The organism is Pseudoalteromonas 'SMAR' (genome assembly GCF_048515945.1).
Taxonomy (GTDB): Bacteria; Pseudomonadota; Gammaproteobacteria; order Enterobacterales; family Alteromonadaceae; genus Pseudoalteromonas.
In genome coordinates this window covers 1-115343 of the sequence record NZ_JBLWMW010000002.1, presented here as the reverse complement: position 1 = coordinate 115343, position 115343 = coordinate 1, and the positions used below count along the sequence as shown (strand labels likewise).

Below are 115343 nucleotides of genomic sequence, written 5' to 3'. Positions count from 1 at the left end.
CTGACATGGGCAAATTGTCTGGCTTAATTAAGCAAAGACTAACTGCCTAACCCACATACTGAAGTATGATAGATTTAGCAAACCGAGCCCAGTGCTCGGTTTCTTCGTTTTTGGGCCAGCTTCGCTGTTATCCAACTCACCTTTGCTATCTGCGACATTTTATCTGGCAAATAATGAGAAGTTGATTTTTTATTTCTGTTACTTGGTATAATGTCGAACAATTAGCGTCGACAACGGAACATACATGAAAGGTAAAATCCCTAGACAATTTATTGATGACTTACTGGCAAGAGCAGACATTGTCGAGTTAATCGATAGCCGTGTAGGATTAAAAAAAGCAGGAAAAGACTACCAAGCCTGCTGTCCTTTTCACAATGAAAAAACGCCTTCCTTTACTGTTTCACGAGAAAAGCAGTTTTATCACTGCTTTGGCTGTGGCGCCAACGGTAACGCCATTACTTTTATGATGGAGTACGAAAAACTCGAATTTGTCGATGCCATTGAAGAGCTTGCCGCCCTAATGAACCTTGAAGTTCCCAGAGAAAATGCACCTCAAGGGCCACAGCGTTCATTCGAAGAAAAAAAATCTGACTACGATTTGATGTTACAGGCGGCCAAGTTCTATCAGCACCAACTAAAACACCATAGCAATGCAGCCGCCGTCATCGACTACGTTAAAGGTCGTGGGCTAAGTGGTGAAACAGTACAAAAATTTATGATTGGCTACGCACCGCCAGAATGGGAGTCGTTATGCCAACAAGTGGCTCGCAAGCCAGAGCACAAACAACAACTGCTGGATTTAAAGTTAGCATCAGAGAAAACCCCTGGTCGTCAATTTGACTTTTTTCGCGATCGTTTAATGTTCCCAATTCGAGATAAGCGCGGTCGCGTGGTGGCGTTTGGCGGACGTATTATGGGTGATGAACAAGGGCCAAAGTACCTCAACTCACCGGAAACCCGTATTTTTCATAAAAGCTTTGAGCTTTATGGTTTTTATGAAGCAAAACAAGCCCATAAAAACCTCGAAAAAGTATTAATCGTCGAGGGCTATATGGATGTTGTGGCATTGGCTGAACAAGGCATTGATTATGCCGTTGCTGCGCTAGGCACAGCCACCACGGCTGAACATATGCAAACCTTGTTTCGCAATACCGATCGTGTGATCTGCTGTTATGATGGCGACCGCGCAGGTCGAGATGCCGCGTGGCGAGCATTAGAGCACGCGTTACCCAACTTAAAAGACGGTAAGTCACTGCAGTTTGTCTTTCTCCCCGACGGCGAAGATCCCGACTCCTTAGTGCAACAAGAAGGCAAAGCGGCATTTGAAGCCCGCTACGAGGATGCCACCGATTACACTCAAGTCATTTTTAATAAGCTCCGTGAACAGTGCGACTTAACCAACGATGCCGGCAAAGCCAAGTTATTAAGTGATGCGATCCCACTGATTAATAAAATTCCCAGTGACTATTATCAAGAAACCCTGCTGGAGACCCTAGCACGGTTAATCGGTCGTACTCGTGAACAACTGAGTGCTAAGCTGGCAAGCAATAAACACCAACACAAAATTGAACGGCAATTTAAAGTGACCCCCATGCGCCGCGCAATTGGCCTACTGTTACAGCACCCTCAGCTAGGTAGGCAAGTGGAATATATGCCAGAGCTGGCTGAAATGGCCATCCCAGGAATTGAGTTGTTGTTAAAATTGCAATCACTGTGTATACAAAATCAACAGCTCACGACAGCACAGTTACTGGAGTACTTTCGTGAACAAAGCGAATTCAGTGCCTTGCAAAAGTTAGCGGTATGGCAACATGGGGTCAGTGAAGAGCGGCTGGAAGCAGAATTTAAAGATACTTTTCAATTTATTGAAGATCAGTGTTTAAATTACCGTCATGAGACCTTATCTATTAAGGACAAAACCGAAGGACTAAACAAAGAGGAACGGCTTGAGCTGGCCTTGTTAACACAAGCGCTAAAACGCTAGAAGCCCTAGTCAATCAAGATTTTCGGTGCTATACTGTTCTATTCACTGCGTCATCAAAATTTTAGCTGTGTTTTAGCTGGCGCCTGTTGTATCAACTTTTCAGAGTGGAAGCAAATTTCTCTATGGATCAAACTCCTCAGTCACAACTCAAACTTCTGATTCAGAAAGGTAAAGAGCAAGGTTACTTAACTTTTGCAGAAGTTAACGATCACCTTCCACAAGACATCATTGACTCAGATCAAGTAGAAGACATCATTAGCATGATCAACGATATGGGTATTCAGGTCTCTGAAAATGCGCCTGATGCTGACGAGTTGATGATGCAAGAAACCACAACAGATGAGGACGCTGCCGAGGCAGCCGCTGCGGCTCTAGCTACAGTAGAAAAAGAAATTGGCCGCACTACCGACCCAGTTCGCATGTACATGCGTGAAATGGGTACTGTTGAGCTTCTGACGCGTGAAGGTGAGATCCAAATCGCAAAACGCATTGAAGAAGGGATCAACCAAGTACAAATTTCTGTTGCTGAGTACCCAGAAGCGATCACTTACCTACTTGAGCAGTGGGATAAATTTGAAGCCGAAGAAATGCGCCTAAGCGACATTGTTTCTGGTTTCTTTGATCCTAATGCCGTGGAAGATGGTGATGCTCCTATCTCGGCAACTCACATTGGCTCTGAGCTAAGTGACGAAGATTTAGAAGACGAAGATGACGACGTCGATGACGATGACGACGAAGAAGAAGGCGATTCAGGCCCAGATCCTGAAGAGGCCCGTGAACACTTCGAGCGCCTGCGTTCTTTGTATAACAATGCCCGTGAAATCTTTGCTAGCAAAGGCCGTTCACACCCAGATGCGCAAGCCGCGATTAAAGAAATCGGTGATCACTTCCGTACCTTCAAACTAGTACCGAAGCAGTTCGATCGCATGGTCAATAACATGCGTGACATGATGGACAAAGTGCGTGTACAAGAGCGCATCATCATGAAACAAGCGGTTCAAGTAGCGAAGCTACCAAAGAAACTGTTTGTTAAGCATTTTGCTAATAACGAAACCGATACTGCTTGGATCGATGCTGAAATCGCATCAGGTGAGAAACACTCAGCAAAACTAGCTGAAGTGAAGCCTGAAATTGAGCGTTGCATTAATAAATTGAAAGCGTTTGAAGAAGGCACAGGCCTGAGTATCGAGCGCATTAAAGATATCAACCGTCGTATGAGCATTGGTGAAGCGAAAGCTCGCCGCGCGAAAAAAGAGATGGTTGAAGCCAACTTACGTCTGGTTATTTCCATTGCGAAAAAATACACCAACCGTGGCTTACAGTTCTTGGACTTGATCCAAGAAGGTAACATCGGTCTGATGAAAGCGGTAGATAAGTTCGAATATCGTCGTGGTTATAAGTTTTCAACGTATGCTACTTGGTGGATCCGTCAGGCAATTACTCGCTCGATTGCTGACCAAGCAAGAACCATCCGTATCCCAGTACACATGATAGAGACGATTAACAAACTCAATCGTATCTCTCGTCAAATGCTACAGGAAATGGGTCGTGAGCCTAGCCCAGAAGAGCTAGCAGAGCGCATGGTGATGCCAGAAGACAAAATCCGTAAGGTGCTGAAAATCGCCAAAGAGCCAATTTCCATGGAAACGCCCATTGGTGATGATGAAGATTCACATCTTGGTGACTTCATTGAAGATACCACAATCGATTCACCAATTGACTCTGCCACCATGGAGAGCCTACGTGGTGCCACCAACGAGGTGTTAGCAGGACTAACAGCACGTGAGGCCAAAGTACTACGGATGCGTTTTGGTATCGACATGAACACCGACCACACGCTTGAAGAGGTAGGTAAGCAGTTTGACGTTACCCGTGAGCGTATTCGTCAGATTGAAGCCAAAGCGCTGCGTAAGCTACGCCACCCATCACGCTCAGATCTGTTAAAAAGCTTTTTAGATGTTAAAGGCTAACAGATAGCAGAATAAGACTAGGCCGCTATGTAGCGGCCTTTTTTATAGTTAATAATAACCGCAACACAAAGGTAAACACTCATGGCCTGGATCCAAATCCGAATTGATGCTGATAAAGCCGATGCCGATGCCCTTAGCGACCTACTGATGGACGTTGGCTGTCCTTCAGTCACGTTTATGGATAGCCAAAATAACCCGGTATACGAACCTAAGCCCGGCGAAGTCATTTTATGGCCAGAGACCACAGTTATTGGTTTATTTGATGCCAGTCACGATATGCAAGCCGTGGTTGACTATCTACAAGCTCTGCATGATAAACCACTAAAATACAAGTTAGAGCAGCTCGAGGACAAAGACTGGGAACGCGAGTGGATGGATAACTTCCACCCCATCAAGTTCGGTGAGCGTTTATGGATCTGCCCGAGCTGGCGCGATATTCCCGACCCTGACGCCGTTAACGTGTTGTTGGACCCAGGTCTTGCGTTTGGCACCGGCACACACGCCACCACGGCACTGTGCTTACAGTGGTTAGAACAGCAAGACCTCAGTGGTAAAACCGTGGTCGACTTTGGCTGTGGCTCCGGCATTTTAGGTATTGCTGCCATTAAGCTGGGCGCCGAGCGCGTGATCGGTATTGATATTGACCCTCAAGCATTACTTGCTAGCCGAGACAATGCTGAGCGCAATGGCGTGGCCGAGCAACTGGAAGTGTACTTACCAGAAAACCAGCCGCAGTTTACCGCCGACATCGTTGTCGCCAATATTCTTGCCCAGCCACTACGTGAGCTCCACCAAGTGATCTTAGGCTTCTTAGGTGAACACGGTAAGATTGCCATGTCAGGGATCCTAGCAGAGCAAGCACAAAGCGTTGCTGATGTGTATGCCCCTTTCCTGAATTTGGATGAGGTGGCTCAAGAAGGCGAATGGACTCGGGTGAGCGGAGTGAAAAAGTAACGCAATCACGGCTCAAAATTGCAAACTCACACAACCGCAATAAGTTAGTAGTTTATAACTGGTAAAGCCTGTATTTAACAGGCTTTACGCATTTTTTACAGGCCATTTTTTGCAGACAGAAAGTCCGCAAAAAGTCAACTTTGCACATTTTTCGAGCAAATAATCATTACTCTCAGGTTGTTATCAAAAGTCAACCCATCAAGCTCAAAAAAAAAGCAATTATGTTCAATTTATAACCTTTGATTTTTGCAAAAAAAACCGTAAACTTAGCGCCCCTTGAAGAAAGGCGGATTAAACTGAAGTGCGAATTGGTCCATACCAACTTGAAAACAATCTTATCGTAGCGCCCATGGCTGGGATCACCGACAGACCGTTTCGGCAGTTATGTCGTCGGCTTGGTGCCGGGCTGGCGGTTTCGGAAATGTTGTCTTCAAATCCAAAAGTGTGGAAAACCGATAAGTCGCAAAATCGCATGGATCACAGTGGTGAGTCGGGCATACGTTCGGTGCAAATAGCTGGCGCTGATCCAGAGCTGATGGCGCAAGCGGCTCAGTTTAATGTAGCAAATGGCGCGCAGATCATAGATATCAATATGGGCTGTCCCGCTAAGAAAGTGAACAAAAAACTCGCAGGCTCTGCATTATTACAGTATCCCGAGTTAGTAGAAGAGATTGTCACAGCAGTCGTGAATGCTGTTGATGTACCAGTTTCTTTGAAAATTCGTACTGGCTGGGATACCGATAACCGTAATGGGGTTGAGATTGCGAAAATTGCTGAACGTCGAGGTATTGCCTCGCTTGCCGTACATGGCCGCACGCGCAAATGCATGTACAAAGGTGAAGCGGAGTACGCCACGATAAGAGAGATAAAACGTTCAGTATCTATCCCTGTGGTTGCCAATGGTGATATCACGTCGCCAGAGAAAGCCAAGCAGGTTTTGGATTATACGGGCGCAGATGCCATCATGATTGGTCGAGCCGCCCAAGGTCGTCCTTGGATTTTCCGAGAGATAGACCACTATTTGCGCACCGGAGAGCACTTGCCTACACCTGAGATAGCAGAGGTAAAGGCAATAATGATGGAGCACTTAGTGAACCTTCATCAATTCTACGGTGAGCCAATGGGAGCGCGTATCGCACGCAAACATGTGTCTTGGTATTTGCAAGCCCATGACCACGAAGGTCAATTTAGGCGAGTATTCAATGCCTTGGAAACGCCACAAGCGCAGGTCCAAGCATTAGAAGACTATTTTGAAACATTGGGGTAAGTAACACCACTTTCCCCTACAGGCTAACTAAGAAAGAGACATAACGATGTTCGAACAAAATGTGACTTCTCCATTTATTACTAACGCTCATGTTCAGTCACAAGAGAAACCGCAACCTTTGCGCGATGCAGTAAAAAAAGCTGTGCACCACTACCTGAAGCAGCTTAATGGTCAAGACGTACAAGACGTTTATGAGTTAGTTCTTTCTGAGCTTGAAGCACCTTTATTAGAAGAGGTGATGACTTACACTCGTGGTAACCAAACGCGCGCGGCGATCCTACTGGGTATTAACCGTGGCACACTTCGCAAAAAGTTGAAAAAATACGGCATGAACTAATCGCCGCTTTCAATGCAAAAATAAAAAAGCACCGGTTGGTGCTTTTTTATTGGAAATAATTCAGTAGGCTGCGGACATTTATCCTTTCTTTATCACATTTTTCTCACCTTTATCACGGCAATATGCATCGTCTTCTGCGCCAGAATGCGTTAAAATAGCGTCTTTCTAAGCTAGCCCTTAACTAATCATTGAGGAAACCTGAACCATCATGGATATACATCGTCCAATTCGTCGCGCCCTATTAAGCGTGTCAGACAAAACCGGTATCGTTGAATTCGCCTCAGCCCTTGCAGCCCAAGGCGTTGAAATTTTATCAACTGGCGGTACCTGTAAACTCCTTGCAGACAACGGCATTAAGGTAACAGAAGTTTCTGATTACACTGGCCACCCAGAGATCATGGATGGTCGCGTAAAGACACTTCACCCGAAAGTTCACGGCGGTATTCTAGGACGTCGCGGCCAAGACGAAGACGTGATGACTGAAAATAATATTTCAGCGATCGACATGGTAGTAGTCAACTTATACCCCTTCGCACAAACGGTTGCGAAAGCTGACTGCTCACTGGAAGACGCTATCGAAAATATTGATATTGGTGGCCCAACTATGGTACGCGCCGCAGCCAAAAACCACAAAGACGTTACCATTGTGGTTAATGCCAAAGACTATGGCCGCGTAATCAATGAGATGAAAGCTAACCAGGGCTCAACCACTTATAAAACGCGCTTTGACCTTGCTATTGCCGCCTATGAGCATACCGCACAGTACGATGGCATGATTGCCAACTACTTCGGCAAGATGGTGCCAGATCACACCGAAGAAGCTGCCGAGGAAACCAAGTTCCCACGCACCATCAATATGCAATTTACCAAAAAGCAAGATATGCGCTACGGTGAAAACTCACACCAAGACGCCGCTTTCTATGTTGAAAACGACATTGAAGAGGCCTCAGTTGCCACCGCGAAGCAGCTACAAGGTAAAGCGTTATCTTACAATAATATCGCCGACACTGACGCCGCGCTTGAATGCGTGAAAGAATTTGAGCAACCGGCGTGTGTTATTGTGAAACACGCTAACCCGTGTGGTGTTGCAGTAGATGACAACATTCTTGCCGCCTACGACCGTGCCTTTAAAACCGACCCAACTTCAGCGTTTGGCGGTATTATTGCCTTTAACCGTGAGCTAGACGGCGATACCGCAGAAGCCATTGTTGCGCGCCAGTTTGTTGAAGTAATTATTGCCCCAAGCATTTCTGAAGAAGCGGCACAAATCGTGGCAGCGAAGAAGAACGTGCGCCTACTAGAGTGCGGCCAGTGGTCAACCAAAACCACCGGCACTGACATCAAACGTGTCAATGGCGGTATCTTAGTGCAAGACCGTGACCAAGGCATGGTGGGGTTAGATGACCTCAAAGTGGTTTCTAAACGCCAGCCTACTGAACAAGAGTTAAAAGATCTGTTGTTCTGCTGGAAGGTCGCTAAATTTGTTAAATCCAATGCCATTGTCTATGCCCGTGATGGCATGACCATTGGTGTGGGTGCAGGTCAAATGAGTCGCGTTTACTCGGCTAAAATCGCTGGTATTAAAGCGGCTGATGAAAACTTAGAAGTGCCGGGGTCGGTAATGGCTTCAGATGCCTTCTTCCCATTCCGCGATGGCATCGATGCCGCGGCAGAGGCCGGCATTACGGCGGTTATTCAGCCTGGTGGCTCAATGCGAGATGAGGAAGTCATTGCCGCCGCTGATGAAGCGGGCATGGCCATGGTCTTTACTGGCATGCGCCACTTCCGCCACTAAACATTAAAGCGCGAAACTCACCGTTTCGCGCTTTTTGTTTTCACTAATTTCCAGTACTCTGGTGATAGCATAATCATAACAGAATGAAGGAAACTAATGATGAACCTAGGTATTAAGTCTCTTATCGCTGCAGCGGTTTTTACTACCCTAGTAGGATGCCAAGCAACGCAATCAGATACATCAGCACAGCTACCAAGCGCTATTGTTAAAGCAGTCGATAACGATAACCGTAGCGACAACTATCGCGCCCGCGACCAATATCGTAATCCAGCCGAGACACTGGCCTTTTTTGCTGTTGAGCCAAGCATGACAGTGGTTGAAATCGCCCCTGGCGGCGGTTGGTATAGTGAAATCCTAGCACCATTAGTAAAAGGCCAAGGCACCTACTATGCCGCCCACTTCCCTGCGGACTCTGAGGTTGGTTATTATCAGCGCTCGCTGAAAGGCTATAAAGAAAAGGTCGCCACTAACCCTGATTTCAGTGAAGTGAAGATCACTGAGTTTGCACCGGTAACCCACTCCGACATTGCCCCAGCTGGCAGTGCCGATATGGTGTTGACGTTCCGCAACGTTCATAACTGGTATATGGGCAAAGGCGATGAAGGCGTTTTAAGCGCGTTTCAAGCGTTTAATAAAGCCCTCAAGCCAGGTGGTATTTTAGGTGTGGTTGAACACCGCTTGCCAGAGCATCGTAAACTGGCTGATCAAAAATCATCAGGCTACATGAAACAAAGTTATGTGATTGATATTGCCAAGCAAGCTGGATTTGAATTAGTAGAAAGCAGCGACATTAACGCCAACCCCCTAGATAGCGCCAACCACCCTAAAGGGGTATGGACACTTCCTCCTCGTCTAGCACTAGGAGAAGAAAAAGCGGCGCAATATAAGGCGATTGGGGAAAGCGACCGCATGACCTTAAAATTCAAAAAGCTTTAATAGGAAAACTTCGCCATGAATGTACTTGTCATTGGCAGCGGCGGGCGTGAGCACGCGCTTGCGTTCAAAGCCGCACAAAACCCCGCTGTGAAAACAGTGTTTGTTGCACCAGGTAATGCTGGTACAGCCCTAGAACCTAAGTTAGAAAATGTCTCAATTGCCGTTGAAGACATTGATGCATTAATTGATTTTGCTCAGCAAAAGCAAGTAGAGCTTACTATTGTAGGACCTGAAGCCCCATTAGTACTGGGTGTGGTCGACCGCTTCCGTGAAGCGGGTCTGGCCATTTTTGGTCCTACCCAAGCGGCAGCGCAGTTAGAAGGTTCGAAATCTTTCACCAAAGATTTTTTAGCTCGCCACCATATTCCTACGGCGGCTTATCAAACCTTTGAAGAAATCGAGCCAGCCATTGCCTATGTCAAAGCACAAGGTGCTCCCATTGTCGTTAAAGCCGACGGCTTAGCCGCTGGTAAGGGCGTTATTGTGGCAATGACGGAAGCCGATGCGGAAGCCGCTATCCGCGATATGCTGGCTGGTAATGCCTTTGGTGAAGCTGGCAGCCGCGTGGTAGTTGAAGAATTTTTAGAAGGTGAAGAAGCCTCGTTTATCGTTATGGTTGACGGTAAAAATATTCTGCCATTTGCCACCAGCCAAGACCACAAACGCGCTTATGACGGCGATGAAGGGCCAAATACAGGTGGCATGGGTGCATACTCTCCTGCCCCAGTAGTGACCCCTGAGGTTCACGATCGCATTATGGCAGAGGTGATCAACCCAACCGTAGCGGGTATGGCTGCTGAAGGTCATCCATACACTGGCTTTTTATACGCAGGCTTAATGATCACCGCTGACGGTACACCCAAGGTGATCGAATACAACTGTCGTTTTGGCGATCCTGAAACTCAGCCTATCATGCTGCGTTTGCAGTCTGATTTAGTCGAGCTAATTGAAGCGGCAAACCGTGAAGAGTTGGACAAAACCACCATCGACTTCGACCCTCGCGCTGCAGTAGGCGTCGTGTTGGCGGCTAAAGGCTATCCTGGTAGCTACCCCAAAGGCGATGTTATCTCAGGTTTACAAGTCAACTACCCTGAAGGCGAAAAAGTATTCCACGCGGGTACCAAAACCGATGCCGAGAACGTGGTTACTGCCGGTGGCCGTGTACTATGTGCAACGGCACTTGGACACACCGTGACTGAAGCGCAAAAACGCGCCTACTCTTTGGTGAAAGACATTCACTGGGATGGCGTAGAATACCGCACGGATATCGCTCACCGTGCGATTGTTCGGGAAAGCTAAGCAACTGCGCTAGCCGCCAAACTAACATCAGGCCAGCAACTATGCTGGCCTTTTTAGATCTGCTATGCTACGACTTTTGATATCAAGCCGCTTAATTAAAAGCTCTATTTGAGGTAAGAAAACTCGGTCGGTAACTAGGCGAAACTTTTACTATTTAGTTGTTCTGAATAAGAAATTTTTAACGCAGTTAACGTCGAATTGGCTCTTTCAAGTTGATCAAATATTAATGCGGGTTGCTATGAGCATCACTAGGGGCACAGATGCAAGTTCAAGGCACACTTAAAAAGCTCAGATCCGAGCTGGTTGAACCGGTTCAATACCAACTCCCAGTTGGCGAGGATTTGGTTCCACTGAATGACTACTTTGGTAAGCACATTACCTTAACCTTTAGCGGCAACATTTTTTGCAGTAATTGCGGTAAAAAAACCAAGAAAAGCTACTCTCAGGGCCATTGCTTTGTCTGCATGAGAAAGCTGGCAAGCTGCGACATGTGCATTATGAAACCTGAGACTTGTCACTTTGATCAAGGTACTTGCCGCGAGCCTGAGTGGGGAGAGGTAAATTGCATGATCCCCCACTATGTTTACCTTGGCAATACCTCCGGACTGAAAGTGGGGATCACCCGTCACTCGCAAGTTCCGACGCGTTGGATTGACCAAGGAGCGACACAAGCACTGCCGATTTTTAAAGTACAAACCCGTCACCAATCTGGTTTAGTTGAAGTGGCACTGGCCGAGTTTATTGCCGATAAAACCAACTGGCGCAACATGCTAAAAGGCATAAACCCAGAAATAGACTTAAAAGCCAAAGCCGCCGAGTTAATCCCACACATTCAGGGCAAACTCGACGAGCTGGCAGAGCTATTTGGCGCCACCGCCATTGAGGTATTAGATGAGGAAGTGGTGGATCTTACCTTCCCAGTGACTGAGCACCCCAGCAAAATTACCTCGTTTAACTTTGATAAAGATCCTGTCGTCAGCGGCGTGTTACAAGGTATTAAGGGCCAATATCTAATTTTTGATAATGGCGTCATTAATATTCGTAAGTTTACCTCCTACGAAATCACTTTCTCTGACTCGTAAAACTCGCTCCATGCGTCTTCTGCCAACGGCTTGCAGAAGACATACCCTTGAATACTATGACAGCCGAGCTTGCGCAGGTAACGCTTCTGCACCGCCTTTTCGACCCCTTCAGCGACCACATGCAATTTTAATGCTTTAGCCATAGCAATGATGGCACTGACAATCTCACTGTTGCCGTACTCATCGGGAATTTTAGCAATAAAACTGGCGTCTATTTTTAAGGTATCAATGGGCAGTTTAGTTAAGTAACTCAGCGCCGAGTAACCGGTGCCAAAATCGTCTAAGGCTAAACGAATACCCAGCTCTTTTAATTTCTTCAGGGTGTATTTCGCTTCATGCAAGTTACTAATAAAACTACTCTCGGTGAGTTCCAGCTCCAAGTATTTGCCTTCCACCTGGTGTTTATTCAAAGCCTCGAGAATGCAACCATAAAGGTCGCCTTGGCTAACATGAGAAGCGGAAATATTAATGGCGATACGCTCAATATCGATGCCATCTCGTTGCCACTGCGCCAAGTGCTGGCAGGCTTTATTAATCACCCATTGATCCAGTTGAATGATAAGCCCAAGCTCCTCAGCCAAAGGAATAAATTGCCCTGGTGAAATCATACCAAGATTGGGATCCTGCCACCGCAGTAAACACTCAACGCTGGCAATTCGACTACTGCTAAGGCACTGAAGAGGTTGAAAGTGCAGTTCAAATTCGTCGTTCTCTAGCGCTTTTTGGAAGCGACTTAACATCGATAAGCGCTCAAACGAACGAGCGTTCATTGACGCTTCAAACAGCTGAAACGAGTTGCGCCCCACTTCTTTGGAGCGATACATGGCAACATCGGCGTGTTTTAACAAGGTTTCAGAGTCGTGACCGTCATCGGGGTAAATTGCCGCGCCCATGGAGGCGGTGGCAGCCACCTGCATATCTCCTAATTGGAATGGCGCCGAGAGCGCCATCAAAACCGAGTCGGCAAAGTCTGTGACCTCTGACATGCCATTGACTTCGGTGAGCAACACCACGAACTCATCGCCACCCAGCCGCGCTAGGGTATCGCCCTCATTTAAGATCCCTTTAATTCGCTCGCTGACTTGCACTAATAGCTCATCACCAGCACTGTGGCCGAGCGAATCATTGACCTCTTTAAAGCGGTCGAGATCGATGAACATAACGCTAAGTTGCTGCTGGTAACGGTGAGCAGACGCCAACGCCATAGATAGCCGGTCGTAAAATAAACGCCGGTTCGGTAAGCCAGTTAATTCATCAAAGTAAGCTAGCCGCGCAATCTTCTCTTCGGCATTTTTACGCTCGGTAATGTCACTGAAAATCGCCGCATACAATACTTCTTCGCTAGAGGGCTCTCTGATCTCAATGATGGTCAGCCACTCAACATACACTTCGCCACTTTTTCTGCGGTTACAGATCTCCCCTTGCCACACGCCATTACTTTTCAGCGCCTGCCACATTTGTTCATAATACGCTTCATCATGCAATCCCGAGCTTAACATACTGGGGTTTTTGCCAATCACCTCGTAGTCTTTGTAGCCCGTTAAAGCCGTAAATGCCGGGTTGATCTGCATAATCTCACCATTGCTTTTGGTGATCATAATGCCGTCTAAGGAAGCGTCGATGATACGATTCGCAAGGTACAGGTTCTTTTGCGATTTTTGCAATGCAATATCACGCTGTACCAAGACCTTTTCCAGTTCACTGCAGTAGGCCGTCTCTATTTCGGTCAGCACGTTTTTCAGTGCCAGCAAGCCGATGACTTGCTCTGTATCAGGGCACTTAACCACTAAATGCCGGATAGAATTAACCGTCATTAAACGGTAAGCGTCAAATAAGCTGTCTTTGGGGGTGGTAGCAAGCATGGGGTAACTGGCTAATTGCCAGCATGGCTGACGCCAATCGGGATTAAGAATAATATAGGCAATATCGCGCTGGGTGATGATCCCGTATTCGTCTAACGCCTTATTGTAGATCAGCACCGCAGTGAGCTTATGCTCACGCATGGTGGCAATGACCACAGAAACGCACTCTTCGCTGTCAAGGATCATAACATTGGCATCATAGTGCTGTTCAATAGGGCGAAAGTGTAAATAGTGGTCAAGGCCTTGGCTGCGGACAATATCAGACAGGGAAACCACACCACATGGTTTACCTTGGTCATCGACTACCAGCAAATGACGGATCCCAAGCTGATGGAATTTTACCGTGGCTTCACTGAGGGTTTTATCGATGGCGATGCGCTGAACCGGTGTGGTCATCACAGTTCTGATGGCGCGTTGGGTAAAGTTTTTGTCGTTAAAGTCTAGCTTAACACAATCCGACTCCGTCCAGATCCCAACGATGTTGTCATCTTGAGTAATAAAGATAGAGCTCACTCGGTTAGCACGCATTTTTGCCACCGCATCGTATAAGCTGGTTTGTTCATCACAACACAACAGCTCATTGGTAAACACTTCTTTTATCTGTAACTGGCGCGAATCACCAACCATAAGCACACTCTCGCAATATTATTGAGCTTTGCAGTATACTTACAGCTCCCAATATGGAGTTTGACTGAGAACAAATTATGGCCAAAAAACCCTACCCACGACTGCTGGTATTAGACCAAAGTATTGAGTTTATTGACTCTGAAGAAACGTTTAACGATAGCCTACATGGCCTTGATGAAGCGACTAAGCGTGATACCTTTTATATCTTAGAAGACGGTCAATGTTTTGATTTGGCAGGGAATAAGGTCACCACCCTGGGAATGGCGGAGTTGACGGCCTTAGTGCAGCAACAACTCATTGCCGAAGGCCAGTGCTGTGTCAGTAAACTGCAGCTACAAGATGTCTCTCAAGCGTTTAGCCTGCTGTCTGAATGGGCATAAACTAGCTGTCTTCCACCAGTGCTTTCAGGTGCATCACGGCACTGCGACCCAGAGACGATAAATCATAGCCGCCTTCAAGGTAAGAAATAATCCCCAAACAACCGTGCTGCTTAGCAAACGCCACGACTTGCTCGGTAAACCAGTGGTAGTCTTGCTCGACAAACTGCAAACCACCCATTTCGTCTTCTAAGTGGCCATCAAAGCCGGCACTGATAAAAATCAATTGCGGTGCAAAGGCTTCAAGCTTGGGTAGCCACTGTTGTAAAAATAACGCTTTTAGATCGTCACCACCGGCGCCTGCCGGCAAAGGGGAGTTGATCAACGATTGGTGATTTTCGATGGCGGTATTAGGGTAAAAGGGGTATTGGAACAGTGAACAAAATAACACACTGTGATCTTGGTTAAAGATATCTTGGGTACCATTTCCATGGTGCACGTCAAAGTCTAAAATAGCGATCCGCTCTACCCCTTTGCTTTTGGCGTAGGCTGTGGCAATCGCGACATTATTAAAAACACAAAACCCAGATGAGGTGCTTTGATTAGCATGGTGGCCAGGTGGGCGAACAGCACAAAATGCCGCTTCTAACTCTCCGGCCAGTATTTCATCCACCGCCAGCAATCCAGCCCCTACTGCACGCTCAATGGCTTTAAATGAATCGGGGCAAAGCCAAGTATCACCATCAAGCTCAGCCAGTCCCTGCTCAGGAACTTTATTCATCACTTCGGCTATCATCGCTTGGTCGTGCACCAAAGCATAGTGCTCAGGTTCTGCTTTCGGCGCACTTTTGTGCTCCAGAGCAATATCCAACCCCGAAGCCAACAGACGATCGGAAATAGCGTCTAGCCGTGCCGGACACTCAGGGTGATCGGCAATCATCTTATGTTTTCTACAATTCGGGTGGGTAATAATGGCAGTGCGCATGATGAGCTTGGTCCTTTGACTTTGCAGTCCTATAAAACTGATTACCTGCGCTAACTATAGCAAAGCCCGTACAGACGGGCTTTGCTACTTTGGTCGCGTTAATGATTGACGTCTTTGGCATGGAGCGCCAAATCATGAAAATCAAAACTAAAATCGCTGATCTTAGGGTTCACAAACTCCATCTCGGCAGTACTCACTTGCTGCGACTTATCAACAGTAAAGTTGATGTAGGCATCTGCTTCGAGTAAAGGCTCATCCCAGCGCACCACAAAGGTATTGCCACTGTGATGCTGCAAAGTGCCCTTGAGCTGTTTGGTATGAGTGAAATCAATGCGTAAATCACCATCCAATAACTCAATAACCACATCACCGTACCAGTCGCTGGTTAATGTGCCGGTGTAGTGCTGTAGTGGTAAGGCCGGTTGCGGCTCGTCAACCTCAATAACGCCGGCTTGAGCATACAGCTCCTCGCGCTTGGCAAAATAGTCATCGGCGATCAGGGTGACCCAATCTTTCTCTTCCAGTCCAAGGGCGTCTTCAAACACCTCATTAACGATAGCCGATAACGCTGGGTATTTTTGCTGATTCGACAATATCACCACGCCTAGCTTTTTCTCAGGGATCATCGCCACTTGTGACACCATGCCCAAAATGCCGCCGCCATGGCCTACTTTCTTATAGCCAAAATAGTCTTCAATTCCCCAGCCTAAGCCATAGCCTTTAAATTGTTGTTGGTACGTTGCTGCCGCTTTATTCGAGGGTAAGCGCATAATGTGCGGATGCCACATTTGCCGTTGCTGCTTGTCACTGAATAGCACCTCTCCAGATGGCATGACTCCTTGATTTAACTGAGTTTGTAACCACTTAGTCATATCATCAACATTGGAGGCAATGGCACCTGCGCCACGAAAATCTTCGAGATAGTTTACAAAAAACGGCGTCAGCTCGCCGTCCATTGGAATATGCCCAGTCGCCCAGTTGGTATTGCTGCTGGGAATACGTGAAAAACCAGCCTTGGAGTCATCCATGTCTAAGGGCACAAACATTTCTTGCTCAACAAAATCACGCCAATCTTTGCCACTGACTCGGCTTACCACCTCCCCAGCCATAACAAACATTAAGTTGTTGTAGGCGTATTGACTGCGAAAGCTTGAGCTGGGTTTTAACTTAGCAATGCCAGCAATTAATTCAGCCATAGTCTTATCGGTATCAGGCCAAATCATTAAATCACCGGCTCCAAGCCCCAACCCACTGCGATGACTCAATAAATCGCGAATGGTCATTTCTCGCGTTGCATAGGCATCATAGAGGGTAAATTCAGGGATGTGTTGAATGACTTTATCATCCCAATTGAGTTTGCCTTGGTCCACTAGCATTGCCAGTGCCGCCGCGGTAAATGCTTTGGTGTTTGAAGCAATACCGAATAAGGTGTCGGCATTCACCGCCGTGGGGTTGGCTAAGTGGGTAACACCATACCCTTTGGTCATAACAACCTTGCCGTTTTCCACGATACCAATCGCTAGGCCTGGAATATCAAAGCGCTCCATAGCCTGTTTGACAGCCTTATCGACATCTTGTTGAACCACCGCGGCATTGGCCACCGTAGTTAAAGCACTAACAACCAGCAGCCCAGATGACAGTAGCCATTTTTTTATTTTCATTGTTTATCCTTGAGTAAGCTTAAGATGATATGGCACTGCCCCACTGCGGCAACTTGCCATGGTCATTAAAAGTTGTAAATTGCCAGCTCTTTCTCGCGCCTTGTGGTATCAGGGTCTATATCGTGTTGCTGATCCGCAATCGCGTTAATATAGTCACTCGGCAGTTGGTGCTCTCTGGCTCCCGCCAAGACATGCTGCACATACCAGTCATATGGCAGCTGCTGCTCAATAAACGTATTGGCAATATAGCACCATGCCTCGACATGGCCGTGACCAAGATGCTCAACCGCCAAATTGCGACAATGATAGCGACTGCCCTCAATTTCATCGAGACGGCGTTTTTCAGCATGATTTAGCGCATACAGCACGCCATACACTTCACTGCTAGGATGGCAAGTAGTAATACTGCACTTAGCTGAGCCATCGGTGCTGAGCATATCAAAGGTTAAGCGGTAACCGCTCAGTTTGCCGACCCCCAACAGCTGCGCCTGCGGTAGACGCGCTAACAACCTTGCGGTTGACATATTCGAGCCAAAACTAAAGTTAATTATATTTCTATCCGTCATTACACCACCAATCTTACTGCAAGCAGCAACAATATCACACCAATGCCGCGGTCAAACCAATGCCCTGCACGATGAAAAAACGCTCTCACCTGCTGCTTAGATAATATTAAAGACAAAAATGAAAACCACAGCCAAGTCGCCAGCGCCATATAAAGGCCATAAAACAGCTGCACCCCAGTGGGTGTACTGGGTTCAATCACTAGGGTAAAAAGTGAAAGGAAAAACAGCGTTGCTTTTGGGTTTAGGGCATTAACCAAAAAGCCACGTTTAAACGCCAGCCAATGTGACTCAATAGCCGCAGCTTTAGCCATGTTTGCTTGTTGCGGCTGCGGTTTCGCAGTGCGTAACGCTTGCACACCTAGGTAAGCTAAATACGCTGCCGCTAAATACTGTACACTGGTGAATAACAACGGCGACTGTGATAACAACAACGCCACACCTAAGAGGCAGTAGCTCACATGCACAAGTATGCCAACGCCAACTCCAGCACTGGTCCACAGCGCGTTGGCTCGACCTTGCTGGACACTTTGCTTTAGCACAATAGCAAAGTCAGGGCCTGGGCTGGCGACGGCAAAAAAATGCGCCAGAGCGATTAAAATAAACTCATCCAGGTAAGCGAGCATGGGCGTGCTCCTGTAAGGCTAACAAGTCACCGCGTTCTGAGTTGTTAATCAGGCTGCGAATTTGTTTCGTGGCTTTTTTAAACTGTCCGACTAAATGCGACTTTAAATGCTTGTGACCGTGCTTCTTCCCTTTGAAGTAACACACCAAGGCATGCACAAAAACACTTTGCTGTTCGGTCAAAGCCGCTTGCCGATTAGCATAAGGGTTATAACATGAGCCACAACCACCACGGAAATGGTACACCGTATTCGATACCATAACACCAAAACCAAAAAAGCTTGCCAAGACATCACACGCAGCATCGATTTGTGCTTCGCCCCCCGGTGGCAACACGCCACGCTGATAAATGAGTACTCTGGCAAGGGCACCAGCAAAGCTGGCCACTAAGTCCTGGGGTTGATTAATCTGATTAGGATTAAACGACACCTTTACGGCGTCCGCAGGCCCTGCAACTTGAGCGTTTTCACCTCTTAATGGCGTCCCCAGCTGCAATTTTGGCATGGCCCCAGCCGCACTCATTTGCGCCGGACTGACCACCTGTATGGGCCAATTTTGCAACCCTGCATAGCTTTTAACCCGGGCAAACACTACGCTTGCCATTTCTTCAATGCTAGAAACCGGCTCAGGAAAACACTCTACTGTGGGTGTAATGATCTTGCTTTGGCTAAGAAAATACTCACCATCAAAGTGTTCAAACGCCCACACAAAGGTATCAATAAGCCACTGGGTTTCCTCTTCACTTAACAAAGGCGAAGATTTAAATAGAGATAACATAGCTAATAATTCAGTCTTTTCTGGAATAACCCCTGATAAATAGCATAAACTCTGATCTCAATGCAAAACCTCGGGAGTAGAACATGCCCCACTTTGTGCTCGAACATTCAGATAACTTACCTATTGAAACCGCAGCATTGGTTTCTCAAGTACAACAATTTGCTTGTGCTTATGGCCTGTTTGACCCAGCCTCAGTAAAAACTCGCGCCATGGCATTTAGTGACTTTCAATTAGGAAATGGCAAGCAAGGTTTTATTCATTTGCAAATTCATTTAATGGCGGGCAGAACCACGGCGCAAAAACAAGATTTGGCAGAGGCTGCACTTAAGTTGTTACAGGCTAAGGTCCCTGAACAATTTGCGTTATCGGTGCATTGCTACGATTTATTACCCGAGATATACCGCAAAAACTAATTTTTTATTCGAGTTAATTGATTATGAAGTTTCCATGTAGATTGGAGAAATTTTTGAGCCATGTTGCTGAGTTACCGCGCAGCAAAGTAAAAGCAATTATTAAAAAAGGGCGGGTTACCGTCAACGACGAAACCGTCAAAAAAGGCGACATTCAAGTGCGTGCTGAAGACCGTATAACACTGGACGGCGAACGGCTAGAGTACCTTGGTTTACGCTATTTCATGCTCAATAAGCCAGCCGGTTATGTGTGCGCCAATAAGGACGATTTACACCCAACCGTGTTTGATTTGTTGGACGAGCCGAACTTAAAAGATTTTCATGTCGCAGGTCGCTTAGATATAGACACCACAGGATTAGTACTTATTACTAACGATGGCGAGTGGTCGCATCAAATCACCGCCCCTAAAAAACAAAAATTTAAAACCTATGTGTTAGAAAGCCGTGATGAGCTGACGCCTGAGGCACTGCTTGATTTACAACAAGGAGTTGAGCTTCACGGCGAAAAGCACCCCACTTTGCCGGCAAAGGTTGAGCAACTTGATAAGTATGCATTGCGCTTGTCTATCTGCGAAGGAAAGTATCACCAAGTGAAGCGAATGTTGGCTGCAGTTGGCAATCAAGTTGTTGAACTTCATAGAGAAAGCATAGCCGACATTGAGCTAGATCCAGACCTTGTGGCGGGCGAATATCGGCCATTAACCGATGCCGAAGTTGCGGCCATCAACGGCAACTAAGCCACTCTGCGGCTCTAATATAGGGCCTTCATGAGTAAATATCATCACAAAACTGGGGCTTAGAAGCCCCGCGCTACTTACAACTTGCCCCTAAACATGCTAAATCATAAAACAGTAGCATTTTCAGGGGGCATACTTGTGTTTTCTCGATTTACCTTAAAAACAAAAATAATCATTTTTGCTAGCGCCATTTTTCTCTCGTTATTGGCCGTTGCTTTTGTTGGGTTGCAATCACTGCGCTACGCCAGTGAAAGCGACAATATTGCGCGTATCAATCAATTAATGAAAAGCACCGTCAATATTGTTGAGCAATTTGAGCAATTTGCCAGCCAAGGTAAGCTCACTGAAAGCCAAGCTAAGTCCTTGGCCACACAAGTCCTTCGCGAGAATAAGTATCATGACTCTGAGTATGTTTATGTCGTCAATGCCAAACTAGACTTTATCGCTACACCGCATGAGCCAGAACTTCATGGCACCAGCTTTAACGATTTTAAAGATGCCAACGGTAATAGCATAGGTGCCATGGTAGAGCGCCTGGTGGGTAATAAAGTAGGACAGATAATTACCTATAACTGGAACTCTGAGCGTGAAGGAGAGGTCGTTGATCTCACTTCTGTGGTGCAAAAAACGCCAGGATTTGGCTGGTACGTCGGCACTGGAATAAGCTACAAAGAGGTCAATGAACGCTATTGGGATACTGCGATTTGGTTAGTCGCTTTATCCCTCGTGGTGGCCGTAGCACTGACCTTTGCACTGGCCAGATTTGGCTTGTCCCTTAACAATAAGCTTGGCGCCGAAATCAATGACGTGTTAGCGATTGTGAAGCAAGTCTCACGCGGTAACCTGACCAGCTCCATAGCCACCAATCACTGCAAAGACTACAGTATTCTGGCTGCTATGGCGTATATGCAAGACGGTTTAAAAGGTGTCGTTGAAGGCTTAAAGCAAGCAAGCCAAGCACTGCAAAGCCAATCCCATGACAGCGAAATTCGCTCCGAGGAACTAGAGCAACTCACCAAAAGCTTAAGTTCAGAAACCCAAATGGTTGCCTCGGCCATTACTGAGCTTACCGCCTCAGCGCAAGCCGTTGTTGAGCACGCTGAGCAAGCAGCCGATTTTGTCAACGATGCCGAACAACAAGGTGATGCCGCAGATAAATTAACGGCGCAGGCTGCCAATGAAATTGCCCTGCTTGAGCAGCAAATTGACAGCGCTGGTAATAACATTCAGGTGCTCGATGAAGAGGTGGCAAATATTGCTAACGTTCTGACCGTAATCCAATCCATTGCCGAGCAAACCAATTTATTGGCACTGAATGCCGCCATAGAAGCGGCTCGTGCTGGTGAGCAAGGTCGTGGCTTTGCCGTGGTGGCCGATGAAGTCAGACAGCTTGCACAGCGCACGCAAACCAGTACCGAGGAAATACACACCATGATAACCAAGCTGCAAGGGGCAACCCAAGATGCCAAAGCTTCAGTAACCCTCAGCATCAACACCAGTGAGAAGACTGTAGCCATGTCTGCCAAAGCTTCTGAGGCATTAGCGCAAGTGGCAGGCTCGTTAAAGTCGATTTCGCAGATGAGTCATCAAATTGCCCATGCCGCAAAAGAGCAACTGGATGCCGGAGAAGACACCGCACAACGCGTAGTTATCATCTCTGACACGGCAGAAAAAACCGCAAGCGTTTCAGCGAAAGCGCACCAAGCAACGGACACCATTAAGTCGCTTTCAAGTAACCTAGAAGCTGAGATGGCCAAATTCAAAATATAAAATCTTTAAATTTATTATATAATTCAGCGTCTTATTCTAGTGTAAACTTTATAAAACTAATGACACATTAAATTCTTTAATTTATTATTCACCTTGTGTTTATTTAGTGTTAAGTTTGTACCTGTAGAAAGTATAAATGATGGTGGTGCTTGCGTTAGTTCGCGCTCTACGGTTGTATCGTTATGTGCTTACTACATTGTGGTTAATATAAAATACCAACAAACCATGTTCGATTGCTTGAGTTAATCAAGCCTACTCAATAAGGAATATGAAAATGCAAAAACTTAATCTAAAAGAATGTAAAAAAGTATCTGGCGGCGGTATCTTTGAACCTGATGAGCCAAAATCTGAAGACAAAGGCTAACCTCTCCAGTAGTACATTATGAAAAAAAACTTTTCTATTAAAGACCTACTGTTACCGTATGCAGTGATAGGGGTAGGTCTTTTTGTGTTGTATGATATCCGCTATCACTTCTTTTTAATTTACCTTATGTCTGTGTCAGCGCTGTTAGTAGTTGGTACGCGATTAAAAGACATAAACATTTGCACCCTCGCTGTTTTAGTGGTGATCCCTTTCACTTTAGAGGTGGTGATATTCTCATCCGGTCTTGTCAGTTTATCTTCAAGTGAAAACAGTCGCTTAGTGCAAAATAGTATTATTTTTGGCATCCATTTCTTAATTAACCTCACGGTTGTTATCCCCCTCACCTATCGAGTTGAGATAACCAAAAAGCTGTTTCCGAAATCACAAGTAAAGTTTACCTTTGCCGATCAAGTTCTGCCATGGTTAGCCATTTTTGGGGTGTTTATTAGTTTTGCAGCCTTAATGGAAAACTATTTACGCCATGCTAAAGGCGTTAACAGCACCATTTTCTTCTACAGCTTTGATGTCGCTGGCTATATTATCTACGCCTCCAATATCGGAGTGCTGATGGTGCTAACTGCAATCAAATACAAAGAAGCATACGACTACGCTTTGCCGAGTCTGAGAAAGAAGCGTTAATCGCTAAAGTATGGATTAGTCAGCTCAATAGCCACACTGTTCAGTGGCTTTAACACGCCATACTTTTGTTGCAATGCCTGTAACTCACCCGTTACCATCATCTTTGTGAGCCCGTCACGTAACGCCTGTGCTAGTTCTTTTTTCTCTTTATTGACGAAAAAATAGAAGGCACTGGGGTAGGATAAATGGAAATCAGGCACTATCATCAGCTGGCTTTGCGCTTGCGCAATCAATTCAGAGTGTGCCTCTATCACAGAGCGGGGAAAGTAATCAGCTTTTTTATTCGCGATGAGGTTAAACATGACCTGATAATCGGCGATAGGACGCACTTTTAAGCCATTATAACTGAGTATTTTGGTATCCGGCCAATCATGACCCTGAACCGCTGTAAAGCGCTTTAAATCCTCTACAGAGCGCACATTTTTTATCGCCGGATAAATATCTTTATGGACCATCAACACCCGCTTACCAATTCGACCGCCATACAAAGGAACCTTGATTGCAATGGCTATTTGCTCTCGTACAGGACTGGTCATTGACCAATGCAAATCCACTTTACCGCGACTCAGTGCCATCAAAGTGCGTTGCTGATGAGGATGCACTTTTACATGCTCGATTTTGGCCGCAAACTTGGCAGCGTCAAGCGCAGCCTGCAGTAATTCATAAAGGTACAAATCACGATCGTAAAGTGTTCGCGACTCTTTTGCCACATAGATCAGTTGTGCGGCTTTTGCCTGTGTGGCGACCGAGCTCGCCGCTAATGCTGGCAGAAATATCGCCAGCAACCTCATGACCATTATAATCACCTAGATAAACTGATAAATTTCAGGTCTATTTGAGTTTATCAATACCGTGCGACCTCCCTTGAAGTCAACCTGTTTGTTGCAGTCGCACCGTGGCAACAGTTGGCTTGCGGCGGTTACAGACAAACAAATAGCTATTGCGATAGCGCTTCGCCTCTTTCTTGGCATCAGTGGCTAATGCCGCCACTTGGTGAGAGTTTACACAATGCTTTAGATCCGGCGTTACTAAGCCAATAGACAAAGTCAGCAGTGGTACAAACTGCTTTTGCCCTTCTCGGTTGGTTGCCCAATAGCCACCAGCATCTACATGCTCTGGGGTAAAAAAGGCTTTAGATTGGCGTTCAAACTCGCGAATAATGGTATGACACAACGGCTCAGCGGCATCGGTATCAAACACCACCATAAAATCATCACCACCAATGTGACCGACAAAACTTGGCGATGCTGAGCAGACCTCAACAGTAACCTCAGCCAACAGCTTAATGACACTATCGCCGCTGGCATAACCGTATAAATCATTAAATTGCTTAAAGTGGTTTAAATCGATATAGGCAAGTGAAAAGGCATGACCGCCTCGAAGACGCTGTTCAATGGCTTCATTGATGGCCACATTGCCTGGCAACATCGTCAGCGGGTTGGCGTGTTGCGCATGACGGATCTTTTCCTCGGTAATGTGCTTTAAAATGTCTCGCAACGGCGCCAAGCCTAAATACTGTCCCTCACGAGTAATAATGATGTGGCGACGAATGTCAAATTCATAGTCGGTGATTTGCTTGCTGACGCTGTCTAGAGGTTGCTGCTCATCAACGATTAATGGCTGCTTATCCATCAATTTGAGCACTGACTTTTTATCAAATAATGCGTGTCCGTAGGGGGCTGCAAATACTTCAGTGAGCTGATCGCGGTGCAACAGGCCTACTGGCTGACGTTGATCGTTCACCACCGCCAAACTGGTTAACTCGCGGTCTTGCTCAAATAACCGATGGGCATCAATACACTGGGTACAAGTATGAATAGCGCTCGCGGCTTTAGCAAGCCAGCCAATCGCCATCGACTGCTCGAGCTCGCTCTTTGACTCAGGCTGTGGATGTTGTTGCGACTGCAACAACTTGAGCTCGGTATCTGGGTGTTGCTGTGGCTTTGCAAGGAGATAGCCTTGGGCGTTAACAATGCCTAATTGCTCCAGCAGCTGCAGCTCTTCTATGCGCTCAATCCCTTCAGCTATGACTTGAGTATGGGTGGCTTTAGCTAATTCTATTATGGACTTCAAAAACTCGCGCTTAACCACGCTTTGGTCGCAATGATCAATAAAGTAGCGATCCACTTTGACGTAGTCCGGCGCTAACTCTGACCACTTTCTTAAACCAGAATAGCCGGCCCCTAGATCGTCAATGGCGATATGAAAGCCTAGATCACGGTAGTGAATAATGGTGGTTAATAACAGGTCGGCATCATCTACTTTATCTTGCTCGGTAACCTCAATGACGATGCGACTGGGGTCTAAGCCATACAACTGAGTAAGGTGACGAGTTTCGCCCTTGGGATGGGCAGGATCCAATAAGGCTTTTGGGCTAACGTTAAGAAATAACTTGCCCGGCAGCTGTAATGCCACAAAGTTTTTTATCGCCGATTCCCGGCAAACAATCTCTAACTCGGATAAGCGTTCACATTGTGCCGCCGTAGCAAACAGCGCATCAGGCATTTCCAGCTCTGAGCCCGCTTTACCTCGACTCAAGGCTTCAAAGCCTAAAATTTGCCGGCGATTCAAAGCATAAATAGGTTGAAATAGCGTGAAAATCGCTTTTTCTTTTATTATGTTGTTAAGTAGTTCGGTTCGCGAAAATCCCACAATGGTGTATCACTCTATGAAGATATTCGCGAACGTTAACAACTGTGTATGACATATATATGTCAACCGGGTGAAATCTAACCGGTCAGTGATTGAGGATTATTCATCCTCATGGTGTGTTTATTTTAGCGCTCGTTCTACTTGATCAAAATGCGCGATCACTTCAACCATTTCCATTTCTGCACTTTGATAATCTTCACTGCTGTTAAAGCCCTTTATGGCGATCGCTTGGACAGTTGCTGGGTGCACCAACAAATCCTTGGCGTGATAGCACACTGGGTCATCAAACTTTGGCAACTTGCCATCGGCATGATAACCAGTTTCGATCTCTTCCAGTGGCAAAGTTGGAATAATGTCGGCCGCTTTATCTAAGGCATCAAGATAGGTTTGACATTGTGGATACTTAGCAACAAAGTCTTTCAATAAACTGCGAGATAAGGTCACAAGCTCTGCCGATTGTTGTGCTAATTGTGGTGCCTGTTGTTCAATTCGAATGTCCGCCAGCAATGATTCTGCTTGTGTTTTGTATTGCGCAAGCGCCGTGTTTGCTGTTTTTTTCTCAGCTTGATTTTGTTGCTCTAACTCAGGCTGTTTTGAGCAAGCGGTGAGCACCGACAGCGCCCCTAAAGTGATAATGAGTTTACGCATAACGCTCTCCTTTACTGATAACGATTATCATTATACACCCCTGTCATATTTTAGAAATAAAAAAAACGGCTAATATAGCCGCTTTTTTCGTATCAAACCGGAACAAATTTAAGGCATTGGGTCTAAATCGGCCCCTTCCTTTTCCACTTCTACCGGGATCAAATCTTCTTTACTCACACCCATAGCAACCGCTACTGAGCTGGCAACATAAACCGATGAGTAAGTACCAATAAATACACCAAACAGCAAAGCCGTAGCAAAGCCATGAATAGTTTGGCCACCCCAAACAAACAGGGCTATCAGTACTAAGATGGTTGTGATTGACGTCACCAAGGTACGGTTTAAGGTCTGAGTAAGTGAAATATTGATAATCTCTAGAGTGTCATCAATACGCACTTTACGGAAGTTTTCTCGAATACGGTCAGATACCACTATGGTATCGTTGAGTGAATAACCTATCACCGCGAGTATCGCCGCTAAGATGGTTAAGTCGAACTCAAGACCTAAGATAGAGAATAACCCCATGGTCAGAATAACATCGTGAAATAACGCTGCCACAGCCCCCACGGCAAAACGCCACTCAAAGCGGAAAGCAACATAAATCAAGATGCAGATAAGAGCTGTCAGCATGGCCAAGCCACCCTGCTCTTTAAGATCTTCACCAACGCTTGGGCCGACAAATTCAATGCGGCGCATCACCACGCTGTCATCGGCTTTTTTCAGCGCGGTAACCAACTGGTTACCCAATACCTCTGCTTTAACGTCATCACCACGAGGTGCCAAACGCACCAATACATCTTGGCTCGAGCCAAACAGCTGTACGGATGCATCGGCAAAGCCATTCTCAATTAGTACTTTACGAACTTTGGCTAAATCCGCAGGTTGCGAAAAGCCCACTTCTACCGCAGTACCGCCGGTAAAATCGAGGCCAAAGTTCAAGCCTTTCACCATAAACGAGCCAATCGAGGCAAGAATGAGCAACGCCGAGAAGGCCATCGCCAACTTGCGACCTGACATAAAACGGATAGTGCTTTTCAAGTTTAATAATTGCATGTCCGTCTCCTAGATTGATAGCTTAGTAATACGTTTGCCACCAATAACTGCATTGATGACGGCACGCGTACCGATAATTGCGGTAAACATCGAGGTAAGAATACCGATAGCCAAGGTAACGGCAAAGCCAGCAATTGGGCCGGTTCCCACTGAGAACAAGATCACCGCGGCAATCAAGGTAGTGATGTTGGCATCAAAAATCGTACTAAAGGCACTGTCATAACCGTGGTGTACGGCTTGTTGTGGACTTCTGCCTTCCAATAACTCTTCACGAATACGCTCAAAGATAAGTACGTTAGCATCAACTGCCATACCTACCGTCAATACGATACCGGCAATACCAGGTAGCGTTAACGTTGCCCCTGGGATCATCGACATCACCCCGACTATCATGACTAAGTTTGCTGCTAGGGCAAGGTTCGCCACTAAGCCAAAGCCTTTGTAATACAGCAACATAAACGCCAGTACAAAAGCAAAGCCAAGTACCACTGCGGTCATACCAGCCTCAATGTTTTCTTGACCTAGGCTTGGCCCTACGGTGCGCTCTTCTACGATCTGGATAGGCGCTACCAATGCACCTGCGCGCAATAGTAAGCTCAGATTATGGGCTTCAGCTGGGCTATCGATGCCGGTAATACGGAATGAACTATTTAAGCGTGCCTGAATGGTCGCGACGTTAATCACTTCTTCCACTTTAATTGGTGGCAATGCTTTACCATTTTCATCTTTTTCACCTGACGGCTTATATTCAATGAACACTGTGGCCATGCGTTTACCAATGGCACGTTTGGTAAAGGCATTCATTTTCGCTCCGCCTTTGCTGTCGAGCTTAATGTTCACCTGAGGACGTTGATATTCATCCATACCAGATTGCGCACCAGTGATGTGTGTGCCTTCAAGGATCACCCGCTTTTTCAGTACCACTGGGAAGCCATCTTTATGTGGGATCACTTCGGTGCCCGGCGGAATACGCCCTTGGGCTGCCGCACGAACATCGGCGTTTTCATCCACCTCACGGAACTCTAAGGTCGCCGTAGCACCTAGGATTTCTTTCGCTCGTGCCGTGTCTTGAACGCCTGGTAACTGCACGATAATGCGCTCACCGCCTTGGCGTTGAACATTAGGCTCAGCAACGCCGAGCTGGTTAATACGGTTACGAATAATGGTTTCGTTTTGCTTGATGGCGTATTCGCGCAACTCTTTGTATTTCAGGTCGCTCAAACTTGAGAAGAAAGCTAAGCTGTCACTGCTGTCATTTAAAAAGTTATTACCTGGGTAGCGCTTTTGCAAAAAGTCCATGGCCGCGTCTTTGTCATCTTCAGAGCGCATTTTTACTTGCACACGATCGCTATTGGAGACTCGGCGTACACTGCGGTAGCGCAGCTTTTCTTCACGCAAATCGCTCTTGAAATCTTGTTCCATTTGCTCCAGCGCATTGTCCATCGCCGTTGCCATGTCGACTTCCATGGTAAAATGCACACCACCACTTAAGTCTAAGCCCAGCTTCATTGGACTAGCACCAATATTCTTCAGCCACTCAGGTTGTGCCGGAGACATATTGATAGCGGAAATATAATCATCGCTGAGGGTGTTACGCAGCAAATCTTGTGCTTTTAATTGATCTTCAACGTTTTTGAAACGCACCAACACTTGGCCATCTTCCAGTGCTGATGATTTTACTGTTAGGTTGTTTTTTTGTAGGGTTTCATTGACTTGGTCTAACACACTCAGTGTTGCATCTGCGCCTTTGGTGCCAGAAACTTGAATGGCCGGATCGCGGCCATACAAGTTCGGTGTGGCATAAAGGATACCGATAGCAAGCACCGTTAGAACAAGTAAGTACTTCCACATTGGAAACTTGTTTAACACAGGACTATCCCTTTATTTTTGTTCTTATAGAGACTTCATAGTACCTTTAGGAAGTACTGCTGAAACCGCTGACTTTTGCACAGTTACTTCGGTTTGATCATTCAGAGCGATCACTACAAAGTCTTTGTCATCAGCAACTTTGGTGATTTTGCCAACCAAGCCACCTTGAGTAAGCACTTCATCGCCCTTACCTAATGCCGACATTAGGTCTTTGTGCTCTTTTACACGCTTGGCTTGTGGACGGTAGATTAAAAAATAAAATACCAGACCAAAAATACCCAACATGATAAGCATTTCCATGCCGCCACCCGCTGGTGCGGCAGCAGCATTGCTAGCGTGCGCGTTTGAGATAAAAAAGCTCATTTCACTTCCTCGTTTATAAATTAATTATTTTCTGTTAAACCAACGTCGGCTAATTCCGGCACCGGAATACCGCGGCGCGCGTAGAAGTCGGCGACAAACTCGTCAAATGTGCCTTCTGATAAGGCGTTTCTCATGCCTTCCATTAACCGCTGATAGTAACGCAAGTTATGGATGGTGTTGAGTCGAGCGCCTAAAATTTCATTACATTTGTCTAAATGATGTAGGTACGCTCGTGAATAATTCTTACAGGTGTGGCAATCGCACTCTGCATCTAGTGGGCTGGTATCGGTTTTGTGCACGGCATTACGGATCTTAACAATGCCACCGGTTACAAATAAGTGACCATTGCGAGCATTACGGGTTGGCATTACGCAGTCAAACATGTCGATACCCCTGCGCACCGCTTCCACTAAGTCTTCCGGTTTGCCCACCCCCATTAAGTAGCGCGGCTTATTTTCCGGCATTTTATAGGCGCAATGATCTAAGATGTTCACCATGTCTTCTTTGGGCTCACCCACAGAAAGACCGCCTAAGGCATAGCCATCAAAACCAATTTCTTCCAACCCTTGTTGTGACTCGGCACGGAGCTCTGGGTACATGCCGCCTTGAATAATACCAAACAGGGCTGCAGGATTATCACCATGCGCTTCTTTAGAGCGCTTGGCCCATCTTAAGCTCAGTTCCATTGAGTCTTTCGCTTCTTTTTCCGTCGCAGGGTAAGGCGTACACTCGTCAAATATCATGACAATATCTGAGCCCAAATCACGTTGCACCTGCATCGCTTTTTCTGGCGATAGCATGATTTTTTCACCGTTTACCGGTGATTTGAACAGCACACCTTCTTCAGAAATTTTTCGCATCGCGCCTAAACTGAATACTTGAAAGCCACCTGAATCGGTTAAAATTGGCTTATCCCAATTCATAAAGTCATGTAGATCGCCGTGTTGCTTGATGATCTCAGTGCCAGGTCTAAGCATCAAATGAAAAGTATTACCTAAACAAATGTGCGCGCCAGTGTCTTTGACTTCGTCTGGCGTCATGCCCTTAATCGTGCCATATGTGCCCACTGGCATAAATGCAGGTGTCTCTACAACTCCGCGATCAAAAATCAAGCGGCCTCGGCGAGCCTTGCCTTGTTTGCGATCCAGTTCAAATTTCATCATTACCTCGTTGTCGGAAAAACAGTCCAACTTTGACTAAAAAACGGGCTACTCCAGCATCCAGAGCAGCGATCTTTCGATTCTACCAAGAATACCTGCGCAATTCTAATATTGGGCCAAAAATCTAAATCAAAAGGTTCTAACGCAAAATGCCCAGCAGAGCTGGGCATTAATACAATAAAATGACTCAATAAAGCGATTAGTTATCCTGCTTTTGCAAAAACATCGCATCGCCATAACTGAAGAAGCGATACTTTTGCGCAATCGCGCTGTGGTAAGCCTTCATGATGTTTTCTTGCCCAGCAAAAGCACTTACCAACATGATTAGCGTAGACTCTGGTAAGTGAAAGTTGGTCACCATGGCGTCGACCACGTTAAATTGATAGCCTGGGTAGATGAAGATATCGGTGTCGCCGTACAAAGGCGCAATTTCACCGCCGTTGGCCTTAGCTGCCGACTCCAATGAGCGCACAGACGTGGTACCAACCGCTATTACTCGCCCGCCTCTGGCTTTAGTCGCTTTGATGGCAGCCACAACCGACTCAGATACCTCAATGTACTCCGAATGCATGACATGCTCTTCTACCGAATCGACTCGCACCGGTTGGAATGTACCAGCTCCCACATGAAGCGTAACAAAGGCCATCTCTACACCTTTATCTTTAAGCTTCGTCATTAGCTCGTCATCGAAGTGCAGTCCGGCAGTAGGAGCAGCAACAGCGCCTGGCTTCTCACCATAGACGGTTTGATAGCGCTCTTTGTCTTCCTCGTCGTCAGGGCGGTCAATGTATGGCGGTAAGGGCATATGACCAATTTTGTCTAAAATAGCTAAAACATTGTCGTCACCGGCAAACTTTAGCTCAAACAGTTCACCATGGCGTTGTACCATTTCAGCGGTTGCTTGGCCTTCAAGCTCAATTTGCGTACCTGGCTTTGGTGATTTACTGGCACGGATATGGGCCAGCACGGTGTGCTCATCCACCACCCGCTCAACTAATACTTCAAGCTTACCGCCGCTGGCCTTTTGGCCAAACATACGTGCGGGTATGACTTTGGTATTATTAAAAATAATCAAATCATTGGGGGTGATCAGGTCCAGGATATCTCTAAATACCTTATGCTCAATCTCGCCACTATTGCCATTTAAAGTCAGAAGTCGACTACTGGAACGCTCCTTCATGGGGTGTCTAGCAATCAACTCATCAGGGAGCTCAAAACTAAAGTCAGCTACGCGCATATAAGGGCCTCAATAAAAAAAGTTTGCCAAGTCTAGTGCGCTGTTTCGGTGAAATCAAGTGCTTGTAACCTTACCTAAATACCTTTAATCTAGCGTGTCATACACAGTGGTCATATCAGCGCTGAATGCCCTTGATAATAGCAGCCGCGCCAGCCTGAGTATTCTATAAGATTAAACAATCACTTAGGGATTAAATTCGCGATGCTGCAAAGATTGTTTTAAGTATCAGGTAAGTACTTGTAAATAGCAGTCTGTGCCATCTATGATTTTAATTGCTGCAGTAACTGCATGAGGTTTTTCAACAGTGTCAAGACAACTAAAGCTACTCATCGTTAATGCCAGCGACTCAGAGCGACACACTTTAGTTAAAACGTTAACTGCATTGGATGTATTTACTATTGTTGCAAAGGCAGACTCACAAGATGCCTTAAGCCTGTTAAAGTGCGAGCCAGTTGATCTGGTGATCACCGGCCTCGATGTGGGCAAAATTGATGGCTGGCGTTTTTCTCGAATGATCCGCTCCGGCTTGCTTGCCACGCCCAAACACACTCCCATTGTGCTTATTCCACTAACCTATTGTGAGCGCATAGCAGAAACCACGGCGCGCAGCTACAGTATAGATGCCGTATTGCCGTTTGAACGCCAAGATATGCTGCCGCAAATTCTGGCCAATGTGCTTTCTACTCACTTAGAAAAAAGTAGCCGCTTAAATTTATTACTGCTAGAGCCTGATCAGCATCGTGCCAACGAAATATGTGAGCATTTATCATTAAACTTTGTTTGCACCCATGTCACCTCAGCCGACAAGGCCTTGGCGACCTTTTTACAGGGCAACTTTGCCATAGTGTTAATGGATACCACGGCCGATCTCAGTGGCTCAGCTGAAAGCTTAGTGGCCACAATATTAAAGCATAAACCCAGTCAAGCCATCGTGACTATCATTGATAAACGCGATGCCGATCACGCTGAACAATTACTGCTGCTCGGCGTTACTGACTTCGTTCGTGCCCCATATGATCTGCCATTTTTAAGTAAGGTCTGCGACCATGCCGCCAGGCGCGAAGACTTTATGGTGAGCTATGCGGAGTTCGCTAATAAAGTAGAACAACTCAGCCGCAGTGAGAACCGCTACAAAGATCTTTTTTCAGCTCACCAAAGAATATTACTGCATCTGCGTACCGTAGTGGTCGAACTTGATCTAAAGGGCACAATACGCTTTATCAATCCAGCGTGGGAATACTTGTCTGGTTACGGTATCAAAACAAGTCTAAATACCCAGCTGCAAGAATATATCGCTAAAGATGACCTCTGCACCATCAACGATGTCATTGAAGAGATTCAATCAGGTGAACGCCATTACGCTCAAATTGAAATACAGCTAAGCCATAAAGCTGGGCATTTAGTCTGGGTTGAGTGTCGCCTACAACTGATTAAAAATACCGCCAGTTCAGTGGCTATAACAGCCACACTAGATAATATTCACGAACGCAAACAGGCAGAGTTTAAACTTCGTCACTTGGCACTGCATGACAACTTAACCGGGTTACATAACCGCTACTATTTCGATCAGCAACTTAATCAACTTTGCTCGCAAGCGGCAACCAACCCAGCTGAAGAGCACGCGCTGCTGTACATCGATTTAGATCACTTCAAAATCATCAATGACAGTAAGGGTCACCAGCAAGGTGATATCGTGTTGAAAGAGATTTCTGAGCTGTTTGTTGGTATTATTGGTAAGCAGCATTTGTTTTTCCGTATTGGTGGAGATGAATTTGCCGTACTGCTAAGACACACCACCTTGCTTGATGCTCATATGTACGCCGAAAGCATCTGTGTTGCCATTGAAGGCCATAAGTTTCATTTTGAAGATAATGCCTACTCCATCAGTTGCTCCATTGGTCTGACGCAAATCACCTCAGAAAATAAAGATCCCAATGAGTGCTTAAAGCAAGCCGATATAGCGCTTTACATCGCCAAAGATCTCGGCCGCAATTTAGTACACTGCTACAGTAAAGAAGACCAACAGAATCAAACGTTACAAATTGGTTTAGAGTGGGGACACAGCGTAAGACAAGCCCTACAAAATGGTGATGTTGAGCTCCACTATCAGCCCATCTGGGACTTCAAGCAAAAGCAAGTCGCCTACTTTGAGGCGTTATTACGCTTAAAAATTAACGATGAGCTCATTTATCCCAATCAGTTTATTCCTGCTTTAGAGTTACTGAATGATACTTTTTTAATGGATCAATGCGTTATTCGTAAGGCTATCAAAGCATTGGCTGAGCATAATGTGCTCCAGCAAATTGCCATTAACTTATCGGCTCATTCGTTTTTGGACGACAGGTTACTTCCCCATATTCAGGATTGCCTGAGTGAATACGGCGTTGCTGCCCATTGTGTAATTTTCGAAATCACCGAATCGGCCAGCATTAATAACCTCAGTGCCACTCAATCGATGATTAAGCGCCTTAACGATCTGGGCTGTCATTTTTCTATTGATGATTTTGGTACAGGATTTAGTACCTTTAGCTACTTAAAACAGTTGCCAGCTCAACATGTAAAGATTGATGGCTCGTTTGTTCGCGACATGGTGAATGACCCAATTGACTTGGCACTGGTTAAAGCCGTCAATGACATTAGCCACTCTTTAGACAAGCGTTCGGTGGCTGAATATGTAGAAAACTCCGATATTTTTCATGCACTTAAGGAGATAGGTGTGGACTATGGTCAGGGCTACTTTATTTCCCGTCCCAAACCCGTTGAGCAGCTGGATTTAGATTTAAAATTATTTTAGTTGAGAAAACAGCACAGTAACATTTTTATACTAAAGACCACTTTTACTTCTTGCAAAGTCCACTATAATTAGTGTTATCGGTTTAAAATGTCGCCAGATAATAAGGTAACACCTTATTTTTGCTGACATTCAAAGGATTGAGTTACATCTTGCTATGGACTTCAAAGGAGGCACTATGTTGTCACTATCGCTGTTTTTACTCTTTGCAAATTTGGCTATTGCTTACCAGTGCTATCGCTACGCCAGCACTAAAGGCTATCCGGTAAAACTGTTCACAGCGCTGGGGTTGCTTCCATATTTCAACCTTGTGGTGTGGGTTTACCTGCTGTTTTTACCTAATCTCATAACCGCTAAAAACATCGAGCAAGCCTAATACTGCGATAGCGTCCCTAGACGCTTTCGCAGAACAGACCGCATCACCTAAACCTAAAACTGATACTGCTCGGCCGCATCAATGATGTCAGAGGCCGTGATTTTGCCTTGTACACATTGCTCTACTTGCTGCTTGCGGTATATCAGTATTTGTTTTTGCTGCGGCTCACTAATACTGGCATAAACAAAACTAATATGTTCATCATTAGGTAGGCTTCTCAGCCCACCACCATAGTCGCACAAACTGCGGGCAATGCTTTGCTGTAATTGCTCTTGAAATGCCTGCTGCTTGCGCTTTTGCTGCTCTTCTCGCTGAGCACGAGACGCTTCTAAATGGCTTTTCAGTTGCTCTTTTACCGCTTCCAGCTTGTCACCGCGCTGTGCTAACTGAGCAATTTGCTGTTCGATTTTCTCCAGTGCCTGGTCTAAGGCATCCGCTTGCTGCTCGGTGTTATGGCGCTGAGCAAACTCTAGCTCCGCTTTTTCACGTTCTAGCTCGCGCAATTTAATGCGATTTTCCCGTTCTTGCGCGATTGCTTCTCGAACTTTTTCGGCACTGTGTTGCACTTGCTCTGCCGCTGCCGAGTAAGCTTCTGAGAAGGCCTCAGCGATGGGTTCAGCAATCTCAGCTTCGGCTATATTGATATCAAATTCAGGCAAATCAAACTCACCGATTGCAGCCATGGTATGAATACTGTCAATTTCTCCTAACCAAGGGAGTGAATGGCGTTGCTTGAGGGATAAATTAAAAATGACGCCTTGTTGCCGTAAATAATACCCTGATACGGCAACCAACTGATCCTGAGTATCGTGTTTCAGCGCGCTGCTCAGAACCCGCTCAAAAATGGCAACCTCACGCTTCATTGCCGGCTCTGGCACTTCTGTGGCGGCCAGGCTGGCACTAAAAGCGGCTAGTGCGGTACATAAATAAGGTAATAGTTTCATGGTTTTCCTCGATATTGAGCGAGCCTCGGACTCGGAGTTTGCTCAACTTGTTGTGTAATTTCATCTAACTGTAGCCGTAATAAAGCCTGATCTTGCGCTCGTTGTGCTTGAATAAGGTCGACGACATTAGCAATCGCTAAGTTGCGCTCTTTGCGATTTTGTTCCACCACCTTAGTTGCCAACTGTGCCAAGGCATCACGCTCTAAACTACGCGACTGCTGCAATTGCTCCAACATCAGCTGAATGCTGCGTTGCTGCTTGCTCGCCTGAAGCTGTTGTTGCTGTATTTGCTGCTGTAAGCCTTGATTTTGCAACCACAGCCCTGCCACTCCTAATGCCACCACCAACCAGCCCGCAACCATGGTATACGAGGTTTTAGCCGCAGCAGGTAAGTTCACAGCGACGTGACGCGGCACAGTTTGCTCCTGATATTGTCGCGCTCGTGCTCGCCATTGCTCAGCTGCTGCCATCATTTCACGGTAATCACTGCTGCCCTGTAGCGCTGCCATTTCAGTTTCGCTTAACGCTTGATCATCGAGCCACTTTTCAAAAAGTGCGTCTAAATTAGCCATGATGGTCTACCTCAAGTTGTCCTTTAAGTTTTCCAAGTGCACTGTATAGCCTCGCTTTTACGGTATTAATGGATAAGTCTAATTGGTCTGCTATTTCAGCAAAGGTGTATTGCTGAAAAAACTTTAACTCCACAATGAGTCGCTGTTCAAACGGCAGCTCCCTGAGTGCATTGTGGATCTCAGCATTACTTTGCTGTTGCTGCAAACCACTGCCTGGGCCGTCACTGAAAGCTTGTGGCTCATCCGTTGTGACGCTCTGCAACTGATGTTTGCGCATATGATCCACGATCCGCGCATGAGTAATGGTAAACACCCAAGTAGAAAACTTGGCACTGCCATTAAAGCTGTGGAGGTTGCGAAACACACTGACAAAAACCTCCTGACAAATATCGGCCGCATCTTGGCTATTACCCACCAGCCGTAAACACTGGTTAAATACCCTTGACTGATGTTGCTGACAGAGCGACAACCATGCTTTTTCGCTGCCTTGCTGCGCACGTTTAATTAATTGTTTTTCACTGGTAAAAAACACGGCTCCACTCTTGCTGGCTTTTCTTAGTTAATCGTAGTCAATGATGAAAAAGTTGTGTGCAGCAGAGAGTTTTTTTGCGAAAACAAAAAAGCACCACAAAATGTGGTGCTTTTCTTGTTCTGTCGTGGTTCTTTATTCACGACATTGTTCGGCAATATAGTTGCCGACAAACTCGCTAAACAAACGAAAATCCCTTATTCGCCCAGTAGTGCGTCGCCATATTAAGCCGATTTCGCGATAAGCATGGGGCTGAGGTGGCATTGCCACCAGCGGTTTGCCCTGTAATATTCCGGCATTAATGGCCATTTGCGGTAAGAACGTCACGCCATTTTTGTACTCAACCATGCTCAGCAAAGTATGTAAGTTAGCCGCTTCAAATGGATTGATGCAGGCGCTGCGGTTAAGGTGACAAGCGCTGAGCGCATGACCTGTCATGCAGTGCTCCTTTTCCAACAAGAACACGCTTTGCTCGGGCAATAAGTTGAAGTCTTCCAGTGGCTCTGGAACAGGGTAATCTTGATGGCGCACTAAGCTGAAATGATCTTTCGCTAACACTTGAGTATGAAACTTCTCTGTCTGATACGGCAATGCCAGCATCGCCATATCAATGTGGCCATGTTCTAGCTTGTCTAATAAGTTGTCGCTGGTGTCTTCCACTAATACCAAATTAAGCTCAGCAAACTCTTGCTTGCATGCTTGATACAACGGCGCCGCAATAAAGCTGGCAATGGTTGGGATCACGCCCAAGGTTAAGTTTCCTGACAGTGGGTTTTTATAACTTTTCGTCAACTCCTTCACACTCATGGTGGCGTCAATAATCTTGCGCGCTCGCTCCACCACTTCTTCCCCAATATCAGTAAACATTAAACTGCGATTTTCTCGCTCAATTAGCTGACACCCTAAGGTTTCTTCGAGGTTCTGAATGGCACTACTGAGTGTCGATTGACCAATAAAACAGGCTTCGGCAGCGCGACCAAAGTGTTGATGCTGGTGCACCGCTAACAGATATTGTAATTGTTTAATACTGGGTAAATTTGTCACAAGCTTTACTCTTCAGTTGATAGCAACAACAGCAAGACCAATTCGTTTTATTACGTGAGCTATTTTAGGTATAGGAAGTGTCTCTCACTCTCCAGCTAATCAAATCACTATTGCGCTGTTAGCGCCAAATGCGCTCACACAACTCGCAGATGAGCTGGTATTTATTCGGATCGGTATGCTATTCAACAGCACAAATAAAAAGACCCCAACACCACAGGTGTTGAGATCTTTTCAAGCTAAAAGTCTGTCTTTCTAAGCTAGCGCTCGATTAAACCCCGAACACCAATCTCAAAATGTAGAATATAACAATAGCAAGGGCTGCACCAACTGGCAATGTAATTACCCAAGAAACTACAATGTTTCGGATAACGCCCAGGTTAAGCGCTGCAATACCACGGGCCATACCAACACCTAATACCGCACCAACTAGCGTTTGCGTAGTTGAAATCGGCAAGCCTGTGCCGGAAGCGATAACCACTGTAGAAGCAGCGGCAAGTTCAGCGGCAAAGCCACGACTTGGCGTCAAGTGTGTGATGCCTTCACCAATAGTTTTGATGACCTTCTTTCCTAGAATGGCAAGACCGGCAACGATACCAATACCACCTAGCGGTAAGATCCACCATGCCAATGCTGCCTTCTTAACGATTTCACCGTCATTCTCAACAATACTCACTACAGCGGCTAATGGACCAATGGCGTTAGCCACGTCGTTAGAGCCGTGAGCGAATGCCATACAACACGCTGTAAGCACCATCAAGATGGCGAATACTTTCTCAACGTTGTTGAAGTGCATTTGCTTGTCAGCATTTGGATCAATCTTAAGACGAGCAATGGCAATTTTACCAATAATCGCAATCACCACTGCAATACCAATGGCAAGAGCAAAGCCTTCTGCGGTGCCCATCTGAATACCGATGTGCTTAAGGCCTTTCTTGATGGTAACCAATGCCATCACAAAGCCCGCTAGACCCATATAAATAGGCACAAAGCGTTTGGCGTTTTCAAGCGGGTTTTTGGTGTCAAATATCAGCTTTTGCGCGCTCATAAAAATAAGGTAAGCGATAAAGCCCGAAATGGCAGGAGTGACTACCCAGCTGCCGACAATCCCAGCAACCTTGCCCCACTGAATGGCTTCGCTGCCAACGGCAACCAGAGCAAAACCAATGATGGCACCAATAATAGAGTGCGTGGTAGAAACCGGCCAACCTAGCATTGACGCCAACAATAACCAAGTACCAGCAGCAAACAACGCTGAGATCATCCCCAGTATCATCAGCTCCGGTATAGTAATAAACGGAGTAGAATCAATAATCCCTTTACGGATTGTTGATGTTACTTCACCGCCGGCAAGGTATGCACCAGCGAACTCAAAGATCATAGCAATAATAATTGCTTGTTTAATGGTAAGCGCTTTTGAGCCTACCGAGGTACCCATAGCATTAGCCACGTCATTCGCGCCAATACCATAAGCCATAAAGAAACCAACTGCCGCGGCAACTAGAACCAAGACTGTGCCGTAGGATGCAATGATATCCATAGGAAACCTTACTTTATTTTAAAAGATCGATTTTTATTAACGAGCTAACATCAGCTCAAGACGTGAACCAACGCGCTCTGCAATATCAGCAAGGCCACCTACCCACTCGATGATCTTATATAAGAACATCGCATCAATCGGGTTTAAGTCAGCTTCAACTTGACGAAGCTCTTGGCGGATCTTGATTTGCATATCGTCGGTATCTTGCTCAATGGCATCCAGCTCAACTAGCATCTTTTCAACCAGCGCTACTTCACGGCCTTTAAAGCCAGTTTCAAGTAGTTCGTCGAATTCGTTGATGGCTTTCGATGCTTGCTTAGTTGCGTCAACGCAACGAGTCACATAAGCAAGAAAGTCTTCTTGGATAGATTCAGGGATCACCATTTCACGACCAACAACGCGACCTGCGATGTCTTTGGCCTTGTTGGCAATCTTATCTTGGTGGGTGATAAGTTCCAGTAAGTCAGTCCGTTCTACTGGCATAAATAGACCGCGAGGCAACTGTAAGCGCACTTCACGCTTTAAATCATCTGCTTCACGCTCAAGGTTACGGATTTCGAGGCGGATTGCTTCCGCTTCAGTCCACTCCCCCTTGAAGACATGGTTAAAAAATGGGATCAAAGCCGCACTGGCCTGATGGACAATTTTTATATGCTCTTCAATTGGCTTAATAGGTGATTTAGCAAAAACCCCTAAAAACGCGTTACTAGGCATAACTGACCCTTAAATCATATTTGTATGCATGTGCAACGGGTAATTTTACAGCATAAAACGCCATTGTGAACGGTTTTATTGCAAGTTTCGCTGAACAGGTACTGAAATGGCGCGCCAAAGGCGCGCAATAATTTCCTGCTAGTTACAGAGTTTTCGCGATATCTTCTTGAGAAGTATGGCGAATATCTTTGCCGTTAACAAAGTAAATGACGTACTCAGCGATGTTCTGACAGCGGTCACCGATACGCTCTAAAGAACGTACAGACCAAATCAAGTCCATGATTTTAGGAATAGAACGCGGGTCTTCCATCATGTAAGTCATGATCTGACGTGTTAATGCTTCATACTCACGGTCTACTTTGGCATCCGCTTTGTGCACTTCAAACGCTTTTTGCGCATCCATACGGGCAAAAGCATCTAACACATCGTGAAGCATCTGTGACACTTGACGACCCATGTTATCGATGTTGCCCAGCAAGTCTTGCTGATCTTTGGTGAACGAGTCCAGCGCCACTTTAGCAATACGTTCTGCTTCATCCCCAATGCGCTCTAAATCGGCAATGGTTTTAGCGATGGCCACCACTAAACGTAAGTCACTGGCAGCAGGCTGACGTTTTGCAATGATACGCGTGCACTCTTCGTCAATGTTGACTTCCATGGCATTCACTTGGTAGTCGTTTTCACTGACTTTTTTAGCCTTATCAGCGTCATTGCTATTCACGGCATCCAATGCGGTATTGAGCTGCTGCTCAACCAGGCCGCCCATGCTTAACACATGGTTTCTTACGCTCTCCAGCTCTTCATTAAAGCGGCCAGAGATGTGTTTATTAATATTGTGTTCCATAGTGTGTCTCCTCGTAAGCGCGCTTTAACCGTAACGACCCGTAATGTAGTCTTCTGTTTTCTTCTTCGCCGGTGTAGTAAAGAGTGAGTTGGTGTCCGCGTACTCAATTAGCTCACCCATATACATAAATGCGGTTTGGTCTGATACCCGTGCGGCCTGTTGCATGTTGTGAGTAACGATAACCACAGTATACTTGTTTTTCAGGTCGCTGATCAGCTCTTCAATTACTAAGGTTGAAATAGGATCCAGCGCTGAGGTGGGCTCATCCAACAGCAGTACTTCAGGCTCAATCGCAATCGAACGAGCAATAACCAAACGCTGCTGCTGACCACCTGATAGGCCAAAGGCGCTATCGTGTAGACGGTCTTTTACTTCGTCCCACAATGCAGCCCCGCGCAATGATTTTTCTACTACTTCATCCAGTTTACGCTTGTCTTTAATGCCTTGTAGACGCAAACCATAAACCACATTCTCATAAATGGATTTTGGGAATGGGTTGGGGCGTTGGAATACCATACCAACGTTGCGACGCAGTGCTGCAACGTCAACGTTTTTGTCGTAAATATTGTGGCCTTTAAGCTTAATTTCACCTTCAATACGACAGCTATCCACTAGGTCATTCATGCGGTTAATGCAACGTAATAGGGTTGATTTACCACAACCTGAAGGACCGATAAACGCGGTTACCTGGCCTTTAGGAATTAACATATTAATGTTACTTAGAGCCTGATTATCACCATAGTAAAGATCTAGGTTTTTGATCTCTAGTGCAGTGAGTTCCGGGCTTAAGTTTTCTAAATCAAGCTTGTTGTTTGCTGCTGCTTGATTGACTTCTGGCGCTACTGTAATCATGTTTCTACCTATTAAAAATCTTTACTATTAATGTTCTAGTGATCTGAACTTTTCACGTAAGTGGTTACGGATACCGATGGCTGTAATGTTCAGCGCAATGATCACCGTAACAAGCAAGAATGCAGTGGCGTAAACCAAAGGTCTTGCGGCTTCTACGTTCGGGCTTTGGAAGCCAACATCGTAAATATGGAAACCTAGGTGCATAAATTTACGATCTAAATGAATATAGGGGAAGTTACCATCAAGCGGCAACGTCGGAGCCATTTTTACCACGCCCACCAACATCAAAGGGGCTACCTCACCAGCAGCACGGGCTACCGCAAGGATTAAGCCGGTCATAATGGCAGGGCTTGCCATCGGCACAATAATACGCCACAGGGTTTCTGCTTTGGTGGCGCCCAAGGCCAGTGAACCATGGCGAACAGAACTTGGTATACGTGATAGACCTTCCTCTGTCGATACGATAACCACAGGTAAGGTTAAAATAGCCAATGTCAGTGCCGACCAAATAACACCTGGGGTACCAAATACTGGACTTGGTGACGCTTCAGGGTAGAACAACTCATCGATAGAGCCACCCAACATATAAACAAAGAAGCCCAAACCAAATACACCATAAACGATAGACGGTACACCAGCTAAGTTAATCACGGCAATTCGGATCATTTTAGTAATGGCGTTTTTCGCCGCGTATTCATGTAAGTAAATCGCCGCCACCACGCCAAATGGGGTGACGATAACGGCCATTAGCATCACCATAAACACCGTACCAAAGATAGCTGGGAATACCCCGCCCTCGGTATTGGCTTCACGAGGGTCATCGCTAATGAATTTACCAATTTGCACCAAATAATGGCCCGACTTGGCAAAAAAGCCCATGTCATTGGGGAACCACACATCCAATACTTGATACAACGGCAAGGTCACTTCCTCACCACGCATGTCGCGAACAACCACTTGGTCACGCTTAGCTTTCTTACGCAGCTCAAACAGGCGCGCTTCATGTACCTTATACTCTTCACGCAGTTCAGCACGGCGAGCATTAAGCTCGGCAAGCTTTTCATCTGTGAGTTCGTTGTCTAGCTCATAGGCACGCTCTTCTAAGCGAATACGCTCTAGCTCGTAGTTAATATGGCCGATTTCGCTGTTTTGTAGGTCTAGTGCTTCTTCGTTGAGGTCAACTGCACGCTCAACTAATTCATGCAGACGCTCTACCTTGTTGTCTGTCACTAGGTTACCGTCTTCAATAACGCGCACTACATAGCCGTAGAAGTTACCGTTTTTACTTCGCTCAAATACCGCGAGCTCCGCAGGCGTTGTTTGCGCTTGAATATCGGTTGAAAGCACCCAGCGAAAATCCAGCTCAACGTATTCACGGTTACCCGTTTTAAGTAGCAAGCGTTCAACGAATTCATCTTTGTAATCAGATAAATCATAACCGGCTGCTTCCAGGCGAGACTTAGGCACCATCTCACGGTCATAGATTTCACCGATCACGGTTTGCTTAGGCACTGACCCTTCTAATTGCATCTCTACTACTTGAGATGGCCAGAAAAAGCTCAGTCCTTTCCAAGCGATCATCGCCAGCAGGCCGATCACCGATATCAAACTGATACTGACCGCGCCACCTGTCATCCAGATCCACGGAGAACCTGACTTAAACCACTGTTTCATCATGTCATGTCACTCCAATTACATTGAGCTGTATTTTTCACGTAGCTGCTGTCTAACGAACTCGGCTAGCGTGTTAAATATGAAAGTAAAAATAAACAATACAAAGGCTGCTAGGAACAGAATCCGATAGTGTGAACTGCCGACCTCTGATTCTGGCATTTCCACCGCAATATTGGCCGCCAGGGTACGCATACCTTGGAAAATACTCCAATCCATAATAGGCGTGTTACCAGTAGCCATCAGGACTATCATGGTTTCACCCACGGCGCGGCCAAGTCCCATCATCACGGCCGAGAAAATACCTGGACTGGCCGTTAACAGCACCACGCGAATAAGGGTTTGCCACTGGGTAGCGCCTAGCGCTAATGAACCGTTCGATAAATGCTTAGGTACACTGAACACGGCATCTTCCGCAATCGAGAAAATCGTTGGTATAACGGCAAAGCCCATAGCAATACCGACTACTAGCGAGTTACGTTGGTCGAAGGTCAGGCCTAGTTCATTGGTAAGGTATTGACGCACATTACCACCAAATAACCAGTCTTCGACGCCATTGCTCATGCCAAACGAAATCCAACCTACGATAAGTACTATCGGAATAAGTAAAATAGAGTGCCAACCATCTGGTACAAAGTGTCTGATTTTAGCCGGTAATTTAGTCCAACCAAACGCCGTGGCTATCATGGCAACTGGTAACAGCACCAGTAAGGCGACAATGGCCGGTAAGTGCGTTTCGATTAATGGCGCTAACCATAGCCCAGCTAGGAAACCCAAAATAACCGTCGGCAAGGCTTCCATAATTTCAACCGTAGGCTTCACCACTCGGCGCAGCTCGCTCGACATAAAGTAAGCGGTGTAAATAGCCGATGCGATGGCAATTGGCACGGCAAACAACATGGCGTACATCGCCGCCTTAATGGTACCGAATGAAATTGGCACCAGTGAGAATTTTGACTCGAAATCATCACTGGCTGATGTTGACTGCCAAGTGTAAGCCGGCTCTGGGTAACCTTCGTACCACACTTCTTGCCACAATGCCGACCAAGTCACCTCTGGGTGCTCGTTCTCAATCTCGATCACCGTCATGGTGTCGTCGGCCAGTAATAACGCGGCATTGGCACGTGGCGCAATAGCAAATTTCTCTACTGGCTTATCGGTCACTTTGCCCTGCCATAAATGCGCTTCACTGGTGGTGTAGTAAAGCCCCAGTTCACCATCACCATTGGTAGTAAAGAAGGTGCGGCGGTAGTATTCGCTATACAGGTTCACTTGTGCACTTTTTGAGGTTGCAAACGCACGGATCTTGGCAAAGGCACGGCCTTCATCATTATTTACTTCAAACCATTGCGATACTTCACCGTTATCGTTCGCCAGCATTAACGAGTTTGCCCCTGCCAACAGGTTCATATCCACTAAGTTCGCGTTTTCTTCATTGGCTGCAAGCAATTGAAATAGCTCAACCTCTGACGCGTAACGAGTGTCATAAACATAAATTTGGTTAGCTGAACGAATAAAGGTGCGAGTGGTGTCTGGTGAGATCAACAACTCATCGACACGACCATCGATATTTAATTCAGTACGCTCAACGGACCACTCAACTTCACCAGTAAACATGTTCTCTTCGGCAACAAAAGAAGCGAAGATCAGACGTTTATCCGCCGTTTGCGCCACTACTGCAGTTTTGTCTTCATAATGACTGAAGGCAAACTGGCGAATGGCTTGGCCTTGCTCATCCACCATCAGCTGCTTGGCATCAAGCGGATAGCTTAATCGTGGCGTGAGCACACGTTGGTTGCCCGGAAAGCTAACCTTGAACATGGGTTTTACCAATTGCACTTGGCCGTTATCAAGGCCGTATGCATAAAGGCCAAGGAAAGGCATGCTCTGTGCAAACGCAGTCACTTTACCATCAAGTTCAACCTCTAAGGTCTCAAGCTTTTTGCCCGCGTTTTCACCTTTGATTTGGTAAAAATCAACGCTGCCTTGCTGCCCTAGCAAGTAAGCGATTTCAGTCTGCTCTTCAAGACCAATGCCTTGATAGGACTTACCTTGAGTAAGCTGAATGTCGGTGCGCTTTTCAACGGTTGCTGATTCAAACACCGGCTGTACCACGTACAACAGGTAGAAGAAGATCAGTAATAGTGCGACTAAGACCATCACCCCGCCAGCGGTGATGCCAAATTGTGCAAACCTGTCTTTGAAGAGACGGCTTCTATCCGTTTTAAAGGATGGCTTTTGCGGATTGGAAGTCATCAATATACCCTTTGGTTTTAAAATTGTGGGGAGTATATTTCATCAAGATGACAGTTGTATGACAAACACTCAAACACCAGCGACTCTTTAAAGATAAACTTTCATGTTTTTGAATTATTCCAATTCTAGAACTAAACTGATTGCTTTTCGGTCAAACTAAGGGCCTCATCAAGTAAAGGCGAAATTCTCGTTGCAAATCTTTACATTAAGCGTCCCGAAGCACTGGACAAACGGTGGTTTTAGACTAGTCTAAATCATGCGCCGATTTCGTTTATCGCCTCCGGGCGCCACTTTACAAAGAGACAAAATATGAAGCAGTTGATTTTAACAATAATAGGTAAGGACCAGCCGGGTCTCGTTGAGAACATTTCATCCACTATCCTTTCTCACCACGGCAATTGGCTTACCAGTAACCTCAGCCACCTTGCAGGGCATTTTGCCGGGATAATTCAAATAGAAGTCGCGGAAGAGCACTTGCAAGAAATACAAGAAGCCTTACATGCGTTACAGGGCCTTGAAGTTAAAATAGAGTCTGGGGATAATTTAGTCGAGCAGGAAGAACCTGAGACCATCAACCTCATCATTACCGGTAATGACAGGCCTGGTATTGTCCAAGAGCTCGCCAGTGTGATCCGTCACAAAGGCGCGAATATTACGCACCTGACCTCGAAACAACGAAGTGCACCAAATTGGGGGCTGCCCATTTTTAGTGCTTTTGCTACCGTGACGCTCCCTGCCGGCATGGTGCGCGAGAATGTCATCGATGCCTTAGAATCCATTACCAGTGACTTGATCGTAGACATAGAAGAGAATTAATTTCTTCACTACACTAAAAGGAAGTAGGCAGGCAAACACGGCATGCGCGTCGTGTTTGTCATATTAGTGTCACAACATCTGCTTAAGCTGTGTTAAAAGCGGTACCTATGGAAAGAGTCATGCAGGCAGTTTCTTCTAATAACACCACCATTACCTATTTTGCTAAAGAATTAAGCTGGTTATCATTTAACGAAAGAGTGCTTCAAGAAGCCAAAGACCCCAGCAACCCCATCATCGAAAGAATTCGTTTTTTAGGTATATTTTCTAACAACTTAGATGAGTTTTTCCAAGTCCGTGTTGCGGACGTAAAACGCCGTATCCTACTCAATAATTTACCTGATACTAACTTTGACGAAGATGAAGCCTTACTCGCCGACATTCAAAAGAAAGTGTTGGAGCTGGGAAAGAAATTCAACGTTATCTACGAGCAAATTTTAGCCGATTTAAATGAGCACAATATCCACGTTGAATTGCCGGAAGCGCTGTCTGAGTTCCACCAAAAATGGCTAGCCGATTACTTTAAAGATCAGGTACTGCCCCACTTGCTACCGATGATGATCACCGAGAGCAAAGACTACTCAGATAATATCAACGACACCATGACTCACCTGTTCGTTGAGATGCGAGGCGATAAGAATCACCATGCTTTTTTAGAGGTGCCTACCGACCGCCTCAATCGCTTTGTGCAGCTGCCCCCAGAAAAAACGCGACGGCACAAAACCATTGTCTTACTCGATGATGTTATTCGCTACTACATCGCCGATGTCTTTCGAAGCTTTTTTCAGTTTGAGCATATTTCAGCGTACTCCATGAAGATGACTCGCGATGCCGAATATAACCTCGACGACGAGTTAGAAGAAGGGGTGCTCGACACCATGTCAAAGGGCCTCAAGCAACGCCTTTATGCTGAACCTGTGCGCCTAGTGTATGAAGAATCCATGCCTGAAGAACTGCAAAAGCTGATGAAAAAGCGCCTCGGAGTAACGGCACAAGATGCTTTGATCCCAGGAGGCAGGTATCGTAACTTTAGGGACTTTATTTCCTTTCCCAATGTCGGCCGCGGCTACCTGGAGAATAAACCACTGCCACCGTTGAGAAGCGCCGCATTTAAAAAGTACAGCAGTGTTTTTCGCGCCATCAGCGAACAAGACATTTTGCTGTATTATCCATATCACACCTTCAATCACATGTTGGAGTACATTCGTCAGGCCGCCTTTGACCCCAGAGTTAGCCAAATAAAAGTCAATATTTACCGCGTGGCAAAACAGTCACGATTGATTGGCTCACTTATCAGCGCCGCCAAAAACGGTAAAAAAGTCACCGTAATGGTTGAGCTTAAAGCACGATTCGATGAACAAAATAACATCGAATGGGCAAAAATGATGAGTGAGTATGGCATTAAGGTGATGGTTGGGATCCCATCCTTGAAAGTACACAGCAAACTGTGTGTGGTGCACCGGCGAGAACAAGGTAAGTTTGTCAAATACGCTCACATTGGCACCGGTAACTTTCACGAAAAAACAGCCAAGATTTACACTGACTTTAGCTTGTTCACTAAGCACCCTGAAATCACCGAAGAATGTGATAATGTCTTTCGTTTTATCGAAAATAGTTACCTTCCCTTTGAGTTTGAGCACTTGATGATCTCACCGCTCAATGCCAGGTCGCGCATTATCAGCCTCATCGAACAAGAAATCAGCCATGCCAAGCAAGGTAAAAGCGCCAAAGTGGCAATAAAAGTGAATAATCTGGTCGACAAGGACTTAGTCGACAAACTCTATGAGGCAAGCCGTAAAGGAGTGAAGATAAAGCTAATTGTGCGCGGTATGTGTGCATTAGTCCCTGGGCTGCCGGGCTTTAGCGATAATATAAAAATCATCAGTATTGTTGATCGCTTTTTAGAGCATCCCCGGGTGATGGTGTTTGAAAATGCCGGCGACCCTAAGGTCTATATCTCTTCGGCTGACTGGATGACCCGCAACCTCGACCACCGAGTTGAGGTTGGCACCCCTATTTATGCCGAGCACCTGAAAAAAATGATCATCGACATCATGGATCTGCAATTTAAAGACAAAACCAAAGCGCGGATTATTGACGCTGAACAGAAGAACTTATATGTTCGCCGAGGTAATCGTAAAAAAATTCGCTCTCAGATTGCCATTTATGATTATTTAAAGAAGCTTGAAGCAAGCGATATCAAAGAATAACGGTTGAGGATACACAATGCGCGACTACCCTACTATTGCAGCGGTTGATCTGGGCTCAAATAGCTTTCACTTAGTCGTTGCCAGGGAAGTGGATGGTCGTCTACAAATTCTTCATAAAGAAAAAAAACGCGTTTACCTAGCTGCGGGCCTAGATAAACGCTTAAACCTTGATGAAGCCGCCATGGCCCGAGCCATGGATACCTTGTCGCAGTTCGCCACCACCTTGCATGGTTTCCCCACCGAGTCAGTGCAGGTTGTTGCCACTTATACCTTGCGAAACTGTAAAAATTTAACTGAGTTTTTGGCCCGCGCAAAAAGCGTATTTCCTTACCCTATTAATGTTATTTCTGGGCAGGAAGAAGCTCGACTTATTTATCAAGGCGTTGCCAACTACGAGCACGATAGCCATAACCGCTTAGTCATCGATATTGGTGGCGGCAGCACTGAGCTGGTTATTGGTCAGCACCTGACCCATAAATTACTCAGTAGTCGTAACATTGGCTGCGTGACGATGACAAAGGCGTGTTTCGCTAACGGTAAACTCAGTGCCAAGCGCTTTAAAAAGGCAGAAATTAAGGCTGAACAAGAAATTGAAGTGATCACTGCCAGCTTTTTACGACTTGGTTGGCAATCCGTGATTGGCACCTCTGGTACCATAAAAACACTGGCACAACTATGTGCTGAGTTGACAGGGGATGACACCATCACCTGGCCGGCATTGCAACAAGTTAAAGCGAGCATGGTAGCTGCTGGCCATATTGACAAGATTGCGTTTAAGTCTCTCCCCGATGAACGCAAAGTAAGCATTGCCGGTGGCCTTGCCGTTCTTATTGCGCTGTTTCGTCAACTGGGGATCACCGCACTGCGGTTTAGCGACTATGCCTTACGCGAAGGGCTGCTGTTTGAAATGCACCAAAGCGATGAGTATGACCTGCGCACTCGAACCATTAATGCCTTCAGTGATAATTACAACATCGACAAGCAACATGCTGAGAGTATTTGCAGCACCATCGAGGAGCTGGTGAGCTTGAGCAAACCCAGCTGGCAGTTCAGTAAAAGCGATGTTGAAATGCTCAGTTGGGCCGCCAAACTCCATGAGGTAGGCTTGGCAATAAACTCATCGGGCATGCATAAACACGGCGCTTATATTGTCCGTCACAGTCAGTTACCCGGATTCACCCAAGCACAGCAATTACAATTAAGTGCCTTGGTGCGCTTTTATCGCAAGAAGATAAAGCTACAAGAGTTACAGGAGCTGATTGCCTGCGAAGAATTGCCTCATTTTGCTCGTTGCCTAACGATTTTCCGGCTGGCTATTTTACTGAATCAAAAGCGCCAACAAGAGCAGCTGCCAAAGTTTAACGTCATTGCCTTGGCGCAAACATTACGGTTAGAAATTGCCCCAAAATGGCTTGATTCCCACTCCCTATTTTCTGCCGACCTTGAGCAAGAATCCAACTATTTAGAAGCATTAAACATTCAACTGCTGTTTTAATCTGGCTGTTCTGACTTTACAATTTCGAGCACTTCATCAGCATACTCACGACTAGACAACGCCATATCATACAAAAACTGAATAGGCGTTGCTGGTCTGATCGCCTGTAAAATAAGTTCGGCTTCTTGCCACTCGTTGCGCTCAATCTCAAACGCTAAGCGTAATGCGCCGCCCATTAAACCGCCGTAATCAAGCAAGGCACTAGAGAGTGACTCATCTAGAGAAAACTCAGCGGCAACCACTGAAAGCTCAACGTCTAAAATCACGTCAAGGATCGACATTAACCCAAGTAAATAGCCAGTTTCGGCCATTTCTTTACCACCAGGTTGTAAGAAGGTTTCCACAAACTTGGCTCGAGTCAGACCCATGCGGGTTAGCTCACTGGGCTTATCAGACCCCAACTCGCTTAACGCCAGTACTTTGACAAACTGCCTAATGGCATCTTCTCCCAGATACACCACCGCCTGCGAAATCGATTTAATCTCGATGCGATCTTCACCGGCTTTGGCGTTGGCCAGTTTTAACAATCTGGCAGTCAAGCTCAGATCTTTACTGATGCGGTTCTCGATTTCTTTAAAGCATAATGACTTCTTCGCTGTGGCTTGCAGCAACTGGAATACTACCAGTTTGCCTGGTTCCACATTGCCATGATTGAGCATTTCAGGTTTAGCAAAGAAATACCCCTGAAAAAAATCGCAACCAGAAGGTTTGATCAGCTCAAGTTCTTCTTTCGTTTCAATACGCTCGACGATCACTTTCAGATCTGGGTATTGGCGCTTAAGCTTTTTAACCATCATGTTGGTTCTAATAATGGGGTGTTGAACTTCAATTTTGACATACTGCACTAATGCCAACAAAGGCTGCCAGCGCTCATCGCCATCATAGTCGTCTAGTGCAAAGCGGTAACCCTTGGTCACTAATTTGGTAACGATATTAACCAAAGAAGGGATATCTTTAGCCCGCTCGACAATTTCAACGACAATTTTTTTGGGTGATAACAGCTTAGGTAGTTCTTGTAAGAGGGACTCATCGGAGAGGTTAATAAAAGCGGTTTGACCGGCAGCGAGACGTTCAACTCCGATGAACATTAATGAGTTAAAAAACAACCGCCCTGTGGCTTGGCTATCACTCACACCAACAGGAAAAGCGTTATTACCAGAATCACGATAAAGTAATTCGTAGGCAAACACTTCTTGATCAGGACTCATAATCGCCTGACGTGCAATATACTGTACGGGTAATTTCTTCAATTCAGCTACCGAAACTCTCATTAACATTCTTACCCTTTTCTATGAGAAAGGAACGCCTTGTATAACTAGCCTATAATATGCCTGCAACTCGAGCAATAGAAAGTTAAATCAGTTCACCTTATTTGTTTAATTTATATCAGAGCACTTTGTCGATAATAACACGCTCAAAGCTGTCACTTTGCTATCGCCGTTATAAAAAAGTTAGGCTAAGATGGAAGTTTGAAGCAAATTTTAAATTCGCAAGGAAAGCTCCGCCTGCGGCTACTGGCGAAGCACCAGAACCTGCTTGCAGACATTAATCAAGCCATTGCTCAGCTGCAAGCATCAGGGGTAATAGCAAGCATTGAACAGCGATACCGTCATGCTCTTAGATTGCGACGATATCGCTACGTTATGCCTGCCTACTCATCGACTAACTGTAAACAGCGATAACCAGCCCCTTCGTCTTCCGCCAATAAAGTAACCAGCTCAGGAAGCACCTCCGACATAGTTTGCATTAACGTATAAGGCGGATTTACCACCATTAACCCAGATGCTGTCATGCCTTTTTCCTCGGTGTCTGCACGAGTGGCTAATTCAAATAATTGAATATTACGAATGCCAGAGTCAACTAAGCTGGCTTCCATGGCATCAATGCGCTCACGCTCAACCACTGGGTACCAAATCATATACACACCGGATGGAAACTTTTTATGCGCCTTGACAATACTGACCACGGCCTTTTCATAATCCGACTTAATTTCATATGGCGGATCCATCAAAACACAAGCTCGTCGCGATGCTGGCGGCACTAAGCCGAGCAAGCCTTTAAAACCATCACTGCCATTAACTCGCAAAGAACGCTTATGGTTGGTGTTTTGCTGCAGTAATGCTAAATCGCGAGGGTGCAGTTCAAAGAACCAACCATTGTCTTGGCGACGTAAAAACTGCTCAGCAACCTTTGGCGAGCCTGGGTAATACTCAAGCTGACCATTGCGATTCACGCTTTCGATCAGGTCACGATAACGGCTTATGGCAGCCACTTTGCTTTGATAATCCCAAAGCTTAGCAATACCAGCCATAAACTCCTGATTCTTTTGCGCATCTTGACCGCCAAGTTCGAAAAAGCCAGCACCGGAGTGAGTGTCGATATAATCAAACGGTTTGTCTTTTTTGGTAAGGTAGGCCAATACCTCAGCAAGGACTAAATGTTTAATCACATCTGCTGGGTTGCCAGCATGAAAAGAGTGTCGATAACTGAGCATAATATCGCCTTGGATAAGTTAATATATAATGAGTGAAGCTAATATACCTCAATGACCAATTGTATATAAATTACTCATTAAGTTATTTTAGCCTGAACCACTTCTGAACAAAATAAGCTAATCTCGCTATTATCGCTTAAATGCCAATAAAAATCAGCATAAAGTCGCGTAAACACTAGCATCCTGGGCTGCTTTGTTTTACATTTGCATGACAAATCACAGTCTCAAGAGCGCATTTATGAATAATCAAGATCTCCAAAAACTCGACCAGTTGATTGACCAACTTTTAAGTCAAAATAATCAGTTAAAATCGGAAGTAACCGCTTTAAAAGAGCAAAACCAAAAACTGATTGATGAAAACGAAACCCTACAGCTAGAAATGCTAGAAAGTGAAGAAAAGCAAAAAGAGTTTAGCTCATCACTGTCTGGTCTATTAGATAAGTTGCAATCACAACAGGCTGGCTAATGTCAGAGCAAAATAACCAAGTAACCGTCACGTTACTTGGCAAAGAGCATCAGTTTGCCTGTGCTCCAGATCAAGAAGAGGCGCTACATAATGCTGTGGCGCTACTGGATAAACGGGTCGAAGAAATGCGTCAACGCTCCAGTGTACGTAACGATCACAATGCGTTACTGCTTGCCGCTTTGCATTTATGCCATGACTTACAAGCTTTAGAGTCGCAACAACAACAGCAAGCACAGCAACTGGCACAGCTAGTCGCTAAGCTCTCCTGCGATACCCCATGACCCTGAACGCCAAAGCCTACCTAGTTTGCAGTTACCTAATGCTGGGTTTATTAAGCTTTGGCGCCAACGCCACAAAGGCCAATCGCTTTTACCAAGTCTCTGAACAGGTTTTTTTCATTACCGGTAAGCAAGCCAGTCCGCAACCGAATCAGGCGCTACTGGTTGGCTCAAAGTGTGCTTTACTTGCCGGTCTTCATGCCGACTGGGTTGCCATGACGGCACTGATTGATGAGCTAAAACAACGTCTATCAGTGCCCCTGTGTTACGCCGTGTCATTGCATTCTGAGGTAAAACAGCAAAGTGCCATTGTACTGTTACAGCAGACCTATCCAAATCTCCAATGGCTGACGCCAAACGCCGTTTCTTCAAGCACATTACAACACGCTTTTAAGCGTCAGCTCGAACTCTTTAAGCAAAGCATTTCACTCAGCCAAAAAAGAGTGGCCGCACTGCCTCAGGCGCAACAGCCTAGTTGGCAAGAAAAACTCAAGTTAGCTCAGGCACGGGTTTCAAGGTGGTCACAATTAAGTCACGCCATAGTGACTGAGCAGTCGGTTGTCAGTGACGCTATATCACTTGATCTTGGCAAACACCTGCTCACCATTAGCCCAACTAGCGCTTACTCAAAACAGGACTTGCTCATCCAGTTACCCGCGGCCAATGGTATTATTGCCGGCTACAGCGTCGATTTAGTACCGCCTTTAAATCACAGTCATTGGCAGCCATGGCGAGATGCCCTAAAGCAATTGCATAGCAGTCAAGTCAGTTGGATTTTACCGGCGTCAGGAAAACCTTTCCCAGCAAAAGCACTGCACCAGCCGCTGCAGTTTTTCTCACTATTGTCTCAATCAGATGAGCAACAAGTGAGAGCTCAACTCAAAGCACTCTATTCAAACCCCAATATGCAATTGCAAGCATTGAGGCGGTGGCAGCAATGGCAAACTAGAGAATCTTTGAATAAAATTTAAGCGCCCGATATAATTAGGGAATGAACACACGATTAATACAGCTGCTCAACATCCTCAGCGTACTGTTGTTGATAGCAGGCTGTCAGTCCACAGCGCCCCCTCAGGTCGACCGTCAGGCTATCTTGTCTGCGATCACTCACGTGCCTGCAAAAGAAATTGCCTCTGAACGCACCTCCCCCCCCCAGGCCGAGCAAGCAAAGCCTGTGACCCGTAAGCCAAAAAGCGAAAAAAACTTATGGCACTACGTTCGCAATAAGCTCTACTTTAATACTGCGCCCCATCCGCGGCTAAAAAAACGCATCGACTGGTATTTAGCGCAACCACATTACCTTAATGTCGTGAGCCGTCGTGCTGCTCCCTATTTTTATCATGTGGTAAAAAAAGTTGAACGACGGGGTTTACCCATGGAGCTGGCATTATTACCGTTTGTGGAAAGCGATTTTCGACCTACCGCCAAGTCCAGTCAAAATGCCGTAGGTGTGTGGCAACTTGTTGATGCCACGGCTTATCATTTTGGCATTAAAAAAGATACTTGGTACGACGGCCGCCAAGATGTGTTAGCGTCAACCGATGCGGCACTGGATTACCTTAGTTATTTGCATGAGCGTTTTGACGGTGATTGGTTGCATGCTATTGCCGCGTATAACAGTGGTGAGGCTCGAGTAAAACAAGCGATTCGAAAAAATCGCAGGCAAGGAAAGTCGACTCACTTTTGGCATTTAAAGTTACCGCAAGAAACCGCAGAATACGTACCAAAACTCCTGGCATTGAGTCATTTATTGAAAACGGCGCCAGCAAAATTTACCATTCCGGAGCTGCCGAACAAGGCCACTACAGCGCTGTTAGACGTTGGCCAACAGTTCGACCTCGATCAGTTGGCCAAGTTAACGGGAGTGAAAAAACGTCAGCTATACCAATTAAACCCTGGCTTTTTACAGCATCGCAGCTCGCCTAAGGGGCCGCACACCATATTGTTGCCCATGTCAGAGCAAGCGTTATTAAAAAGTGCCTTTTTTCGTAACAATTTTAGCCAAGGCTACATCGTGCAAAAAAACGATACCCTGTATGGTATTGCCCGCAAGGCAGGCATGAGTGTTGCGGCATTAAAGTCTCTTAACAATAAAACCTCCAATCTTATCCGCGTCGGCGAAACATTATTGATTTCACAAGGCAATGACCAGCTGGATTTAGTGGTCGACTACGAAGTCAGCCCTTACATTAAACAACCAAATACCGCTGCCAAGGTGCAGCCCAAGGTGGAGCACCAGCATACGGTCAGTCGCGGCGAGTCGTTATGGACCATCAGCCGTCAATATCAAGTAACGGTGAGAGACTTGCTCGATTGGAATGAGTTAACGGCTAAGGCCGTATTGCGCCCAGGTGACGAGTTACGGTTGTTACTTAGCGCTCCTGCGCCTAACCAAGAGTCCAACGACAACAAAACACCACTCAAGCGAGCCACTGGAATGGGCAGTTATGGCCATATTAATGCCATTTTTGGTCGTGAGTTGGTGGAATGCGAAGCCCAGGCTTGCTTCTAAGAAGTGACGTCACGTACACTACGAGTTTTGGCAGACTCCTTTTATCTTACACTGCTAAACAATTATATTAAGGCCAAGAGTGATGCAGATTGCAAAAAATACAGTCGTTGAATTTCATTACACCCTCCATGAAGGCGATAACCAAATTGAATCCAGCAAAGGCGCTGAACCCTTAGCGTATCTTCATGGCAGTGAAGGCATGTTGCCAGGTTTAGAGCGTGAGCTAGAGGGAAAAACGGCCGGTGATAGCTTTTCTGTGACGTTAACGCCTGCCGATGGCTATGGTGAGTATCAAGAGGGTATGGTGCAACGTATTCCACTTAAGCACTTGCAAGGCCTTGGTGACAGCAAAGTATGGAAGTCAGGCATGACGGCCATTGTCGACTCCAATCAAGGTCGCCATCAAGTAAAGCTAATCAAGGTTGGCCGCTTCAATGCTGACTGTGACTTAAACCACCCATTTGCAGGTAAAACCCTAACATTCGATGTTGAAGTGGTGGCTGTGAGAGCCGCGAGCAATGAAGAAATTGCCCACGGCCATGTCCATGGCGCAGGAGGTTGCGGACACTAATGATGGAAAAAGTCGCAATTGTAACCGGTGGTAGTTTAGGGATTGGCGCAGCCATAGTGAAACACTTACAAGGGCTGCAATATAAGGTGTATAACCTCGACATCCACTCCAGTGACCATGGCGTTTATCGCTATTGTGATGTCAGTAAAGTTGCTGAAGTACACCAAGTTATTAAGGGTATCATTAGCCAAGAAGAGCGAATTGATGCCTTGGTTTCAAATGCTGGAAAGCACCTCAGCGCCACCATCGAGCAAACCGATGAAGCGACCTTAGATGCGATGCTAGCACTGAATGTCAAAGGCGCTTATGCTGCAATTCAGGCAGTACTGCCAGTGATGAAGCAGCAGCAAGGTGGCAGCATAGTGTTAATGTCTTCGGACCAAGCATTAGTCGGCAAGCCCAGCTCGTTTGCCTACAACCTAACCAAGGCAGCACTGGCTTCGATGGCAAAAACCACAGCGCTTGACTATGCCCAATTTAAAATACGTGCCAATGCGGTCTGTCCAGGCACAATAGAAACGCCACTGTTTCATCATGCCATTGATAGTTACTGTAAGCGTAGTGGCGCAGATAAAGCACAGGTGATTGCCGAGGAAGCTCGTATGCAACCGCTTGGTCGCCTAGGCCAACCTCAAGAAGTGGCCGCCTTAGTGGCGTTCTTGTTGAGTGATGAAGCAAGCTTTATCACCGGCAGCTTGCAAAGCATTGATGGCGGTTATACCGCACAGTAACCGGAGCGAAACATGAGCCTTGCAGTCATTGATAGTCACTTGCATTTTTTTGCATTAGACAAAGGGCAATATCAATGGCTCAAGCACTCTGCGCCTGCTTGGCCAAACCTATCGCGTATTCAGCAAAACCACAGTTTGGCCACTATTCCACCGTCTAGCCAATTTACATTGAGCCACTTTATCCATGTCGAAGCTGGGTTCGATAATCATGCCCCAATTAACGAGCTAAATTGGTTGGCTGAAACGCAACCCTCACTGCCCTATAAAGCCGTAAGTCATGCTCAAATTGATGCCCCACCGGAACAATTTGCAACGGCTTTGGCGGCACTAAAACACCGCAGCTTAGTAGCTATTCGTGACATTACCCAAGGCTCTGACGGCTGCCGATTACTCTCCCCTCAGGTGATAGAAAATATCCAGCAGCTTAACCGTGCTGGCCTGCACTTTGAGGCGCAACTGGAGTTTAGCCAAATCCAGCTGTGCGATGCGTTTTTGAAACAGCTAGAAGCCAACCCTGATCTTAAAGTGGTGTTTAATCACGCCGGCTTCATAGACTGCCACCACCATGCCACATCGCTATTGCGGCGCTGTGGAGCGCTACCTAATGTGATGTTAAAGTGCAGTGGCAATGAAATGCTCGCTCAGCCGCTACCAACCTCACAGTGGTTAACGCATTTACTCGAGCAGGTTGGTGAAGACAGCCTAATGCTAGGATCAAACTTTCCAATTGTGTTAAGCGTCAAAAAGTATTGGCAGGTGTGGCAGGACTACTTGACAGTGCTCGGCCACTCTAGCACTTGGGAAAAGCTCAGCCAGACTAACGCTAAGCGCTGCTATGGTTTATGAGCGGATCTGGACCAGATCATAGGGAACCAGCTCAGGAACAATTCTCTGTAACTTCTCTTCGGTTTGATCCAAGGAGTTAAGACACTCACAGTATTCTTCCGCTTTTTCTTCCAGTTGAAGTGCCTTTTTTTGCAACGATTTGTCGATTTCTTTGGAAATAATATCCATGCGTTGTCCCATGTCATTAATGCGATCTTCAATGTTTCCTTCACGAGATTTAAACGCATCGCCTAAAGACACTAAAATGGAGCCCAACGAGCCATGCACAGCGGAATGGATCTTTTGGCTGATCTCTTTGGTAAAAAAGTCATCGATTTTTGATAAGGACTGCGGTGCAATAAAGAAAAAATCGTCACCTCGTTTAAACTTATCCATTAACGCCCGTTCAACGTATTGCAGCTGCGTTTTTAACACCTCAGGCTCTTTATCAGACATGCCCTCGACCACTTGCTCGATGGCACTTAACCCCAAATTAACGCCGTCAGTTGCCAAGTTCACTAGCTCAGGAACCGTTTCGCGAATACCATTGGCGTACTCCGCCACAACCGACTCCCCAGCTTGGTCAAGCTCAATCCAGCGGCCTAAGATGAAGAGTTGATTATCGTTGTTAATTTGGATCCGGGTCTGGCCGTTATCAACAATACGAATTTCATTATCGGTAATGATGAGACCGTGCCCCAACTCGACATCGCATTTGCTTTTCGCCACTGCTGTTGTGCTCAATAAACAGCAAGATAACGCCACAGCGCTAAGAAAACGATTCATAAGGCCTCCAAATGCAACAGGCTGGTCTAGGGATGCTCAGAAGAGTAGCAAAAGTTTCCCTGATCCTAAAGCAGTTTTAGACCAACCCTGCTTGGCCATAAGGCTAGTTGTAATAACGCACCAATCGCACAAATGCATCGGCGATTTTGTTGGTGGGGTTGTTTTTGCCATCGGCAAATTGATAGGCCCAAGCAAAGCTCGGCTCTGCAGTTTGAGTGGTTGCAGACCAATAATTGTTACTTAAGGTGTGGGGAAAAACACTGACATCAATCGCTGGATCCACACACTGCAGCTGTAAAATACTGGCCAGTTCCTTGATGTTAGGAACTTGCCAATCCTCATAGCCCGCGTAGTTATTCTGTTGCGAAAGAGTCAAAGCTTGCTGCCAAGACAGCTGCTGCGCAGTGCCATCACAGCTTTGTCTTTCCGCATTGTAGGTTTGTCCGACACTACATCGCTGCCACATTAAACCGGTCACGCTATCGGATACTGTACCATCGCTATTGACAATAAACCGCTCAGTGCTGGTAGCAACATCGACACAAGTTTGTGCCCACACGCCAGTGGTTAACAACAGCACAGGACAAAGATAGATAAATGCTTTCATCGCCCACTCCTATGGGTTTCTTACTAAGCGAACAAAGGCGGCGCTGGACTTTTCAATGGCAAAGTCATTGCCGGTCATCATGTCGAAAACAAACGCCCGGCGTTGAGTACCACTAAGACCATCAATGCTCGATTGAGCAGTCCAATAATAAAGGTGTCCTAACACACTCTCGCTCGGAAGATGGGGAAACAATTGTTGGTCGAGTAGCACATTTCCATCAGCACCATAATCAATAATACTCAGCAACTCTGTGTAAGTAGGTAGCCGCCAGTTGTTACCGCCACAATAACTTTGCTCACCTGCTGTGGGATTGTTCACTTCGTCAATCAAGGCTTGAATGCCGCAATGACTGTCTTGAGGACAAATGGTATTCGCAGGGGCTTCATAGCTACCTTGAATGTCACTGTCGCTAGCACGTAATGACCAAGTATAGCTATTTTGAGCGTTGCGCTGAGAAGTATTAGGAAGCATACCCGCTGAAGCCTCTTTGACCTCCCAAATAAGCCCAGTAACATTGTCTCTCACACAGGCAAAATCACTGGCATCGTCAGGCAGTTCATCAGCAAAACGGTTTAGTTTAGTAAAATCAAACCCCGCTTCGCCATCCCCTTCTTTGGCCACCACTGCAGCATAAAAATCTCGCCCCCGCTGGGCATCTTGCGCCGCAAAACTGCTGTCAGTGCAAGTAATAGCCTGAGAGTTGTTATAGCATTGTGTTTGTCCAGTATCGTTTATCTTACCCAATGGCTTAGCATTGATTGCAACGGTGATATTGTCGTTTGCAGTGCGGTTTTGGCTGTCGGTAACCTGCAACTGAAACTGCAACTCACTCTGGCGGTTTTGATCCGGTGCAGTAAAGCTAGTAATGCAGCTATTGGCATTTTGTAGCTCAACCTGCTCACCGCTGGTAAGCTGACTCCAAATGCATTGCTTTTGCCCAGATACTGTATCGCTGTTACTGCCATCAAGGGTAACGGCATCGAACTCCTGAACTTGCTTATCCTCTCCAGCGTCAGCAATGATAACCTCTGGATTAGCCACCAAGCCAACACTAAATTGAGTGCTGGCGCTGCCCCCTTCATCATCGATAACCGTTAACTGCCATACAGCAGCTTGTGCCATATCCAGCAATGGATGGGTAAAGCTCAGGGTTTCCCGGTTTAAGTTATCTGCTTGAACGGTTTCTGGCCCCTGAAGAAGCTGCCATTGATATGAAGCGATGAAACCGTTTTCATCTTGGTCCATTGAATCTTGAGCGCTTAAGGTAATGGTGTCTTGATACTTAACCTTGCCCTCAGGTGCGATTTGCGAAATAACGGGTTCTGGTAATTGGTTTTGAGATTGAATAGCGACCGTAACATAGTCGGATGCGGAACTACCATTAGGCGCGGTATAACTTACTTGAATCACAAGCTCGACGTCTGCTTTGACATCTGGGGCGGTGAATACCGCCTGAGATTCAGTAATGGGAAAGCCTTCAACATTAGGGCCTGAAATAATTTGCCAGCTGAAACTGCCTTCTGCTGGGGAAGCCTGAGCTGTGATAGTTACCTCAGATTTTTCCATCACTTGCAGATCGGCACCGGCATTCACTGAAGCGCTTACCTCAGCACTGCTGTCGTCACCGGAACCGCCACCACCGCCACATCCACTTAGGATGCTGATCAGTAAAATGGCACTTCTCCACCTTAGTGCACTCATACCGCTCCTTATTGCATTTATAAATAGCTTTCTTGGTGTATCCTAACAAATAGCTTAGTACCCACCTTGCTGTAGTCTACTTTGTATTCACGGCCATCCAACGCTTGAATAAATAACAGACGTTTCACTTCACCAAACACATCAATGCTAGAGACATGAACAATTTCTAAATAGCGCTCTTTTGCTTCACGGCGATTTTTCGGTAATTCTTCTTTAAATGGTTGTAGCCCGGTAGCAGTGACCTTAATTTTTGGATGATTTTCGCCATTAACGATTACAAGGTCTAATTTTTTGTCTTTATGAATAAGCGTATTTCGCCCACTTTTAATGTAGGAAGACTCTATGCTCATGTTGGTGATTCCTGTTACATCTTCTTAGGTGGTTGATTCTTCTATCAATGTTTTCACCACCTTCTCTGGATTAAGTTTCCAGCGGTTTAACAACGCTGAAAATCGCCAAATGTCCCTATCTAAAGCTGCAGCCGGGACCAAAAGGTCATAACCTGTCACTGTTCTTAAATTGTCCATTCGATTAGCAAACATTGCCATCAGTCCAGTATATTCTAAGCCAGCTTTGGAACGGTAAGTCGTTTCTTCAATTAGCCATTCGGACGGGCAGTTGCCATTTTCGCAATGCATTTTAACAGCTTGTAAAAAAATATGCCGCTGTTCTATCAATAATTTTCCTGCTAACCGAGGTGTTAAGTCTGTTAGAAACTCATCAATGCTATTAAGTTTAATACCAACTGCATTTAACTCAAGTGTTTCAAGCCCTTGATGTGCTTTAGGAATGCCGCACGAGTGTAAGTTATCGTGAGCAATACACCAATAACCATACTTATGTACATATCTAACAGTATGTTTTGTAAGATATAAACTGTAATAAGGTTGCTGACTTTTTAAAAAGCCAATAAAAATAGCCACCAACATGGCACTGGCAAGAAAAATTTCTAATATGGTTATCCCTGTGCCGCGCAGGTTGACGAATAGCATGATCACCACCAACCCAATGCCACCCACCAGCATAAATTCGGCGCCATGACGGTCTGCGGTGGCCCTTATTTTCGCTTCAAGCATAAGTATACCAACAGTAGAAAAGGTACATGATGATCGCCCAGACAACTAACCTTCGTATAGTCATGCATTGTTTGCAAGAATTGCTCGATTTCATATTACTCAAATTGGTACAAGCTCCCAAGTTTAGCGATATTTTCGTCAAACACACAAATTAATAGGATACGCCGTAGACTCTGCTATCGTTTAATTTTGTAAACTAGAGTCAAACTAAATTCTAGGTTAAAGCTATGCGTCATCAAACAGGAAAAGCACTCTTCCCTTTTATTATCGTTGTGCTGATTGCCATAAGCGGCTATCTGTATTTACCACAATCACAAGGTCAACCTACTCGAGGGGCTGGCTCTGCTACTGCTGTTAAATCACACACGGTCACCACCGAGCAGCGCACCATTGCGGTCAACTCTATTGGCTCAGCTAGGGCAAATCAAGCGATAAATGTCACCAGCGCCCAAAGCGACTACATTACCGCCTTGTATTTTGATGATGGTGACGTGGTTAAGCGAGGCGACAAGCTCGCCCAACTTAGAGATGACGAAGAGCAGCTCGACATCAAAGCCTTGAAAGTGACTCTCAAAGAAGAGATCCGCCAACTTAAGCGACTTAAGAACCTGGCGCAAACTCAATCTGCAGCGCGCTCACAACTGGAAGCACAATCGGCAAAAGTGGATACCTTAACGGCGCAGTTAGAAGCGACCACAACCAAACTGGCTGAACTGTCTATTTACGCGCCATTCGATGGTTTACTGGGCACTAGAAATGTCTCTATTGGTAGCTTTGTTAACAATAACACCGTGCTCACCACCCTTGATGACATCAGCATCATTAAGGTCGACTTTCAAGTTCCAGAAAAGTACCTGGCGCAACTGGCCATAGGCATGCAAGTGAACGCCACCAGCGAAGCGTACCCAGGAGAAACGTTCAGCGGCGAAGTATCACATATCGACCCACGCATTAATGAACAAACTCGCTCTGTCAGAGTCACCGCTAGTTTTGACAACCCAGAGCACCGTCTGCGCCCGGGTATGCTGCTGCATGTGGCACTTGAGCTGGAGACACTAACGGCATTATTAATCCCGGAAAAAAGCATCATCCCGCGTCAAGACAAGCATTTTGTTTTTGTTATTGATGAGCAAGGCACGGCACAGCAGCGTGAAGTGCAACTGCAAACTCGCTTTAGTGGCTGGGTGGCAATAAATAAGGGCTTACAAGAAGGCCAACAAGTTGTGACCGAGGGCACATTGAAAATCCGCTCAGGCTCAAAAGTTAAGGTCAAGGGGTAAGCGCAGTGAGGATCACAGACACAGCCGTAAAACGTCCCATTTTCGCCATCGTAATTAACTTACTGTTACTCACTTTTGGCTTGGTCGCCTTTTCAATGTTACCACTGCGGGAATACCCCGATATAGAAAGCCCAATAGTGAGTGTTAGCACTAACTACACAGGGGCCTCTGCTGAGGTAGTAGAAACCAAAATCACCCAAGTGCTAGAAAATCGTATTTCCGGTATTGAAGGGATAAAAAGCATCACGTCCAGTAGCCGCAATGGTCGCTCTAATATCACTATTGAGTTTACTATCTCTCGTGACATTGATGCCGCCGCGAACGATGTCCGTGAGCGGGTATCACGCGCCCTAGACCGACTACCAGAGCAAGTAAGACCGCCAGAAGTCTCTAAGTCAAACAGTGATGAAAGCCCCATTGCTTGGTTTGTTTTGAATAGTGAAACCATGGATACCTTACAACTGTCTGATTATGCCCAGCGTTTAATAGTCGACCGGTTGGCGGTGGTCGATGGTGTATCCAATGTGCGCATTGGTGGTGAACGCCAGTACGCCATGAAAATCTGGCTCGATCGCAAGGCCATGGCCGCTCGGGGGATCACCAGTGGCGATATAGAACAAGTACTGCGCCGCGAAAACGTCGAGCTCCCTGCTGGTGAAATCGAATCGATTGATCGTGACTTCTCGGTGCGCATCGCCCGCAGCTACAAAACTCAAAAAGACTTCGATAACTTGGTGATTAAGCGTGGTGAACAAGGCTATTTGGTGCGCTTAGGTGAAGTGGCCGACGTGCAGCTTGAAGCCGCCGACGATGAAAGTACTTTCCGTGGTAATGGCCGTAATATGATTGGCATGGGGATAGTGAAGCAAGCCAAAGCCAATACCCTAGAAGTGGTGGATAATGCCAGAAAAGAGCTGGAAAAGATTAAGCGCAATCTACCAGAAGGCACTACTATTCAAGACAGCTACGACTCTTCTGTGTTTATTCGCGAATCCATTAGCGAAGTGTACCGCACTTTGGCCATTGCCATGGCTCTGGTGGTGCTGGTTATCTATATTTTCTTGGGTAACATTCGTGCCACCTTGATCCCAGCCGTCACAGTGCCTGTTGCGCTTATTGCTACCTTTATGTTTTTACTTGCCATGGGCTATTCAATTAACTTACTGACTTTGCTTGCTCTGGTATTAGCCATCGGCTTAGTGGTGGATGACGCCATCGTAATGTTAGAAAACATTTATCGCCGCATTGAACTTGGAGAGCCGAAATTGTTGGCAGCATACCGCGGCGCTCGAGAGGTTGGCTTTGCCATTATTGCCACTACCCTAGTGCTGGTGTCGGTGTTTATTCCACTGGTGTTTATGGACGGTCGTATTGGTGCGTTATTTACTGAATTTGCCTTTGCAGTGAGTGCTGCAGTGCTCTTTTCCAGTATTACAGCGTTAACCCTGTCTCCGGCACTGTGTTCAAAAGTACTCAAACCCAGTAGCTCTGAAAGCCGCTTTAGTCAGTGGATGGACCGTCAATTTTCGCGTCTAGAGCAAGGCTACCGCGGCGTTTTACAAGACAATTTAAAGCGTAAATATAGCCTCATTGTAATGCTCATTCTCGCCGGTTTTACCAGCTACAGTTTGTTTCAGCAGATCCCCTCGGAACTGACTCCAAAAGAAGACCGTGGTACCTTCTTTGTGATGATGAACGGACCAGAGGGCGCCAGCTATGAGAATAACGCCGCTAATATGGCTAAAATCGAACAGCAATTGCTGCCCTACGTTGAATCAAAAGAGCTGAGCCGCGTTTTAGTACGCGTACCCGGTTGGGGTGGCCAAGGTGGTGTGGCTATAGTGGGCATGCCTGATTGGGATGAACGCAAACGTTCTACTTGGGAAGTCATGGGTGAGATCAGCGGCAAAATGCAAGGCATCACTGACATTCGTGCTTTTGCGATTATGCGCCGTGGTATCGGTGGCGGTGGCAACTCACGCCCCATTGAGTTTGTCTTACAAGGCAACGATTACGATGAGCTGGTTGACTGGCGTGACCGCATCTTAGCACGTGCCAGAGAGAACAAAGGCTTGGTTCGTCTCGACCATGACTACAAGGAAACCTTCCCGCAATTTTTAGTCAGCATCGATAAAACCAAAGCCGCCGATTTAGGTGTGTCGGTCAGTGCCATCGGGCAAACGTTGGAAACCATGTTGGGCCAACGCCGTGTCACTACCTTTATCGACCGCGGCGAGGAATACGACGTGATCCTTAAGGGCACCAAGAGTGACTTTGCTGCCCCTAATAATATTGCCGATATTTATGTCAAATCCCGCACTGCAGAATTAGTGCCATTAGACAGTTTGATCAGCATAAAAGAAGAAGCCACGGCATCGCGCCTTAACCGTTACAACCGCATGCGAGCCATTACCATTACAGCCAATCTTGCCGGTGATTATACCTTAGCGGAAGCCTTAGAGTTTCTTAATAGGGTCGCCGCTGAAGAGAACGATATCGATGGCGCCGTTGACTATAAGGGCGAGTCACAACTCTTTTATGAAGGCGCCTCGGCCATGACCTATGTGTTTATTTTAGCGTTGACAGTGACCTTCTTAGTACTTGCGGCACAGTTTGAAAGCTTTGTTCACCCGCTGGTGATCATGCTCACGGTCCCGCTTGGGTTGGTCGGTGCCATGTATGGCCTCTTCCTTACCGACAGTACCCTGAATATTTACAGTCAAATTGGTATTGTTATGTTGATTGGCTTAAGCGCTAAAAACGGCATTCTTATTGTGGAGTTTGCCAACCAATTGCGCGATAAGGGTTTGCCATTCGAACAGGCAGTGATCGATGCGGCCGCACAGCGTTTACGACCGATTATTATGACCTCGTTAACCACAGTGATGAGCTCAATCCCCTTGGTACTGGCTTCAGGCCCAGGCTCTGAAAGCCGCATGGTGATTGGTATTGTGATCTTCGCTGGCGTGAGTGTGGCGACCATACTAACCTTATTTGTGATCCCAACGGCTTACACCCTGCTAGCCAGAAACACACGCTCGCCAGAGGTAACCGCTAAGCAGTTGGCAACACAATCGCAGCAATTTCCAGAGCAGGAGAGATAAATGGCAGACACTCAAGTCGCCACTTTAGGTGGCGGATGCTTTTGGTGTATCGACGCGGCATTTCGCCGCGTTAAAGGCGTAGAATCGGTGCAATCCGGCTATACTGGTGGTCACACCAACAACCCCAGCTATCAAGATATCTGTACTGGCGAAAGTGGTCATGCCGAAGTGGTGCAACTGCATTTCGACCCTGAGCAGGTCAGCTTTGCGGTGTTGTTAGAGATGTTTTTTACCCTTCACGACCCCACCCAATTAAACCGTCAAGGGAACGACATTGGCACCCAATACCGCAGTGTGGTGTTTTATCATAATGCCCAGCAACAGCAACAAACTGCAGATTATATCGCGCAGCTACAAGCCAATTATGATGCTGAGATTGTCACCGAGCTGAGTCCGGCAGCGGAATTTTATGCCGCTGAGTCATACCACCAAGACTACTATGCGGCCAATCCCAACCAAGGCTATTGCAGTATTTTAATTGCCCCTAAGGTGGAAAAGTTTTCTAAGCAGTTTGCCGCCTACCTTAAGTAAAAAAGCAGCGCGGTTAGCGCTGCTTTTAAACGGCAATTAAAAGGTGTAACTGACACCCACATAGGCTTCACGGCCAGGTGGCTTATAACCTAGCAAGGTACCATCGCTTGCCTCTCCAGCTGTGGCATTGAAATACTGCTTGTCGCCAAGGTTTTCCAATCTGGCGGTGAGCTTTATATCCTCCAATAGCTGATAGTTGGCAGATAAATTAATCACGGTATAAGCGGGCAACTCAGCAACATAAGCGCCACCCGCTCCCCAAACATTATCATTGCGTTTACCACGATGCAGCAAGGTTAAGGTAGCGTCTAATTTATGCCATTGTTTGCTGAGTGAGTAGGTGAAGGTTCGTTTAGCACGGCGCAGTAGCTGCTCATTGCTAGCAGCATCTTCGGCTCGGGTATAACTGGCATTGACGGTATGGGTGAAGCCAAAACCATCATTCACAGCAACACTCAAGTCTGCACCGCTGAAGTCTGCGCGCTCAATATTGTATGGTACGTATTTCCACGCATCGTTTTGCTGGTAAACAATTTTATCGGAAATGCGATTGTCATAGAGTGCAATTTCAGCACGAACATCTGCACCAGAGTAGCTCACAATCAGTTCATTATTAGTGGCTTGTTCCGGAGCAATATTTGGGTTAGGTAAGTAATAAGGGCTATCGACGGTAAAGGCTTGCGATAAAGAAGGCGCCCGAAACGCCGTACCATGATTTAGCTTGATACTAATATCATTGCTCAACCTTTTGCCAATGGCTAGGGTGTAGGTGTTGGCACGACCGTGAAAGTCATAATCATCGCTACGCAGCGCCACTTCTGCAAGCCAATTGTCATCATTATAAAATGCACCTAATGCAACCGAGAGGTTATCTCGTTGCGACTCAGAAAACTTCGCCGTAGAGGCACCAACATCTTCGTTTAAAAAGGTGATGTTACCAGTAAATAACAGCGCATCACTGAAGTGAAATTGTGACTGATATTCAAATTGGCTGCGCTTAGTCACATACGCGTTGTCATCACTGCTGCTACCGATTTGTTTATTTTCTTCTTGGCCATTACTAAACGCGACTTGTTGAGAAAAGGCATCATGACTTCTTTGCCAACTCAGTTTATTGGTGTAATTTTGAAAGCGATATTCATCACTGCCAAAGGCATCATACTCGCCCTTGCCTTCACTGTACTGCGAGCGCAGCGAGAAGAGTCCTCTGGCCCGATCGCCATAACTGATATTAACGCCCATATTGCCATTGCGATAACCATCGCGGTCGTGGTTTTTGCTCACTGCCAAGGCCGGATCTTTAGCGATGACGTCATAGCCATCGGTTTCGACATATCCCACGTTGGCCGAGATGTTCAGTAATGCCTTTTTATAATGCGCAGTCCCTTCAACGTCGGAGTAATTATTGCTGCCAGAAGTAACAGCAAGGGTGTTTTTACTGCCTTCACGACTGATGATATTGATCACACCGGCAATGGCATCTGAGCCATAAATTGCCGCTTTAGCGCCGCGGATCACTTCAATACGCTCAATACTATTCAGCGGTATATTACTCAATGAGGCAGCTCCGGAATTAGCGTCAGACACTCGTACACCATCGACCAACACTAGGGTGTGCTTGGCATCATTACCACGCAAAAACAGGCTGACACTTTGGCCCAAGCCACCATTGCGAACGGCTTGAATACCAGCCACAGTATCAAGCAATGAAATAACATCTAAGGCATTACTTTTTTCAATCTCATGACGCTGGATCACCGACACGGCGGCCAATGTGTCTGGTAAGGATTGCGTGAATTTATTCGCAGTAACACGAATGTGTTCTATGTTTTGCTCAGCGATCGCCGAGCACGAGATAACGGCAGCAACGGCTGCGCTAATAGCAGTTTTATTAACCATGGATTCCCCTAACTTGTACCCACCGTACAAGAACAAATAGTGACCACTCCAAGGCCGGTCTCCGGGCTGAGTAAGCGCTAAACAGCAGACTCACTTTACCGTTGCGGGGGCAGCGTTGGCCTTGAGCTCGATGACTTTCCTTTTCACTCGCACCAACTTCCCGATTATCTATACATTTGGCAACCCAGCTAGGTTGTGTACAGCACCTTGGAAATTCGCGGCTATTGTCTGGGGTTTCGGTAACAATGTCAATGGACGTCTAGAAATCTAGAGGCACCTTACTTGGTAAGGTGCTCACTATGGGGGATTAATCGCGGAAGTTTTTAAACTGGAAAGGTTGACCCAACTCACCTGAACGCACCAACTGCATCACTTCTTGCAAGTCATCACGTTTCTTACCATTGACTCGTACCGTGTCGCCTTGGATTGACGCTTGAACTTTGATTTTAGAATCTTTAATAAGCTTAACCAGCTTCTTAGCCATGTCTTTATCAATGCCCTGCTTTAACGCGACTTTGCGCGATACATTTTTGCCCGAACGTTCAATGTCTTTTAGCTCAAAACTGGCAACATCAAGGCCACGCTTGGCCGCTTTCGCCACTAACATATCGAATAACTGCATCACTTGGCTTTCGGCTTCTGCTTTAAGATTAATCACCTCACCGCTTAATGAGATTTCGGCATCCACACCACGAAAATCGTAGCGCGTTTCGAGCTCTCTGGTGGCGTTATCGACTGTGTTTCTTGCTTCTGTCATGTCAATTTCAGACACAATATCAAATGAAGGCATCTGCTTCTCCTCAATTCATTTTGCCCCGATTATAGCACTGTGTGGCTGTACTGGTGGCGATTATTTTTACACTACGACTTTAGGATGTTCACCCAATAGCCAGTTTTCAATGTTATACTGCTTGCTCGCTCATACAGAAGTAGGATGTATTGTGACAAGGCGTGTTTATAAAACCCTATTAATTATCGCTTTAATTATTTTTACTTTGCTGGCTAAAGAAGCAACTTTTTCCCCTAAGCTTTTTCTTCATTTTGATAAAGTTGCACACTTTGCCGTTTTTTTTGTGCTAGCTTTTATATCTCATCATGCCTTTAACTTTAAGTTTTGGGTACACTTCTTATTGCTATCGCTATATGGTGCAGGTATTGAGTGGATGCAGCTTACACTGCCTAACCGTGTAGCCTCAACGACCGATTTTATTGCTGATATTGCCGGTGCGCTTAGTTACTTTGCACTGTATTACCTTTGGGATTACTGGCGCCGGGGGCGGCATGCCTAAGCTGTATATTGTCGGTGATGGTGCCATTGGATTATTGATGGCAAAGCACCTTAGCAAACAATTTGCTGTAACCTTGGTTACCCGTAAAGCTCACTCTGAACGCTACTACTATCACGGTGCAGGACATACACAGCCACTTGAGGTGGCAACTTGCCAACTGCAATCCATCGCCGATAACAGCATCGACCTGCTGCTCATGCCAGTGAAATCTTATCAAGCACAAGAAGCGTTTATGCAGTTTCTGCCCAAGCTCAGTGCCAATGCTAAGCTTATTATCAGTCATAATGGCATGTTGGATTGGCAAAGTGCCTTAGCGCAACTGCAGGGACAGCAATCGGCCTATTTTTTCAGTACTGCCATGGCTGGCTATAAAACCGCGCACACCGTGCATCATACCGGTCAAGGGGCTTCTTGGTTTGGGCCGCTCAATGACGCCGCAACAGACAACTATCAAGCCGTGTTTAGCCGTTTATTTAGCACCCTGGAACACGCCGAGCCTTGTGCTGATATTATGACTAAGCTGTGGCAAAAGTTAGCGGTGAATATTGCCATTAACCCGCTTTCTGCCCTAGCTCAGGTGAATAATGGTCAGTTACGTCAGCCTCAGTATAGTCGCCAGATTTTAGCGTTATTAAATGAAGTGCAAGTGGTGGCGGCAAGTTCAGGGGTCAACTTACCTTTAGCCGATATTTTACAGTTGGCCTACACCGTGATGGCGCAAACCGCGGCCAACTTTTCTTCCATGGCGCAAGATGTCGCCAAGCAGCGGCAAACTGAAATCGATGCCATGTGTGGCTTTATTGTCGCCAAAGCACAACAACAAGGTAACAGTGCCCCACAAAACGAAGCACTGTTACAGCAAGTGAGTGGTGAGCTTAAGGGCGATACACTTTAACGTTGGCGTGGCCATTCTCGTGCAAGATCAAGGCTTGCAACTGACTCATTACCCCTCGGGCACAATATAAGAAATACTCTTTATCTTGTGGTAAGTCGCCAAACTTGGTGGCCAGTCTAAAGAATGGTAGGTGGATCACTTCTGTGCCTTCTAACTCAAGGGGATTTGCGTCTTCTTCCTCTGGCGAACGAATATCCAATACCACAGCATTAGCCGGCAATTCACTGACCGATTCCGCCTCTTTGACTTCCTCTTTTGCTTCCACTTCAATATCACGTATAACTTTCACTGTGGCATTGCCAACCACAGTATCTAAAACATCAAAGTCGAATTTAGCTTCTTCGGCCTGAATTTTATCTAGCTGTGCTTTTACCGTAGGCTTTTTCGAGATCACGCCACAGTATTCTGGCATCGACTCCGCCATCTCATTGGTGCCAATGGCTCTGGCAATACGAATAATTTCTTCTTTATCGTGTTGAATAAGTGGGCGCAAAATCAGCATTTCGGTAACCCGGTCAATGACATTGAGGTTAGCTAGCGTCTGACTTGAGACCTGACCAATGCTTTCACCGGTGACAATCGCTGGGATCCCTAAGCGCTCCGCCACGGTTGCAGCTGCACGCATCATCATACGCTTAAGCACTACGCCCATCTGGCCGCTTTCAACGTTTTCGAGAATTTCAGCCACCACAGGTTCAAAGTCTACCGTAATAAACTTTACTTTATGGGTTGAGCTAAATTGCTTCCACAAATAATGACTAACTTGCTTTACGCCGATTTCATGGGCCGCACCACCTAAGTTAAAGAATAAAAAGTGAGTGCGGGCGCCTTTACGCATCATTTGATAGGTTGCCACTCCCGAGTCAAAACCACCCGAGATCAAAGAGAGTACATCTTCTTGAGTTGGCAGCGGGAAGCCACCTAAACCAAAATGTTGGTGACGGACGATGTAGGCTTTGTCGTCTTTAATTTCAATTTTAACGGTGACGTCGGGCTTTTTCAGTCGTACGCTGGCACCAGCTACGTGCTGATTCAGGCCCCCACCGACGTAACGCTCAACATCGCTGGAAGTAAAGTCATGCTTGCCCTGACGCTTTACACGCACACAAAAGGTTTTGCCGGTGATCAGCGGCTCAACTAAAGCAATGGTTTGTTGGTAAATATCGTCTAAGTTTTCGAACTGAGTTTCTTGTACCTCAATAAACTGCACAATACCGGGCGTGCGCTTAAGGTTATCGATAAGCGCTAAGCGCGTTTTCTCGTCATCCAACTGGCTCACAACTGAGATATTATCCCAGTTGTTTTTGACTTTTACTTTTTCGTCAACGCGCACCAGTAGCATTTTGATGTTCTTTTCTAGTACCTTGGTAAAACGCTTACGGACGGATTTGCTTTTAATTGCAATTTCAGGGTGCAATTTGACGATAAATTTCAACATACAAGTCACTCTAGTTGGTTCGATTGTCGGCTCGCGATAACACAGCTGCTAGCCATCAAAAGACAGCAACAACGCACACACAGACCGAAGGACAGTTCGGGCGCGCGAGTATAGCAAATTAGCGGGCGATTAGGAAATAAACAGTTTGTAGAGCCGCAAACGCGGCATGATTAATACCAATTCGCTTAATTAAGTGGTCTATTTGAGGCAAGAAAATTCTGTCGATAACTCCGCTCCCGCGTCCTGCTATCGCCCTGGTACCTACATCCATATAGGCAAGGCAAAAATTTTGCTATTTAGTTGTTCTAAATAAGAAATTTTTAACGCAGTTAGCGTCAAATTTGCTCCCTCAAATTGAGCAAGTATTAATGTGGATTGGTATAACTAGGCAATACTGGGTAGGCTGGTTTCTGCTAAATTTTGGTAATGTGCTTGCAAACGCGCAATTTCAGGCGCACTAGATGGCGTGGCGTAGGGCTTAAACAACATTAATACTTTGACGATGCCATTGTATATGTCTTGCTGCTCCAGCACTCCAGTCATTCTGCGCGCTTTTACGTAAGGTGTCCAAAAACTTACGGTCATTTTCAGCATATGCGCCACTTCCGTGGCATCGGCATCGGAGATGGCGATAATATCACTGCCTCTAAGACCTAGAACCACCGCTTTAACCTGCTCCAATAACCTCGCTTGGAAAGCGATATATTGTTTTTTTAGCTCTTCATCACGGGCCAGAATGTCGGTGAGGTTGTCGTAAAAAAAGTGGTAACGCCACATTAAATCGAATAAAGAGTCGAGGTATTGCGTGAGCTGCTCTAACGCACCTTGCTGCTGCGCCATTGGCTTAAAGTGCTCATTCAAATGCTCACTGTAGAGTGAAAAAATCTGGCGAATGATGTCTTCTTTGTTTTTAAAGTGATAATACAAATTACCAGGGCTTATCCCCAAACTCGACGCGATATGATTGGTGGTAATCGCTCGCTCTCCATGCAGATTAAATAACGCGATACTGGTGCGGATGATTTTTTCCTTGGTATTCATTGCGATTCTCTATTGCTGTTGGTTTGATGACACACTGATGCTGCAGAGCCCTTGACTGGGCAAGCGTTGGAACTAGGCTTCAAAATAACACTAAACACGATGGGATATAAGCGTAAGTCTGACAAAGCTGACCAGTGTTTTTTGAAAAAAACCTTGTTACCATACAAAAAAATTCCAACAAAGAAATTGATATGAAGGTTGTTGCTCTATACCCAGGTACATTTGATCCGCTCACCAATGGCCATGAGGACTTGATCAAACGCGCAGCAAAAATGTTTGATACCGTTATTTTAGCGATTGCGCATAACCCAAGTAAACAACCCTGCTTTGATTTAAAGCAGCGCGTTGCCCTAGCTGAAGAAATTTTACAGCCGCTAAAAAACGTCAAAGTCATCGGTTTCTCGGGATTGCTCGTCGATCTGGCGAAACAACAAAAAGCCAATGTGTTGATCCGCGGTATTCGCGCGGTATCCGATTTTGACTACGAGTTTCAGCTGGCCAATATGAATCGCCGCCTTCACCCCGATTTAGAAAGCGTGTTTTTGACGCCTTCTGAACGTAACTCGTTTATATCGTCCACCTTGGTAAAAGAAGTCGCCATGCATAACGGCGATGTCAGTGAATTTGTCCACCCATTGGTGGCACGCGCCCTAGAGGAAAAACTACACGGATGAAAAAGCTACTACTCCCCCTTGCCACCTTATTAAGCGCACAGGTGCACGCTTCACCATGGATAGACGTGACACAAAGCGAAATCAAGCACAGTATCGATATGCTGGTTGCTGAGAGGGTGATTAACCGCCCTGTAAATCAATATCCACTGCTGTGGAGTGGCATCGTCAATGATTTGGCGGCCATAGAGGAACAAACTCTGTCGCCATCAGCCAGTTTTGCGCTAGCGCATCTGCGTCACGCCTTAAAGCAAGCCAAGCGCGGCCACTACAGCAGCGTAAAAGCACACTTTAATGGCGCTGATGTGCGCAGCAATGGTTTTGGTGAGCGACGCCAACAACGTTCTGGTATCAAAGGTTTTGGTGTTATTACTGGTGATTCGGTGAGTGCCAAGGTGGCCGTAAATTACGCCGACGATAGCCAAGATGGTAAACAGATCAATCACCACGGCAGTCACCTTGCGGTCCTATTTGGTAACTGGTCTTTAAGTGCTGAACGCTTAAGCTACTGGTGGGGGCCAGGTAACGAGAACGCATTATTGCTGTCTAATAATGCTGCGCCCATGACAGCCGTACGCTTGAGCCGCGCAAATAATAACTACAGTGGTCCCAGCTTTCTGTCGTTTATTGGGCCTTGGCAGGTCAATGCCATGATGGCGAAACAGCGCCCCTCTTTAAGCAGTAATAAAAATGGTGATTTTTGGGGCTTTCGCGCCGCGGCTTTTCCAGTTCCGGGTTTAGAACTTGGATTTAGCACCAGCTACAGCGACTTTGTCTATCAACAAACGAGCTCAGACACCGAACAACACCAGCAACGCTTAACCAGTATCGATGCTAAATATTCCACTCGACTGGCCAGTCGCCCTATTGCTTTGTACGCGGAAGTCGCTGGCAGTAATGACAGTGGCGCACTACCACAAGCTCCCATGTTTACCTTGGGTATGGAAAGCTTTTGGGGCAGCCATAATTACCGCTTAAAAGGCTTCTTTGAGTACTCTGATACAACTATCGATTGCCAAGATGAAACCACGGTTAGCTTGTGTCCACGTGATAACAGCCTCGACAGTAACGGCTACCGCGAGCGTGATTTATGGTTAGGAGCCAGTATGGGCCTGGCAGCTAAAAGCTACACCCTAGGCGTTGATTATTTTAGTACTCAAGGCGTTGGTGCCTATGCCAAGCTAAAACGTGTTGAGTTTGAAGACCAAGACGCCCAGCGTGATCAACTAGAATTTGGTTATCAACGTGGTGTATTTGGGCTGTTGGCGAAAGCCGGAGTGATTGCTTGGCAACAGCAATCGCAAAGCGAGGATGACACCCACGCAGCACTTACGATGAGCCTGGAGTATCAGTTTTAACGAGCGGCCAACGCCGCTCTTTTATCATGGCGTAAAAGCCCAAGAAGTCTTTTCTTGTTAGTAGCGCCACAACCAGCATCATGTCCATAGTATTGATGCCATATTGATAGAGCATAACTACCCAATCGCGATAGCCTTTATCTTGGAGGTAAAAATAATAATACAGCTCAAATAATAGCAGGCTGTATAAGGCACTATTGACCACTAAGACTAGTATCACATAGGCATTGCTAACTTTATCAGCTCGAGCCACTAGCTTGCGGCTAAAACGAATCACTAGCGCTAAAGTCACCAGATCCATCAGTAAATAAATAAGATAGAAGATACCGCCATACATAACACTGAGCATATTTAGCTTTGCTAGTATGGGGTGGACAAAGATAGTTAAGCTGTAAGAAACGGTCACAAGCGCCGTAAGCTTTAAGGCATCAACACAGTCATCACCACTGGTATACTTTACCCAGTAATACAACGACGTAAGCAATAGCAGCCATATTTGCAGATTAGCCAGCGACAGTGATACATCAAATGACAACAAAACTTACCCTCTCTCTAGCTTGGGGCCATCATTCTATTAACTGTGTATCTAATCCTTAGAAAATCTTTATTAAGTAGTAATGCCGCAACCATTATAAAGTCGACGATAACGACAGTGTATGAATAAAAGTACCAAAGGAACCATGGTTCATTGTTTTTTAGTAGAAAGGTGTCTACAAACATTGCAAAGAAGAGGCTGGTATTGATAGCTAACCCAGCAAAAACATACACTGCCCCAGTCTCAACATCATCATTTTTTCTAAACCAATTAGTCATCAAAATAACTAGAACCAAAGTTACCAAATCAAACAAAGAAAAAATTCCAAATATGATAGATGGGTTTTCATATGACATCATGAGCATGTCACTTGTAAAATATGAAATGAAAAGAATCAATGCACAAGAGAAAAGCTGGGGGGTTCTTTTGAGCTTTAGATAGTTAAAGAAAAAGTGAAGTAATGTAGCCATTAAGAAGCCCCAGATAACTAAGGCTCCAATACTCATACCAAAAATGTCATATACAAACATTACATATCATATTGGTCAGGATGCTAGTCTTTTTCTCTATCTCTAGGAACGTAGCCACTACCACGAGCACCTGATACCATCTCTAGGTTACTTTTAGTTAGGATAACCTTACCAGAAAGCGACTTAGCTTGACCAGCGGTTTTCGCTGTACTCTTTTTAGATAAAATTTTATTTAGCATTGTGTTTCCCTCAATAAAGTGACTGACTACGCGAAAGTAGTCCTTTAAATTAACGAGGAATTTATTAGCACACCCTATGCCAACTTTCTCTCCACCTTTTAAAAATATAAAAAAGCGCCAAGTTGGCGCTTTATGTGGTTTAAAAACAATTCAATCAGGCAACAAACTTACACGGAATTTTAAGACTAACAACTTGATTAATAACAAAATCCATTGCTACTTCATCGCAATTATCTTTTCTTAAGCAGAGCTCACAATCTTTCATCACTTTTTCCGGCAGGCTATCCTTGCTGCAGTTGCTAAATCCTTGCTTAGTGAAAAAGCCTGGTACCCGAGTGAGCACAATCACGCGGTTCAGTGCCAATTTTTTGGCTTTGATGAGCAAATGCTCTACCAGCAGCTGTCCCTGGCCTTTCGCTTCACTCTTAGGGTCGACCCCAAGGGAGCGGATCTCGGCAAGACCAGTGTCATAAATGTACAAAGAGGCGCAGCCAGTTACCTTGCCATCCACTTCGGTGACAGCAAACTCATTAATGCTGTGGATCATATCGCTTTTGGCGCGCGGAAGGTTCTCCCCGACCCGAGCCCAGTATTGGATCAGCTCGGCAATGGCCTCCACGTCGTCAAGATTGGCATCCCGTACTAGAATTTTATGCTTTTTTTTTGCCGTTTTAATGGCCTGAGTAACCTGCGGCAAAGAGGTGCCCCCCAATGCCTTGCGAGCGGCAATACAAGCGTCGATTTCTAATACCGGATAAACATCAGCGGCAATCACCGGGCTCACCTGTTGAAACTCTGCCAAGCTTAACTCCTCAAGATTGACTCCTTTGCTAATGGCCAACTGCACCAGCTCACCCACAATATGGTGGCCTTCTCGAAACGGTACTCCTTTTGCCACTAAATAATCGGCCAGCTCAGTGGCGTTAGCGTGTCCACCTTTGGCAGCAGCTAAGGTTTTTTCAGCGTTAACTTTAATGCCTTTGGCACACGCCTCAGCCATATGAATACAGGCTAGCCAGGTAGGCATAGCATCAAACAAGCCTTCTTTATCCTCTTGCATGTCTTTATTGTAAGCCAGTGGCAGTGCTTTTAGCGTCATCATCATGGCGCTAAAGGCGCCAAACACCCGGCCGGTTTTGCCTCGGATCAGCTCTAAAGCATCGGGGTTTTTCTTTTGTGGCATCAGCGAAGAGCCAGAAGTGACGCTATCAGCCAACTCAATAAAATCCGATTCGCCGGAGTTATAAAAAACTAAGTCTTCAGCAAAACGGGATAAATGCATCATGGAAATTGAGGCACAGCTTAACAATTCGACAACAAAATCACGATCTGAGACAGCATCTAGGCTATTGCGCGAAGCACATTGAAATCCTAAATCGGCAGCTAGTTTTTCTCGGTCAATAGCATAGGCGGTGCCAGCAAGCGCCCCTGACCCCAATGGGCAAACATTTAATCGTGTCAGGGCATCATTTAAACGTGACTCATCCCGCTCTAGCATTTCCACATACGCCATACACCAATGACTAAACAACACCGGCTGAGCACGTTGCAGATGGGTATAGCCTGGTAAAATCGTGCCTAACTCCCGCTCAGCTAGTTGCACTAGTGCTTGCTTCAAACTCGCTAAAGCACCCAGCAGTTGTTGCGCTGTTTTCCGGCTCCAAAGCCGAAAGTCAGTAGCCACTTGGTCGTTTCGGCTGCGACCGGTATGCAGTTTTTTACCTAAATCACCGACTTTTTCTATCAGCTTTACTTCAACATAAGAGTGAATATCCTCATACCCAGCGCTCGCCACTTTCTGTGGCTTAGCGATGACTTCATCTAATAGTTGCTGCAAAGCCCCAGTGAGTGTTTGGTGCTCCGACTCGGTTAATACGTCAACTTGACGCAGTGCCCCTGCCCAAGCAATTGAGCCAATAATATCTTGCTCAGCCAGCTGGTAGTCGAAGGGTAACGAATCATTAAATTGTTTAAATGCCTCATCTGGACCAGATGAAAAACGGCCGCCCCATAATGCCATTTTATCCTCCTACCTTAAGATTGCTGTTGCTTGTTCAGTGCCGCAATGCGGCTGGAAAGCGAGAATAACCGAATAAAGCCCTCAGCATGAGATTGGTCATAGACATCATCCTCACCAAAGGTCGCAAAGTCTTCACTGTATAAGCTGTTAATCGATTGCTTTTTCACAGCCTGCACTTGGCCTTTATAGAGCTTCAGTACCACCTCGCCAGTGGCTTGCGTAGCGAGGGACTCTGCCGCCGCTAAAATAGAGTCTTTCAGTGGCGTAAACCAACGGCCATCGTAAACCAGGTGAGCAAACTCACTGCTTAATGACTCTTTCCATTTGCGACACGACTTATCTAAAATCAGCTCATCAATGGCTTGTAATGCCGCCATCATGACGGTGCCACCAGGGGTTTCATAACAGCCCCGAGACTTCATTCCCACCAGTCTGTTTTCAACAATATCGACGCGTCCAACACCATGAGGTGCCGCTAACTCATTAAGCTTTAATAAACATTGATACGGCGTATATTGCTCACCATTAATGGCAATGATTTCACCTTTTTCAATCACCACTGAAACGTATTCAGGTTGATCCGGCGCCGCTTCTGGCGAATTGGTCATCGTCCACACTTGTTCGCTGGGTTCGTTCCAAGGGTCTTCGAGTTCTCCGCCTTCATGGGAGATGTGCCAAGCATTGGCATCACGGCTATAAATTTTGGTTGCTGACGCCGCACAAGGAATGTCGCGTTCTGCCAAATAGGCCAACAACGACTCCCGGCTGGTTAATGACCATTCACGCCAAGGAGCAATTACTTTTAAGTCCGGCGCAAGTGCCGAAAAACAAGACTCAAACCGCACTTGATCATTGCCCTTGCCGGTACAGCCATGAGATAAGGCATCGGCCCCTACTTTTCTGGCTATTTCGACTTGCGCTTTGGCGATGATGGGCCGTGCCATTGAGGTGCCCAGTAAATAGGTGCCCTCATACACCGCGCCGGTTTTTAACGTCGGATAAATGTAATCGCTTACCATTTGCTCTTTCAGGTCAACGATATAACACTCGCTGGCGCCCGAGGCGATGGCTTTTTCTTCCACCCCAGCCAGCTCCTCTTCGCCTTGGCCAACATCGGCCACAAATGCCACCACTTCACATTCATAGTTTTCTTTTAACCATGGCACAATGGCTGATGTGTCAAGTCCACCAGAGTAAGCCAGTACCACTTTATTAATTTTGCTCATGTGTTTACCTCAAACGTAATCTTGGTTTAACAGCGATACCAGCAATGCATTTTGCGCATGCATGCGGTTTTCGGCTTGTTGGATAATTTTTGACTTAGGCCCATCCATGACTTCAGAGGTGATCTCAAATTCACGGTGGGCTGGCTGACAGTGCAATATGGTTTGCGCACCACTAGCATCCACCAGCTGCTGATTTATTTGGTAGGGCATAAAGGTATCTTTCACCTGCTCCAGTGGCGTTTGGTCGCCCATGGATACCCAGGTATCGGCATACAGCACATTAGCACCTGCCGCTGCTTCCACTCGATCGCTCACCAGCACAGACGCGCCATTCACTGCGGCAATTTGCTCCGCTTGCTTAACAATTTGAGCATCTGGCGAGTGCCCTTTAGGGCAAACGGCAACAAAGTCAGTGCCAAGAGTTGCTGCCAGTAGCATTAATGAGTGGGTGACATTATTGCCTTCACCTAAATAGGCAATTTTAATTTCACTGACGTCTTCATAACTTTCCGACAAGGTAAGGAAGTCTGCCAACGCTTGGCATGGGTGATATAAGTCACACAAACTGTTTACCACAGGAACACTGGAAAACTCCGCCAAGGTCGCCAAAGTTTGATGCTGATTGACACGGGCCACAATGGCATCGGCCCACGTGGAAATGTTCAAGGCAAAGTCTTTCACCGACTCTCGCGTGCCCATGGCGCCATTTTGTTGGTCTAAATAAACCGCATGGCCACCGAGTTTGTGAATACCAATGTCAAACGACAGTCGCGTTCTTAAGCTCGGCTTTTCAAATAAAGTGACTACCGACTTGCCCGCTAAGGCTTGACTGTATTCCTGTGGTTGATTTTTGATGTTTTTGGCAAGCGCGAGCAGCGCCAACACCTTGCTTTGGTCTAATTCAAGACCCGTTAAAAATTGTCCTGTCATGATCTTTCCTACGGCTGAATTTGGGTACCGACATGCTCACCATTGAGCAGTGCCACTAAGTTCTCAGGCTTTTTCCAGCTTGAGATGTACACCCCTCGTCGTAAGTGTTGGGCAGCGTGAAGACTGGTCTTAACTTTGACCTCCATCCCGCCCACAATGACCTTTTCAGTGATCAGCTGTTGTATTTGCTCGCCATCAAGCAGGGTTAGTGGCTGCTTATCGCCGTCGAGCACCGCCGCGACATCCGTCATAAAGATAAGCTCTGCGCCGAGTTTACTGGCAATCGCGGCGGCGGCTTCGTCGGCATTAACGTTATATAAGTTACCATCAGCGCCAATCCCCACCGAACTCACCACCGGTAAGCGGTCGTATTCCAAAATAGGCGCTAGCATACCGCCCTCATGGGCTTGGCAACTGCCTACCCGGCCTAATGCTTTGAGTTTCTGCTGGGTGCTAAAGCCGGCATCGTAAAGACACAACCCCACCGGGCTGAGGCCTGCGGTGATGGCTTCAGCCATCAGTTGTTTGTTAGCACATCCTGCCAAAGCGCCAACAATATAAGGCATTTGCTCTTGCGGACTGATCCGCAAACCTTGGTGTTTGGCAGTAGCAAAACCGGCGTCCGCAAGCCATTTATCCACTAAGGCGCCACCGCCATGCACAATGACAAACTGTTTACTTGGGTCTTGCTGTTGAATTTCTTTCATCGCCACAAATACGGCATTGGCTGCGCCGCTGTGATTGAGTACCGCGCCGCCCAGTTTAATTACCCATGTTTGTTTGCTCATTGTGCTACTCCCAACCCTTCAAAATGCGCCATGCCGGCAGCAAGATTCATACATTGCAGCGCTTGACCCGCAGCGCCTTTAAGTAGATTGTCTATGGCTGCCACTACAATCAACTGCTGCTCCTGCTGTTGCCAACCGATATCAACAAAGGGCTGCCCGGCGACACTTTTAATGCTTGGCATGGCAGCGCCCTTTAAGCGGATCAATGGCTCGTCTGCTAGCACTTGGTAGGCCTCAGTAACCTGCTCTGGCGTTACTTGTGGCTGCAACTGCACATACATGGTGGCCAAAATACCGCGCTTAAAATTGCCTAAATGCGGGGTAAAGAGCACCGGATGATCCAGATACTTTTCAATTTCTGGACTATGGCGGTGGTTAAATAGCCCGTAAGGCGCTAACGAAACTTCACAAAAGTGACTGCCGAGGTTGGCTTTTCTGCCCGCCCCAGTCACCCCAGAAACGGCATTAATAATGATTTTTTGCTCAGCAAGTAAACCTGCTTGCTGCAGTGGTTTTAAGGCGTTTAATGCGGCTGTTGGGTAGCATCCAGGCACTGCTATCAGCTGGGCATCGTGCAGAGAATCGGCATACCATTCTGCCAAGCCATATTTAGCTTGCTGCAGCCATTCTATTTGAGGATGAGAAAATCCGTAGTAGTCTTGGTAATCACTGTTGCTCGACAACCTAAAGCCGCCTGATAAATCAAATACCCGCTTGCCCATAGCAAGAAACTTTGCTGCCAACTCAACACTAACGTGGTGATCCGTACACAAGCACACGTAATCGCTGTGTTGCTCAATGTCTTCGTAGGCCTCGGCCGTAAGCGGCTGCAATTCAATGTCTAACAAACCACTGTGTTCGGGGTAAAGCTCGCTTAATAGCTTATGCTGATCTAGGCTTTGCGCAGAGACAAAGCACGCCTTAAGCGTTAACTTGGGATGGTTAGCAACCAGCTTGGCAAGCTCTACGCCACTGTAGCCACTAGCTCCGATTATAGATACATTCAACATGGTGTTCTCAAAAGTCGTCAATCAATACTTGGGGTTATGCTCATTTGTTGAAGTTAAATCGTCGCATTGCCATTCCAATATAATTATGCTGAAAAAGTGAATTGATATTCACTGTAAACACCTTTATATTTTTATGCAAGAACTTTGAATAAATATTTTAGGATTTTTTATGAAATTACCTTCGTTCATGGCGATGTATCAGCATTTGATCGCCTCTCCTTCTATCAGCGCCATGGAAAGCCACCTAAATATGTCTAATCGCGGTGTTATTGAGTTACTGGCAAAGTGGTGTGAGTCCTTGGGGTTTAGCGTAGAAGTAGAGCCACTGCAAAATGATAAAGATAAGTTTAATTTAATCGCCAAGCGCGGTGAAGGTAAGGGAGGGTTAATGTTAGCCGGCCATACCGATACGGTGCCATTTGATGACAGCCGTTGGCAGTTTGACCCGTTTAAACTCACTGAGCAAGACAACAAAATACATGGCCTTGGCAGTATTGATATGAAAGGCTTCTTTGCCTTTGTCTTACAGGCTATTGCGGAACTGGATGAACAAAAGCAAAGCGCTCCGCTCATCATCCTGGCCACCGCCGATGAGGAAACCACCATGGCTGGGGCACAGCAGGTGGCAAAGCATCCTAACTTAACACCGGCGCGCTGTATTATTGGTGAGCCCACCGATATGACCCCAGTCTTTACCCACAAGGGCCATATGACTTCGGCGCTTCGGGTGGTTGGGCGCTCCGGTCACAGCTCAGATCCAGCACGTGGCCTCAATGCCATTGAAGTAATGCACCAAGTCATTACTCAGCTGTTACAATTACGAGAGGAGTTAAAGAATAAATATTCAGTTCCTCATTTTGCAATTCCGTATCCCACACTGAACCTTGGGCATATTCATGGTGGCGATAATGCCAACCGTATTTGCGGCTGTTGTGAACTGCACATGGACATGCGCCCGCTGCCCGGTCTCAGCGTTAAAGAATTGCAGGCCATGCTACTCCAGGCGGTTGCCCCCATCAACGCACAATACCCAAACAGTGTTTCTGTGGTTGATATGCATGAACCTATCCCCGCCTTTACCGGCTCGACGGATTCTGCGTTAGTAAAAATGGCGGAGCGCCTCTCTGGTGAAGCCGCTATTGCGGTTAATTACTGCACTGAAGCGCCGTTTTTACAGCAGCTGGGGTGTGAAACCATTGTAATGGGACCCGGTTCAATCAATCAGGCGCATCAGCCCAATGAGTTTCTTGATATGACAAAAATAAAACCGAGCCAAGGGATTATAAAGTCAATTATTGCTGAGAACTGTTTTCAATAAGCGACTCATTGTCGTGGCATCCAGGTTGGCCACAGAGAATAATAGATAGTGCCATCAAAGGTTGAGTTATCCTAAGCAGCAAAAACAGATCTGTGTTCAGCCACTAACAGCTCTGGTCAGGGCTGAACACAAGTGCGTTAAGCGGCTAAATAGGCGAGCCTGGTGGCATTGCCAGTGGTTTGAACGAACCAGACCACTTTCCTGTTGCCAGGTATTGGCTGATCTTTTCTGCTAGCATATGCTCAAATGCGCCGCTCAGCTCCACATCACTGAATACCGATGCCTGATTAAAGTCTTTGGCTACCTGAGCAAGGTAGTAGCGCGCTTCGGCCTGTAGCTCTGGCGCCAGTTGAGTGTCTTGGCTTAACGCAACCAGTTTATTAACGGTTAAGTACTGCACTCGCTGACTCAGCTTACGCGTAATACCATCCGCTTTACTGACTTTAAATACTTGTTTATATAACGCATTTAACAAGTCTGTCGTGCCAAGGTGCTGCTGATTCCGGGCGTGCTGCTGGGCCAAGCGATTTAAACGCTGTGGATTAAGCAGCAAGTTCAGGCTATGGGCGGTGGCAACCTCTGGCAAGGCCATGGCGTCTAAAGTTGGTCCTGTGCGGCCTTTAATGCTTTCACGGGTTTTATACTCGCCATAGGCTTTCGGTGGAATAAGCGTCAGAATAGACTCAGGGATCTGCAACGACTCAGGTTGTAGGGTATGTAACACGGCATTTAGCGCTTGTTGTTGCACTTCCTTATTGACCACTTGCGCCCCTTTTACAGCATCATCTCCGCGCACTTCGTAGTCATAGTCAACGCCAGCTACTAACTTAACTGCCGCCTCCACTTGATAACGGTGGAATAAGTACAGCGGCACCAGTTTTTCTTCTAGCTGTGATAACGCCACGCCTTTTTTAATACTCTTAATCCCAAAATCAGCCAATGCTTGCTTACGAATATCCAGTACTCGTAGCAGCTCTTGTGCAGGATCACTGCCATTATCCCATAGGTGAGCCGTTGGGTGGGCGCCACTTTGCGGCCGCGCATCGGCATCAGAAATAAACTCCAATCCCAGCGCTTTATTTTCCGCTAAGATTGCAGCAAGTGCCTCGTGCTCTTCGGTTTGATTGAAGTCACTGTAGCCATACTTAATCACTTGGGTGTCCCAAGCGCCCATGCCTTTGGCGTAGCCCGAGGTAATATCAAGCTTGCCTTGGTCATCAAAGCCAACCAAAGGATGTGGATAGTCCATCACCGAGGCTCGCTGTTTTGCTGAGGCTGAAAAGTTATGGGCAATACCTAGGGTATGGCCAATTTCATGAGCACTGAGTTGGCGAATGCGATCCAGCGCCATTTCATGTAATTGCGTGGTGATCTCATTGCCCTCAACAAAGGGCGAAGCGAGCGCTTCGGCAATCAGAATATCTTGGCGCACACGTAAAGAGCCTAAAGTGACATGCCCTTTAATGATTTCACCGGTGCGAGGATCGATAACAGAAGAGCCATAAGACCAGCCACGAGTGGCACGGTGCACCCATTGGATAACATTGTAGCGCACGTCCATAGGATCGGCGTGTTCGGGTAACATTTTCACTTGAAAGGCATTTTTATACCCTGCCGCCTCAAAGGCTTGGTTCCACCATTTTGCGCCATCTAAAAGCGCGGTTTTTACTGGCTCTGGAACGCCAGGATCCAAATAATACACAATCGGCTCAACCGCTTCAGACAGGTCGGCTTCTGGATCTTTTTTACTCAATCGATGACGTGGAATGTAGCGAACCAACATCGACTCACCTAATGGCGCAGAGTAATCTTTATGTTCAATGCTCCAATAACCCGATTGCGGATGAAAAGCACGCGGTTGGTAGTTGTCATCTGGCAGTTGAATTAATGAGTGGTGTTGGTGCACAGTGATGGCATAAGGGTCAGCACTGACCTGGCGCACATATTCACCGGGCTTGCTGCCTTTAAACGTGAGTACCGCCTCCAGTTCGGTGTTTTCTACAAAGGCTTTGGTGCGCGGCATAAACACCGCACTGCGACTGCCATCTAGGCTGTAACTACCTTGTTTGCGGCTAGCCAACGTGCGTGAAACCCCATGGACATCGCTAAGCAAGTAAGGCGTGTAGTCCACCAACACGCTGTCTTCGTCTGCAGCCACCACCTTAAAGCCATGCAGGATACTAGAGGCAAATGCTTCTTTCACACTTTGCTGCTCTGCTGCATTATCGGCGCTGGCACGGTAATAGGTATTGATGGCACGCAACATGACTTTGTCGCCAAAGCGCTCAAACTGTACTAAGTGAGTACCACCTAACTGACCACGGTCAAGGCCAATGTCATTCGAACCCACGCCATACGGCAGGCTATGCTGCAGTAAGAAAGGCGTATCTAGCTTATCGATATCTAGGTATAACTTGCCGGTGGTGGCATCGCTGTAGAAGCTATAAAAGCCGGGATGATAATTAAAACTGTCAGTAAATTCGTCAATTGACTTAATTGCTGCCTGTGCTTGAGTTATCATACACAGTAACAAAGTCAAAACAGTGTGAGTGAAACACGTTATTTTTCTCATAGCTGCCTTTGTTATTTATGGTTTTGGAAGTCTTAACCCCTAGTTGTATACGAAATTGTATACAATTTACAGTCTTTCAAGACAAATTACAGCGCAGTTTATAGCGCCTCTCACATTCATTAAAGCTATAAACATAAGGTAATCAGGATTTAAAAAATGCGTAGACTCCCTCCGGTGTTAATTGAAGATGGTTGTTCTCGAGAGTTAGTATCGTTAATTCGAACCATTCTCGCGGCCTGTAAAGAAATATCGTTCCGCGTTGGCCAAGGTGCTCTGTCTGGTGTACTCGGCTCGACCCTAGATGAAAATATTCAGGGCGAAACGCAAAAGAAACTCGATGTACTGTCTAACCAATTACTCAAAGATATTTTGTTGGAATCGGGTTATGTCAAAGCCATTGCTTCTGAAGAGGAAGATTTTACCGTTGCCGGTAACCCCAATGCCAAGTATATCGTCGCCTTTGACCCACTAGATGGCTCATCTAATACTGATATTAACTCACTGGTAGGTACCATTTTCTCAATTATGGAAGCACCTGAGGGTTCTGATCCCAGCGATCCGAGCATCTTTATGCAGCCGGGCCATCAGCAAGTCGCTGCCGGTTATGTCTTATATGGGCCGTCCACCACGCTGGCACTCGCCACTGGTAAAGGCACACGTATTTTCACACTCGATAAGACCCATGGCAGCTTCTTATTAACTCAAGAGTTTGCCAAAATTCCAGAAGACACCAAAGAGTTTGCTATTAATGCCTCTAATCAGCGCCACTGGCTCCCTGAAATGCAAACTTACATCAATGACTTACTTGCTGGTGAAACGGGCCCACGAGGGAAAAACTTTAACATGCGCTGGATTGCCGCCATGGTCGGTGACGTGCATCGGGTATTATGTCGTGGCGGGTTATTTACCTACCCAGAAGACCAAAAAGATCCAAACAAGCCATTTAAGCTACGTTTACTCTATGAAGCCAATCCCATGGCGATGTTGGTTGAACAAGCTGGCGGCGCGGCGCACACGGGTCGCGAACGAATTTTAGCTATTCAGCCTAAAGAGATCCACCAACGTGTCGGGGTGATCTTAGGCTCTAAAAACGAGGTGGAAACCTGTTTAAGCTATTTAAAATAGTTAAGTAATTTAGGCCACAAAAAAGGTGCTGTAACAGCACCTTTTTTTGTTTTTAGCACTATTAGCTCTGCTCCACAGCAACATTGGGGTCGCTTCCCCACTCGCTCCACGAACCGTCATAGACCGACACCTGTTGATAACCTAGCTCGTGAGCCACCAAGGCTAAAATACAAGCGGTTACCCCAGAGCCACAGGAAAATATTAAGGGCTGTGATAGTTCTGCTACACGCGCTGCAAATAGCTTGCTCAGCTCGGCTTTAGGCTTAAACAAGCCTTGCTCATCCAGTAGCTCAGTGTAAGGTAAGTTAAGGCTTTTAGGGATATGGCCGCTGCGCATGTCTTCACGTGGTTCATCACCAATACCGGCGAAACGTGACGCGCCTCTGGCATCCAGCACAGTGGCTTTTTCGCTTGCTAAATTTTCGATTACGGCTTGCTTATCTACAAAGCCTACAACGTTACTGTTGGCGGTAAAGTTACCCACCGCAGTTGTCTGGGCATAACTTTGTGTCACATCAAAACCACAGCGCTGCCATGCAGGAAGCCCACCATCAAGCACATAAACACGCTTATGCCCCATGGCTTTTAACATATACCAAGCCCGTGCAGCACTGAACATGCCTTTATCATCGTAAGCCACCAGTACGTCTTCGTTGTTAATCCCTAGCTGGCGCATCTCAGCTTGGAACTGGGCTGCACTACAACAGCTATTTGGCAGATCACTATCGGCAGCCGATAACGCATGACTAATGTCAAACCGCAGTGCTCCTGGGATCACCGCTTCTGCTTTATAAGGCCCAGGTAAACCCGGCTTGACGATCCCGGCGTCAAGCACTTTAACCGTGGCTAAATGTTCGTGGAGCCATTGGCTATCGACGACCTGCTGCATTTAGTTATCCTGTGGCTGTCTGACTACTTCAATAATTTCTGTGGTCGAAATGGAAGGCGTGCGCTGTAAATACACCACATCGCAAAACGCCTTATACTGATCAAATTTACCTTGCCAATCATCACCCATGACCAGCACATCTGCTTGACTATCACGTATATATTGCTCTTTAAGCTCCAGCGACTCTTCCACAAAGACTTCATCAACAAAGCGCAGTGAGCTGATGATTTTGACTCTTTCTGCTAAAGAGTAAACGGGATTGCGGCCTTTTTTGGCATAGTTCAATTCATCGGAGGAGATCCCCACAATAAGGTGATCGCCCAATGCTTTTGCGCGCTCTAAAATATTGACGTGTCCGACATGGAAAATATCGAACGTGCCAAAGGTGATGACTTTTTTCACAATGACTCTCTTTTGATTGCTTGCAATGCTGAAGCTGGTACTTTGAGACGAACCTCGATAGACAATACAGCGTTTTGCATGACCGTTTTATTACAGTCAGGTTACCGAAAATCCCATAAAATTTCAGTAATTTTGTCTATTAGGTAACAAAATTGATTGTATTTTATTCTCTCTACTCTGTACCTACAAAGATATGGTAAAAGATGAAATAATAAGCTATCAGCTTTGTTTGGATAAAGACTATGACCGCACCTGTTTTTGTTATTAATATGGAAACTTGCAAGGAACGCTTTGACGCCACGTATGAACGGCTCATGCAAAGCCAAGTGGTCGCGACACGCTTTAACGCCACCGTTGGTAAGGCATTAACATCAGAAGAATTATCTCACTGGTATGATGCTGCAGCGAACCGACGGTATTACCACCGTGATCTGACTCTCGGTGAGGTTGGTTGCTACATTAGCCATATGAGAGTCTGGCAGAAAGTAGTAGAAGAAAGCATACCTTACGCTATAGTTCTTGAAGATGATTTACATATTGAACCAAGCTTTACCACGATACTAAATCAGATAGAACAACTCTCAAACTGGGATATGATTAAATTATCTGATAATCGCGCCAACCCATTTTTCCAACAGCAGCCATTGGACGAGGGGTTCACCCTAGGCAATTACCGCAAAGTACCTAATGGTACTCAAGGCTATGCTATCAGCTTATCAGGGGCAAAAAAGCTACTGCAAAGAAAACCATTTTTCCGTCCTGTGGACGTTGATATTCAATTCCATAGCGAAGTTAACCTAAACCTATTAGGCATAAAGCCTTATGCCATTTCTGAAGATCTGGGCTTTGAAAGTGAAATTAGTAAACTCAATAAGGGCAAGCACAGTAATCGCAGCACTTTTTTGCGCAACCTAAAGCACCGCATCAGAATGTATTTAGAGAGAAAGAAAACATCGGGGCAGTTGCCAAGCTAAGCCGCTCGCGGCTCAAAATAACGCAACAACCTGCTATTGGTGTGACATAAGCGCTGCGTAAGCAACCTTAGATATTGATGATGTTTTCACGCATAGGCGCCATACGTGCCAAGATCTGATTTTGAACGGGGTGGCTAATACCCACCTCGTTCATGGCATTTATCAATAGATCCACCACTTTATTAAAGTCTTTCTCGTCGATGTTCATGCCTGTGTGAATTTGCACCATAGTATCCCCTTGATACTCGCACGGGCCATCGAGGGTATCGCATAAATGGGCTAAAAAGCCGCGGCGAAAGTGGCTGACGTTAGAGGCTTTAAAATAGGGCAGTATATCGCGGTCGTTACCGATTTCTTTTATAAATGCATCCACCAGCTGCTCTGCACCAGCTTGCCCGCCTATTTGCGCATAGAGGCTGCGATTATCAGCAACGCTGCTACACCCAGCAGCGAGTAAAAAGCCAACGGCCATCATAGAAAAATATAAGCGCTTCATTTAAAAATACCCCGTCACAGACACATACCAACCCGTTTGCGAAGGTTGCCCCGCAATATTACCTAAATCAAGCCAAGCTGCGGTTACGCTCACCGACTTATTGGGGATCCAAGCCACAAACACATCACGCCAATCAGATTCTCCTAACCCTAGGTTATCGGCTTTTTGCCGATATTCAACGCCCACGGCCCACTGACGGCTAAGGAAAATAGCGCTACTGGCCTCTGCTTGCCACGGCGTTCCCTCATCGTTGCCGCCATAGCCTAAGATCCCCAGTTGATTTGCCTGAGAATGGCGCAAGGTGACATTCCAAAACCAGTTGTAGCCCCAAACGGCACCAAGGTGGAGTTTACTGGCCGCTAGGTAATAATCCGTGCCAGAGTCATCTGCGGCTCCAAGCAAGTTGGCCACCAGCGCATCGTCTAACGATTTGTGCTGAACTCCCACACTCAATTGGGGATAATCGCTGTAAACAATATCGCCATACAAACGCACTTTCGCGCCAACAATATCTTGTTCAATGGTCAGCCCTAACGCATCCACATCGAAATCTTGCTGAGCATAGCTAAGCTCAACGCGGTCAAACAGGTTCGCTTGAACGCCGCACACATCCAGTTGATAATCCGACAAGCTTGCCCGGCTACAAAAGCCAGACATGGACCACTCATCGTCCGATGCATACCCTGCCAACTGTGCCCAAGGCACAATGCCCCCGCCAGCACTGCCCTCCACTTGCGACACTCCGGGAGTTGCCAACAGCTTTCCTGTGGCCGCCCAAGCCGATTGCGTGCACAATAACAACAGTAAAAAGCAATTAACCCACTTCATTATAACTCCTAAGCCAGCTATCAAAGTCTGCCGCTTTTAACGGCTTACTTAAATAATACCCTTGAGCATAATCACACTGCATGGCATCAAGTAAATCTAAAGAGGCTTTGTCTTCCACGCCTTCTGCCACCACACTAAAGCCTAGCTGGTGACCCAGGGTAATGGTCGAGCGCACAATATGCTGATCTTTTTCGGATTGTGCGAGTTTTAAAATAAACACCTTGTCCATTTTTAACTCATCAATGGGCAACATTTTCAGTCGACCTAACGACGTTTGACCCACGCCATAGTCATCTAATGACACCTGCACGCCCAACTTTTTCAACGCCTGCAGCGCTAAAATGCCCTTTTCTTCATTTTCAATCATATCGCGCTCAGTGAGCTCAATGGTGATAAGCTCAGGTTTCACCTTCATGTCGCCAAGCAATTGCTCAAGATGAGGTAAAAAGTGTTTATCAGCAATATCTTGCGCCGAAACATTAATCGCCGCCTTAATGTTTTCACCCTGATGCAACCAGCGCGCTACTTGCGCAACCACCGTTTTTACCACCCACTGGGTTAAATCGACAATCAGTCCCGATTGTTCAGCCAGGTCGATAAATAACTCCGGCGACACCCACTCACCACTTTTACGCTGCCAGCGGATCAACGACTCGACTTTATCAATCTGCTCCGTTTTCATATTGAGCTTAGGCTGATACGTCATAAATAACTGGCCATCATCTTCTTGGATAGCGTGCTTTAATTCATCAATGATTTGCAAGCGCTCTAAGTGTGCTTCATCTTCACCGGATTGATAGTAATAGACATCGTGGCCGTCATGGGCGGCGGTATCTACTGCGATAAGGGCACGGCGTACCACATCTTCAGGGGTGTGGGCTTGCTTGGGGTAGTGCACCACACCAACACTAAAGTGCAACGCAATATCTAACCCTTGCACCACATAAGGCTGACACAGAGCGTCATGAAGCTTTTCCGCATATTCCACAATGCCTTGCACCGACTGCTGTGATTCGCTGGTAGCCTTTGCTTGATGAGCCACTAAAAACTCGTCACCACCAAGGCGGATATTTAAGCCAACCCCGGCACTATTGATGCTGGCGATGCGTTTCGCCACCACCTTAATACAGTCATCGCCAACCCGCGGCCCTAACTTATCATTAATATGGCGTAGGCCTTTTATATCAATGGCAATAAAATAATACTCTGCGCCGCTTTTCAGCATGCCATGCAACTTATCCAGCGCCGCATTGCGATTAAAAAACCCAGTTAGACTATCGTGACTGGCTTGAAAGCGAATTTTTTCTTCCCGCTCTTGGATGTTTTCACCCATGTCATTAAAGGCATCCACCAATTGACAGATTTCGCGAGCGGGTCGAGTTTCTTTTAACTTGGCTGAGTAATCACCGGTAGCAAAGCGTTTCGCCAATTCAGTAAGCTGACTCAGAGGTGTCGTCAGGTTTTTTGCCAGCACACCGCTGGTGATAAAACCGAGTAAAATCGTCACGCCACTCAGCAGTACAATGGTCAGCACCATTTTATCAAACTCTTGGTACTGGGTAGTTAAGTCGGCACTAAGTACCAAGCTAATGGCGTTGGATGCCAATGACGGCAAGGCCACTTCAGCACTTTGATAAACTGGGTACTCCCCCAACCAGCGTTGTGTTTTTTGATTTTCTAGGTACGAAAATAGGTCTTCGCCAGGAGGCAAAGCAGGTAATGAGCTGGCTTTGAGGTTATCGGCTTGACCGACAAAGCTGGTTTCCATGCCAGTTAATTCTTTTAAATCGTCGGTGACGGCCTCATTGACTTGAAACCCTATCACCGAATAGGCGATGGTTCTTGGAGCCCGTACCGGCAAAATAATCACTTGATAGAGCTGCTCATTTAACACCACAAAAGCAGAATGATCATTATGATCTTGCAGTGCGGTCATCCAACTCTGGGTGCCACTTGGAAAGTCTAGCCCCTCGACATTGGCAGAGATCAACTGACCTTTCACATCTAACAGCAGCATTAAATCTGCATCGATGCGGCGAGAATGGTTAAGCAGTACGCTGCCAATGGTTTGTGCATCTCGGGTAGCCACCGCTTGTTTAAAGCCAAAGTCAGCGGTAAGTACCGTGGCTGCGGTGACCAAAAGTCGCTCACGGGCTTTTAAGTATTGCTGATAGACATTTTGTGCGACTTGAATTTTTCGTTGTACTTGGGCTTGGTTAAATTGACTGGTAGACCACCAAAAGCTGGCCAAGCTCATCACTGCAGTGAGCAGAATAAGCACCACACACAAGCCTATAATTTTATTCTTAAAGCTATTATTCATTCATTGTTTCCAAAGCGCTCACCAAAGGTGTTTCTTGGCGCTGGAGGTTCGGTGTTCATCATCACTGTATGGCTATCAACACCACTTGGTAAAGTGACCGATTTACGGCTGGCTATTTCATCTTGTTGCTCTGGGTGCCATACCGTCACGCTATCCACATTGTGTGGTATTTGCACCACGCCCCGGGCATTGCTGATTAACACTTGGTTGCCATTAGAGACATAAATATAGCCCACCATGGAATCGTGAATATTGCACCCCAACACCACCACACCGGCATTATTAAATTGTAATGGCGCATTAGGCGTTCCGGCGTACAGTTTCAATTCAAACGGCTTGGTAGGGGAAAAAGAGTAAACGTGATGACGAATGTCGTCGCTATTAGGAAAATTAACTTGTTGGCCTTTTTGAATGGTGAGCACATAAGGCACAAATTGCTTATGGACTTGATCCATAATTGCAACTGAATCAGGTGTTTGCACCGGCTGTGGCAACTCAACCACAGCGTGTTGCAGCGGTTCACCACTGGCATCAGTAATCGTTAACTGTTTCGCGTTAGCGGTAAAGCCAACCACGGCCATCAGTGTCAGTAAAGCACAAACTAGCCGAGCTAGGACGGAAAAGCGCATTTCTAACTCTGTAAATTGCATTAGTTACCCTAAGTAAAAGAGACCTTAAGACTAATTGCAAGTGATTTAAGATATTTGCCCCAATATAGTTGATATTAGGGCAACTTTCTTAACTAGAATGACTTAAGCAATTAAGCCATAGTGTTTATCAAGAATGGTGATCACCTCTTGACGTGGATCGCTTGGGATTTCCAGCTGTTGACCGACGATCTTGCTAGCAATGCCCACATAGGTATCACTCACGGCCATCATCACCTCTTGGGGTAACTTGTACTCCCGAGCTAAGGCTTCGCGCTCATCCATACGCGCCTTATTCAATAACACATCACTGTCGGGCACATTGTTTATCAACAGCTGGCGGAAGCCCTCTTTCGAGTTTTCAATAATTTTGCCATCACGATAAGCCGGACCATCCCAAATACGTGATGAATCAGGAGTGCCAACTTCATCAATGTAAATAAGGCGCTCAGTGCCATCGCTGTCTTCGACATAACCAAACTCAAACTTGGTATCAACAAAGATTTGGTCAAGTTTCGCCAGCTCTTGACTGATAAGGTGAAACCCTTCGGTAAGCAGCTGTTCATACTTATCGACGTCAGCGGCAGATTTAAAGTTAAATGCCGCCAAGTTATCGTCAATGTTTTGCCGCGAGATATTGACATCGTCCACCGCAGGAACATCGTCCAGCCCAGTGATAATGCCCTTGGTAGATGGCGTGATTAGCACCTTATCTAGCTTTTGGTTTGCCACTAGTCCTTCAGGCAGTGTTAAGCCGCAAAACTCACGCACACCTTTGGCATAATCACGCCACATGCTACCGGTGATGTATTGCCGCGCAATGGCTTCAACTTTTACGGTGCTGGCCTTACGAACAATCCAAACGTAAGGGTGAGGAATATCAACAATGTGGTTACCCGCCAAGCCTGCTTGATCAAATAGTTTAAACCAGTGTGCCGCGACACTATTTAGGGCTATGCCTTTGCCAGGCACGCCATTTAAACCATTTTCGCCTTGCCAGATACAGTCAAACGCAGAAATGCGGTCAGAAATCACCATAATCGCTAATTCTGTGTCGGCTGGCACATCGTAGTTTTTCTCTGCAATTAGGCGGGCACTATCGGCGTCGGTTAGCCAATATACTGAACGTACTTTACCACTGTGAACCGCACCTTTAGTGCGGATAGGAAGATCGTCATTGACGTCTAAAACTTTGTAGCTACTCATTGTTACTCCGATGACAGGATGCGCCTTGCTAAAGGGCACAAAATAATGAGGGGGTTAGGCCCGCTATGATAGTCGAGCTGAGGAAAAATCACAATTTAACTTATTCGCTTGTTGCCCAACTTATGTTGGTTTTGCTTTTAGCACAATTGTTATACCATCACAGTACTGTTAAGTGGAAGAAACGTAACATGCTGACCATAAACCAATTGCAATTTACTTGGCCGGATCAAAGTGATCCTGTACTGGACATCGCACAGCTTACTATTGCACGCGGCGAACATGTGTTTTTACATGGCCCTAGCGGCAGCGGTAAGTCGACTCTATTGGGGCTGATAGCCGGCACGTTAGATTGTCAACGCGGCGACATCACCATCGCCGGTATGGCATTAAGTAAGCTCAATCGCGCACAACGCGATCGCTTTCGTGCCGATCACATTGGCACCATATTTCAAAACTTCAACTTACTGCCCTATTTATCTCCGATTGAAAATGTCACTCTAGGGTGTGAGTTTTCAAAAAAACGTACTCAAGTGGTGCAAGCTGAAGGACATACGCTAAAACAAGAGGCGCAGTCACTACTGACGGAGCTGGGGTTGGATGCCGCAACACAACAACGCAGTGTCGCCGAGCTCAGCATCGGTCAACAGCAGCGCGTTGCTGCCGCACGCGCATTTATTGGCCGCCCTGAACTTATTATTGCCGATGAGCCTACCTCGGCACTGGACGCCGATAGCCGTGATGATTTTATCAAGCTGTTGTTTAAGCTTGGCGCGGTATACAGCGCCACCATTATTTTTGTCAGTCACGATAAAAGCTTAGCGCCACTGTTCGATAAGCAACTCAGCTTGTTAGCGATTAACCAAGGGGGCAACAATGCTGCTTAATTTAGCCTACAAAAGCACCCTTAATCGTAAAGCCAGTGTCTTACTAACGCTTGCCACTATCGCCATCAGTGTGATGTTACTGCTCAGTGTTGAGCGAGTTCGCCAAGATGCCAAATCCAGCTTCGCCAATACCATTTCGGGTACCGATCTGATTGTTGGCGCCAGAACCGGCGATATTCAATTATTGTTATCCAGCGTGTTTAGAATTGGCCATGCCAATAATGCCGTGCAGTGGCAAAGTTATGAATACATCAAGTCGCAGCGCGGTGTCGCTTGGAGTATCCCAATTAGCCTTGGTGACAGCCATAAAGGCTTTGCGGTATTGGGCACCGATGATAACTATTTCAAACATTACCAGTATGCCAAAAAGCAAGCCCTTACCTTTGCCGCCGGACGGCCATTTCATAACGCCCAAGAGGTGGTATTAGGGGCCACCGTAGCCCAGCAGCTTGGCTATCAATTAGGTGAAAAAATTGTCATTTCTCATGGCATGGGCAATACCAGCTTTCACCACCATGACGACAATCCGTTGGTGATCTCCGGTATTCTAGCAGCCACAGGCACCCCAGTTGATAAAACCTTGCATGTGCCCTTAAGCGCTATTGAAGCCATGCATAATAACGGTCACCGTAGCTCAGGACGAATGATCAGCAAACCCGCATCCAATGACCATGACCATGACCATGACCATGACCATGACCATGAAAATCCTAATGAAGCGACGCGGTTAAACAACCTCGACACAGAGCCTGGTGATTTGATCGGCAACACCTCACAACTTACCGCGTTTTTGCTAGGATTTGACTCGCCACTGTATACCTTACAAGTACGTCGTAATATTAATCAATATCAGGTCGAGCCGCTGTTGGCCATTATGCCTGGGGTAACACTCAGAGAGCTGTGGGATATGCTCGACATTGTAGAGAAAATACTGCTGCTGATTAGCCTTGCTGTGGTGCTTATCAGCTTGCTCGGTATGCTCACCTCCTTGCTTGCCACTCTAAATCAACGTCGCCGAGAATTGGCTATTTTGCGTTCGGTGGGGGCAAGACCTTGGCATATTTTTGGCCTGCTGATCAGCGAAGCGATATTTATCACCGTGCTTGGCTGCCTGGCCGGCGTGGCACTGCTTTATATCTTACTGCTGGCTGCACAAGCGGGCTTGCAAAGCCAGTTTGGTATTGTCCTTAGTATCAATGCCCTCACAGGGTATGAACTTACCTTGCTTGGCGGTATTATAGTGGCAGGTACAATCATCGGCGCGATCCCCGCCGCTCGAGCTTACTTTTACTCGCTTGCCGATGGCATGCAAATCAAAACATAAGAGGACCAAGATGCAGTTAAAGGTATCGACTCAGCTTTTATATAGTGTGGCGCTGCTGCTTGCCACCTTGTTTACTACCGCTGCACAAGCGGCGCCAGCAAAAGAAATCTTTTGGGAAGATCTGATCCCCGAAGGACATGTGCAGATCAGCAATCAAGATGCTGCTAGCCACGAAGGCGCTGAGCAAAACTGGGTGCAACCAGACTTAGACGCACCTGTGGTGAAAGCACTTGATGGCAAAGAAGTAAGCTTACCTGGATTTGTGGTGCCTCTAGAAGGCGACAGTGAAGTGATCACCGAGTTTTTATTGGTGCCTTATTTTGGTGCTTGTATTCATGTGCCACCGCCACCACCTAACCAAATTGTGCATGTCAAAATCAAAGGTGGTGTACCAATCGAAAGCCTTTACGATGCCATCACAGTGACTGGAACCATGCAGGTGGCGACATGGAAAGGCGAGATTGCGCAAACAGGCTATATGATGCAGGCCAAGGGCGTAGCGCCCTTTGAACTGTAACTCAAACCGTTAATAAAGCGCAGCTCTCGGCTGCGCTTTTTTGTACCGTTTCGCTTTATTAAGTGGCCTACCTTGGGCGGGTATAGATGCGGGTTAGAATGATTTCTAGCGCTGACACTTAGGGCAGTAAACGGTACTACGTTGACCTAGACGGATCTCTTTGAGCGTGGTGTCACACTCACTGCAAGGCTCTCCTTTACGGCCATACACTAATAACTCCTGAGCAAAGTAGCCCGGTTTGCCATCACTTTGGGCAAAATCTTTAAGGGTGGTGCCGCCTTGTTTAATGGCCGCGGCTAGGGTGGCTTTGACTATCGGCACTAGGCGCTCATATCGCTGCAGTGAAATTTTTCCGGCTTCTCTTTTCGGATGGATCCCCGCTTTAAATAGGGATTCGTTGGCGTAAATATTGCCCACACCGACCACCACATGATTGTCCATAATAAACTGCTTGATGGCCTGTTTTTTACCACGGCTTTGGGCAAATAACGACGCTGCAGTAAACTCTTCAGTTAAGGGTTCAGGACCTAATTTCGCCAACACGCTATGTTGCTGGTCGATTTCCTGCCACAAAAACGCACCAAAGCGACGCGGATCATTGAGCCGTAACGACTTACCCGAGTCTAATTTGATCTCAATGTGATCGTGTTTTTTCAGTTCTTCATGGCAATCAACCACACGCAGATTACCTGACATACCTAAATGGAGAATGGCGGTACCTTTGCTGGTCTCCAGCAGCAAATACTTCGCGCGGCGCTTCACTGCCAACACCCGCTCACCTTGCAACAGCTGCACTTGCTCCGGCACCGGCCATCGCAACTGCCCATTATGAACACACACTTGTTGGATAACTTGTTGCTCTAAATAGGGTTTAATACCTAATCGACTTACTTCAACTTCAGGTAACTCTGGCATAAGGGGGCTTATCTCTTAATCATTAATTGCTAATGGCTATCGGTAAAAATAACGCCTGTGCTTGGGCAGGCTCAAGTTCAAACCAACGCTTACCGCGCTTATCAAATAGGTAGTAATGCTTACCTTCGCGAAATAGCTGGTAACTCAAAGGCAGCTCTTCTGTGGCAAGCCAAAACCGCGCCACCGTAATTGCTTGGTTATTCAGTTGGGGGGCTTGGATCACTTGCACTTGCAGTTGCTGCCACTTGGCTATTAACTGCTGCAACTGCGCTGTTGCATAGCTATCATCGCTGTGTTGCGGTAACTCTATACGCCAGCTCGTACCAATGCGTTCAATTTTGTAACCGGGAAAGGCCAACGCCAAAACAAAGCTCTGCTCTGGTAACACCGACTCCACCTCCAACGCTTCATCACTGGGGTTCAGTTTGTAGTGCAAACCATTGAGAAAGAAAATCATCAGCAACATGGAAAAGATGACCACATTGTTCCAAGCCTTGCGGCTCATTTTTACCATGCAACACACTCCTGCGGTTAGTTCCTTGTTAGTGTATAAAAAAAGCCGCAACAGCAAAAGTAAGTAACAAAACAACTTCTCTGTGCAGCGATAGCTGACTTTAGTCTAATAGCAGCAAAAACTCCCCGTTTGGACACAGGTAAAACTATTAAACTGCGCTTTTTATTTGCTAGAATGAGGGCAAAATTTTAAGGAGTTCCGTCCATGGCAATGTATGTAGTGGGTCACAAGATCCCTGATTCAGATTCAATCTGCGGCGCAATTGCGCTTGCGCATTTAAAAAACCAAATTGGCGAAGAAGCCATTCCAACGCGTTTAGGCGAAGTGTCACCTGAAACGCAGTTTATTCTTGACCGCTTTGGTTTTGCGGCGCCTGAGCTCAAAATGAGTTATGCCGGCGAAGACGTTTACATCGTCGACCACACTGAAAAAACTCAAGCGCCAGACGACATCGACCAAGCCACAGTAGTCGGTGTGGTTGATCACCATAAGCTTGGCGACTTAACAACGTCAACGCCACTTGAGTGCTGGATCCGCCCAGTTGGCTGTAGTAACACCATCATTAAAATGATGTATGACTTTTACGGTGTTGAAATTCCAGCCAATATCGCTGGCATCATGATGTGCGCGATTTTAAGCGATACCGTTATCTTCAAGTCACCCACGTGCACCACAGCCGACATCAAATGCGTTGAAGCCTTAGCAGAAATTGCCGGTGTGGATGATGCCGAAGCACTGGGTATGGAAATGTTTAAAGTGAAGTCGGCAGTGGATGGCACGCCAGTACGTGACCTCGTTATGCGTGACTTTAAAGACTTCAACATGAATGGCAACCTCGTTGGTATTGGTCAGCTAGAAGTGGTTGATTTAAGCGTATTTGATGACATTAAAGAAGACCTTCACGCCGATATCGCTAAGCTAAAAGCAGAAGGCGATCGCCATACGGTGATGCTGCTACTAACAGACATCATGAAAGAAGGCTCACAAGTGCTTATTGCATCTGATGATGAAGCCATTATTGCCAACGCCTACGAGGTGACGACTGAAGCAAGCCAAGTGTGGCTAGACGGCGTATTGAGCCGTAAAAAGCAAGTGGTTCCGCCATTGCAAGACGCCTTTGCCAGCTAAAATGAGATGCCGAAGTGAACGCTTCGGCATTTTTATTTATGCCGCCCATTCTTACCCTAGGCCTGTTTGCCGCCTATACTCACAACCTCAATGCGACCTGGCATCGCCACCATCTGATCCAAGTCAACCTCGCCAATGGCGATTGCGATACGCACTTACCTGAGCAATTCATCACAGGTGCTAGCGTTATTAACAGCAATGTCCTTCACCGTGTCAATATGGCGGCAGGATGGGTGCTATTAGTAGAGCCGCAAAGCCATTACGGGCAACAGCTTAAAGCCAGGTTACAACAAGCTAATGGAATGAAAGTGGTGCTCGAGAGCGTGGTCAACGCCGACATGCAGCTCAGTGATTTGACAAGCGTACTAAAGCTCAGTGGCAGCAACCCGATGGCCACAGACTCCAGAATCGTTTCGTTATTACAACAACTTGATGCCTGTGCCAGTGGCCAAGCTTGCCTACAGCCTCAGCACATTAATGCCCGCGATGTGGCAGCAACATTATGCCTATCTGAAAGCCGCTTTTTACACCTATTTAAAGCCCAAATGGCCACCCCCTGGCGACCCTATATTCTCTGGCATCGTTTAACTTGCGCCATTAGAGCATTACAGCGAGGCGATAACCTCACTATGGCTGCAGCCATTGCAGGTTTTGCCGATAGCGCTCACCTTAGCCGTACCTTTAAACGCCAGTTTGGCTTAACCCCCAGTGAGGCATTACACACTCAGAGATAAAGCAAAAAGTCTGAAGTGTAGCCAGTTTATTCAAGCCACCACCCGCCCTCTTCACTCACACTAATAAAAAAGAGGAGCACACTTATGCAAACGTATTTAACCCCTACTCCATTAGTAGATTACCTTCACCCTGACATTCAACAACTAGCGAAATCCAAAGGCTGGAAGCAGTTAGCCCCCATTGCCGCCGCTAAACAAATTTATAATTTTGTTAGAGATAAAATTGCTTTTGGCTACAGTAAAAACGACCAGCAAACCGCCAGCCAAGTGCTAACGCAAGGCTATGGTCAATGTAACACCAAAGGCACTTTATTAGTGGCCTTGTTACGAGCCTGTGAGATACCCGCGCGCGTGCATGGTTTTAAAGTAAAGCAACAATTAAAACGCGGCCTATTACCAGCACCACTGCGACTACTGGCACCGAAAACCATTGTTCATAGCTGGGTGGAGGTGTGGCTAGACCAACATTGGGTAGAATTAGAGGGGTATATCATTGACTCGGCGTACCTTAAGCAAGTGCAGCGGCACTATCCACAGCAGCAAGAGTTTATTGGCTTTGGCATTGCCACCGCTTGTCTGCACAGCCCAGACAACCAGTTTTCATTGACGGGAAGTTATATTCAAAAGCTGAGTATTTGTGAAGACTTAGGGATATTCACTACCCCAGATGAGCTGTACCAGCGCCATCACAATTTAACCGCGCTCAGCGCTTGGGCTTATGCTTATCTACTGCGCCACTGGCTAAACATCAGAGTAAGAGCCATTCGCCGCCATGGCCCTACTGAGCGGCAATAACACAATTACGCCCTGCGGCTTTGGCTTGGTAAACAGCATGATCGACGGCTTTAAGAGCATGACTAAACGCCATATTGGTGTTCACTTGCCCAACCCCAAAGCTAGAGGTAATAAAGATTTCCCCGCTGGGCGTTGCAATGGCAGATTGCTGCAACACTTGACGCAGACGCTCAGCAATAATAAGGGCATCACCGGAAGCGGTGTTAGGTAATAACACCACAAATTCTTCGCCTCCTAAGCGGCACATGCAGTCTTCAAGTCGCAAAGTACTTTCGCACATTTGTGCAAAACGCTGCAATACTAGGTCGCCCACTTCGTGGCCATGAGTGTCATTGACTTCTTTAAAGTGATCAATGTCTAACATCATCACGCTTAAGGGATGATCAAAACGCGCATGGCGGCTGATCTCGCGCGCCGCACAGTCCATTAAGTAACGGCGATTTTTAAGGCCCGTTAATGGGTCTTTAAACGCCATATCGGTTAACTGTTGCTGCATTTGCCACAGCTCTTTCACCAACAACCTGCGACTGCAACAATCTGCAATCATTTCAGCAAAAGCAATTTCGTCCTTATGCCATTGCCTTACAGTGCCAAGGCCTTCACAGCAGACCACACCGTGAGGAATGCCATTCTTGAAAATTACCGTATCAAGCATAGTGACAATGTTGTTGGGAGTAAGGTAAGGGACTTCAAACTCTTGAGTACGCTCATCAATTCTTGCGTCATCTGCATTAATAGACTGGCCGCTATTAATCGCAGCAAAATAAGCGGGAAAATTTTGATATTGTAAGGTCGGTAACTGCTCAGGAATATCACCAGAGAGCCAGTCGGTGTTGGCCACATTCACTAGTTGCTGTGGTTGGTTTAAATCGTCAAACAACCACACCGTTACTCGACTGACATCCAGCGTTAATTTGCCTTCATCAAGAATATCGCTTAAAAAGCTTTGATGAGAGCCTGATACATCAAGCTCTTGTGAGCTTAATCGCCGCAATCTTTGAGTAACAGTACTGAAGTTCTTCAACATAATACGAAGAGAGTGCCTTTTTTGTTAGCTTAACCCGCAAAGTTCATTAAGCATAGTAGCAAATAAGGGGAAATCGCTAATAATCTTTGTATTTCACAGTGTTTCAACAAAATATGTGAATAATAAGGAGATCGACCAGCTCTGTGCCAAAAAGCACATGGTACTAGACGAGATGATGCAATAATCATCCCACCTAGGTTAAATTAAGGGAGGTATTTGGCGAGATATTTCTTAAACACCGGATCGCTGGCCGCTAACTCTTGCTGTTCCGCCATGATCTCCTTTAGCATCTCTTCTGAGGTCAAAGGGTTGGCTAATACAACCCGAAACACCACCGTAGGCTGGTGATCGTACTGCTCAGGTGTCAGCCGAGTTCGAGAAACAAACGAGCGCCCCGCCTCACGTTGGCGTTTTTGCATGCTAGCGGTGAAACGATTGAGCGCAGCATAGATGTCTATTTTTTCTTGTTCATCGGCTTTGGCGATGGCTTGCTTGATTGGCTCAGGCACATAACGATAGGTAAGAATACATAGTTCAGGTTCTGAGATCAGCTCAAAATCCGCAGTTTGCTTGATCAATTCTGCAAAATAACGCGCCTTTTCAATGCCCTTATCAATCAGCATTTCATAACCTTGCCGCCCTATCACTCGCAAGCAAGCATGAACCAGCATCGCCATGCCCGGACGACTGCCTTCTAAGGTGTGACTGCCTAAGTCTTTCGAGCCTTTACGGAGAATGTACTCGGCATGATGTTCGATGGCGTCAGAAGCGGCGGGGTCTTTAAATAACACCATGCCCGCGCCCATTGGCACATACATTTGTTTGTGGGCATCTATGGTAATGGAGTCTGCCCGCTCAATGCCATTGAGTAAATGACGATTATTGTTAGACAGTAAAGTGGCTCCACCCCATGCGGCATCGACGTGAAAATGACAGTCTAACTCGGTTGCTAAATCGGCCATGTCGTGCAATGGATCGATGTTACCGGTTTCCGTGGTACCAGCCACGCCCACCAAAGCCATTACCTTGATCCCCTGCGCTTGTAGCTGCTGCGCCTTTTCACGCATGGCAGCAACATCTACGCGGTTATCACTGCCTGTGGGGACTGAAATAAAATTATCGCGCCCCAAGCCTAAGACATCGGCGGCTTTGCCTAGTGAATAATGGCCGCGCTCAGACACTAATACCGCCAGTCCACGGTAGCCATAGTGCAACATAGCAGCCACCATGCCCTGAGCTGCAATGCCCTTAAACTCGCCATCGGCTTTTAATAAGCGGTTTCGTGCAATCCACAGTGCAGTGATATTCGCCACCGTGCCTCCGGAGCAAAAAGCCCCTAACGAGGTTTTAGCGCTGTGCATCCACTTATCGTAAAAGGCATCGCTTTCACCATAAGCAAGGTGATGCATCATGCCCAACACTTGACGTTCAAGTGGCGTAAAGGCTTTGGAGGTTTCGATCTTAACTAGGTTTTGATTCAGCCCCACCATGAGCTTTGATAAGGGCAACACAAAATGCGGCAGTGCCGAGGTCATATGGCCAATAAAGCTAGGTGCTGCGGTGTGCACCGAATGCGCCACCAGCTGCTCCATAATATCTTGTGCGTAGTCAGAGACAAACATCGGCACTTCTGGGATCACCGCAGACTGGAAATCTTTTTCGATTTCGTGCAATGGCTTTTCGACGGCCGCTATGTTTTCATTTAAAAAGCCAGCCAAATTGCTCGAGATTTCTTGCTCGATTCTGCTTAAGGTTGAATCTGGTGCTTCAGGCACAGTAAATATACGCATTAAGCTTTCTTCAGATGCAACGGCACAACGCTTTGGACCCATCAATACTACCTAAACATCAAACAGTGCAGGATAATAGCGATTGCCGCGATGCTCATTAGGCACGTAAAGTACAACCGATATTGCTGACACAAGAGATTATGAACTATGAAATGGCTAACTTTACTGTAAAGAAAGAGAATTGTCTTGTTTTGTCGCCTTAATTTTCACGATACCTTGACAATTTAATGAAATTACAGCGAAAGTTAAGTGATATTACGTCATTAATCATTGTTTTACATAACTAGATACAATTGCACATCCGGTTAAGGTATAAGTACGCAACGCCATCAAGCCCGCTTGCGCTGCAGCAATTGTGTTAGCAAGATGGCGATTATGTAGTATGGTTATAATAGCGTACGCACGATGACTGATTTAAACGCGGAGGATTAAACTCTGCGCACACCTGCAAAGGTAAAGGACTATCATGAATACTCGGAGCTTGGCTCAGCCGTTAAAGTCGCGCTTAAAGCGCCCCAACCACTTTTTTAAACCGGTTAACAATTGGCTGGGGTTTACCACTCGATTGCCATCCGCTTGGTTGCTATTAGCTTCGGTGGTTTTTATTGCCGCGCTATCCACCTATGTGGTCGCCAGTTATTACGAAACGCGCAGCGATATTATGGCGCGTATCGATGCCCAACTGATTGATGCCGCACAAAGTGCTAATGTCATTGTCGGTCAGCAGTATCATCAGCAGAGCGACTCTGTGTCGCGTGAACAGTTTCAGAAAAAAAGCCAGGAACTCACGCAATTAGCCAAAGCATTAGGGGTTGAATACGTTTACACCATGGAGCTGAAACCGCCCCATGTGCATTTTACCGCCTCAAGCTTTACCGCCAAAGATATTAGGCTAAATCGCCTCACTCAATATCATGATATTTACTCTGAAGCCTCGGTTACGCTAAAAAGTGCATTTCACTCCACCGAGCCAGTATTTGAAGTAGCCCAAGACCAATGGGGCTACTTCAAAAGCGTGTTTATTCCCTTTGTGCTCCCCGACGGCAGTACCTACATTGCAGGCGCCGATATTACCATCCATGATTTAGAGTCGCGTTTACATGCCAGTGTGGTGGCCGCCGCCATCGATGCCAGTTTCTTTTTAGTGCTGTTTTTAGTGGTGATGAGTTTGTACTTTATCTACTACCGCAAAACCTTAACCACTGACAGCCGTACTGGGTTTGGCAACCGTATCGCCTTGCAGCAAGCCCTTAAGAACTCCAAGTCACCGCACCTGTGTTTGAGTGTTGTTTGGGTAAAAGAACTTGAAGATATTATGAGCTTTTATGGCACTGAGGTAGGAGATAATATCATGGCTAAAGTCATGCATTACTTTGCTGAGTTTACCCAACCTTTTGCAGTGTATCGCGTCACTACCTCAAAATTAGCGCTATTAACTAGTGTTGAAAATGGCGAGCGCTTTTTGGCTAACTTAAGCGAGTCTTTTCCTAGCACCAAGCCCATTTATGAAGCGCCACACTTATACGTAAACCTATATGCGGGTGTTGCTAAAGGGAATTGCGCTCTACTGCTAGAAAATGCTTTTTTAGCACTGCGACAAGCACAGCAGCAAAATCTAAGTGTGTGTTATTTTGATACCCAACGGCAGCTCAATCCGCAACAGCAAGTAGAAAATTTACGTTTAACTCGATTACTGCAGCATGCCTGTGAATCGGATCGCATTATTCCGTTTTACACCGCCAGACGGGCCAGCTTTGATCAAAATAACTTGCAGTATTTTTGCACAGCCAGAGTCTTAAATGAACATGGCGCCATTATTGATATCAATGAGTTTTACCCAGTAATACAGCAGCCTAAGCTACACGGACAAATAACCATGAAGCTGTTAGAGCTCTGCTTTACGCGGTTTCGTAAAAGCAACCACGCTTGGGCACTAACACTTAGCCACAGTGAAGCCGCCGACCCTGAATACTTTGACTTTTTGTGCCAGCTGCTTAGACGCTATCCACAGCCCCAGTTAATCACATTCGAATTTGATGAAAGTGACGTATTAAAAAACTTTAGCGACATGAGTTTAATCATGCAATCGCTTAAAACCAAGGGGGCTCAAGTTGCGGTCAGTGGAGTAAACAGCGGCTTTTTAACCGTTAGCCGCTTACTAAAGCTGCCTCTGGATGCCATCTGCTTAGATGAGGGAAGCTGCGAACTGCTGACTGAAGACCCAACGTTGCAAAGCTCCATAGCCGATCTGGCCAAACATTGTAATGCCAAGCGCATCACTTTAACGGTAACAGGGGTAAATTCAAGTAAGCAAGCGGAAGTGTTAATTGCACTGGGCGTCACCCGGCTGCAAGGTGACTGGGTAGCTAAGCCCAGCGGTCACATTAATATCGACACCAATGCAGTGCACAATTAAACGTCGCTGCCAGACATCGAGCTGGCAGCATATGAGCTTACTTGGCTGACTCAAGGTTAACACGAAGGCGAGTACTCGATTGGCCACTGGCCCAATACTTGCGTTCAAACGGTGTGATCGCTTCATCACTACTGTAGGGCTCAACCTCGGCGTTAATGTTGCAAAGCGCTAATGCGCGAGCAAACTCTTTGATATAAATATCCCAATTACTGCGCAGCTCCAGCTGACCACCCAGTTTGATAATAAAGGGGAATACCGCACTGCCATGCCAACGTCTACGAATGTGCTTGGCTTTGGGCCAAGGGTTGGGGTAGAGCAAGTAATGATGGCTTATCTGCCATTTTGCCGCCACAGCTAAGCGCCAAAAGTCATTGAGGTCGGCCTGAACCAGCATGTATTGGCCTTGCTCCGTTTGCTTATACTCAACGTCGTGTTTTTCCAAGCGATGCGCTGACTTATCAATACCTATGATTAAGGCATCTGGGTGGCGCTTGGCTAAATTAGCCGTGCTCTCACCAACCCCGCAGCACGAATCAAGAATAATAGGCCCAGTAAATGCCTGCACTTGCGCATTCACTTCATCAAAGGCCGTTTGCGTGTGGGCGGCAATGGGCTTTTTAAACTCAGCTGCCACATGCTTTAGCACTATGTCATCCAGCTTGTCGTGCAGGCCTTGCTGATTGGTGGTAATAGAACGAGAATTTGCTTCTGTCATAACCTAACTTTATCTAAGGTTGAATGGTGACTAGTTTACCCGAATTTATGTGATTGCGCTGCCGTGATGGCACCCAGCAGCACAAACCTTTTAGTGTCTTAGGCCAACGCCTCGCTTGATCAGCTGTAGGGCAACAAAGAACAAGCCACAAATAAATACGCCTAGCACAGAGAACGCCACGGTAATATCCACATCCGACACCCCTAAGAAGCCAAAGCGAAAGGCGTTAACCATATAAATGATCGGGTTGATCTGCGACACTCCCTGCCAAAACTCTGGCAGCAAAGTAATAGAGTAGAACACGCCACCTAGGTACGTCAGTGGGGTTAACACAAAGGTTGGAATAATGCTGATGTCATCAAAGCTATTAGCGAACACCGCATTGATTAAACCGCCAAGGGCAAATACCGCCGAGGTTAAAATCACCGTCAGCACAATCACCGCCAAATTATGAATTTGAATATCAACAAAAAATAAACTCACCAGTGTCACTAACAGCCCTACCAACATGCCACGAGCCATTCCTCCGCCCATGTAACCCAACACAATAATATAGTTTGGCACGGGGGCTACTAATAGCTCTTCAATGCTCTTTTGAAACTTTGTGGAATAAAAGCTCGAAGCCACATTGGAGTAGGAGTTGGTGATCACCGACATCATAATAAGGCCTGGGACAATGAACTCCATGTAACTAAAGCCACCCATTTCACCAATGCGCGAACCGATGAGGCTGCCAAAAATAACAAAGTACAATGTCATGGTAATGGCCGGTGGCACTAGGGTTTGCACCCAAATACGCAAAAACCGAATACACTCTTTAATCCAAATACTTTTTAACGCGACGCCGTATTTAAACACGATTATGCCCCTCTCCCCTGTTCTAATAAGCCAACAAATAGTTCTTCTAGGCGGTTGGCTTTGTTGCGCATACTTAATACTTGATTGCCTTGCTCAGATAGTTGTGCAAAGACACCATTCAGACCTTGTGACTTGGCCACTTCCACTTCAATGGTGTGGTCATCAACCGTTGCAAAGTCATAACCGTTTAATGTCACCGGCTGCATTGGTGGCTTGAGATCCAATACAAAGGTCTCTTTATCCAGCTTCGCCAACAGTGCTTTGATGGTGGTGTGCTCGACAATAATGCCTTGGTCGATAATGCCAATATTGCGGCACAATAGCTCGGCCTCTTCGAGGTAGTGGGTGGTTAAAATAATGGTCACACCCTGCTGGTTGATTTCACGTAAGAAATCCCACATAGAGCGGCGCAGTTCGATGTCGACCCCAGCGGTAGGCTCATCCAAAATCAATAACTTAGGCTCATGCATTAAGGCTCTGGCAATCATCAAGCGACGTTTCATACCACCCGATAAGGTTCTCGCCTGCTTGTCTTTTTTATCAAATAAGCCTAATTGCTTGAGGTACTTTTCGGCACGCTGATGCGCAAGGTCACGAGGCACACCATAGTAACCGGCTTGGTTAACCAAGATTTGGTTTAAGGTTTCAAACTGGCTAAAGTTAAACTCTTGCGGTACCAAACCTAAATGAGACTTAGCGGCCTCTAAGTCGGTGTCTATGCTGTGACCAAACACCTCAACGCTGCCTGCGGTTTTGTTAACCAAAGACGCAATTACCCCAATGGTGGTGGATTTACCAGCGCCATTTGGGCCTAGCAAAGCAAAAAAGTCCCCTTCTTGGACTTCCAAGTCAATGCCTTTAACGGCTTCAACACCGTTGCTATAGACCTTTCTTAGGCCTTTAATATTCAGTGCTACTGTCATCTTGTTATTAGTCTCCATAGCCCCAGCGTTTCGCTAGCTGGTGTTCAATATTGAGATGGTCTAATATTCTTGCCACCATAAAATCCACGAGATCGTCAATGCTTTGTGGTTGGTGATAGAATCCGGGTGCAGCTGGCATAATGGTGACCCCCAGCTGGCTAAGCTTGAGCATGTTCTCTAGGTGAATTGGGCTAAAAGGCGTTTCTCGCGGGACTAAAATAAGCTGTCCGCGCTCTTTAATCACCACATCCGCCGCTCGCTCAAGTAAATTATCTGAAGCGCCTAAAGCAATCGCCGAAACACTGCCGGCACTACAAGGACACACCACCATTTGTTTTGGCGCCGCTGAGCCCGAAGCCACCGGACTAAACCAGTTATCTTTACCAAATACCTGTATTTGCTGCGGCTGCGCTTTAAATCGAGCCGTTAGCTGCTCACTGGCTTTTAGTTCATTGCCCGACAATTTTACCTTGGACTCGGTGTCGAGCACCACCCGTGCGGCGCTCGAGATCAGCACGTACACTTGATAGTTTAACGACACTAAAACGTCTAGCAAACGCAAGCCATAAGGCGCGCCCGATGCGCCACTAAAAGCCAAGGTAATTGGCCCTTTAAAGTTTTGTTCTGTCATAACTTATTTCTTTAATGCGGTTAAAAGTTTGTCGTGAATGCCAGCAAAACCACCATTGCTCATGATTAACACATGCGACTTGCCAGATTGCTTAGCAATTACCGCATCGACTATGTCGTCAATGCTGTTAAAGCACTGGCGCCCGGCCTGCTCGGCGTGCGCTCTGAGCGACCAGCTTAGCCCGTCAGGTTCGTACAAAAAGGCCTCATCGGCAGCATCAAGTGAAGCCAATAAGGTGTCTTGGTGAACACCTAACTTCATGGTGTTGGAGCGCGGCTCTAAAATAGCAATGATCGGCTCCTCGCCCACTTTAGCTCGCAGCCCCGCCAAGGTGGTTTTGATGGCGGTTGGATGATGGGCAAAGTCGTCGTAAACGGTTACGCCATTGACTTCGCCTTTTATTTCCATGCGGCGTTTGGGTGATTTAAATTCACTTAAGGCAGCAATGCTGACACTGACCGCAACCCCTACGTGACGGGCTGCAGCTATGGCCATCAGGGCGTTTTTAACATTGTGCACCCCAATGGCATCCCAGTTCACTTGCCCTTGGCTTTCGCCATGCAGTAATACTTCAAACACCGAACCATCTTCCTTGAGCAGATTATACGACCACTCTTTACCCAGCGATTCCTGCTCACTCCAAAATCCTCGTGCCACCACCTCTTGTAACGCGACGTCATCGGCAGGATAAATGGCTTTGCCTTGTCCTGGCAGGGTACGAATGAGGTGATGAAACTGGGTTTGAATGGCCGCTAAGTCTGGGAAAATATCGGCGTGGTCATACTCTAGGTTGTTCATGATCAAGGTGCGCGGCAAATAATGAACAAACTTACTGCGCTTATCAAAAAAGGCGGTGTCGTACTCATCGGCTTCAATGACAAAAAATGGCGTATCTGACGTGCGTGCCGACACGCCAAAGTTTTGTACTATGCCGCCAATTAAAAAGCCCGGTCGCAGCCCTGCATATTCTAGCAACCAAGCTAACATGCTAGCTGTAGTGGTTTTACCATGGGTACCTGCAACCGCTAATACCCAAGCATCACGCAGTACGTGTTCTTTTAGCCACTCAGGTCCAGAGGTATAACGTAAGCCTTTTTCTAACACATATTCGACACAGGGATTACCACGACTCATGGCGTTGCCAATGATCACCACATCGGGTTCATCCGCCAATTGCGCCGGGTCGTAGCCTTGAGTGAGCGCAATACCTAGCGACTCTAATTGCGTGCTCATGGGCGGGTAGACATTTTGATCTGAACCGGTAACTTTGTGACCCAGTGACTGGGCAATGGCGGCGATGCCTCCCATAAAGGTGCCGCAAATCCCTAAAATATGTACATGCATGCGTAATTGTTCTTTATTTCTTCATTGCACTCTAGATTAACATACTCAGCTTATTGGTGGCTGACTTTATTGTTGACTGTAAAACATTACAGTGCAGACAAAAAAATACCAGCCGTTGGCTGGTATTCATCGTCAGTATAGGACAAGTTACGGGCCGCGAGTTAGGCTACCCCGTAATTATCACGGTACGCTTTTACCGCATCTAAGTGCTCAGCCATGTCGCCTTGCTGCTCAAGATAGGTAATTAAATCAGCCAGTTTCACAATGGATACCACCTGAGTATTAAAATCGCGCTCTACTTCTTGGATCGCAGAAAGCTCGGCTTTGCCTTTTTCTTGGCGGTCTAGCGCGATGAGTACACCCGCTAAGTCGGCGCCATTGGCAGCAATAATTTCCATGGACTCGCGAATAGCAGTACCTGCGGTGATCACATCATCCACCAGCATAATACGACCTTCAAGGGCACTGCCCACTACATTGCCGCCTTCACCGTGCTGCTTTTTCTCTTTACGATTAAAGCAATAGGGTACGTCTTTGTCGTGGTGATCAGCGAGTGCAACCGCAGTGGTGGTAGCAATTGGAATGCCTTTGTAGGCAGGGCCAAATAGCACATCAAAAGCAATGCCAGCGTCTTCTAGCGCAGCGGCATAAAAACGCCCCAAGCGCGCCAAATCACGACCGGTATTAAACAACCCAGCGTTAAAGAAGTATGGACTGGTACGGCCTGACTTCAGAGTAAACTCACCAAACTTAAGCACTTGTTTCTCAAGTGCAAATTCAATAAATTCTTTTTGATACTGTTTCATGTTGTGCTGCCCGTGTGATTACGCTAACGCTTGCTTTTGTAGATCGATGATTTCGCGAATAGAGTGCTTAGCTAAGCCCAATAGCTCATCCAACTCTTCAAACGAGAAAGGTTCGCCCTCTGCTGTGCCTTGTACTTCAATCAGTTTACCGGTTTCTGTCATGATGACGTTCATGTCGGTTTCAGCTTCTGAATCTTCTAGGTATTCTAAGTCGGTGATTGGCTCACCCTTGTATACCCCAACAGAAATAGCCGCAATCATAAACTTAAGCGGGTTAACGTTAATCATGCCTTTAGCACGCATATGCGTAAGAGCATCAACTAACGCCACACAGGCACCGCTAATGGAAGCAGTACGTGTACCACCATCGGCTTGAATAACATCACAATCGATAGTGATGGTGTTCTCGCCTAACGCTTTTAAGTCAACCGCGGCACGCAATGCGCGAGCGATTAAGCGTTGAATTTCCATAGTACGACCGCCTTGTTTACCGCGCGCCGCCTCACGATTATTGCGAGTATGTGTAGAACGCGGAAGCATGCCGTATTCTGCCGTGATCCAGCCTTTGCCTTGGCCTTTCATAAAGCGTGGCACACCAGCTTCTACCGACGCTGTACACAGCACCTTAGTATTGCCAAACTCAACCATCACTGAGCCTTCAGCGTGCATTGTATAGTTACGTGTAAAAGTAACTGGCCTGATCTGCTTTGCTGTTCTTTCGCTTGGACGCATCCACGTTCTCCCATCATCAAAATTTGCCGTTCATTATAAAGGGATCGCCGGCACTATGCCACGCGATTGCCGGAAAAATAAAATTCACTTTAGAGCTGTGTGGAAATTCGGCTATAATGGCCCGGTTAAACTAAGTTAATTTAGGAACTTTATATGATCCATAGTATGACCGCCTACGCCCGCAAAGAAGTGAAAGGTGATTGGGGCACTGGGGTTTGGGAAATTCGTTCGGTTAATCAACGCTACCTTGAAACCTTTATCCGCGCACCAGAACAATTTAGAGGCTTAGAGCCAGTAATACGCGAACGCCTGCGCAAACACTTACAACGCGGCAAGGTCGAAGTATTCCTAAAGTTCACCGCCAACCCAGCTCATGTTGGTCAACTGAGCGTAAACGACTCATTAGCCAAACAGCTGGTTGAAAGCGCCAAGTGGGTGCAAACGCAAAGCGGTGGCGACATCAACCCAGTAGACATTTTGCGCTGGCCAGGAGTGATGGAAGCCGAAGAAATCGACTTAGACACCGTAAATGGCGCCCTGCTTAGCGGCTTCGATGAACTGGTAGAAGACTTTAAAGCGGCCCGCGCCAGCGAAGGTGAAAACCTAGAAACCATGCTCACCACCCGCCTTGATGGCATTTTAGAGCAAGTGGCCATTGTCGAAAGCCACATGCCAGAAGTGGCCAAATGGCAGCGCGAAAAACTCTCGCAAAAGCTGGAAGAGCTGAGCGTAGACGTGGACGAAGGCCGCCTAGAGCAAGAGCTCATTTATCTAGCGCAAAAGCAAGACGTTGCCGAAGAAATGGATCGCCTCAAATCGCACGTAAAAGAAACCTACAAGATCCTCAAAAAAGGCGGCGCCTGTGGCCGACGCCTCGACTTTATGATGCAAGAATTCAACCGCGAGTCTAACACCCTAGCCTCGAAGTCTATCAACAGCGACATCACCAACGCCGCCGTTGAACTTAAAGTGTTGATTGAGCAAATGCGTGAGCAGATCCAAAACATCGAATAGGTTCCAGGGTAGAAAGTTACCCGTCCAAGAATGTCTTAGAAGCCCTGTTATTTGTTTGTAAATACAGGGCTTTTTATTTTTCCCGTCCAAATCGGTTTGCAGATGTCCGTTACCAGTTGCTGTTTAAGTGGTGGG

Annotated in this window: 107 protein-coding genes and 1 riboswitch (1 of these 108 running past the window's edge); of the genes, 45 read left to right on the top strand and 62 right to left on the bottom strand. The window is 46.5% G+C overall.

Annotated elements, in window-relative coordinates; genetic code table 11:
* The 10 genes from ACNKW2_RS01805 to ACNKW2_RS01760 all read left to right on the top strand — a co-directional run.
* Nucleotides 1-50: the final stretch of a GatB/YqeY domain-containing protein gene (locus tag ACNKW2_RS01805; RefSeq protein ID WP_336568723.1), read on the top strand. It extends 397 nt beyond the left edge of the window; the window shows 50 of its 447 coding nt (coding positions 398-447); the start codon falls outside the window, past its left edge; the stop codon is at nucleotides 48-50.
* A 194-nt stretch (nucleotides 51-244) separates the two neighbouring features.
* On the top strand, nucleotides 245-1984 hold the full coding sequence (dnaG, locus tag ACNKW2_RS01800) for a DNA primase (protein ID WP_419147019.1): 1740 nt from the start codon (nucleotides 245-247) through the stop codon (nucleotides 1982-1984).
* A 122-nt stretch (nucleotides 1985-2106) separates the two neighbouring features.
* The gene (gene rpoD / locus ACNKW2_RS01795; RefSeq protein ID WP_419147018.1) at nucleotides 2107-3954 is read left to right on the top strand and encodes an RNA polymerase sigma factor RpoD; all 1848 of its coding nucleotides are present in this window, start codon (nucleotides 2107-2109) and stop codon (nucleotides 3952-3954) included.
* Nucleotides 3955-4035: 81 nt separating this feature from the next.
* On the top strand, nucleotides 4036-4908 hold the full coding sequence (gene prmA / locus ACNKW2_RS01790; protein WP_419147017.1) for a 50S ribosomal protein L11 methyltransferase: 873 nt from the start codon (nucleotides 4036-4038) through the stop codon (nucleotides 4906-4908).
* Nucleotides 4909-5209: 301 nt separating this feature from the next.
* Entirely contained in the window at nucleotides 5210-6175 is a 966-nt protein-coding gene (gene dusB / locus ACNKW2_RS01785) for a tRNA dihydrouridine synthase DusB (RefSeq protein ID WP_419147016.1), read from the top strand.
* Between the two features lie 46 nt (nucleotides 6176-6221).
* Nucleotides 6222-6512: a DNA-binding transcriptional regulator Fis gene (gene fis / locus ACNKW2_RS01780; protein WP_010374122.1), complete on the top strand. Its 291-nt coding sequence runs from the start codon at nucleotides 6222-6224 to the stop codon at nucleotides 6510-6512.
* 208 nt (nucleotides 6513-6720) lie between these two features.
* Nucleotides 6721-8307, top strand: a complete 1587-nt coding sequence (gene purH, locus ACNKW2_RS01775; RefSeq protein ID WP_336568700.1) for a bifunctional phosphoribosylaminoimidazolecarboxamide formyltransferase/IMP cyclohydrolase — start codon at nucleotides 6721-6723, stop codon at nucleotides 8305-8307.
* A 99-nt stretch (nucleotides 8308-8406) separates the two neighbouring features.
* The gene (locus ACNKW2_RS01770; protein WP_419147069.1) at nucleotides 8407-9243 is read left to right on the top strand and encodes a class I SAM-dependent methyltransferase; all 837 of its coding nucleotides are present in this window, start codon (nucleotides 8407-8409) and stop codon (nucleotides 9241-9243) included.
* Between the two features lie 15 nt (nucleotides 9244-9258).
* Nucleotides 9259-10542: a phosphoribosylamine--glycine ligase gene (gene purD, locus ACNKW2_RS01765; protein WP_419147015.1), complete on the top strand. Its 1284-nt coding sequence runs from the start codon at nucleotides 9259-9261 to the stop codon at nucleotides 10540-10542.
* A gap of 260 nt (nucleotides 10543-10802) precedes the next feature.
* Nucleotides 10803-11624, top strand: a complete 822-nt coding sequence (locus ACNKW2_RS01760) for a DUF2797 domain-containing protein (RefSeq protein WP_419147014.1) — start codon at nucleotides 10803-10805, stop codon at nucleotides 11622-11624.
* Here the strand turns inward: ACNKW2_RS01760 and ACNKW2_RS01755 are convergent.
* The gene (locus ACNKW2_RS01755) at nucleotides 11597-14113 is read right to left on the bottom strand and encodes an EAL domain-containing protein (protein WP_419147013.1); all 2517 of its coding nucleotides are present in this window, start codon (nucleotides 14111-14113) and stop codon (nucleotides 11597-11599) included. The genes ACNKW2_RS01760 and ACNKW2_RS01755 overlap by 28 nt on opposite strands.
* 77 nt (nucleotides 14114-14190) lie before the next feature.
* Between ACNKW2_RS01755 and ACNKW2_RS01750 the strand changes: the two genes are divergently transcribed.
* Entirely contained in the window at nucleotides 14191-14493 is a 303-nt protein-coding gene (locus ACNKW2_RS01750; RefSeq protein ID WP_419147012.1) for a DUF4144 family protein, read from the top strand.
* Between the two features lies 1 nt (nucleotide 14494).
* Here the strand turns inward: ACNKW2_RS01750 and ACNKW2_RS01745 are convergent, their stop codons facing one another.
* The 5 genes from ACNKW2_RS01745 to ACNKW2_RS01725 all read right to left on the bottom strand — a co-directional run bounded on the left by ACNKW2_RS01745 (nucleotide 14495) and on the right by ACNKW2_RS01725 (nucleotide 19040).
* Entirely contained in the window at nucleotides 14495-15415 is a 921-nt protein-coding gene (locus tag ACNKW2_RS01745; protein ID WP_419147011.1) for a histone deacetylase family protein, read from the bottom strand.
* Between the two features lie 98 nt (nucleotides 15416-15513).
* A complete protein-coding gene (locus ACNKW2_RS01740; protein WP_419147010.1) occupies nucleotides 15514-17076 on the bottom strand; it encodes a serine hydrolase in 1563 nt (520 codons plus the stop codon).
* A gap of 65 nt (nucleotides 17077-17141) precedes the next feature.
* Nucleotides 17142-17642, bottom strand: a complete 501-nt coding sequence (locus ACNKW2_RS01735) for a gamma-glutamylcyclotransferase family protein (protein WP_419147009.1) — start codon at nucleotides 17640-17642, stop codon at nucleotides 17142-17144.
* Nucleotides 17642-18265 (bottom strand): LysE family transporter, encoded by a 624-nt coding sequence (locus tag ACNKW2_RS01730; protein WP_419147008.1) that lies wholly within the window; start codon nucleotides 18263-18265, stop codon nucleotides 17642-17644. Before ACNKW2_RS01730 ends, ACNKW2_RS01735 begins: the two co-directional genes overlap by 1 nt.
* Nucleotides 18246-19040, bottom strand: a complete 795-nt coding sequence (locus ACNKW2_RS01725; RefSeq protein ID WP_419147007.1) for a hypothetical protein — start codon at nucleotides 19038-19040, stop codon at nucleotides 18246-18248. The genes ACNKW2_RS01730 and ACNKW2_RS01725 overlap by 20 nt, the downstream gene beginning before the upstream one ends.
* A gap of 83 nt (nucleotides 19041-19123) precedes the next feature.
* Between ACNKW2_RS01725 and ACNKW2_RS01720 the strand changes: the two genes are divergently transcribed.
* The 4 genes from ACNKW2_RS01720 to ACNKW2_RS01705 all read left to right on the top strand — a co-directional run bounded on the left by ACNKW2_RS01720 (nucleotide 19124) and on the right by ACNKW2_RS01705 (nucleotide 22960).
* Nucleotides 19124-19453, top strand: coding sequence for a 5-carboxymethyl-2-hydroxymuconate Delta-isomerase (locus ACNKW2_RS01720; RefSeq protein WP_419147006.1), 330 nt, complete (start codon nucleotides 19124-19126; stop codon nucleotides 19451-19453).
* Between the two features lie 23 nt (nucleotides 19454-19476).
* The gene (locus tag ACNKW2_RS01715; RefSeq protein ID WP_419147005.1) at nucleotides 19477-20187 is read left to right on the top strand and encodes a pseudouridine synthase; all 711 of its coding nucleotides are present in this window, start codon (nucleotides 19477-19479) and stop codon (nucleotides 20185-20187) included.
* Nucleotides 20188-20325: 138 nt separating this feature from the next.
* The gene (locus ACNKW2_RS01710) at nucleotides 20326-21957 is read left to right on the top strand and encodes a methyl-accepting chemotaxis protein (RefSeq protein WP_419147004.1); all 1632 of its coding nucleotides are present in this window, start codon (nucleotides 20326-20328) and stop codon (nucleotides 21955-21957) included.
* A 382-nt stretch (nucleotides 21958-22339) separates the two neighbouring features.
* Entirely contained in the window at nucleotides 22340-22960 is a 621-nt protein-coding gene (locus ACNKW2_RS01705; protein WP_419147003.1) for a hypothetical protein, read from the top strand.
* Here the strand turns inward: ACNKW2_RS01705 and ACNKW2_RS01700 are convergent.
* The 8 genes from ACNKW2_RS01700 to queA form a co-directional block, all read right to left on the bottom strand.
* Nucleotides 22957-23751: a substrate-binding periplasmic protein gene (locus tag ACNKW2_RS01700; RefSeq protein ID WP_419147068.1), complete on the bottom strand. Its 795-nt coding sequence runs from the start codon at nucleotides 23749-23751 to the stop codon at nucleotides 22957-22959. The two genes, ACNKW2_RS01705 and ACNKW2_RS01700, sit on opposite strands and share 4 nt — an antisense overlap.
* 79 nt (nucleotides 23752-23830) lie before the next feature.
* Nucleotides 23831-25612: a bifunctional diguanylate cyclase/phosphodiesterase gene (locus tag ACNKW2_RS01695; protein WP_419147002.1), complete on the bottom strand. Its 1782-nt coding sequence runs from the start codon at nucleotides 25610-25612 to the stop codon at nucleotides 23831-23833.
* Nucleotides 25613-25732: 120 nt separating this feature from the next.
* Nucleotides 25733-26260 (bottom strand): hypothetical protein, encoded by a 528-nt coding sequence (locus ACNKW2_RS01690; RefSeq protein ID WP_336568680.1) that lies wholly within the window; start codon nucleotides 26258-26260, stop codon nucleotides 25733-25735.
* A 108-nt stretch (nucleotides 26261-26368) separates the two neighbouring features.
* Nucleotides 26369-27313, bottom strand: coding sequence for a protein translocase subunit SecF (gene secF / locus ACNKW2_RS01685; protein ID WP_336568679.1), 945 nt, complete (start codon nucleotides 27311-27313; stop codon nucleotides 26369-26371).
* A gap of 9 nt (nucleotides 27314-27322) precedes the next feature.
* Complete coding sequence (gene secD / locus ACNKW2_RS01680; protein ID WP_419147001.1) at nucleotides 27323-29182, bottom strand: protein translocase subunit SecD; 1860 nt, start codon at nucleotides 29180-29182, stop codon at nucleotides 27323-27325.
* Nucleotides 29183-29206: 24 nt separating this feature from the next.
* A complete protein-coding gene (yajC, locus tag ACNKW2_RS01675) occupies nucleotides 29207-29545 on the bottom strand; it encodes a preprotein translocase subunit YajC (protein ID WP_336568676.1) in 339 nt (112 codons plus the stop codon).
* Between the two features lie 20 nt (nucleotides 29546-29565).
* Entirely contained in the window at nucleotides 29566-30705 is a 1140-nt protein-coding gene (gene tgt, locus ACNKW2_RS01670) for a tRNA guanosine(34) transglycosylase Tgt (RefSeq protein ID WP_419147000.1), read from the bottom strand.
* A gap of 199 nt (nucleotides 30706-30904) precedes the next feature.
* Nucleotides 30905-31942: a tRNA preQ1(34) S-adenosylmethionine ribosyltransferase-isomerase QueA gene (queA, locus tag ACNKW2_RS01665; protein ID WP_419146999.1), complete on the bottom strand. Its 1038-nt coding sequence runs from the start codon at nucleotides 31940-31942 to the stop codon at nucleotides 30905-30907.
* A 304-nt stretch (nucleotides 31943-32246) separates the two neighbouring features.
* Here queA and ACNKW2_RS01660 point away from each other — a divergent pair, with 304 nt between their 5' ends.
* Together ACNKW2_RS01660 and ACNKW2_RS01655 are read left to right on the top strand one after the other, a co-directional pair.
* Nucleotides 32247-34736, top strand: coding sequence for a GGDEF/EAL domain-containing response regulator (locus ACNKW2_RS01660; RefSeq protein WP_419146998.1), 2490 nt, complete (start codon nucleotides 32247-32249; stop codon nucleotides 34734-34736).
* A gap of 175 nt (nucleotides 34737-34911) precedes the next feature.
* Nucleotides 34912-35109: a hypothetical protein gene (locus ACNKW2_RS01655; protein ID WP_419146997.1), complete on the top strand. Its 198-nt coding sequence runs from the start codon at nucleotides 34912-34914 to the stop codon at nucleotides 35107-35109.
* 53 nt (nucleotides 35110-35162) lie between these two features.
* Here ACNKW2_RS01655 and ACNKW2_RS01650 read toward each other — a convergent pair whose 3' ends face one another.
* The 10 genes from ACNKW2_RS01650 to ACNKW2_RS01605 form a co-directional block, all read right to left on the bottom strand.
* Nucleotides 35163-36053 carry a hypothetical protein gene (locus ACNKW2_RS01650; protein ID WP_419146996.1) on the bottom strand — a complete coding sequence of 297 codons (891 nt, stop codon included), beginning with the start codon at nucleotides 36051-36053 and terminating at the stop codon, nucleotides 35163-35165.
* Nucleotides 36050-36625 (bottom strand): hypothetical protein, encoded by a 576-nt coding sequence (locus tag ACNKW2_RS01645; RefSeq protein WP_419146995.1) that lies wholly within the window; start codon nucleotides 36623-36625, stop codon nucleotides 36050-36052. The genes ACNKW2_RS01650 and ACNKW2_RS01645 overlap by 4 nt, the downstream gene beginning before the upstream one ends.
* The gene (locus ACNKW2_RS01640) at nucleotides 36618-37157 is read right to left on the bottom strand and encodes an RNA polymerase sigma factor (protein WP_419146994.1); all 540 of its coding nucleotides are present in this window, start codon (nucleotides 37155-37157) and stop codon (nucleotides 36618-36620) included. The genes ACNKW2_RS01645 and ACNKW2_RS01640 overlap by 8 nt, the downstream gene beginning before the upstream one ends.
* A 132-nt stretch (nucleotides 37158-37289) precedes the next feature.
* Nucleotides 37290-38198, bottom strand: coding sequence for a hydrogen peroxide-inducible genes activator (locus ACNKW2_RS01635; RefSeq protein ID WP_419146993.1), 909 nt, complete (start codon nucleotides 38196-38198; stop codon nucleotides 37290-37292).
* 268 nt (nucleotides 38199-38466) lie between these two features.
* Nucleotides 38467-39735: an inorganic phosphate transporter gene (locus tag ACNKW2_RS01630; protein ID WP_419146992.1), complete on the bottom strand. Its 1269-nt coding sequence runs from the start codon at nucleotides 39733-39735 to the stop codon at nucleotides 38467-38469.
* A 36-nt stretch (nucleotides 39736-39771) separates the two neighbouring features.
* The gene (locus tag ACNKW2_RS01625; RefSeq protein ID WP_336568666.1) at nucleotides 39772-40449 is read right to left on the bottom strand and encodes a TIGR00153 family protein; all 678 of its coding nucleotides are present in this window, start codon (nucleotides 40447-40449) and stop codon (nucleotides 39772-39774) included.
* A 142-nt stretch (nucleotides 40450-40591) separates the two neighbouring features.
* Nucleotides 40592-41293 (bottom strand): phosphate signaling complex protein PhoU, encoded by a 702-nt coding sequence (gene phoU, locus ACNKW2_RS01620; protein WP_336568665.1) that lies wholly within the window; start codon nucleotides 41291-41293, stop codon nucleotides 40592-40594.
* Between the two features lie 24 nt (nucleotides 41294-41317).
* Nucleotides 41318-42145 (bottom strand): phosphate ABC transporter ATP-binding protein PstB, encoded by an 828-nt coding sequence (pstB, locus tag ACNKW2_RS01615; protein ID WP_336568664.1) that lies wholly within the window; start codon nucleotides 42143-42145, stop codon nucleotides 41318-41320.
* 27 nt (nucleotides 42146-42172) lie between these two features.
* Complete coding sequence (gene pstA / locus ACNKW2_RS01610; protein WP_419146991.1) at nucleotides 42173-43822, bottom strand: phosphate ABC transporter permease PstA; 1650 nt, start codon at nucleotides 43820-43822, stop codon at nucleotides 42173-42175.
* A 15-nt stretch (nucleotides 43823-43837) separates the two neighbouring features.
* Nucleotides 43838-46072, bottom strand: coding sequence for an ABC transporter permease subunit (locus ACNKW2_RS01605; RefSeq protein ID WP_419146990.1), 2235 nt, complete (start codon nucleotides 46070-46072; stop codon nucleotides 43838-43840).
* A 309-nt stretch (nucleotides 46073-46381) separates the two neighbouring features.
* On the opposite strand from ACNKW2_RS01605, the gene ACNKW2_RS01600 reads away from it, so the two are divergent.
* The 3 genes from ACNKW2_RS01600 to ACNKW2_RS01590 all read left to right on the top strand — a co-directional run bounded on the left by ACNKW2_RS01600 (nucleotide 46382) and on the right by ACNKW2_RS01590 (nucleotide 50590).
* The gene (locus ACNKW2_RS01600) at nucleotides 46382-46888 is read left to right on the top strand and encodes a glycine cleavage system transcriptional repressor (RefSeq protein ID WP_419146989.1); all 507 of its coding nucleotides are present in this window, start codon (nucleotides 46382-46384) and stop codon (nucleotides 46886-46888) included.
* Between the two features lie 119 nt (nucleotides 46889-47007).
* Nucleotides 47008-49095 carry a polyphosphate kinase 1 gene (gene ppk1, locus ACNKW2_RS01595; protein WP_419146988.1) on the top strand — a complete coding sequence of 696 codons (2088 nt, stop codon included), beginning with the start codon at nucleotides 47008-47010 and terminating at the stop codon, nucleotides 49093-49095.
* Between the two features lie 16 nt (nucleotides 49096-49111).
* On the top strand, nucleotides 49112-50590 hold the full coding sequence (locus ACNKW2_RS01590) for a Ppx/GppA phosphatase family protein (protein ID WP_419146987.1): 1479 nt from the start codon (nucleotides 49112-49114) through the stop codon (nucleotides 50588-50590).
* On the opposite strand, the gene ACNKW2_RS01585 is transcribed toward ACNKW2_RS01590, so the two are convergent.
* Together ACNKW2_RS01585 and ACNKW2_RS01580 are read right to left on the bottom strand one after the other, a co-directional pair.
* A complete protein-coding gene (locus ACNKW2_RS01585) occupies nucleotides 50587-51867 on the bottom strand; it encodes an EAL and HDOD domain-containing protein (protein WP_419146986.1) in 1281 nt (426 codons plus the stop codon). The genes ACNKW2_RS01590 and ACNKW2_RS01585 overlap by 4 nt on opposite strands.
* 374 nt (nucleotides 51868-52241) lie before the next feature.
* Entirely contained in the window at nucleotides 52242-53084 is an 843-nt protein-coding gene (locus ACNKW2_RS01580) for a 23S rRNA (adenine(2030)-N(6))-methyltransferase RlmJ (protein ID WP_419146985.1), read from the bottom strand.
* 238 nt (nucleotides 53085-53322) lie between these two features.
* Here ACNKW2_RS01580 and ACNKW2_RS01575 point away from each other — a divergent pair, with 238 nt between their 5' ends.
* From ACNKW2_RS01575 to ACNKW2_RS01545, 7 genes are all read left to right on the top strand, one after another.
* On the top strand, nucleotides 53323-53550 hold the full coding sequence (locus ACNKW2_RS01575) for a DUF904 domain-containing protein (RefSeq protein WP_336568650.1): 228 nt from the start codon (nucleotides 53323-53325) through the stop codon (nucleotides 53548-53550).
* Complete coding sequence (locus ACNKW2_RS01570; protein WP_419146984.1) at nucleotides 53550-53831, top strand: cell division protein ZapA; 282 nt, start codon at nucleotides 53550-53552, stop codon at nucleotides 53829-53831. The genes ACNKW2_RS01575 and ACNKW2_RS01570 overlap by 1 nt, the downstream gene beginning before the upstream one ends.
* A complete protein-coding gene (locus tag ACNKW2_RS01565; RefSeq protein ID WP_419146983.1) occupies nucleotides 53828-54799 on the top strand; it encodes a hypothetical protein in 972 nt (323 codons plus the stop codon). Before ACNKW2_RS01570 ends, ACNKW2_RS01565 begins: the two co-directional genes overlap by 4 nt.
* 20 nt (nucleotides 54800-54819) lie before the next feature.
* The gene (locus ACNKW2_RS01560; protein ID WP_419146982.1) at nucleotides 54820-56340 is read left to right on the top strand and encodes a LysM peptidoglycan-binding domain-containing protein; all 1521 of its coding nucleotides are present in this window, start codon (nucleotides 54820-54822) and stop codon (nucleotides 56338-56340) included.
* Nucleotides 56341-56422: 82 nt separating this feature from the next.
* Nucleotides 56423-56911 carry an FKBP-type peptidyl-prolyl cis-trans isomerase gene (locus ACNKW2_RS01555; protein WP_419146981.1) on the top strand — a complete coding sequence of 163 codons (489 nt, stop codon included), beginning with the start codon at nucleotides 56423-56425 and terminating at the stop codon, nucleotides 56909-56911.
* A gap of 2 nt (nucleotides 56912-56913) precedes the next feature.
* Nucleotides 56914-57642 carry an SDR family NAD(P)-dependent oxidoreductase gene (locus ACNKW2_RS01550; RefSeq protein WP_419147067.1) on the top strand — a complete coding sequence of 243 codons (729 nt, stop codon included), beginning with the start codon at nucleotides 56914-56916 and terminating at the stop codon, nucleotides 57640-57642.
* A gap of 12 nt (nucleotides 57643-57654) precedes the next feature.
* The gene (locus ACNKW2_RS01545) at nucleotides 57655-58488 is read left to right on the top strand and encodes an amidohydrolase family protein (protein ID WP_419146980.1); all 834 of its coding nucleotides are present in this window, start codon (nucleotides 57655-57657) and stop codon (nucleotides 58486-58488) included.
* Here ACNKW2_RS01545 and ACNKW2_RS01540 read toward each other — a convergent pair.
* The 5 genes from ACNKW2_RS01540 to ACNKW2_RS01520 form a co-directional block, all read right to left on the bottom strand.
* Nucleotides 58483-59253, bottom strand: coding sequence for a YggN family protein (locus ACNKW2_RS01540; protein WP_419146979.1), 771 nt, complete (start codon nucleotides 59251-59253; stop codon nucleotides 58483-58485). The two genes, ACNKW2_RS01545 and ACNKW2_RS01540, sit on opposite strands and share 6 nt — an antisense overlap.
* Before the next feature lie 103 nt (nucleotides 59254-59356).
* Nucleotides 59357-59860, bottom strand: coding sequence for an Lcl C-terminal domain-containing protein (locus ACNKW2_RS01535; RefSeq protein ID WP_419146978.1), 504 nt, complete (start codon nucleotides 59858-59860; stop codon nucleotides 59357-59359).
* A gap of 9 nt (nucleotides 59861-59869) precedes the next feature.
* Nucleotides 59870-61561 carry an Lcl C-terminal domain-containing protein gene (locus tag ACNKW2_RS01530; RefSeq protein WP_419146977.1) on the bottom strand — a complete coding sequence of 564 codons (1692 nt, stop codon included), beginning with the start codon at nucleotides 61559-61561 and terminating at the stop codon, nucleotides 59870-59872.
* A gap of 17 nt (nucleotides 61562-61578) precedes the next feature.
* Complete coding sequence (locus ACNKW2_RS01525) at nucleotides 61579-61911, bottom strand: hypothetical protein (RefSeq protein WP_419146976.1); 333 nt, start codon at nucleotides 61909-61911, stop codon at nucleotides 61579-61581.
* A gap of 24 nt (nucleotides 61912-61935) precedes the next feature.
* Nucleotides 61936-62637 carry a DUF2982 domain-containing protein gene (locus ACNKW2_RS01520; protein WP_419146975.1) on the bottom strand — a complete coding sequence of 234 codons (702 nt, stop codon included), beginning with the start codon at nucleotides 62635-62637 and terminating at the stop codon, nucleotides 61936-61938.
* Between the two features lie 227 nt (nucleotides 62638-62864).
* Here ACNKW2_RS01520 and ACNKW2_RS01515 point away from each other — a divergent pair, with 227 nt between their 5' ends.
* Genes ACNKW2_RS01515 through msrA form a run of 3 tightly spaced genes read left to right on the top strand, consistent with a single transcriptional unit; the run spans nucleotide 62865 to nucleotide 67552 of the window.
* Nucleotides 62865-63917 carry an efflux RND transporter periplasmic adaptor subunit gene (locus ACNKW2_RS01515; RefSeq protein WP_419146974.1) on the top strand — a complete coding sequence of 351 codons (1053 nt, stop codon included), beginning with the start codon at nucleotides 62865-62867 and terminating at the stop codon, nucleotides 63915-63917.
* 5 nt (nucleotides 63918-63922) lie between these two features.
* A complete protein-coding gene (locus ACNKW2_RS01510) occupies nucleotides 63923-67021 on the top strand; it encodes an efflux RND transporter permease subunit (RefSeq protein WP_419146973.1) in 3099 nt (1032 codons plus the stop codon).
* Nucleotides 67022-67552: a peptide-methionine (S)-S-oxide reductase MsrA gene (gene msrA / locus ACNKW2_RS01505; protein WP_419146972.1), complete on the top strand. Its 531-nt coding sequence runs from the start codon at nucleotides 67022-67024 to the stop codon at nucleotides 67550-67552.
* A gap of 36 nt (nucleotides 67553-67588) precedes the next feature.
* Here msrA and ACNKW2_RS01500 read toward each other — a convergent pair whose 3' ends face one another.
* On the bottom strand, nucleotides 67589-69451 hold the full coding sequence (locus tag ACNKW2_RS01500) for a TonB-dependent receptor domain-containing protein (protein ID WP_419146971.1): 1863 nt from the start codon (nucleotides 69449-69451) through the stop codon (nucleotides 67589-67591).
* A 35-nt stretch (nucleotides 69452-69486) separates the two neighbouring features.
* Nucleotides 69487-69671, bottom strand: a riboswitch (cobalamin riboswitch).
* Nucleotides 69672-69758: 87 nt separating this feature from the next.
* The gene (locus ACNKW2_RS01495; protein WP_419146970.1) at nucleotides 69759-70241 is read right to left on the bottom strand and encodes a YajQ family cyclic di-GMP-binding protein; all 483 of its coding nucleotides are present in this window, start codon (nucleotides 70239-70241) and stop codon (nucleotides 69759-69761) included.
* Between ACNKW2_RS01495 and ACNKW2_RS01490 the strand changes: the two genes are divergently transcribed.
* Nucleotides 70207-70740: a VanZ family protein gene (locus ACNKW2_RS01490; RefSeq protein ID WP_419146969.1), complete on the top strand. Its 534-nt coding sequence runs from the start codon at nucleotides 70207-70209 to the stop codon at nucleotides 70738-70740. The genes ACNKW2_RS01495 and ACNKW2_RS01490 overlap by 35 nt on opposite strands.
* Complete coding sequence (locus ACNKW2_RS01485; RefSeq protein WP_419146968.1) at nucleotides 70733-71635, top strand: ketopantoate reductase family protein; 903 nt, start codon at nucleotides 70733-70735, stop codon at nucleotides 71633-71635. Before ACNKW2_RS01490 ends, ACNKW2_RS01485 begins: the two co-directional genes overlap by 8 nt.
* Here the strand turns inward: ACNKW2_RS01485 and thiI are convergent.
* Nucleotides 71616-73073 carry a tRNA uracil 4-sulfurtransferase ThiI gene (thiI, locus tag ACNKW2_RS01480; protein WP_419146967.1) on the bottom strand — a complete coding sequence of 486 codons (1458 nt, stop codon included), beginning with the start codon at nucleotides 73071-73073 and terminating at the stop codon, nucleotides 71616-71618. The two genes, ACNKW2_RS01485 and thiI, sit on opposite strands and share 20 nt — an antisense overlap.
* 384 nt (nucleotides 73074-73457) lie before the next feature.
* Nucleotides 73458-74114, bottom strand: coding sequence for a TetR/AcrR family transcriptional regulator (locus ACNKW2_RS01475; protein ID WP_419146966.1), 657 nt, complete (start codon nucleotides 74112-74114; stop codon nucleotides 73458-73460).
* A 191-nt stretch (nucleotides 74115-74305) separates the two neighbouring features.
* Here ACNKW2_RS01475 and coaD point away from each other — a divergent pair, with 191 nt between their 5' ends.
* Nucleotides 74306-74788, top strand: a complete 483-nt coding sequence (gene coaD / locus ACNKW2_RS01470; protein ID WP_419146965.1) for a pantetheine-phosphate adenylyltransferase — start codon at nucleotides 74306-74308, stop codon at nucleotides 74786-74788.
* A complete protein-coding gene (locus ACNKW2_RS01465; protein ID WP_419146964.1) occupies nucleotides 74785-76143 on the top strand; it encodes a capsule assembly Wzi family protein in 1359 nt (452 codons plus the stop codon). The genes coaD and ACNKW2_RS01465 overlap by 4 nt, the downstream gene beginning before the upstream one ends.
* Here the strand turns inward: ACNKW2_RS01465 and ACNKW2_RS01460 are convergent.
* The 8 genes from ACNKW2_RS01460 to argC all read right to left on the bottom strand — a co-directional run bounded on the left by ACNKW2_RS01460 (nucleotide 76115) and on the right by argC (nucleotide 83358).
* Complete coding sequence (locus tag ACNKW2_RS01460; RefSeq protein ID WP_419146963.1) at nucleotides 76115-76678, bottom strand: hypothetical protein; 564 nt, start codon at nucleotides 76676-76678, stop codon at nucleotides 76115-76117. The genes ACNKW2_RS01465 and ACNKW2_RS01460 overlap by 29 nt on opposite strands.
* Before the next feature lie 17 nt (nucleotides 76679-76695).
* A complete protein-coding gene (locus tag ACNKW2_RS01455; RefSeq protein ID WP_419146962.1) occupies nucleotides 76696-77208 on the bottom strand; it encodes a hypothetical protein in 513 nt (170 codons plus the stop codon).
* Nucleotides 77209-77231: 23 nt separating this feature from the next.
* Nucleotides 77232-77387: a hypothetical protein gene (locus tag ACNKW2_RS01450; protein ID WP_419146961.1), complete on the bottom strand. Its 156-nt coding sequence runs from the start codon at nucleotides 77385-77387 to the stop codon at nucleotides 77232-77234.
* 154 nt (nucleotides 77388-77541) lie between these two features.
* Complete coding sequence (gene argH / locus ACNKW2_RS01445) at nucleotides 77542-79407, bottom strand: argininosuccinate lyase (protein WP_419146960.1); 1866 nt, start codon at nucleotides 79405-79407, stop codon at nucleotides 77542-77544.
* A 14-nt stretch (nucleotides 79408-79421) separates the two neighbouring features.
* Nucleotides 79422-80633 (bottom strand): argininosuccinate synthase, encoded by a 1212-nt coding sequence (locus ACNKW2_RS01440; RefSeq protein ID WP_419146959.1) that lies wholly within the window; start codon nucleotides 80631-80633, stop codon nucleotides 79422-79424.
* 9 nt (nucleotides 80634-80642) lie between these two features.
* Entirely contained in the window at nucleotides 80643-81563 is a 921-nt protein-coding gene (locus ACNKW2_RS01435; RefSeq protein WP_419146958.1) for an ornithine carbamoyltransferase, read from the bottom strand.
* Nucleotides 81564-81571: 8 nt separating this feature from the next.
* Nucleotides 81572-82351, bottom strand: coding sequence for an acetylglutamate kinase (gene argB / locus ACNKW2_RS01430; protein ID WP_419146957.1), 780 nt, complete (start codon nucleotides 82349-82351; stop codon nucleotides 81572-81574).
* Entirely contained in the window at nucleotides 82348-83358 is a 1011-nt protein-coding gene (gene argC / locus ACNKW2_RS01425; RefSeq protein WP_419147066.1) for an N-acetyl-gamma-glutamyl-phosphate reductase, read from the bottom strand. Before argC ends, argB begins: the two co-directional genes overlap by 4 nt.
* A gap of 172 nt (nucleotides 83359-83530) precedes the next feature.
* Here argC and argE point away from each other — a divergent pair, with 172 nt between their 5' ends.
* Nucleotides 83531-84679 (top strand): acetylornithine deacetylase, encoded by a 1149-nt coding sequence (gene argE / locus ACNKW2_RS01420; protein WP_419146956.1) that lies wholly within the window; start codon nucleotides 83531-83533, stop codon nucleotides 84677-84679.
* A gap of 145 nt (nucleotides 84680-84824) precedes the next feature.
* On the opposite strand, the gene ACNKW2_RS01415 is transcribed toward argE, so the two are convergent.
* The gene (locus tag ACNKW2_RS01415) at nucleotides 84825-87251 is read right to left on the bottom strand and encodes a zinc-dependent metalloprotease (protein ID WP_419146955.1); all 2427 of its coding nucleotides are present in this window, start codon (nucleotides 87249-87251) and stop codon (nucleotides 84825-84827) included.
* A gap of 156 nt (nucleotides 87252-87407) precedes the next feature.
* On the opposite strand from ACNKW2_RS01415, the gene ACNKW2_RS01410 reads away from it, so the two are divergent.
* The gene (locus ACNKW2_RS01410; protein ID WP_419146954.1) at nucleotides 87408-88376 is read left to right on the top strand and encodes a class 1 fructose-bisphosphatase; all 969 of its coding nucleotides are present in this window, start codon (nucleotides 87408-87410) and stop codon (nucleotides 88374-88376) included.
* Nucleotides 88377-88437: 61 nt separating this feature from the next.
* On the opposite strand, the gene ACNKW2_RS01405 is transcribed toward ACNKW2_RS01410, so the two are convergent.
* Together ACNKW2_RS01405 and ACNKW2_RS01400 are read right to left on the bottom strand one after the other, a co-directional pair.
* Entirely contained in the window at nucleotides 88438-89265 is an 828-nt protein-coding gene (locus ACNKW2_RS01405; RefSeq protein ID WP_419146953.1) for a sulfurtransferase, read from the bottom strand.
* Nucleotides 89266-89667 carry an FAD synthase family protein gene (locus tag ACNKW2_RS01400; RefSeq protein WP_336568611.1) on the bottom strand — a complete coding sequence of 134 codons (402 nt, stop codon included), beginning with the start codon at nucleotides 89665-89667 and terminating at the stop codon, nucleotides 89266-89268. It abuts the gene before it with no gap.
* Between the two features lie 242 nt (nucleotides 89668-89909).
* On the opposite strand from ACNKW2_RS01400, the gene ACNKW2_RS01395 reads away from it, so the two are divergent.
* A complete protein-coding gene (locus ACNKW2_RS01395) occupies nucleotides 89910-90641 on the top strand; it encodes a glycosyltransferase family 25 protein (protein ID WP_419146952.1) in 732 nt (243 codons plus the stop codon).
* 67 nt (nucleotides 90642-90708) lie between these two features.
* Here ACNKW2_RS01395 and ACNKW2_RS01390 read toward each other — a convergent pair whose 3' ends face one another.
* From ACNKW2_RS01390 to ACNKW2_RS01370, 5 genes are all read right to left on the bottom strand, one after another.
* Nucleotides 90709-91116, bottom strand: a complete 408-nt coding sequence (locus ACNKW2_RS01390) for a group I truncated hemoglobin (protein WP_419147065.1) — start codon at nucleotides 91114-91116, stop codon at nucleotides 90709-90711.
* A 21-nt stretch (nucleotides 91117-91137) separates the two neighbouring features.
* A complete protein-coding gene (locus tag ACNKW2_RS01385; protein ID WP_419146951.1) occupies nucleotides 91138-91965 on the bottom strand; it encodes a DUF3034 family protein in 828 nt (275 codons plus the stop codon).
* Nucleotides 91952-94288 (bottom strand): EAL domain-containing protein, encoded by a 2337-nt coding sequence (locus tag ACNKW2_RS01380; RefSeq protein WP_419146950.1) that lies wholly within the window; start codon nucleotides 94286-94288, stop codon nucleotides 91952-91954. The genes ACNKW2_RS01385 and ACNKW2_RS01380 overlap by 14 nt, the downstream gene beginning before the upstream one ends.
* Nucleotides 94285-94938 carry a methylamine utilization protein gene (locus ACNKW2_RS01375; protein WP_419146949.1) on the bottom strand — a complete coding sequence of 218 codons (654 nt, stop codon included), beginning with the start codon at nucleotides 94936-94938 and terminating at the stop codon, nucleotides 94285-94287. The genes ACNKW2_RS01380 and ACNKW2_RS01375 overlap by 4 nt, the downstream gene beginning before the upstream one ends.
* Before the next feature lie 102 nt (nucleotides 94939-95040).
* The gene (locus ACNKW2_RS01370; protein ID WP_419146948.1) at nucleotides 95041-96141 is read right to left on the bottom strand and encodes a phosphoribosylaminoimidazolesuccinocarboxamide synthase; all 1101 of its coding nucleotides are present in this window, start codon (nucleotides 96139-96141) and stop codon (nucleotides 95041-95043) included.
* Between the two features lie 188 nt (nucleotides 96142-96329).
* Here ACNKW2_RS01370 and ACNKW2_RS01365 point away from each other — a divergent pair, with 188 nt between their 5' ends.
* Genes ACNKW2_RS01365 through ACNKW2_RS01355 form a run of 3 tightly spaced genes read left to right on the top strand, consistent with a single transcriptional unit; the run spans nucleotide 96330 to nucleotide 98866 of the window.
* Nucleotides 96330-97025: an ABC transporter ATP-binding protein gene (locus ACNKW2_RS01365; RefSeq protein ID WP_419146947.1), complete on the top strand. Its 696-nt coding sequence runs from the start codon at nucleotides 96330-96332 to the stop codon at nucleotides 97023-97025.
* Nucleotides 97015-98349, top strand: coding sequence for an ABC transporter permease (locus ACNKW2_RS01360; protein WP_419146946.1), 1335 nt, complete (start codon nucleotides 97015-97017; stop codon nucleotides 98347-98349). Before ACNKW2_RS01365 ends, ACNKW2_RS01360 begins: the two co-directional genes overlap by 11 nt.
* Nucleotides 98350-98359: 10 nt before the next feature.
* The gene (locus tag ACNKW2_RS01355) at nucleotides 98360-98866 is read left to right on the top strand and encodes a DUF3299 domain-containing protein (RefSeq protein ID WP_419146945.1); all 507 of its coding nucleotides are present in this window, start codon (nucleotides 98360-98362) and stop codon (nucleotides 98864-98866) included.
* 105 nt (nucleotides 98867-98971) lie between these two features.
* On the opposite strand, the gene mutM is transcribed toward ACNKW2_RS01355, so the two are convergent.
* Entirely contained in the window at nucleotides 98972-99781 is an 810-nt protein-coding gene (mutM, locus tag ACNKW2_RS01350) for a bifunctional DNA-formamidopyrimidine glycosylase/DNA-(apurinic or apyrimidinic site) lyase (protein WP_336568598.1), read from the bottom strand.
* 22 nt (nucleotides 99782-99803) lie between these two features.
* On the bottom strand, nucleotides 99804-100295 hold the full coding sequence (locus ACNKW2_RS01345; protein ID WP_419146944.1) for a hypothetical protein: 492 nt from the start codon (nucleotides 100293-100295) through the stop codon (nucleotides 99804-99806).
* 204 nt (nucleotides 100296-100499) lie between these two features.
* On the opposite strand from ACNKW2_RS01345, the gene ACNKW2_RS01340 reads away from it, so the two are divergent.
* From ACNKW2_RS01340 to ACNKW2_RS01330, 3 genes are all read left to right on the top strand, one after another.
* On the top strand, nucleotides 100500-101423 hold the full coding sequence (locus ACNKW2_RS01340; protein WP_336568596.1) for a manganese-dependent inorganic pyrophosphatase: 924 nt from the start codon (nucleotides 100500-100502) through the stop codon (nucleotides 101421-101423).
* A gap of 14 nt (nucleotides 101424-101437) precedes the next feature.
* Nucleotides 101438-102157 carry a helix-turn-helix transcriptional regulator gene (locus tag ACNKW2_RS01335; protein ID WP_419146943.1) on the top strand — a complete coding sequence of 240 codons (720 nt, stop codon included), beginning with the start codon at nucleotides 101438-101440 and terminating at the stop codon, nucleotides 102155-102157.
* A gap of 84 nt (nucleotides 102158-102241) precedes the next feature.
* Nucleotides 102242-102952 (top strand): transglutaminase-like domain-containing protein, encoded by a 711-nt coding sequence (locus tag ACNKW2_RS01330; protein ID WP_419146942.1) that lies wholly within the window; start codon nucleotides 102242-102244, stop codon nucleotides 102950-102952.
* On the opposite strand, the gene ACNKW2_RS01325 is transcribed toward ACNKW2_RS01330, so the two are convergent.
* Both ACNKW2_RS01325 and panP read right to left on the bottom strand, forming a co-directional pair.
* Nucleotides 102936-103979 carry a sensor domain-containing diguanylate cyclase gene (locus tag ACNKW2_RS01325; protein ID WP_419146941.1) on the bottom strand — a complete coding sequence of 348 codons (1044 nt, stop codon included), beginning with the start codon at nucleotides 103977-103979 and terminating at the stop codon, nucleotides 102936-102938. The two genes, ACNKW2_RS01330 and ACNKW2_RS01325, sit on opposite strands and share 17 nt — an antisense overlap.
* Nucleotides 103980-104182: 203 nt before the next feature.
* Nucleotides 104183-105811, bottom strand: a complete 1629-nt coding sequence (gene panP / locus ACNKW2_RS01320; RefSeq protein ID WP_419146940.1) for a pyridoxal-dependent aspartate 1-decarboxylase PanP — start codon at nucleotides 105809-105811, stop codon at nucleotides 104183-104185.
* 424 nt (nucleotides 105812-106235) lie between these two features.
* Between panP and ACNKW2_RS01315 the strand changes: the two genes are divergently transcribed.
* Nucleotides 106236-108185: an EAL domain-containing protein gene (locus tag ACNKW2_RS01315; RefSeq protein ID WP_419146939.1), complete on the top strand. Its 1950-nt coding sequence runs from the start codon at nucleotides 106236-106238 to the stop codon at nucleotides 108183-108185.
* Between the two features lie 37 nt (nucleotides 108186-108222).
* Here the strand turns inward: ACNKW2_RS01315 and trmB are convergent, their stop codons facing one another.
* From trmB to rph, 7 genes are all read right to left on the bottom strand, one after another.
* Entirely contained in the window at nucleotides 108223-108900 is a 678-nt protein-coding gene (gene trmB / locus ACNKW2_RS01310) for a tRNA (guanine(46)-N(7))-methyltransferase TrmB (protein ID WP_419146938.1), read from the bottom strand.
* Nucleotides 108901-108990: 90 nt separating this feature from the next.
* The gene (locus ACNKW2_RS01305; RefSeq protein WP_336568588.1) at nucleotides 108991-109758 is read right to left on the bottom strand and encodes an ABC transporter permease; all 768 of its coding nucleotides are present in this window, start codon (nucleotides 109756-109758) and stop codon (nucleotides 108991-108993) included.
* 2 nt (nucleotides 109759-109760) lie between these two features.
* Nucleotides 109761-110681 carry an ABC transporter ATP-binding protein gene (locus ACNKW2_RS01300; protein ID WP_419146937.1) on the bottom strand — a complete coding sequence of 307 codons (921 nt, stop codon included), beginning with the start codon at nucleotides 110679-110681 and terminating at the stop codon, nucleotides 109761-109763.
* A gap of 7 nt (nucleotides 110682-110688) precedes the next feature.
* On the bottom strand, nucleotides 110689-111312 hold the full coding sequence (locus tag ACNKW2_RS01295; RefSeq protein WP_419146936.1) for a flavin prenyltransferase UbiX: 624 nt from the start codon (nucleotides 111310-111312) through the stop codon (nucleotides 110689-110691).
* Nucleotides 111313-111315: 3 nt separating this feature from the next.
* The gene (mpl, locus tag ACNKW2_RS01290) at nucleotides 111316-112656 is read right to left on the bottom strand and encodes a UDP-N-acetylmuramate:L-alanyl-gamma-D-glutamyl-meso-diaminopimelate ligase (RefSeq protein WP_419146935.1); all 1341 of its coding nucleotides are present in this window, start codon (nucleotides 112654-112656) and stop codon (nucleotides 111316-111318) included.
* Between the two features lie 161 nt (nucleotides 112657-112817).
* Nucleotides 112818-113462, bottom strand: coding sequence for an orotate phosphoribosyltransferase (gene pyrE / locus ACNKW2_RS01285; protein ID WP_419146934.1), 645 nt, complete (start codon nucleotides 113460-113462; stop codon nucleotides 112818-112820).
* A gap of 18 nt (nucleotides 113463-113480) precedes the next feature.
* Nucleotides 113481-114194 carry a ribonuclease PH gene (rph, locus tag ACNKW2_RS01280; RefSeq protein ID WP_336568581.1) on the bottom strand — a complete coding sequence of 238 codons (714 nt, stop codon included), beginning with the start codon at nucleotides 114192-114194 and terminating at the stop codon, nucleotides 113481-113483.
* A 153-nt stretch (nucleotides 114195-114347) separates the two neighbouring features.
* Here rph and ACNKW2_RS01275 point away from each other — a divergent pair, with 153 nt between their 5' ends.
* Nucleotides 114348-115208 (top strand): YicC/YloC family endoribonuclease, encoded by an 861-nt coding sequence (locus ACNKW2_RS01275; protein ID WP_419146933.1) that lies wholly within the window; start codon nucleotides 114348-114350, stop codon nucleotides 115206-115208.
* Nucleotides 115209-115343 lie beyond the last annotated feature (135 nt).

Bases quoted from the DNA above. Each gene is read 5' to 3' on its own strand.
- pstA (WP_419146991.1), bottom strand. From the start codon at position 43,822: ATGATGAAACAGTGGTTTAAGTCAGGTTCTCCGTGGATCTGGATGACA.
- ACNKW2_RS01390 (WP_419147065.1), bottom strand. From the start codon at position 91,116: ATGATGGCCGTTGGCTTTTTACTCGCTGCTGGGTGTAGCAGCGTTGCT.
- thiI (WP_419146967.1), bottom strand. From the start codon at position 73,073: ATGTTGAAATTTATCGTCAAATTGCACCCTGAAATTGCAATTAAAAGC.
- ACNKW2_RS01530 (WP_419146977.1), bottom strand. From the start codon at position 61,561: ATGAGTGCACTAAGGTGGAGAAGTGCCATTTTACTGATCAGCATCCTA.
- ppk1 (WP_419146988.1), top strand. From the start codon at position 47,008: ATGCAGGCAGTTTCTTCTAATAACACCACCATTACCTATTTTGCTAAA.
- panP (WP_419146940.1), bottom strand. From the start codon at position 105,811: ATGGGTCCAAAGCGTTGTGCCGTTGCATCTGAAGAAAGCTTAATGCGT.
- ACNKW2_RS01715 (WP_419147005.1), top strand. From the start codon at position 19,477: ATGAAGTTTCCATGTAGATTGGAGAAATTTTTGAGCCATGTTGCTGAG.
- ACNKW2_RS01490 (WP_419146969.1), top strand. From the start codon at position 70,207: ATGTCAATTTCAGACACAATATCAAATGAAGGCATCTGCTTCTCCTCA.
- ACNKW2_RS01650 (WP_419146996.1), bottom strand. From the start codon at position 36,053: ATGAAACTATTACCTTATTTATGTACCGCACTAGCCGCTTTTAGTGCC.
- ACNKW2_RS01385 (WP_419146951.1), bottom strand. From the start codon at position 91,965: ATGAAGTGGGTTAATTGCTTTTTACTGTTGTTATTGTGCACGCAATCG.
- mutM (WP_336568598.1), bottom strand. From the start codon at position 99,781: ATGCCAGAGTTACCTGAAGTTGAAGTAAGTCGATTAGGTATTAAACCC.
- ACNKW2_RS01330 (WP_419146942.1), top strand. From the start codon at position 102,242: ATGCAAACGTATTTAACCCCTACTCCATTAGTAGATTACCTTCACCCT.
- ACNKW2_RS01485 (WP_419146968.1), top strand. From the start codon at position 70,733: ATGCCTAAGCTGTATATTGTCGGTGATGGTGCCATTGGATTATTGATG.
- dnaG (WP_419147019.1), top strand. From the start codon at position 245: ATGAAAGGTAAAATCCCTAGACAATTTATTGATGACTTACTGGCAAGA.
- ACNKW2_RS01625 (WP_336568666.1), bottom strand. From the start codon at position 40,449: ATGCCTAGTAACGCGTTTTTAGGGGTTTTTGCTAAATCACCTATTAAG.
- ACNKW2_RS01340 (WP_336568596.1), top strand. From the start codon at position 100,500: ATGGCAATGTATGTAGTGGGTCACAAGATCCCTGATTCAGATTCAATC.
- ACNKW2_RS01410 (WP_419146954.1), top strand. From the start codon at position 87,408: ATGCGTAGACTCCCTCCGGTGTTAATTGAAGATGGTTGTTCTCGAGAG.
- ACNKW2_RS01605 (WP_419146990.1), bottom strand. From the start codon at position 46,072: ATGACTTCCAATCCGCAAAAGCCATCCTTTAAAACGGATAGAAGCCGT.
- ACNKW2_RS01415 (WP_419146955.1), bottom strand. From the start codon at position 87,251: ATGAGAAAAATAACGTGTTTCACTCACACTGTTTTGACTTTGTTACTG.
- ACNKW2_RS01590 (WP_419146987.1), top strand. From the start codon at position 49,112: ATGCGCGACTACCCTACTATTGCAGCGGTTGATCTGGGCTCAAATAGC.
- ACNKW2_RS01295 (WP_419146936.1), bottom strand. From the start codon at position 111,312: ATGACAGAACAAAACTTTAAAGGGCCAATTACCTTGGCTTTTAGTGGC.
- ACNKW2_RS01585 (WP_419146986.1), bottom strand. From the start codon at position 51,867: ATGTTAATGAGAGTTTCGGTAGCTGAATTGAAGAAATTACCCGTACAG.
- purH (WP_336568700.1), top strand. From the start codon at position 6,721: ATGGATATACATCGTCCAATTCGTCGCGCCCTATTAAGCGTGTCAGAC.
- ACNKW2_RS01700 (WP_419147068.1), bottom strand. From the start codon at position 23,751: ATGAGGTTGCTGGCGATATTTCTGCCAGCATTAGCGGCGAGCTCGGTC.
- ACNKW2_RS01465 (WP_419146964.1), top strand. From the start codon at position 74,785: ATGAAAAAGCTACTACTCCCCCTTGCCACCTTATTAAGCGCACAGGTG.
- argE (WP_419146956.1), top strand. From the start codon at position 83,531: ATGAAATTACCTTCGTTCATGGCGATGTATCAGCATTTGATCGCCTCT.
- ACNKW2_RS01690 (WP_336568680.1), bottom strand. From the start codon at position 26,260: ATGCGTAAACTCATTATCACTTTAGGGGCGCTGTCGGTGCTCACCGCT.
- ACNKW2_RS01360 (WP_419146946.1), top strand. From the start codon at position 97,015: ATGCTGCTTAATTTAGCCTACAAAAGCACCCTTAATCGTAAAGCCAGT.
- ACNKW2_RS01495 (WP_419146970.1), bottom strand. From the start codon at position 70,241: ATGCCTTCATTTGATATTGTGTCTGAAATTGACATGACAGAAGCAAGA.
- ACNKW2_RS01725 (WP_419147007.1), bottom strand. From the start codon at position 19,040: ATGTTATCTCTATTTAAATCTTCGCCTTTGTTAAGTGAAGAGGAAACC.
- ACNKW2_RS01395 (WP_419146952.1), top strand. From the start codon at position 89,910: ATGACCGCACCTGTTTTTGTTATTAATATGGAAACTTGCAAGGAACGC.
- ACNKW2_RS01345 (WP_419146944.1), bottom strand. From the start codon at position 100,295: ATGGTAAAAATGAGCCGCAAGGCTTGGAACAATGTGGTCATCTTTTCC.
- ACNKW2_RS01555 (WP_419146981.1), top strand. From the start codon at position 56,423: ATGCAGATTGCAAAAAATACAGTCGTTGAATTTCATTACACCCTCCAT.
- ACNKW2_RS01755 (WP_419147013.1), bottom strand. From the start codon at position 14,113: ATGGTTGGTGATTCGCGCCAGTTACAGATAAAAGAAGTGTTTACCAAT.
- ACNKW2_RS01440 (WP_419146959.1), bottom strand. From the start codon at position 80,633: ATGAGCAAAATTAATAAAGTGGTACTGGCTTACTCTGGTGGACTTGAC.
- ACNKW2_RS01565 (WP_419146983.1), top strand. From the start codon at position 53,828: ATGACCCTGAACGCCAAAGCCTACCTAGTTTGCAGTTACCTAATGCTG.
- ACNKW2_RS01455 (WP_419146962.1), bottom strand. From the start codon at position 77,208: ATGTTTGTATATGACATTTTTGGTATGAGTATTGGAGCCTTAGTTATC.
- ACNKW2_RS01375 (WP_419146949.1), bottom strand. From the start codon at position 94,938: ATGCAATTTACAGAGTTAGAAATGCGCTTTTCCGTCCTAGCTCGGCTA.
- trmB (WP_419146938.1), bottom strand. From the start codon at position 108,900: ATGACAGAAGCAAATTCTCGTTCTATTACCACCAATCAGCAAGGCCTG.
- ACNKW2_RS01535 (WP_419146978.1), bottom strand. From the start codon at position 59,860: ATGAAAGCATTTATCTATCTTTGTCCTGTGCTGTTGTTAACCACTGGC.
- ACNKW2_RS01560 (WP_419146982.1), top strand. From the start codon at position 54,820: ATGAACACACGATTAATACAGCTGCTCAACATCCTCAGCGTACTGTTG.
- ACNKW2_RS01645 (WP_419146995.1), bottom strand. From the start codon at position 36,625: ATGGCTAATTTAGACGCACTTTTTGAAAAGTGGCTCGATGATCAAGCG.
- ACNKW2_RS01450 (WP_419146961.1), bottom strand. From the start codon at position 77,387: ATGCTAAATAAAATTTTATCTAAAAAGAGTACAGCGAAAACCGCTGGT.
- ACNKW2_RS01520 (WP_419146975.1), bottom strand. From the start codon at position 62,637: ATGCTTGAAGCGAAAATAAGGGCCACCGCAGACCGTCATGGCGCCGAA.
- ACNKW2_RS01655 (WP_419146997.1), top strand. From the start codon at position 34,912: ATGTTGTCACTATCGCTGTTTTTACTCTTTGCAAATTTGGCTATTGCT.
- ACNKW2_RS01745 (WP_419147011.1), bottom strand. From the start codon at position 15,415: ATGCGCACTGCCATTATTACCCACCCGAATTGTAGAAAACATAAGATG.
- ACNKW2_RS01760 (WP_419147014.1), top strand. From the start codon at position 10,803: ATGCAAGTTCAAGGCACACTTAAAAAGCTCAGATCCGAGCTGGTTGAA.
- ACNKW2_RS01740 (WP_419147010.1), bottom strand. From the start codon at position 17,076: ATGAAAATAAAAAAATGGCTACTGTCATCTGGGCTGCTGGTTGTTAGT.
- ACNKW2_RS01575 (WP_336568650.1), top strand. From the start codon at position 53,323: ATGAATAATCAAGATCTCCAAAAACTCGACCAGTTGATTGACCAACTT.
- yajC (WP_336568676.1), bottom strand. From the start codon at position 29,545: ATGAGCTTTTTTATCTCAAACGCGCACGCTAGCAATGCTGCTGCCGCA.
- phoU (WP_336568665.1), bottom strand. From the start codon at position 41,293: ATGGAACACAATATTAATAAACACATCTCTGGCCGCTTTAATGAAGAG.
- msrA (WP_419146972.1), top strand. From the start codon at position 67,022: ATGGCAGACACTCAAGTCGCCACTTTAGGTGGCGGATGCTTTTGGTGT.
- rph (WP_336568581.1), bottom strand. From the start codon at position 114,194: ATGCGTCCAAGCGAAAGAACAGCAAAGCAGATCAGGCCAGTTACTTTT.
- ACNKW2_RS01365 (WP_419146947.1), top strand. From the start codon at position 96,330: ATGCTGACCATAAACCAATTGCAATTTACTTGGCCGGATCAAAGTGAT.
- ACNKW2_RS01500 (WP_419146971.1), bottom strand. From the start codon at position 69,451: ATGGTTAATAAAACTGCTATTAGCGCAGCCGTTGCTGCCGTTATCTCG.
- pstB (WP_336568664.1), bottom strand. From the start codon at position 42,145: ATGATTACAGTAGCGCCAGAAGTCAATCAAGCAGCAGCAAACAACAAG.
- ACNKW2_RS01315 (WP_419146939.1), top strand. From the start codon at position 106,236: ATGAATACTCGGAGCTTGGCTCAGCCGTTAAAGTCGCGCTTAAAGCGC.
- ACNKW2_RS01325 (WP_419146941.1), bottom strand. From the start codon at position 103,979: ATGTTGAAGAACTTCAGTACTGTTACTCAAAGATTGCGGCGATTAAGC.
- ACNKW2_RS01735 (WP_419147009.1), bottom strand. From the start codon at position 17,642: ATGACGGATAGAAATATAATTAACTTTAGTTTTGGCTCGAATATGTCA.
- ACNKW2_RS01580 (WP_419146985.1), bottom strand. From the start codon at position 53,084: ATGCTCAGTTATCGACACTCTTTTCATGCTGGCAACCCAGCAGATGTG.
- ACNKW2_RS01370 (WP_419146948.1), bottom strand. From the start codon at position 96,141: ATGAGTAGCTACAAAGTTTTAGACGTCAATGACGATCTTCCTATCCGC.
- mpl (WP_419146935.1), bottom strand. From the start codon at position 112,656: ATGCATGTACATATTTTAGGGATTTGCGGCACCTTTATGGGAGGCATC.
- ACNKW2_RS01435 (WP_419146958.1), bottom strand. From the start codon at position 81,563: ATGACAGGACAATTTTTAACGGGTCTTGAATTAGACCAAAGCAAGGTG.
- ACNKW2_RS01750 (WP_419147012.1), top strand. From the start codon at position 14,191: ATGGCCAAAAAACCCTACCCACGACTGCTGGTATTAGACCAAAGTATT.
- coaD (WP_419146965.1), top strand. From the start codon at position 74,306: ATGAAGGTTGTTGCTCTATACCCAGGTACATTTGATCCGCTCACCAAT.
- ACNKW2_RS01545 (WP_419146980.1), top strand. From the start codon at position 57,655: ATGAGCCTTGCAGTCATTGATAGTCACTTGCATTTTTTTGCATTAGAC.
- ACNKW2_RS01405 (WP_419146953.1), bottom strand. From the start codon at position 89,265: ATGCAGCAGGTCGTCGATAGCCAATGGCTCCACGAACATTTAGCCACG.
- ACNKW2_RS01705 (WP_419147003.1), top strand. From the start codon at position 22,340: ATGAAAAAAAACTTTTCTATTAAAGACCTACTGTTACCGTATGCAGTG.
- ACNKW2_RS01600 (WP_419146989.1), top strand. From the start codon at position 46,382: ATGAAGCAGTTGATTTTAACAATAATAGGTAAGGACCAGCCGGGTCTC.
- argH (WP_419146960.1), bottom strand. From the start codon at position 79,407: ATGGCATTATGGGGCGGCCGTTTTTCATCTGGTCCAGATGAGGCATTT.
- rpoD (WP_419147018.1), top strand. From the start codon at position 2,107: ATGGATCAAACTCCTCAGTCACAACTCAAACTTCTGATTCAGAAAGGT.
- ACNKW2_RS01355 (WP_419146945.1), top strand. From the start codon at position 98,360: ATGCAGTTAAAGGTATCGACTCAGCTTTTATATAGTGTGGCGCTGCTG.
- tgt (WP_419147000.1), bottom strand. From the start codon at position 30,705: ATGAAATTTGAACTGGATCGCAAACAAGGCAAGGCTCGCCGAGGCCGC.
- ACNKW2_RS01770 (WP_419147069.1), top strand. From the start codon at position 8,407: ATGAACCTAGGTATTAAGTCTCTTATCGCTGCAGCGGTTTTTACTACC.
- secF (WP_336568679.1), bottom strand. From the start codon at position 27,313: ATGCAATTATTAAACTTGAAAAGCACTATCCGTTTTATGTCAGGTCGC.
- queA (WP_419146999.1), bottom strand. From the start codon at position 31,942: ATGCGCGTAGCTGACTTTAGTTTTGAGCTCCCTGATGAGTTGATTGCT.
- prmA (WP_419147017.1), top strand. From the start codon at position 4,036: ATGGCCTGGATCCAAATCCGAATTGATGCTGATAAAGCCGATGCCGAT.
- fis (WP_010374122.1), top strand. From the start codon at position 6,222: ATGTTCGAACAAAATGTGACTTCTCCATTTATTACTAACGCTCATGTT.
- ACNKW2_RS01550 (WP_419147067.1), top strand. From the start codon at position 56,914: ATGGAAAAAGTCGCAATTGTAACCGGTGGTAGTTTAGGGATTGGCGCA.
- ACNKW2_RS01475 (WP_419146966.1), bottom strand. From the start codon at position 74,114: ATGAATACCAAGGAAAAAATCATCCGCACCAGTATCGCGTTATTTAAT.
- purD (WP_419147015.1), top strand. From the start codon at position 9,259: ATGAATGTACTTGTCATTGGCAGCGGCGGGCGTGAGCACGCGCTTGCG.
- ACNKW2_RS01540 (WP_419146979.1), bottom strand. From the start codon at position 59,253: ATGAATCGTTTTCTTAGCGCTGTGGCGTTATCTTGCTGTTTATTGAGC.
- ACNKW2_RS01570 (WP_419146984.1), top strand. From the start codon at position 53,550: ATGTCAGAGCAAAATAACCAAGTAACCGTCACGTTACTTGGCAAAGAG.
- ACNKW2_RS01730 (WP_419147008.1), bottom strand. From the start codon at position 18,265: ATGCTCGCTTACCTGGATGAGTTTATTTTAATCGCTCTGGCGCATTTT.
- argB (WP_419146957.1), bottom strand. From the start codon at position 82,351: ATGAGCAAACAAACATGGGTAATTAAACTGGGCGGCGCGGTACTCAAT.
- ACNKW2_RS01630 (WP_419146992.1), bottom strand. From the start codon at position 39,735: ATGGATATCATTGCATCCTACGGCACAGTCTTGGTTCTAGTTGCCGCG.
- ACNKW2_RS01720 (WP_419147006.1), top strand. From the start codon at position 19,124: ATGCCCCACTTTGTGCTCGAACATTCAGATAACTTACCTATTGAAACC.
- ACNKW2_RS01525 (WP_419146976.1), bottom strand. From the start codon at position 61,911: ATGAGCATAGAGTCTTCCTACATTAAAAGTGGGCGAAATACGCTTATT.
- ACNKW2_RS01275 (WP_419146933.1), top strand. From the start codon at position 114,348: ATGATCCATAGTATGACCGCCTACGCCCGCAAAGAAGTGAAAGGTGAT.
- pyrE (WP_419146934.1), bottom strand. From the start codon at position 113,462: ATGAAACAGTATCAAAAAGAATTTATTGAATTTGCACTTGAGAAACAA.
- ACNKW2_RS01380 (WP_419146950.1), bottom strand. From the start codon at position 94,288: ATGAATAATAGCTTTAAGAATAAAATTATAGGCTTGTGTGTGGTGCTT.
- ACNKW2_RS01515 (WP_419146974.1), top strand. From the start codon at position 62,865: ATGCGTCATCAAACAGGAAAAGCACTCTTCCCTTTTATTATCGTTGTG.
- ACNKW2_RS01300 (WP_419146937.1), bottom strand. From the start codon at position 110,681: ATGACAGTAGCACTGAATATTAAAGGCCTAAGAAAGGTCTATAGCAAC.